The sequence below is a fragment of the Streptomyces sp. NPDC002884 genome (assembly GCF_040295245.1).
Taxonomy (GTDB): domain Bacteria; phylum Actinomycetota; class Actinomycetes; order Streptomycetales; family Streptomycetaceae; genus Streptomyces.
In genome coordinates this window covers 115,083-230,425 of the sequence record NZ_JBEOVB010000013.1, presented here as the reverse complement: position 1 = coordinate 230,425, position 115,343 = coordinate 115,083, and the positions used below count along the sequence as shown (strand labels likewise).

94 protein-coding genes and 1 riboswitch (1 of these 95 only partly in view) are annotated in these 115,343 nt (G+C 71.3%); of the genes, 62 read left to right on the top strand and 32 right to left on the bottom strand.

Going from position 1 to position 115,343, the window contains the following annotated elements; all coding sequences use genetic code 11:
* Positions 1 to 310: 310 nt before the first annotated feature.
* From ABT070_RS25760 to ABT070_RS25735, 6 genes are all read left to right on the top strand, one after another.
* Positions 311 to 1,180 carry a dioxygenase family protein gene (locus ABT070_RS25760; RefSeq protein ID WP_351764227.1) on the top strand — a complete coding sequence of 290 codons (870 nt, stop codon included), beginning with the start codon at positions 311 to 313 and terminating at the stop codon, positions 1,178 to 1,180.
* Positions 1,177 to 2,232: a maleylacetate reductase gene (locus ABT070_RS25755; protein WP_351764226.1), complete on the top strand. Its 1,056-nt coding sequence runs from the start codon at positions 1,177 to 1,179 to the stop codon at positions 2,230 to 2,232. Before ABT070_RS25760 ends, ABT070_RS25755 begins: the two co-directional genes overlap by 4 nt.
* A 96-nt stretch (positions 2,233 to 2,328) precedes the next feature.
* Positions 2,329 to 2,892, top strand: a complete 564-nt coding sequence (locus tag ABT070_RS25750; protein WP_351764225.1) for an MSMEG_1061 family FMN-dependent PPOX-type flavoprotein — start codon at positions 2,329 to 2,331, stop codon at positions 2,890 to 2,892.
* Between the two features lie 58 nt (positions 2,893 to 2,950).
* Positions 2,951 to 3,820 (top strand): ABC transporter ATP-binding protein, encoded by an 870-nt coding sequence (locus ABT070_RS25745; protein WP_351764224.1) that lies wholly within the window; start codon positions 2,951 to 2,953, stop codon positions 3,818 to 3,820.
* Positions 3,817 to 4,797: an iron-siderophore ABC transporter substrate-binding protein gene (locus ABT070_RS25740; RefSeq protein ID WP_351764223.1), complete on the top strand. Its 981-nt coding sequence runs from the start codon at positions 3,817 to 3,819 to the stop codon at positions 4,795 to 4,797. Before ABT070_RS25745 ends, ABT070_RS25740 begins: the two co-directional genes overlap by 4 nt.
* Positions 4,798 to 4,805: 8 nt before the next feature.
* On the top strand, positions 4,806 to 6,872 hold the full coding sequence (locus tag ABT070_RS25735; RefSeq protein WP_351764222.1) for an iron ABC transporter permease: 2,067 nt from the start codon (positions 4,806 to 4,808) through the stop codon (positions 6,870 to 6,872).
* A gap of 152 nt (positions 6,873 to 7,024) precedes the next feature.
* On the opposite strand, the gene ABT070_RS25730 is transcribed toward ABT070_RS25735, so the two are convergent.
* The 6 genes from ABT070_RS25730 to ABT070_RS25705 form a co-directional block, all read right to left on the bottom strand.
* Positions 7,025 to 7,822: a hypothetical protein gene (locus ABT070_RS25730; protein ID WP_351764221.1), complete on the bottom strand. Its 798-nt coding sequence runs from the start codon at positions 7,820 to 7,822 to the stop codon at positions 7,025 to 7,027.
* A gap of 96 nt (positions 7,823 to 7,918) precedes the next feature.
* Positions 7,919 to 9,181: a diaminopimelate decarboxylase gene (gene lysA, locus ABT070_RS25725; RefSeq protein ID WP_351764220.1), complete on the bottom strand. Its 1,263-nt coding sequence runs from the start codon at positions 9,179 to 9,181 to the stop codon at positions 7,919 to 7,921.
* A gap of 14 nt (positions 9,182 to 9,195) precedes the next feature.
* The gene (locus ABT070_RS25720) at positions 9,196 to 10,620 is read right to left on the bottom strand and encodes an aminobutyraldehyde dehydrogenase (protein ID WP_351764219.1); all 1,425 of its coding nucleotides are present in this window, start codon (positions 10,618 to 10,620) and stop codon (positions 9,196 to 9,198) included.
* Positions 10,621 to 10,768: 148 nt separating this feature from the next.
* Entirely contained in the window at positions 10,769 to 12,028 is a 1,260-nt protein-coding gene (locus ABT070_RS25715) for a metal-dependent hydrolase family protein (protein WP_351764218.1), read from the bottom strand.
* A gap of 4 nt (positions 12,029 to 12,032) precedes the next feature.
* Entirely contained in the window at positions 12,033 to 12,383 is a 351-nt protein-coding gene (locus ABT070_RS25710) for an AtuA-related protein (RefSeq protein ID WP_351764217.1), read from the bottom strand.
* Complete coding sequence (locus ABT070_RS25705) at positions 12,384 to 13,826, bottom strand: acyclic terpene utilization AtuA family protein (RefSeq protein ID WP_351764216.1); 1,443 nt, start codon at positions 13,824 to 13,826, stop codon at positions 12,384 to 12,386.
* On the opposite strand from ABT070_RS25705, the gene ABT070_RS25700 reads away from it, so the two are divergent.
* From ABT070_RS25700 to ABT070_RS25660, 9 genes are all read left to right on the top strand, one after another.
* On the top strand, positions 13,825 to 15,933 hold the full coding sequence (locus tag ABT070_RS25700) for a prolyl oligopeptidase family serine peptidase (RefSeq protein WP_351764215.1): 2,109 nt from the start codon (positions 13,825 to 13,827) through the stop codon (positions 15,931 to 15,933). The genes ABT070_RS25705 and ABT070_RS25700 overlap by 2 nt on opposite strands.
* 169 nt (positions 15,934 to 16,102) lie before the next feature.
* A complete protein-coding gene (locus tag ABT070_RS25695; protein ID WP_351764214.1) occupies positions 16,103 to 17,656 on the top strand; it encodes an ABC transporter substrate-binding protein in 1,554 nt (517 codons plus the stop codon).
* 46 nt (positions 17,657 to 17,702) lie between these two features.
* Positions 17,703 to 18,641 (top strand): ABC transporter permease, encoded by a 939-nt coding sequence (locus ABT070_RS25690; protein ID WP_351764213.1) that lies wholly within the window; start codon positions 17,703 to 17,705, stop codon positions 18,639 to 18,641.
* Positions 18,638 to 19,519 carry an ABC transporter permease gene (locus ABT070_RS25685; protein WP_351764212.1) on the top strand — a complete coding sequence of 294 codons (882 nt, stop codon included), beginning with the start codon at positions 18,638 to 18,640 and terminating at the stop codon, positions 19,517 to 19,519. The genes ABT070_RS25690 and ABT070_RS25685 overlap by 4 nt, the downstream gene beginning before the upstream one ends.
* Positions 19,516 to 20,499, top strand: coding sequence for an ABC transporter ATP-binding protein (locus ABT070_RS25680; protein WP_351764211.1), 984 nt, complete (start codon positions 19,516 to 19,518; stop codon positions 20,497 to 20,499). The genes ABT070_RS25685 and ABT070_RS25680 overlap by 4 nt, the downstream gene beginning before the upstream one ends.
* Complete coding sequence (locus ABT070_RS25675) at positions 20,496 to 21,458, top strand: oligopeptide/dipeptide ABC transporter ATP-binding protein (RefSeq protein WP_351764210.1); 963 nt, start codon at positions 20,496 to 20,498, stop codon at positions 21,456 to 21,458. The genes ABT070_RS25680 and ABT070_RS25675 overlap by 4 nt, the downstream gene beginning before the upstream one ends.
* A 92-nt stretch (positions 21,459 to 21,550) precedes the next feature.
* Complete coding sequence (locus ABT070_RS25670) at positions 21,551 to 22,705, top strand: thiamine pyrophosphate-dependent dehydrogenase E1 component subunit alpha (protein ID WP_351764209.1); 1,155 nt, start codon at positions 21,551 to 21,553, stop codon at positions 22,703 to 22,705.
* Positions 22,702 to 23,673 (top strand): alpha-ketoacid dehydrogenase subunit beta, encoded by a 972-nt coding sequence (locus ABT070_RS25665; RefSeq protein WP_351764208.1) that lies wholly within the window; start codon positions 22,702 to 22,704, stop codon positions 23,671 to 23,673. Before ABT070_RS25670 ends, ABT070_RS25665 begins: the two co-directional genes overlap by 4 nt.
* Positions 23,674 to 23,743: 70 nt before the next feature.
* Positions 23,744 to 25,141, top strand: coding sequence for a dihydrolipoamide acetyltransferase family protein (locus ABT070_RS25660; RefSeq protein ID WP_351764207.1), 1,398 nt, complete (start codon positions 23,744 to 23,746; stop codon positions 25,139 to 25,141).
* A 66-nt stretch (positions 25,142 to 25,207) separates the two neighbouring features.
* On the opposite strand, the gene ABT070_RS25655 is transcribed toward ABT070_RS25660, so the two are convergent.
* Positions 25,208 to 26,731, bottom strand: coding sequence for a LuxR C-terminal-related transcriptional regulator (locus ABT070_RS25655; RefSeq protein WP_351764206.1), 1,524 nt, complete (start codon positions 26,729 to 26,731; stop codon positions 25,208 to 25,210).
* A gap of 331 nt (positions 26,732 to 27,062) precedes the next feature.
* On the opposite strand from ABT070_RS25655, the gene ABT070_RS25650 reads away from it, so the two are divergent.
* The 3 genes from ABT070_RS25650 (at position 27,063) to ABT070_RS25640 (ending at position 29,553) form a co-directional block, all read left to right on the top strand.
* Positions 27,063 to 27,728 (top strand): cutinase family protein, encoded by a 666-nt coding sequence (locus tag ABT070_RS25650; RefSeq protein ID WP_351764205.1) that lies wholly within the window; start codon positions 27,063 to 27,065, stop codon positions 27,726 to 27,728.
* Between the two features lie 152 nt (positions 27,729 to 27,880).
* Positions 27,881 to 27,988: a putative leader peptide gene (locus ABT070_RS25645; RefSeq protein ID WP_351764204.1), complete on the top strand. Its 108-nt coding sequence runs from the start codon at positions 27,881 to 27,883 to the stop codon at positions 27,986 to 27,988.
* 266 nt (positions 27,989 to 28,254) lie between these two features.
* On the top strand, positions 28,255 to 29,553 hold the full coding sequence (locus tag ABT070_RS25640; RefSeq protein ID WP_351764203.1) for an NtaA/DmoA family FMN-dependent monooxygenase: 1,299 nt from the start codon (positions 28,255 to 28,257) through the stop codon (positions 29,551 to 29,553).
* A gap of 46 nt (positions 29,554 to 29,599) precedes the next feature.
* On the opposite strand, the gene ABT070_RS25635 is transcribed toward ABT070_RS25640, so the two are convergent.
* Genes ABT070_RS25635 through ABT070_RS25620 form a run of 4 tightly spaced genes read right to left on the bottom strand, consistent with a single transcriptional unit; the run spans position 29,600 to position 35,566 of the window.
* Entirely contained in the window at positions 29,600 to 31,597 is a 1,998-nt protein-coding gene (locus ABT070_RS25635) for an acetoacetate--CoA ligase (RefSeq protein WP_351764202.1), read from the bottom strand.
* The gene (gene mhpA, locus ABT070_RS25630; protein WP_351764201.1) at positions 31,594 to 33,300 is read right to left on the bottom strand and encodes a bifunctional 3-(3-hydroxy-phenyl)propionate/3-hydroxycinnamic acid hydroxylase MhpA; all 1,707 of its coding nucleotides are present in this window, start codon (positions 33,298 to 33,300) and stop codon (positions 31,594 to 31,596) included. Before mhpA ends, ABT070_RS25635 begins: the two co-directional genes overlap by 4 nt.
* 33 nt (positions 33,301 to 33,333) lie before the next feature.
* On the bottom strand, positions 33,334 to 34,272 hold the full coding sequence (locus tag ABT070_RS25625; protein WP_351764200.1) for a fumarylacetoacetate hydrolase family protein: 939 nt from the start codon (positions 34,270 to 34,272) through the stop codon (positions 33,334 to 33,336).
* A gap of 58 nt (positions 34,273 to 34,330) precedes the next feature.
* Positions 34,331 to 35,566: a VOC family protein gene (locus ABT070_RS25620; RefSeq protein ID WP_351764199.1), complete on the bottom strand. Its 1,236-nt coding sequence runs from the start codon at positions 35,564 to 35,566 to the stop codon at positions 34,331 to 34,333.
* Positions 35,567 to 35,724: 158 nt separating this feature from the next.
* Here ABT070_RS25620 and ABT070_RS25615 point away from each other — a divergent pair, with 158 nt between their 5' ends.
* The 16 genes from ABT070_RS25615 (at position 35,725) to ABT070_RS25540 (ending at position 55,007) form a co-directional block, all read left to right on the top strand.
* Positions 35,725 to 36,360 (top strand): TetR/AcrR family transcriptional regulator, encoded by a 636-nt coding sequence (locus ABT070_RS25615; protein ID WP_351764198.1) that lies wholly within the window; start codon positions 35,725 to 35,727, stop codon positions 36,358 to 36,360.
* Between the two features lie 235 nt (positions 36,361 to 36,595).
* Positions 36,596 to 36,772: a hypothetical protein gene (locus ABT070_RS25610; RefSeq protein ID WP_351764197.1), complete on the top strand. Its 177-nt coding sequence runs from the start codon at positions 36,596 to 36,598 to the stop codon at positions 36,770 to 36,772.
* A gap of 100 nt (positions 36,773 to 36,872) precedes the next feature.
* Positions 36,873 to 38,513, top strand: a complete 1,641-nt coding sequence (pgm, locus tag ABT070_RS25605; protein WP_351764196.1) for a phosphoglucomutase (alpha-D-glucose-1,6-bisphosphate-dependent) — start codon at positions 36,873 to 36,875, stop codon at positions 38,511 to 38,513.
* A 138-nt stretch (positions 38,514 to 38,651) separates the two neighbouring features.
* A complete protein-coding gene (locus ABT070_RS25600; RefSeq protein ID WP_351764195.1) occupies positions 38,652 to 38,909 on the top strand; it encodes a hypothetical protein in 258 nt (85 codons plus the stop codon).
* The gene (locus ABT070_RS25595) at positions 38,906 to 41,179 is read left to right on the top strand and encodes a heavy metal translocating P-type ATPase (RefSeq protein WP_351764194.1); all 2,274 of its coding nucleotides are present in this window, start codon (positions 38,906 to 38,908) and stop codon (positions 41,177 to 41,179) included. Before ABT070_RS25600 ends, ABT070_RS25595 begins: the two co-directional genes overlap by 4 nt.
* Positions 41,176 to 41,700 (top strand): copper chaperone PCu(A)C, encoded by a 525-nt coding sequence (locus tag ABT070_RS25590; protein WP_351764193.1) that lies wholly within the window; start codon positions 41,176 to 41,178, stop codon positions 41,698 to 41,700. The genes ABT070_RS25595 and ABT070_RS25590 overlap by 4 nt, the downstream gene beginning before the upstream one ends.
* 333 nt (positions 41,701 to 42,033) lie before the next feature.
* On the top strand, positions 42,034 to 43,488 hold the full coding sequence (locus ABT070_RS25585; RefSeq protein ID WP_351764192.1) for an MFS transporter: 1,455 nt from the start codon (positions 42,034 to 42,036) through the stop codon (positions 43,486 to 43,488).
* Positions 43,489 to 43,898: 410 nt separating this feature from the next.
* The gene (locus ABT070_RS25580) at positions 43,899 to 44,942 is read left to right on the top strand and encodes a beta-ketoacyl-ACP synthase III (protein ID WP_351764191.1); all 1,044 of its coding nucleotides are present in this window, start codon (positions 43,899 to 43,901) and stop codon (positions 44,940 to 44,942) included.
* Positions 44,939 to 45,178, top strand: a complete 240-nt coding sequence (locus ABT070_RS25575; protein ID WP_351764190.1) for an acyl carrier protein — start codon at positions 44,939 to 44,941, stop codon at positions 45,176 to 45,178. Before ABT070_RS25580 ends, ABT070_RS25575 begins: the two co-directional genes overlap by 4 nt.
* A 131-nt stretch (positions 45,179 to 45,309) precedes the next feature.
* The gene (gene scoE, locus ABT070_RS25570; RefSeq protein ID WP_351764189.1) at positions 45,310 to 46,200 is read left to right on the top strand and encodes a (3R)-3-[(carboxymethyl)amino]fatty acid oxygenase/decarboxylase; all 891 of its coding nucleotides are present in this window, start codon (positions 45,310 to 45,312) and stop codon (positions 46,198 to 46,200) included.
* Entirely contained in the window at positions 46,197 to 46,694 is a 498-nt protein-coding gene (scoD, locus tag ABT070_RS25565) for a (2E)-enoyl-ACP glycyltransferase (RefSeq protein WP_351764188.1), read from the top strand. The genes scoE and scoD overlap by 4 nt, the downstream gene beginning before the upstream one ends.
* Before the next feature lie 21 nt (positions 46,695 to 46,715).
* Positions 46,716 to 48,278: a fatty acid-ACP ligase ScoC gene (gene scoC, locus ABT070_RS25560; protein ID WP_351764187.1), complete on the top strand. Its 1,563-nt coding sequence runs from the start codon at positions 46,716 to 46,718 to the stop codon at positions 48,276 to 48,278.
* 32 nt (positions 48,279 to 48,310) lie between these two features.
* Positions 48,311 to 48,556 carry a phosphopantetheine-binding protein gene (locus ABT070_RS25555; RefSeq protein ID WP_351764186.1) on the top strand — a complete coding sequence of 82 codons (246 nt, stop codon included), beginning with the start codon at positions 48,311 to 48,313 and terminating at the stop codon, positions 48,554 to 48,556.
* The gene (locus tag ABT070_RS25550; RefSeq protein WP_351764185.1) at positions 48,553 to 52,842 is read left to right on the top strand and encodes a non-ribosomal peptide synthetase; all 4,290 of its coding nucleotides are present in this window, start codon (positions 48,553 to 48,555) and stop codon (positions 52,840 to 52,842) included. Before ABT070_RS25555 ends, ABT070_RS25550 begins: the two co-directional genes overlap by 4 nt.
* Before the next feature lie 90 nt (positions 52,843 to 52,932).
* The gene (locus tag ABT070_RS25545; RefSeq protein WP_351764184.1) at positions 52,933 to 53,976 is read left to right on the top strand and encodes an ABC transporter substrate-binding protein; all 1,044 of its coding nucleotides are present in this window, start codon (positions 52,933 to 52,935) and stop codon (positions 53,974 to 53,976) included.
* 56 nt (positions 53,977 to 54,032) lie between these two features.
* A complete protein-coding gene (locus tag ABT070_RS25540; protein ID WP_351764256.1) occupies positions 54,033 to 55,007 on the top strand; it encodes a FecCD family ABC transporter permease in 975 nt (324 codons plus the stop codon).
* A 13-nt stretch (positions 55,008 to 55,020) separates the two neighbouring features.
* On the opposite strand, the gene ABT070_RS25535 is transcribed toward ABT070_RS25540, so the two are convergent.
* Positions 55,021 to 56,232 (bottom strand): RNA-guided endonuclease InsQ/TnpB family protein, encoded by a 1,212-nt coding sequence (locus tag ABT070_RS25535; protein ID WP_351764183.1) that lies wholly within the window; start codon positions 56,230 to 56,232, stop codon positions 55,021 to 55,023.
* A gap of 156 nt (positions 56,233 to 56,388) precedes the next feature.
* Between ABT070_RS25535 and ABT070_RS25530 the strand changes: the two genes are divergently transcribed.
* On the top strand, positions 56,389 to 57,189 hold the full coding sequence (locus ABT070_RS25530) for an ABC transporter ATP-binding protein (protein ID WP_351764182.1): 801 nt from the start codon (positions 56,389 to 56,391) through the stop codon (positions 57,187 to 57,189).
* A gap of 91 nt (positions 57,190 to 57,280) precedes the next feature.
* Positions 57,281 to 58,396 carry a substrate-binding domain-containing protein gene (locus ABT070_RS25525; protein ID WP_351764181.1) on the top strand — a complete coding sequence of 372 codons (1,116 nt, stop codon included), beginning with the start codon at positions 57,281 to 57,283 and terminating at the stop codon, positions 58,394 to 58,396.
* On the opposite strand, the gene ABT070_RS25520 is transcribed toward ABT070_RS25525, so the two are convergent.
* Positions 58,353 to 58,829 carry a MarR family winged helix-turn-helix transcriptional regulator gene (locus ABT070_RS25520; protein ID WP_351764180.1) on the bottom strand — a complete coding sequence of 159 codons (477 nt, stop codon included), beginning with the start codon at positions 58,827 to 58,829 and terminating at the stop codon, positions 58,353 to 58,355. The two genes, ABT070_RS25525 and ABT070_RS25520, sit on opposite strands and share 44 nt — an antisense overlap.
* A 262-nt stretch (positions 58,830 to 59,091) precedes the next feature.
* Between ABT070_RS25520 and urtA the strand changes: the two genes are divergently transcribed.
* From urtA to ABT070_RS25475, 9 genes are all read left to right on the top strand, one after another.
* On the top strand, positions 59,092 to 60,357 hold the full coding sequence (gene urtA, locus ABT070_RS25515) for an urea ABC transporter substrate-binding protein (protein WP_351764179.1): 1,266 nt from the start codon (positions 59,092 to 59,094) through the stop codon (positions 60,355 to 60,357).
* Positions 60,358 to 60,459: 102 nt separating this feature from the next.
* A complete protein-coding gene (gene urtB, locus ABT070_RS25510) occupies positions 60,460 to 61,344 on the top strand; it encodes an urea ABC transporter permease subunit UrtB (RefSeq protein ID WP_351764178.1) in 885 nt (294 codons plus the stop codon).
* On the top strand, positions 61,341 to 62,438 hold the full coding sequence (gene urtC / locus ABT070_RS25505; RefSeq protein ID WP_351764177.1) for an urea ABC transporter permease subunit UrtC: 1,098 nt from the start codon (positions 61,341 to 61,343) through the stop codon (positions 62,436 to 62,438). The genes urtB and urtC overlap by 4 nt, the downstream gene beginning before the upstream one ends.
* Positions 62,435 to 63,250 (top strand): urea ABC transporter ATP-binding protein UrtD, encoded by an 816-nt coding sequence (urtD, locus tag ABT070_RS25500; RefSeq protein ID WP_351764176.1) that lies wholly within the window; start codon positions 62,435 to 62,437, stop codon positions 63,248 to 63,250. The genes urtC and urtD overlap by 4 nt, the downstream gene beginning before the upstream one ends.
* 5 nt (positions 63,251 to 63,255) lie before the next feature.
* Entirely contained in the window at positions 63,256 to 63,978 is a 723-nt protein-coding gene (gene urtE / locus ABT070_RS25495) for an urea ABC transporter ATP-binding subunit UrtE (RefSeq protein ID WP_351764175.1), read from the top strand.
* 214 nt (positions 63,979 to 64,192) lie between these two features.
* Positions 64,193 to 65,041, top strand: a complete 849-nt coding sequence (locus tag ABT070_RS25490; protein WP_351764174.1) for a PP2C family protein-serine/threonine phosphatase — start codon at positions 64,193 to 64,195, stop codon at positions 65,039 to 65,041.
* A 50-nt stretch (positions 65,042 to 65,091) separates the two neighbouring features.
* Positions 65,092 to 66,225: an MASE1 domain-containing protein gene (locus ABT070_RS25485; protein ID WP_351764173.1), complete on the top strand. Its 1,134-nt coding sequence runs from the start codon at positions 65,092 to 65,094 to the stop codon at positions 66,223 to 66,225.
* Between the two features lie 28 nt (positions 66,226 to 66,253).
* On the top strand, positions 66,254 to 66,466 hold the full coding sequence (locus tag ABT070_RS25480) for a hypothetical protein (RefSeq protein ID WP_351764172.1): 213 nt from the start codon (positions 66,254 to 66,256) through the stop codon (positions 66,464 to 66,466).
* Between the two features lie 84 nt (positions 66,467 to 66,550).
* Positions 66,551 to 68,005, top strand: a complete 1,455-nt coding sequence (locus ABT070_RS25475; RefSeq protein WP_351764171.1) for a WGR domain-containing protein — start codon at positions 66,551 to 66,553, stop codon at positions 68,003 to 68,005.
* Positions 68,006 to 68,030: 25 nt separating this feature from the next.
* On the opposite strand, the gene ABT070_RS25470 is transcribed toward ABT070_RS25475, so the two are convergent.
* The 8 genes from ABT070_RS25470 to ABT070_RS25435 form a co-directional block, all read right to left on the bottom strand.
* Positions 68,031 to 69,098: an LLM class flavin-dependent oxidoreductase gene (locus ABT070_RS25470; protein ID WP_351764170.1), complete on the bottom strand. Its 1,068-nt coding sequence runs from the start codon at positions 69,096 to 69,098 to the stop codon at positions 68,031 to 68,033.
* Positions 69,099 to 69,145: 47 nt separating this feature from the next.
* Positions 69,146 to 69,970 carry a DUF1684 domain-containing protein gene (locus ABT070_RS25465; protein ID WP_351764169.1) on the bottom strand — a complete coding sequence of 275 codons (825 nt, stop codon included), beginning with the start codon at positions 69,968 to 69,970 and terminating at the stop codon, positions 69,146 to 69,148.
* On the bottom strand, positions 69,967 to 71,877 hold the full coding sequence (locus ABT070_RS25460; RefSeq protein ID WP_451101179.1) for a dipeptide ABC transporter ATP-binding protein: 1,911 nt from the start codon (positions 71,875 to 71,877) through the stop codon (positions 69,967 to 69,969). The genes ABT070_RS25465 and ABT070_RS25460 overlap by 4 nt, the downstream gene beginning before the upstream one ends.
* Before the next feature lie 38 nt (positions 71,878 to 71,915).
* Complete coding sequence (locus ABT070_RS25455; RefSeq protein WP_351764168.1) at positions 71,916 to 72,896, bottom strand: ABC transporter permease; 981 nt, start codon at positions 72,894 to 72,896, stop codon at positions 71,916 to 71,918.
* On the bottom strand, positions 72,893 to 73,852 hold the full coding sequence (locus tag ABT070_RS25450; RefSeq protein ID WP_351764167.1) for an ABC transporter permease: 960 nt from the start codon (positions 73,850 to 73,852) through the stop codon (positions 72,893 to 72,895). The genes ABT070_RS25455 and ABT070_RS25450 overlap by 4 nt, the downstream gene beginning before the upstream one ends.
* An 8-nt stretch (positions 73,853 to 73,860) precedes the next feature.
* A complete protein-coding gene (locus ABT070_RS25445; protein ID WP_351764166.1) occupies positions 73,861 to 75,483 on the bottom strand; it encodes an ABC transporter substrate-binding protein in 1,623 nt (540 codons plus the stop codon).
* A gap of 213 nt (positions 75,484 to 75,696) precedes the next feature.
* Entirely contained in the window at positions 75,697 to 75,813 is a 117-nt protein-coding gene (locus tag ABT070_RS25440; RefSeq protein WP_351764165.1) for a putative leader peptide, read from the bottom strand.
* Between the two features lie 34 nt (positions 75,814 to 75,847).
* A riboswitch (SAM riboswitch) is annotated at positions 75,848 to 75,957 on the bottom strand.
* A gap of 144 nt (positions 75,958 to 76,101) precedes the next feature.
* Positions 76,102 to 76,917 (bottom strand): SAM-dependent methyltransferase, encoded by an 816-nt coding sequence (locus tag ABT070_RS25435; RefSeq protein WP_351764164.1) that lies wholly within the window; start codon positions 76,915 to 76,917, stop codon positions 76,102 to 76,104.
* Between the two features lie 239 nt (positions 76,918 to 77,156).
* Between ABT070_RS25435 and ABT070_RS25430 the strand changes: the two genes are divergently transcribed.
* From ABT070_RS25430 to ABT070_RS25420, 3 genes are all read left to right on the top strand, one after another.
* The gene (locus tag ABT070_RS25430) at positions 77,157 to 80,111 is read left to right on the top strand and encodes a protein kinase domain-containing protein (RefSeq protein ID WP_351764163.1); all 2,955 of its coding nucleotides are present in this window, start codon (positions 77,157 to 77,159) and stop codon (positions 80,109 to 80,111) included.
* Between the two features lie 69 nt (positions 80,112 to 80,180).
* Complete coding sequence (locus ABT070_RS25425; protein WP_351764162.1) at positions 80,181 to 80,726, top strand: P-loop NTPase family protein; 546 nt, start codon at positions 80,181 to 80,183, stop codon at positions 80,724 to 80,726.
* Between the two features lie 343 nt (positions 80,727 to 81,069).
* Entirely contained in the window at positions 81,070 to 81,570 is a 501-nt protein-coding gene (locus ABT070_RS25420) for an ATP-binding protein (RefSeq protein ID WP_351764161.1), read from the top strand.
* Between the two features lie 39 nt (positions 81,571 to 81,609).
* Here ABT070_RS25420 and ABT070_RS25415 read toward each other — a convergent pair whose 3' ends face one another.
* Complete coding sequence (locus tag ABT070_RS25415; protein ID WP_351764160.1) at positions 81,610 to 82,917, bottom strand: PP2C family protein-serine/threonine phosphatase; 1,308 nt, start codon at positions 82,915 to 82,917, stop codon at positions 81,610 to 81,612.
* Positions 82,918 to 83,306: 389 nt separating this feature from the next.
* Between ABT070_RS25415 and ABT070_RS25410 the strand changes: the two genes are divergently transcribed.
* A complete protein-coding gene (locus ABT070_RS25410) occupies positions 83,307 to 83,855 on the top strand; it encodes a YciI family protein (RefSeq protein ID WP_351764159.1) in 549 nt (182 codons plus the stop codon).
* Between the two features lie 165 nt (positions 83,856 to 84,020).
* Here the strand turns inward: ABT070_RS25410 and ABT070_RS25405 are convergent, their stop codons facing one another.
* Positions 84,021 to 84,344 (bottom strand): antibiotic biosynthesis monooxygenase family protein, encoded by a 324-nt coding sequence (locus ABT070_RS25405; RefSeq protein ID WP_351764158.1) that lies wholly within the window; start codon positions 84,342 to 84,344, stop codon positions 84,021 to 84,023.
* A 276-nt stretch (positions 84,345 to 84,620) separates the two neighbouring features.
* On the opposite strand from ABT070_RS25405, the gene ABT070_RS25400 reads away from it, so the two are divergent.
* The 3 genes from ABT070_RS25400 to ABT070_RS25390 all read left to right on the top strand — a co-directional run bounded on the left by ABT070_RS25400 (position 84,621) and on the right by ABT070_RS25390 (position 89,566).
* Entirely contained in the window at positions 84,621 to 85,898 is a 1,278-nt protein-coding gene (locus tag ABT070_RS25400) for a ricin-type beta-trefoil lectin domain protein (RefSeq protein ID WP_351764157.1), read from the top strand.
* Positions 85,895 to 87,280, top strand: coding sequence for a ricin-type beta-trefoil lectin domain protein (locus ABT070_RS25395; RefSeq protein WP_451101185.1), 1,386 nt, complete (start codon positions 85,895 to 85,897; stop codon positions 87,278 to 87,280). The genes ABT070_RS25400 and ABT070_RS25395 overlap by 4 nt, the downstream gene beginning before the upstream one ends.
* A 78-nt stretch (positions 87,281 to 87,358) precedes the next feature.
* Positions 87,359 to 89,566, top strand: coding sequence for a pectate lyase-like domain-containing protein (locus ABT070_RS25390; protein ID WP_351764155.1), 2,208 nt, complete (start codon positions 87,359 to 87,361; stop codon positions 89,564 to 89,566).
* Between the two features lie 20 nt (positions 89,567 to 89,586).
* Here the strand turns inward: ABT070_RS25390 and ABT070_RS25385 are convergent, their stop codons facing one another.
* The 3 genes from ABT070_RS25385 to ABT070_RS25375 all read right to left on the bottom strand — a co-directional run bounded on the left by ABT070_RS25385 (position 89,587) and on the right by ABT070_RS25375 (position 92,128).
* Positions 89,587 to 90,489, bottom strand: coding sequence for a class I SAM-dependent methyltransferase (locus ABT070_RS25385; RefSeq protein ID WP_351764154.1), 903 nt, complete (start codon positions 90,487 to 90,489; stop codon positions 89,587 to 89,589).
* Between the two features lie 96 nt (positions 90,490 to 90,585).
* The gene (locus ABT070_RS25380) at positions 90,586 to 91,191 is read right to left on the bottom strand and encodes a helix-turn-helix domain-containing protein (RefSeq protein WP_351764153.1); all 606 of its coding nucleotides are present in this window, start codon (positions 91,189 to 91,191) and stop codon (positions 90,586 to 90,588) included.
* A 91-nt stretch (positions 91,192 to 91,282) separates the two neighbouring features.
* Positions 91,283 to 92,128: an oxidoreductase gene (locus ABT070_RS25375; RefSeq protein WP_351764152.1), complete on the bottom strand. Its 846-nt coding sequence runs from the start codon at positions 92,126 to 92,128 to the stop codon at positions 91,283 to 91,285.
* 106 nt (positions 92,129 to 92,234) lie between these two features.
* Between ABT070_RS25375 and ABT070_RS25370 the strand changes: the two genes are divergently transcribed.
* Entirely contained in the window at positions 92,235 to 93,170 is a 936-nt protein-coding gene (locus ABT070_RS25370) for a LysR family transcriptional regulator (RefSeq protein ID WP_351764151.1), read from the top strand.
* Positions 93,171 to 93,225: 55 nt separating this feature from the next.
* On the opposite strand, the gene ABT070_RS25365 is transcribed toward ABT070_RS25370, so the two are convergent.
* The 3 genes from ABT070_RS25365 to mmsA form a co-directional block, all read right to left on the bottom strand.
* Positions 93,226 to 94,335, bottom strand: coding sequence for a substrate-binding domain-containing protein (locus ABT070_RS25365; protein ID WP_351764150.1), 1,110 nt, complete (start codon positions 94,333 to 94,335; stop codon positions 93,226 to 93,228).
* An 84-nt stretch (positions 94,336 to 94,419) separates the two neighbouring features.
* Complete coding sequence (gene mmsB, locus ABT070_RS25360) at positions 94,420 to 95,718, bottom strand: multiple monosaccharide ABC transporter permease (RefSeq protein WP_351764149.1); 1,299 nt, start codon at positions 95,716 to 95,718, stop codon at positions 94,420 to 94,422.
* Complete coding sequence (gene mmsA / locus ABT070_RS25355) at positions 95,715 to 97,265, bottom strand: multiple monosaccharide ABC transporter ATP-binding protein (protein ID WP_351764148.1); 1,551 nt, start codon at positions 97,263 to 97,265, stop codon at positions 95,715 to 95,717. Before mmsA ends, mmsB begins: the two co-directional genes overlap by 4 nt.
* A gap of 213 nt (positions 97,266 to 97,478) precedes the next feature.
* Between mmsA and ABT070_RS25350 the strand changes: the two genes are divergently transcribed.
* From ABT070_RS25350 to ABT070_RS25340, 3 genes are all read left to right on the top strand, one after another.
* Complete coding sequence (locus ABT070_RS25350) at positions 97,479 to 98,747, top strand: ROK family transcriptional regulator (protein WP_351764147.1); 1,269 nt, start codon at positions 97,479 to 97,481, stop codon at positions 98,745 to 98,747.
* A gap of 51 nt (positions 98,748 to 98,798) precedes the next feature.
* Positions 98,799 to 99,557 carry an IclR family transcriptional regulator gene (locus ABT070_RS25345; RefSeq protein WP_351764146.1) on the top strand — a complete coding sequence of 253 codons (759 nt, stop codon included), beginning with the start codon at positions 98,799 to 98,801 and terminating at the stop codon, positions 99,555 to 99,557.
* 118 nt (positions 99,558 to 99,675) lie between these two features.
* Positions 99,676 to 100,833, top strand: coding sequence for a PP2C family protein-serine/threonine phosphatase (locus ABT070_RS25340; RefSeq protein WP_351764145.1), 1,158 nt, complete (start codon positions 99,676 to 99,678; stop codon positions 100,831 to 100,833).
* A 92-nt stretch (positions 100,834 to 100,925) separates the two neighbouring features.
* On the opposite strand, the gene ABT070_RS25335 is transcribed toward ABT070_RS25340, so the two are convergent.
* The 3 genes from ABT070_RS25335 to ABT070_RS25325 form a co-directional block, all read right to left on the bottom strand.
* A complete protein-coding gene (locus ABT070_RS25335) occupies positions 100,926 to 102,425 on the bottom strand; it encodes a family 43 glycosylhydrolase (protein WP_351764144.1) in 1,500 nt (499 codons plus the stop codon).
* 24 nt (positions 102,426 to 102,449) lie between these two features.
* A complete protein-coding gene (locus ABT070_RS25330) occupies positions 102,450 to 105,710 on the bottom strand; it encodes a discoidin domain-containing protein (protein WP_351764143.1) in 3,261 nt (1,086 codons plus the stop codon).
* Between the two features lie 252 nt (positions 105,711 to 105,962).
* A complete protein-coding gene (locus ABT070_RS25325) occupies positions 105,963 to 106,991 on the bottom strand; it encodes a LacI family DNA-binding transcriptional regulator (protein WP_351764142.1) in 1,029 nt (342 codons plus the stop codon).
* Positions 106,992 to 107,208: 217 nt separating this feature from the next.
* Here ABT070_RS25325 and ABT070_RS25320 point away from each other — a divergent pair, with 217 nt between their 5' ends.
* The 6 genes from ABT070_RS25320 to ABT070_RS25295 form a co-directional block, all read left to right on the top strand.
* The gene (locus ABT070_RS25320) at positions 107,209 to 108,525 is read left to right on the top strand and encodes an ABC transporter substrate-binding protein (RefSeq protein WP_351764141.1); all 1,317 of its coding nucleotides are present in this window, start codon (positions 107,209 to 107,211) and stop codon (positions 108,523 to 108,525) included.
* 141 nt (positions 108,526 to 108,666) lie between these two features.
* Positions 108,667 to 109,629 carry a carbohydrate ABC transporter permease gene (locus ABT070_RS25315; protein ID WP_351764140.1) on the top strand — a complete coding sequence of 321 codons (963 nt, stop codon included), beginning with the start codon at positions 108,667 to 108,669 and terminating at the stop codon, positions 109,627 to 109,629.
* 59 nt (positions 109,630 to 109,688) lie between these two features.
* On the top strand, positions 109,689 to 110,510 hold the full coding sequence (locus tag ABT070_RS25310) for a carbohydrate ABC transporter permease (protein ID WP_351764139.1): 822 nt from the start codon (positions 109,689 to 109,691) through the stop codon (positions 110,508 to 110,510).
* Positions 110,511 to 110,628: 118 nt separating this feature from the next.
* Positions 110,629 to 112,578, top strand: a complete 1,950-nt coding sequence (locus ABT070_RS25305) for a glycoside hydrolase family 127 protein (protein ID WP_351764138.1) — start codon at positions 110,629 to 110,631, stop codon at positions 112,576 to 112,578.
* A 113-nt stretch (positions 112,579 to 112,691) separates the two neighbouring features.
* Complete coding sequence (locus ABT070_RS25300; RefSeq protein WP_351764137.1) at positions 112,692 to 114,890, top strand: beta-L-arabinofuranosidase domain-containing protein; 2,199 nt, start codon at positions 112,692 to 112,694, stop codon at positions 114,888 to 114,890.
* 167 nt (positions 114,891 to 115,057) lie between these two features.
* Positions 115,058 to 115,343: the 5' end (the start) of an NAD(P)/FAD-dependent oxidoreductase gene (locus ABT070_RS25295; RefSeq protein ID WP_351764136.1), read on the top strand. It continues 821 nt past the right edge of the window; 286 of the gene's 1,107 nt are visible here — the first part of the coding sequence; the start codon lies at positions 115,058 to 115,060; its stop codon lies off the right edge, out of view.

Genomic DNA, 115,343 nt, shown 5'->3' with positions numbered 1-115,343 from the left:
TTATCCCCTCTTGCGATATTTCGAGCACGTGATGGGCCCCTGGGGCCCATCGATCCGGACAGCTCCCACGGCTACCAGACCTGGTGCAGGGCCGAGGACGGCAGACCGGTGTGCCGCCCGACCCGGACCTGGCTGACGGAGAAGGAGCGAGCCGCCCAGCCGCGGGGCCGGCGTCCCGGAAGGGGCGTCGGTGTTCCCCTGAGGGCGCCTGCCGCGCCCGTGTTTCCCGCCTCGGGGCTTCCCTTGCCGGTGGAGACTGGTCCGAGGACCAGACCGTCGGCCAGGAAGCCCCGAACCGCGAGGAACGACCATGGACTTCACTGTCGAGACCGCCACCGAAGCGGTCGTGGACAGCTTCCGCAACACCGAGGACCCCCGGCTGCGGGAGGTGCTGAAGAGCCTGACCCGTCACCTCCACGCCTTCGTGCGGGACGTCGGGCCGACTCCGGGGGAGTGGGAGGAGGCGATCGGGTTCCTGACCGCCGTCGGGCAGAAGTGCGACGACACCCGGCAGGAGTTCGTCCTGCTCTCCGACGTCCTGGGCGTGTCGATGCTCGTCGAGACGCTCAACGGGGTGGAGGAGGGAACCGAGAGCACCGTCCTCGGCCCGTTCCACATGACCGAGTCCCCCCGCCGGGACCTCGGCGACAGCATCGACCTTCTCGGCACCGGCCGCCCCTGTGTGGTCTCCGGCCGGGTGCTGGCCACCGACGGCACCCCGCTGCCGGGCGCCGAGCTCGATGTGTGGCAGTGCGACGAGGAGGGCTTCTACGACGTGCAGCGGCCCGATGTCCAGCCGCCGGGCAACGGGCGCGGGCTGTTCCGTACCGACGACGAGGGCCGCTTCTGGTTCCGCACCGTCGTCCCGTCCCCTTATCCGATCCCCACGGACGGGCCGGTGGGCACCCTGCTGCGCGCCACCGGCCGGCACCCCTTCCGGCCCGCCCACGTCCACTTCATCGCGAGCGCCGGGGGCCATCGGCCGGTCACCACCCACACGTTCGTCGCCGACGGCCCCTACCTCGACTCCGACGCCGTCTTCGCCGTCAAACAGGGCCTGATCACCGACTTCGCGGAGTCGAACGACGAGCGCGCGGCCGAGCGCTACGGAGTGACCGCGCCCTTCACCCACGCCGGTTTCGACATCGTCCTGGCGCCGGATGCGGAGACGTCACGATGACGTTCACGTACGAGGCGCTGCCCATGCGGGTGGTCTTCGGCGCCGGAAGTCTCGCCCAACTGCCGCAGGAAACTGCCCGGTTGGGTCTACGGCGGCTGCTGGTGCTGTCCACCCCCGGTCAGCGCGCGCTCGCCGAGCGGGCCGCCGGGCTGCTGGGCGACGCCTGCGCCGGACTGTTCGGCGAGGCGCGGACGCATGTGCCGGCCGAGACCGCCGACGCGGCCCGCGCGGCCGCCCGCGAGGCCGGCGCGGACGGCTGCCTGGCCGTCGGGGGAGGCTCCGCCGTCGGCCTCGGCAAGGCAGTCGCCCGGGACACCGGCCTGCCCGTGATCGGCGTGCCGACCACCTACGCCGGCTCGGAGATGACCCCCGTGTGGGGCCTGACCGAGCAGGGCCGCAAGCGCACCGGCCGAGACCGGGCCGTCCTGCCGCGCGCCGTGATCTACGACCCCGAACTCACCCTCCGTCTCCCCGTCCAGGTGTCCGTCACCAGCGGATTCAACGCCGTCGCCCATGCGGTGGAGGCCCTGTACGCGCCCGACGCCTCGCCGATCGTGTCCCTGATGGCCGAGGAGGGGGTGCGCTCGCTCGCCGCCGCCCTGCCCGCCGTCGCCGCCGATCCGCGGGACGTCGACGCCCGCACGGACGCGCTCCGGGGAGCGTGGCTCTGCGGGGCCTGCCTGGGTGTCACGACCATGTCCCTGCACCACAAGCTCTGTCACATCCTCGGTGGCACCTTCGACCTGCCGCACGCCGCCACCCACACCGTCCTGCTCCCGTACGTCGCCGCCTTCAACCTTCCCGCGGCGCCCGCTGCCGACCGGGTCCTGCGCGGAGCCCTCGCCACCGACGACGTACCCGGGCACCTCGCGCGAGCGGCCGCCGGCCTCGGCGCCCCGCGCTCTCTCGCCGAACTCGGGCTCGGCGAGCGCGACTTCGACGAGATCATCGCCCAGGCGCGGGCCCAGCCCTACGCCAACCCCCGCCCGGTCACCGAAGGAGCCCTGCGTGCGCTCCTCACCGACGCCCTGAACGGAAGCCTCGCGGTCTGAGCGGCGGAAGCCATGGCAAGTAAGGCAAGCCAAGCCTTACTCGGTTAATGTTCCCTGTGCAACTATCTGCCGGACGCATGCACAGGGGAGTCGGCCTTGCCGCACACGATCGATACCGCCGGGGCCGGACGGGACGCCGTGACCGAGAAGGGCTGGGTGGAGCTGGAGTCGCGGGCCGCCCTGCGCGAACTGCTGGGCGAGCCCTGGCCCGTGGTGATCGAGAAGGTCCATGACCGGCTCGCCGAGCAGGACCTGGACATCGTCGCCCGCTCGCCGTTCTGCCTGCTGGCCACCGCCGACGCGCACGGCAACTGCGACGTCTCCCCGCGTGGAGACGCTCCGGGCTTCACCCATGTCATCGACTCCGGCGCGATCGCCCTGCCCGACCGGCCGGGGAACCGGCGGGGGGACAGCTTCCACAACATCCTCGACAACCCGCACGCCGGCCTGCTCTATCTGATCCCCGGCGGCAAGGAGGTCCTGCGCGTCAACGGCCGGGCCCGCATCCTCGCCGACGCCCCGTTCTTCGACGCCATGACGCACGACGGCCGGCGGCCCACGCTCGCCCTGGTCCTGGAGATAGACGAGGTCTATCTCCACTGCCCGCAGTCGCTGCGGCGCTCGGGCGTATGGAATCCGGCGTCGTGGCAGACGGGCTGAGCGGTGGAGCAGGGCACCTCTGATCGACTTAAGTTTAGGTTAGGCTAACCTTCGTCGCGTGAGATCTGGTGAAGAAGCAGCCGGCACCCCGCGTCTACGCGGTCATGAACTGTCGGCCACGGGTGTGACCGTGTCGTACGACGGCGTCGACGTCGTGCACGACGCCTCGGTCGCGCTCCGGCCCGGCGAGGTGACCGTGCTGGTCGGCCCCAACGGCAGCGGCAAGTCGACGCTCCTGCGCACCATCGCCCGCCTGCAGACACCCCGCCACGCCACGCTCAGGATCGACGCCGACACCGACGGCCTCACCCTGACCACCCGTGAGTTCGCCCGGCACGTGGCCCTGCTGACCCAGGGCCGCCCCACGCCCAGCGGACTGACCGTGCGGGACGTCGTCGAGTTCGGCCGCTACCCGTACCGGGGCCGCTTCGGCAGGCCCGACCCGGACGCGTCGGCCGCGGTCGACCGGGCGCTCGCGCTGACCGGTGTCACGGACCTCGCCGAGCGGGGCGCCGACCACCTGTCCGGCGGCCAGCTGCAACGGGTGTGGCTCGCCGGCTGCCTCGCCCAGGAGACCGGCGTACTGCTGCTGGACGAGCCCACGACCTATCTCGACCTGCGCTACCAGATCGAACTCCTCGACCTCATCCGCGACCTGGCGGACGACCACGGGATCGCCGTCGGCGTCGTCCTGCACGACCTCGACCAGGCGGCGGCCGTCGCGGACCGGATCACCCTGCTCGAAGCGGGCCGGATCGTCGCCGACGGCCTGCCCGAGGACGTCCTCACACCGGAACGCCTGACGGCTGTCTACGGCATCCGGATCGACGTCGACACCGACCCCCTGACCGGCCGGCTGCGCACCCGCCCGATCGGCCGCCATCACACTCGACACACTCGAACCGAAAGGCTCGGCACCACCTCATGAGACGCCTCCTGCTCACCGCGGCCACCACCACCGCCGCGGCGCTCACCCTCGCCGCCTGCGGCACCACCGAGCCTGCCGCCGACAGCTCCGAGAAGCCCTCCCAGGCCATCAGCCTCACCGACGCCACCGGCACGAAGATCAAGCTCGACGGTCCGGCCACCAAGGTCGTCGCCACCGAGTGGAACGTCGTCGAGAGCCTCGTCACGCTCGGCGTGGACCCCGTCGGCGTCGCCGACGTCAAGGGCTACAAGACGTGGGACACCGCCGTCCCGCTGAAGAACGAGCCGAAGGACATCGGCACCCGCGGCGAGCCGAGCATGGACACCATCGCCTCGCTCGCGCCCGACCTCATCGTGGCCACCACCGATCTGACCCCCGCCGCCGTGAAGCAGCTGCGCAAGGTCGCCCCGGTGCTGGAGGTGACGTCCGCCGACGGCTCCGACCAGATCGGGCAGATGCTGGAGAACCTCGACCTCATCGCCAAGGCCACCGGAACCACCGCCAAGGCCGAGACGGCCCGCACGGGCTTCGAGGCCAAGGTCGCCGAGGGCAAGAAGGCGCTCGCCGACGCCGGACTCGCCGGCGCGCAGTACGCCTTCGCCGACGGCTACGTCGCCTCCAACCAGGTCTCCCTGCGCCCGTACACCAGCGGTTCGCTCATCGGGGCCGTCGACGAGGCGATCGGCCTGAAGAACGCCTGGACGGTCAAGGGCGACGCGGCCTACGGCCTCGGGACCACCGACGTCGAAGGCCTCACCGCCCTGCCGAAGGACGTGAAGTTCGCCTACATAGGCAACGACGACGACGCGAGCAGCACCCCCTTCACCGGTGCGCTGGCGAAGAACGCCGTGTGGACGTCCCTGCCGTTCGTGAAGGCCGGCGAGGTGCACCGACTGCCCGACGGCATCTGGATGTTCGGCGGTCCCGAGTCGATGGAGGCGTACATCGACGCCGTCGTCGACGCGCTGACGAAGTAGCGCCGGCCATGGCCGTCACCGCAACGCCCCCCGCGCTCCGTCCGCCGGCGGCCGCGTCCCGGACGGGCGCGGCCGCGGTGACGGCCGCCCTCGTCCTCCTGGTCGCGGCCCTCGCCGTCGTCGACATCACCCAGGGCACCGCCGCCGTCGGACCGGCCGAGGTGTTCAAGGCCCTGACCGGGCGGTCCGATCCGGCCGACGCCTCCGTCGTGATCGCCTCCCGGCTGCCGCGGATGACCGCCGGCGTCATGGTCGGCGTCATCCTCGGCGTGGCCGGCGCCGTGCTCCAGGCCGTCAGCCGCAATGTGCTCGCCTCTCCCGACACCCTCGCGGTGAACGCCGGTTCGTATCTGGCGCTCGGGCTGGTCGGCGTCACCGGCGTCTCGCTGCCGATGATCGCCTCCTCCGGGGTCGCCTTCGCCGGCGGACTCCTCGCCGCGACCGTCGTGCTCGCCCTGTCCGGCCTCGGCACGGGCACCGTACGGCTGGTCCTCGCCGGCACCGCGCTGGCGCTGGGGATGGGCTCCGTGACGGAAGGCCTGCTCCTGCTGTTCCCCCAGGAGACCGAGGGCCTCTACCAGTGGAACCAGGGCAGCATCAGCCAGAACGGCTTCGACGGCGTCCTGCAGATGCTGCCCGTCGTCCTGGTCGGGCTCGTCGGCCTGCTGCTGACCGCCCGTCGGGTCGACGCGCTGGCCCTGGGCGACGACGCGGCGCGCGGGCTGGGCGTCCCGGTGCGCGCGACCCGCCTGACGGTGGTCGTCCTGGCGACGCTGCTGTCCGCGGCCGCCGTCACGCTCGCCGGGCCCATCGGCTTCGTCGGCCTGTGCGCTCCGGCCCTGGTGCGACCGCTCGCCCGTCGGTACCGGGGCTTCGCCCGGGCCCGGACGACGCTGCCCGTGGCCGGCCTGGTCGGCGCGGGGCTGGTCCTCGGGGCGGACGTACTGCTGCGGATCCTCGTGCCCCCGGACACGGCGGTCGCCGTCCCCACCGGTGTCGTCACCAGCCTCGTCGGCGCCGTGTTCCTGGTGGTGATGGCCCTGCGGCTGCGGGACACGGCCGGGGCGGACGCGCCGGACCGGTTGCGCATCCCCAGCCGGACGGCGTTCCTTGCCACGGTGGCCGTACTCGTCGTCGTGGTCGTCGGTGTGACGATCGCCGGCGTCCTGATCGGCGACAGCAAGCTGCTGCTCGGCGATGTCGCGAACTGGGCGCAGGGGCGGGCCGGCCGGGCGGTGTCCTTCGTCCTCGACACCCGGGTGCCCCGCGTCCTGGCGGCGCTGTGCGCGGGCGCGGCGCTCGCCCTGGCCGGCACGCTCGTGCAGGCCGTGACCCGCAACCCGCTCGCGGAGCCCGGCGTCCTGGGTGTGTCCGGCGGCGCCGCGCTGGGGGCCGTACTGCTCGTCACCACCTCGCCCGTCGCCGGGACCTGGGGCATCGCGGGCGCCGCCTTCGCGGGCGCCGCGGTGACCTCCGTCCTCGTCTTCGGGCTCGCGGCCCGGGGCGGCTACCAGCAGAACCGGCTGGTCCTCGTCGGTATCGGCACGGCCGCCGGGACCACGGCGCTGATCAGCCTGCTCATCGTGCTCACCGACCCGTTCAACGCGACGAAGGCGCTGACCTGGCTGTCCGGTTCGACGTACGGCCGGACCATGCCGGACGTCCTGCCCGTGGCGCTCGTGCTGGCGGTGGGCCTCGTCTTCGCGGTCGCCCGGCGCACCGAGCTGGACCTCGTCTCGCTGGACGCGGACACGCCCCGGCTGCTCGGCCTGCGACTGTCCCGGGCCAGGCTCGGGTTCCTGGTGGTGAGCGTGCTGCTCAGCGCGACGGCCGTCGCCTCGGCCGGCACCATCGGTTTCGTGGGACTGGTCGCGCCGCACGCGGCGCGCGCCCTCGTGGGCCGACGCCACGTCCGGGTGGTGCCGGTCGCCGTGCTGCTCGGCGCCGCGCTGGTCTGCACGGCCGACCTGCTGGGCCGCACCGTCATCGCCCCCGCCCAGCTGGGCGCCGGCCTGATGACGGCGGTGATCGGTACGCCGTACTTCCTGTATCTGCTGGTGCGCGGCCGGCGGTAGCCCCGGCGTGCCGGGGCCGCAGGTCCGTGTCACCGGGTCGAGCAGGAGCCGTCCGGCGGATGCGGCCGGCCGCGCCGTGGTGGCGCGCCCGGCCGTCCCCCCCCCGTCGGCCACGACGGTGCCTGCTCGATCCGGCGGCGATCCGGCTCAGTTCACGCGGGCGTCCCGGCCTCTTCCGTGTCTTCCGGCAGCGGCTCACTGAATGCGTGGACGACGCCGAGGTAGGCGCTCGCCAGGACGCTCCAGCCGCGTTCGTCCGTCCGCTGGGGAATGTCCGGGTGCGTGCGTGAGCGCAGCAGATAGCCGACCGAGAGTGCCTCGATGGCCCAGATCAGATCTTCCATGGTGCGGTCGGGCTTCAGGCGGCGGCGTGCGTAGCGCAGCAGGATGCTCAACAGGTGGTCCGTCGCGTTGACATAGCGTTCGTTCGCTTCGGTCTGGGCGTCCCGCACCATGTCGACCGGGGCCAGGGCCCCCAGACCGAGCGCCAGGAACAGTTCCGGAGACGCACTCGTCCACCGGAAGTCGGCCTCGCTGATCTGGCGGAAGATCTCCTCGGGCGCTTCCCCGTCGGCGACGAGTTCGAAGGCGAGGGCTTGGATCTGCCCTGCTCCGGGGGTGGCGATCTCGTCCATCACATGGCTCATCAGTTCCCGTTGGAAAGCGGCCTGATCCTGCCAGATCTGATAGAAGGCGCCGGTCGTCAGCTTCTTTTCGTCGGGATTGCGGCGGTTCACCTCGACGAGGACATCGGAAATGCGGATGTCGGCCAGCGGGTTGTGCAGTTTCGCCGATTCGGGGCGGGTCCGCTCGATGGCGAGGTTCGTCGCCGCTGCCAGCAGCAGGGCGCGGGTTTCCTCGCGGGGGCGGTGTCGGCGCAGCGGACGCCGCGAGCCGGTCGACTGCGTGCGTGTCGACTTCGTCGCGCCATCTTTCGGGGTATCCACCATGCGGCTAGCGTACTCCGTATCGTGAGATGATAAATATTTTACCATGACCTTTGCAGCCCATCTGCTGATGTGGTCTGCCGTGGGCTTCGTGCCCTTCTAGGGTGTCGGGGCCGACGTGTCGCGGGCGAAGAAGTCCGCGAGCGTCTCGCGGCGGACGACCTCCCGGGTCCGCCCGTCGGCGCAGAAGACGACCGGCGCCTTGAGCGCCCCGTTGTAGTTGTTGGCCATGGTGTAGCAGTACGCCCCGGTCACGGGGACCGCGATGACGTCGCCGACCTGCGGTGACCGCAGGGCCACGCCGGTGCTGAGCCGGTCGCCGGACTCGCAGTGCCGCCCCACGAGGTCGACCTGTTCACCGCCTCCGACCCGGTCGACGACGGTGGCCTCGAACCGCTGGCCGTACAGGGCGACTTCCATGTTGTCGCCCATGCCGCCGTCGACGGCGACGGTGACGCGGTCGCCTCGTTTGACGTTGACCACGCGGTAGAGGCTCACCCCGGAGCGCGCCACCAGACTGCGGCCGGGTTCGATCAGCAACCGGGACGAGGCCGGCAGATACTGCCGGGCGGCGTCGGTGAGGGCGCCGATCCACTCTTCGGGTTCGGGCGGGTGGTCGTCGTAGGTGTAGCGGGCGCCCAGGCCGCCGCCGAAGTCGTAGGTCTCGAACTCTCCGAGGTCGGCCAGTGCCCGGACCGCTGCGACGAACGGTTCCACCGCGAGTATCTGGCTGCCGATGTGCGTGTGCAGGCCGCTCAGATGAAGCTTCGTGCTGGCACGGATGCGAGCGATCGCCCGGGGGACCTGGTCCAGGGGCAGTCCGAACTTGGAGCCCTTCTGCCCGGTGGCCACCGCCTCGTAGGTCTCCGCACGGACCTCCGGCAGCACCCGAACGAGGACGTCCTGACGGCCGGTCACCGACCTTTCCAGACGGTCGATGTCCGCGAAGTTGTCGATGACGACCAACCCGACACCGGCGCCGACCGCCATCTCGATCTCGGCCGTGGTCTTCGCGTTGCCGTGCAGCACCAGGTTCCTGCCGTCGACACCCGCTCGAAGAGCTCCGGCCAGCTCGCCGAGGCCGGCGACGTCGACGCCCAGCCCCGCCTCCGCCATCAGCCGGTACGCCGCCACGGCCGGAAAGGACTTCGAGGCGAAGACGACCTGTGAACGGGGCCAGCTCGCGCTCAACGCCTGTTGGTAACGCCGTATCCGTGCGCGCAGGCCTGCCTCGTCGACGACGTAGACGGGCGTCGCGTACCGGTCGGCCACCTCGGACAGGGCCACCCCCCCGACCTTCAGGCCGCGGCCCGGCTCGATGGTCGTTCCTTCGGGGAACAGCTCGACGATCTCGGGTCCCATGTCTGTCTCCGCCCTCATGTCCATGCGAACATCACGTGCTTGATCCGGGTGTAGGCCTCCAGGCCGTAGAGCGAAAGGTCCTTGCCCTCACCGGTCTGCTTGAAGCCCCCGTGCGGCATTTCGGCGGCCGTCGTGACGTGGGTGTTGACCCAGGTGATCCCGAAGTCGAGTGCGCTGGTGACGCGGACGGCGCGGCCGACGTCGCGTGTCCACACGCTGGACGCCAGACCGTGACGGACGTCGTTCGCCAGGTCGATCGCGTGCTGTTCGTCGGTGAAGGTCTGCACGGTCAGGACCGGTCCGAAGATCTCCTCCTGGACGATCTCGTCGTCCTGCGCGACCCCCGTGACGACGGTCGGCTGGAAGAAGAAGCCGGGGCCGTCCTCCGCCTTTCCGCCGGTGACTGTCCGGGCGGTGTCGCGCCGGCGTTCGACGAGTCCCGCGACCCGCTCCAGCTGTGCCCGGCTGATCAGCGGGCTGCGGCCGTCGCGGGCGTTGCCCGGGTCGACCCGGGCGAGTGCCCCGGCGTGCGCGACCAGTTCCCGTACCAACTCGTCATGGACGGAGGCGTGCGCCAGGATCCGTGAGGGCGCGGTGCAGTCCTGGCCCGCGTTGTAGAACGCGCACTCGGCGATCACCTGAGCGCAGTGGGCCACGTCCGCGTCCTCGAACACCAGGACGGGGCCGTTGCCGCCCAGTTCGAGGTGTGTCCTGCGCACATCGTCCGCGGCGGCGCGGACCACCTCGGTGCCGGCACGGGTCGATCCGGTGATGGCCACCATGTCCGCCTGCGGGTGGCCGGCGACCAGCTTGCCTGTCTCCCGGTCTCCGCAGACGAGGTTCACGCAGCCCGGCGGCAGATGGTGCCCGCAGATCTCGGCCAGCAGCAGCGCGCTGGACGGAGTGGCCGCGTCCGGCTTGAAGACCACCGTGTTCCCGGCCGCCACGGCCGGCGCCAGTTTCCAGACGGCCGTCATCAGCGGGTAGTTCCACGGGGCGATCGACGCGACCACGCCCACGGGTTCGCGGCGGATCATGGAGGTGTGGCCCCGGACGTACTCCGCCGCCGCACGTCCCTCCAGCATGCGGGCGGCGCCTGCGAAGAACCGCAACTGGTCGATGATCGGGAGCAGTTCCTCGGAGCGGAAGAATTCGGTCGGCTTACCGGTCTCCTCGCATTCGGCGGCGACGAATTCGTCCGCCCGCTCCTCCATCTCGAGCGCTATGGCCAGCAGCGCGGCCTGACGTTCGCCCGGGGTGCTGTGCCGCCATGTGCGGAACGCGGTGACGGCCGCGTCGAAGGCGGCGTTCACCTCGTCGGCTCGGGAGACCGCGGTGAAGCCATGGACTTCCCCGGTGCGGGGGTTGACGAGGGGCAACTGCCCGGGACCGGCGCCGGGGGCGCCGTTGACGAACGTGCCGACGACATGGGTGGTCATACGGGGGACTCCTGTCGTATGCCCAGACGGCCGGTGCCCGACTGTTCGGAGGGTCCGCGCCCGAAGGGTTACGTAGTTACTGTATCGTAATCGTAAGAGAATTACGAACGTTGCCGAGTGTTGTTCCGTGCTGGGGACGCCTCGAGCGTCAGGCTGCGACGCGCGTCCCGACGTGCCTGGACTCCACCAGCGCACCGTCCATGTAGACGGCCTCGATCCGGTCCGCCAGGCCGCTGAAGTCGTGGGCGTGACCGGACACGACGACCAGGTCCGCCCGCTTGCCCGGCTCGATGCTGCCGTAGCTGTCCGCGACGCCCAGGAGCCGGGCGGCGTCCAGGGTGCCGGCGCGCAGCGCCTTGGCGGGGCTCAGGCCGTTGGCGCTCATCAGGTCGAGCTCTTCGAGGTTGCGCCCCGGGGCGAGTCCCACCGCGTCGGTGCCCATGGCGACGGTGACCCCCGCCTCGCACGCCCGCTTGAAGGAGTCGATATGGGCGTCGGCGACCTCGTGGGCCTTGGCGATCGTGGCGTCGGTCAGCCGCGCACCGCCCGCCGCCGCCTCCAGCACGCTCTTCGGGGCCAGCAGGGTGGGCACGAGGAAGGCCCCGCGTTCGAGCATCAGCTCGATCGCCTCGTCGTCCAGGAAGACGCCGTGCTCGATCGACCGCACGCCCGCACGCAGCGCGTTCTTGACGCCGACGGCACCCTGGGCATGGGCCATCACCGGCAGGCCCGCCGCGCTCGCCTCGGTGACGGCGACGCTGAGTTCCTCGATGCTGAAGTGGGCGTGGTGCGGATTGTCGCGGGGCGACATGACCCCGCCGGACGCGGCGACCTTGATGGCGTCGGCCCCTGCCCGGATGACCTCGCGGACCGCCTTGCGCATCTCCTCCGGGCCGTCGACGACTCCGCGCGGCCGGCCCGGGTGCGCGATCCTGTTCTCGACGCAGTTTCCGGAGGCCAGCCAGCCGTCGGAGTGGCCGCCTGTCTGGCTGAGCATCGAGATGGCGATCTGCAGCCGGGGCCCTTCGAGCAGTCCGTCCTCCAGGGCGAGCTTCACGCCCAGGTCCGCTCCCGCCGCGTCCCGTGCGTGGGTGATTCCGATGCTCCGCAGGATGCGGAGATGACGAGCGGCTTGGAAGAACGGGTAGGAGAACGGGGTCTGCAGCCGGTCCACGGTGTCGATGCTGCCGATCATGACGTGGACGTGGCAGTCGATGAGTCCCGGCAGGATCGACTTCCCTTCGAGGTCCACCTCTGTGTCGCCGTCGAGTCCGGTCCCCACGTCGACGATCCGGGAGCCCTCGACGACCAGGTCGCCGAGCCGGGGCTCCGCCCCCGTGCCGTCGGCGATGAGCCCGCCCCGGAACAGGGTTCTCCTGGGGATCGCGGGACGTTCGGTCGAACCCATGGGGCTACCTCCGTTGGTCATTCGAACTCCTGGGCCCCGACGGCTCCCGGATTTCACCGAGTTCCATGCCGAGGAGCAGCGAGCTGAGGCATTTACCGTGTATGTCGAGGTTGAGACTGCGGGTGACGCCGCCGTCCAGCGCGCCGTCGAGGACGAACTTGAGCGCGTGCAATTGCGGCAGTTCATATCGCCGGACGTTGCCCGCGACAAAGCCGGAGAAATGCTGCTGGACGCGGTCGGCGGTGACCAGTTCCAGCAGCAGCGGGAAGTTCATCGCGTTGTAGGCGATGACCGAGATATCCGAGATATCGCCTTTGTCGCCGGAACGGGCGTGTGCCATCTCGTGCAGGAGCATCTAGACCTCCGAAATCGTGACCGTTGCCGATACTTCGGATCTCGGCAGGAGTACCGAGGCGATCGCTATCCGCTCGGTGACGGAACAGACCACGCCGCCCCCGCCGGCAGGGCCGTTGAGCCACATGGCACTGACCTCGTGCGCGATGCCTCGGGCCTGGCCGGCGGTGTCCGTCCGGCCGACGACGCGGACCCGGACCTCGTTCATCGCGCCCGGCTCGCCCGCATTCAGGCCGCGGGTGACGGAGTCGACGCCGATGAGCTCGTAGCGCGTCGTGTCGGCGGCCATGCCGCGCTTCTGCAGCCGCTCGCGCAGGATCTCCAGTGCCAGCTCGGCCCGGGCCAGGGCGTTGGGGCCCGCGTAGGAGATCTGTCCCTCCCCGGTGAAGCCGTCCCGGTAGCCGACGGAGACCTTCAGGTCGTCCGGGCGTCGCCGGCCGCGCGCTCCGCGGACCAGCACGGTGTCCCGGCCTATTTCGGCGAACCGGACAGTGGTGAAATCCGCGACCACGTCGGCCGATGTGTAGGCCGACGGGTCGTGCACTTCGTAAAGCAGCTGCTCCGTGCAGGTATCGCCTGTCACCATGCCGCCCGACCCCTCCACCTTGCTGATCGTGAAGGTTCCGTCCCGCTGCACCTCGGCGAGCGGGAATCCCAGATTGGCGAGATCGGGCACGTCCTTGTAGCCCGGGTCCGCGAAGTAGCCGCCCGTGACCTGGGCCCCGCATTCCAGCAGGTGCCCGACACAGGCGCCCTTGGCGATCAGGTTCCAGTCGTCGGTGTCCCAGCCGAATTCATGGACAAGGGGTGCAATATAGAGCGAAGGGTCCGCAATCCGGCCCGTGATCACGACGTCGGCACCCTGGCCCAGTGCGTCGGTGATCCCGTCGCAACCCAGGTAGGCGTGGGCCGACACGATGCTGTCACCGAGGGATCCGACAGAGCCGGAACCCTCCAGCAGCGGTAGTTCGGGTCGCTCGAGAACACGGTCGAGCACGTCGTCCCCCGTCACCACGGCGACGGTGAGTCCGTGCAGTTGCCTGGCGCGCGCGACCTCGGTGACGACCGCGCCCGCCGCACGCGGATTGGCCGCGCCCATGTTGGTGATGATCCGGATGCCTCGCTGTGCGCACTCCGGCAGCACGGCTTCCATGCGATCGGCGAGCCATGGGTTGTAGCCGCGGCCGGGATCGCGCCGCCGGTCCAGTTCCGCCAGTGCGACCGAGCGTTCGGCCAGGCACTCGAAGACGAGGTACTGGATGTCTCCGGATTCGACGAGTTCTACCGCCGGCTCGATCCGGTCGTCGGCGAAGCCGGCGCCGGAGCCGATCCGGAGCGTGCCCCGCCCGCTGTCGGAGGCGTGGATGGTGGCCATGTCCAAAGTGTACATGGAACTTCTGTAACTCGTAATATAGTTACGAAACCCGAGTGGAGGAGTGCCCATGCCCGCGACCGAAACCGGATCCGACCGCGCTATCGCCGAGGCCGTCGATGCGATGGAGCTGATCCACAGCGCCGATCTGAGCCCGGACGGCAGGCTCGCCGCCTGGTCCGTCTCCCGCGTCGACGGAGACATCGAGCGACGCGACCTGCGACTGAGCGCTGTGACCGAGCCCGGTGAGGCTCCCCTTGTCCTGAAGTTCGGCGACTGCGACCACACCCCTTGCTTCTCGCCGGACGGCAGCCGTCTGGCATTCCTGTCGAGCGACGGCCCGGCCACCCGCATCGTGCTCGCACGCCTCCCCGACGTGCCGGACGTGCCGGACGTGGCCGCCGTGGACTTCGAGGTGCTCGTCGATCCCGACGCACCCGACCGTTCGGTCCGGGGCAAGCCGGCCTGGAGCCCCGACGGCCGCCGCATCGCCTACGCGGCGGCGCTCCGCACGCGTGTCGACGGCGCGCCGTACCGGGTCACACGGGTGATCGGCTGGGTGGACGGACTCGGTTTCGTCGACGACGCGACCGCCGACATCTTCGTGTACGACCTGGACACGGGGACGCACACCCGGCTCACCGACGACGCGTGGGTCAACAGTCAGCCGACCTGGCTGCTGCCGGCGGGCGGGCCCGGACCCGACGGGCCGGGCGACGGGCCGGCCGGTCCCGCGCGGATCGCCTTCCGGGCCGGCTTCGGGCCGCAGGAATGGCAGCAGAGCATCGCGGCCGTCCGCTCCGTCGGCGCCGACGGAGCCGATCCGACGGTCACCGAACATCTGCGGACACTCGACATCTTCTCGCTGGCGGCCATGAGCGACGGCCGGATCGCGGTGACCTCGCTCGGTGCCAAGCCGCGCTCGACGGGGCGGCTGTTCACCCTCGATCCGGCCGGAGACGCGACGGAGCAAGCGCCGCCCGGGCGCACGGTCGAGCGCACCGCCGGTCTGGGTCTCGACGTCAACGGCGACGTGCTGGGCGACATCGCCATCCCGTTCATGGACCCCGACGCGCGTCTGCTCGTGCAGGAGGGCGACGCTCTCCTGCGGGTGCACGTCGAGGACCGCCTGGAGGTGCACCGCATCGCCCTGGAAGGCGAGCCGCGCGCCGAGACCGTCCTGGCGGGACCGGGCTGCTACTACCCCTTGGCGGTGGCGGGGCGCCGTCTGCTCCACGCCACCGGCACGCTCATCAGCCCGCCCGACCTCTGGGTCCGCGACCTGGACACGGGTGAGGACACGCGGATCACCGACACCGCGACCCGGAACCGGGCCTGCACCGGGCCCCGCACGACCACCACCTTCCGCGTCCCCACGAAGAACGGCCCGTCGATCCAGGCCAAGTTCCTCAGGCCCGCGTTCGCCGTCGGAGCGTTGCCGACCGTGCTGCTCATCCACGGCGGACCCAAGGCGGCCTACGGGGAGGCCTACGTCACCGACGCCCACCTTCTGTGCGGAGCCGGTTTCGGGGTGCTCATGGTCAATCCCCGCGGTTCGCGCGGCTACGGCACGGACTTCGCCGACGCCATCATCGGCGACTGGGGCAACGACGACTTCCGTGACCTGACGGCGGCGGTGGACTTCGCGGTGGAGGAGGGCTGGGCCGACCCGGAGCGACTCGGGGTCGCCGGTCTGTCGTACGGCGGCTACATGTCGAGCTGGATCGTCGGCCGCACCGACCGGTTCAGGGCCGCCGTCATCGAGAATCCGGTGACGAACTTCTCCAGCATGTACGGCAGCAGCGACGTGGGGCTCAGTTTCCTGCCCGCGGTGCTGGACGCCCTGCCCCAGACCGACTCCGAGCGGTACCGGAATCTGTCGCCGATCACCATGGCCCACACCTGCACCACGCCCACCCTGCTGATCCAGGGCGAGGCCGACCACCGCTGCCCGCCGGAGCAGAGCAAGCAGTTCTACTCGGTACTGCGGAGGGCGGGTTGCGTCGCCGAGATGCTCATGCTGCCCGACGCGTCGCACGAAGGCTCCGTCTCGGGTCCGGTGCCGTCGCGCCGCGCGCAGAACGAGGCGTTGGTCGACTGGATGGTGCGCTACGTCAGGGATGCCGAGGCCCGCCCGGCCGGGTGGGGCGCGGCAGGCGCGAGACACGACGCGGGCTGACCGATGAGACCCCGGATAGCGGTGCTGACCTGCGCGGACGTGGTGCTTCACGCCGAGGCGGCCGGAGTGAACACACCCCTTTTCACCCTTACGTCTAGACGGGCGACCCGACCCGTCGTAGATTGAGCGTGTCGGTTGGTAGATAACTTACGAAACTGCGAGGAAAGTTATGCGTAAGTCAGCAACCCGGTCCACGGCGTGTGGTGCAGCGCTCACGGCCGCCGCACTCCTCCTGAGCGGGTGCAGCTCCAGCAGTTCGGCGTCCTCCCCGTCCAAGTCCGCCACCGCTCCCGCCAAGCGCGGCGGAACGCTCACGATGTCGCTCGGCAGCGCCATCGACACCTGGAACCCGCAGAAAGCCCTGGCGACCCAGAGCTACAGAGTGTTCCCACAGGTGTACGCGTCGCTGCTGCGCTCCACCCCGGACGGCAAGCAGCTGCTGCCGGCGCTGGCCTCGTCGTACAAGGCGGACCTCGCGGCCAAGACCCTGACGTTCACCCTGAACCCGGCCGCGAAGTTCAGCGACGGCAAGCCCGTCACCTCCGCGGACGTCAAGTTCTCCGAAGGGCTGTGGAGTGCCGGGGAGCTGTACGGCAGCTACTTCTCCTCCATCAAGTCCGTGCAGACGCCCACCCCGACGACCGTCGTCTTCCAGTTGTCCCAGGCGGACGAGACGCTGCCCGCCGTCCTGTCGACCGCCAACGCCGCGGTCTTCCCCGACAAGTACGGCGGCAGGACGGCGGACGCCTACTGGAACAAGCCGGTGGGCGCCGGACCGTTCATGATCAGCAAGGAGGCCGTGGGACGGTCCATCACCCTCACCCGCAACCCGCACTACTACCGGCCCGGCCTGCCCTACCTCGACGGCATGGAGTACAAGCAGGTCGCGGACGGGGGCCAGCAACTCCTCCAGTTCCAGAGCGGGGCCGTGGACATCGTCAACGGTGTGGAGCTCGAAGCGGCAGCCCAGTATCCCGAGGACAGCATCGTCGGCGCACCCTCGTCCGGGGTCAGCGTCCTCACCATGAACACGAAGTCGGGCCCCCTCAAGGACGGCCGCCTCAGGAAGGCGATCGCCCTGGCCGTCGACTACAAGAAGCTCGTCGCCGGCGGCTACGTCGGCGAGGCGACCGAGGCGACGTCCCTCCTGCCGCAGCAGGTGCCAGGCGTCTCCAAGTGCCCCACCTGTACCTGGTCCACCACGGATCTGGCGGCGGCGAAGGACCTGGTCGAGGCGTCCGACTACAAGGGCCAGAACATCGAACTGATCGTGTCCAGCGACTCCGGCCCCGGAAAGCTCGCCGCACAGGCCCTCGTCCCCATGCTGGCCGAGGCGGGCGTCAAGATCTCCGTCAATCCGCAGCCGACCAGCTCCCTCATCGACAAGCTCAGCAAGAGCGACTTCCAGCTCGGACTGCTCACCTACAGCGCCCTCGCGCCCACCCCCATCGACCCGCTGGGCTTCCTCGGAGCGACGGGTGTCGTGTTCTCCCAGTCCGACCCCGGGCCGGCCGACAAGGCGCTGGCCGCCGTCCACGCCGCGAGCACCCCGGCCGCGGTGAAGACCGCGGTGCAGGCCTTCGAGGCCGCCGCGAACGAAAGCTACGCGGTGATTCCCCTGGCGGTGCCCAACGCGCTCGACGCGGTCGCCGACCGGGTGCAGGGATTCGTCGCCGCGCCCTACCAGGCGTACTGCGCGGACGAACTGAGCATCAAGAGCTGACGATCGTGTCCGGCACCGTCAAGTCAAAGGAAAGGAGGGGAGTTTCGTGGTAGCGACGAGAGTCCTGCTCGGCCGACTGCTCCAGTTGCTTCTTGTGCTGCTCGCAGTCACGCTCGTGGTGTTCGTGCTGACCCAGGTCGCGCCGGGCGACGCCGCCAGACTGCGCCTGGGACCACGAGCCTCGCCCGAAGCGGTGAGCGCACTGCGTCACGAACTGGGACTGGACCGCAGTCTGCCGCAGCAGTACCTGGCCTACATCTCCCGGGTGCTGCACGGCGACTTCGGGACCTCGATCGACGGCCAGAGCGTCAGCGGCATCATCGGCCAGCGGATCGGCGACACGCTGTGGCTCCTGCTCGGCACACTGATGCTCGCCGTGCCGGCGGCACTCGTGCTGGCATGGACCGCCGCCTGGTTCAGGGACCGGTCCGTCGACCATGTCATCAGGCTGGGCGTTCTGCTGGCCCTGTTCCTGCCGGCGTTCTGGGTCGGATTCCTGCTGATCAGGCTGGTGGCCATCCCCACCGGCTGGTTCCCGGTCGCGGAACTGGGGTCGAGCCCGGGCGACCTCCTCCGGTCCCTGGTACTGCCCTCCGTCACCGGAGCGATCATCCTCACCCCCGTCCTCGTGCGCAGCCTGAGATCGAGCCTGATCGACGTTCTCGACTCCGAGTACATCGCCGTCGCCCGCTCGCTCGGAGTGGGGGGCAGCACCCTGGTCGTCCGGCACGTGCTGCGCAACGCCCTCGGCCCGGTCCTCACGCTGCTCGCACTGAACGTCGGCTACCTCTTCTTCGGAGTCGTCATCCTTGAAGCCACCTTCAACATCTCCGGACTGGGCAGCGCCCTGGTCGAAGCGTCCGCCAAACGGGACGTCTACACGGTCCAGGGCATCACACTGCTCTTCGCCACCGGAGTCGTACTGGCCAACATCCTCGGCGAGACCGTCGTCTCGCTGCTCGATCCGAGGACGGTCGGCACATGACTGACACGGTCAAGACCGAGGTGGAAGCACCGCACACCCGCAAGCCCCGCCGTCGGCGCGGCGACGGCAAGATGGCCGTGGGGGCGGTCATCGTCGGGCTGTTCGTCCTGGCGGCGGTCTTCGCACCGCTGATCACCAGCGGACACCCGGCCGACCAGGACCTGCTGAACCGGCTCGCCCCACCCTCACAGGCCCATCTCCTCGGCACCGATCAGCTCGGCCGCGACGAATGGACCCGGCTGGTCTACGCGATCCGGGTCGACCTGCGCGTGGCGCTGCTCGGTTCGCTCATCCCGGCGATCCTCGGCAGCCTGATCGGCATCGCCGCAGGCCTCGGCAGCAGTTGGCTGGACACGGCCATCATGCGCACCTCGGACATCGTCGTCTCGCTGCCGCTGTTCATCTTCTTCATCGCCCTGGTCGGCCTCCTCGGTCCCGGCACCGGATTCCTGTTCCTCGGCCCCGGCGAGTTGCCGCTCATCATCGGATTCACCGTCATCTCCTGGGTCGTCTACGCACGTCTGCTGCGCAGCGAGGTACGCAGGGTGCGCTCCATGGACTACGTCCGGGCCGCGCGGCTGGGGGGCCTGCCCCGGTGGCGAGTGATCACCTGGCACATCGTGCCGAACTCGATCGGCCAGACCGTCGTGTACTTCTTCGTCGATGTCGGGCTGGCCGTCGTGGCGATCTCGACGCTGTCCTTCCTGGGCGTCGGCATTCCCCTCACCACCCCGGAATGGGGAGCGATGATCCAGTCCGGCCGCAACGTCATCCAGACCAACTGGTGGCTGATCGCCGCGCCGGGAGCCGCGATCGCCCTCATCGGAATGGGCCTCGCCCTGATCGGGGACGGCCTGGACGATCGGATCAAGTCATGACCGGCACCGAACCCGTGATCGAGATCGCGAACCTGTCGATCGCCGCGGGACAGGGCGGGGTCACCCTGGTGGACGACGTGTCCCTGCACGTCGACGCCGGTGAATGCCTCGGCATCGTCGGCGAGTCCGGATCCGGCAAGAGCCTCACCCTGCGCTCCGTACTGGGCCTTCTGCCGCCCGCCCTGCACCGGACGCGCGGCACCGTGCGGTTCCAGGGGGAGAAGGAGGGACTGCGGCCGGTCGACCCGCGCGAACTTCGCGGGCACGGCGTGTCGATGATCTTCCAGGAGCCGATGAGCTCGCTGAACCCGACCATGCGCATCGCCGACCTGGTCGCCGCCGGCCCCCGGGCGCGGGGTATGTCCCGCCGGGCCGCGGCCGACCTGGCACTGCGGCTGCTGGCCGAAGTCGGTGTGCCGCACCCGGAGCAACGGGCCCGGGCATGGCCGCACCAGCTCTCCGGAGGGCTCCGCCAGCGAGTGATGATCGCGATGGCGCTGTCGGTGGAACCCAGGCTCCTCCTGTGCGACGAACCGACGACCGCCCTGGACACCACGGTCCAGGACCAGATCCTGACCCTCGTGGAACGCCTGCGGATCGAACGGGGCCTGGCCCTGATCTTCGTCAGTCACGACCTCTCGGTCATCTCGCGCATCGCCGACCGCACCGCCGTGATGTACGCCGGCCGCATCATCGAGCAGGGGCCCACGCGTGCTCTGGTCGACAGCCCCCGCCACCCCTACACCCGAGCCCTGATCGAGTCGATGCCCCAACTCCACGGGCCGCCGGTCCGGTTGACGGCCATCGGCGGAGCTCCGCCCACCGCGGGGCGGCTTCCCTCCGGCTGTCGCTTCGCCCCCCGCTGTCCCCTCGCCGTGGACGCCTGCCGTCAGGCGGACCCGCCGCTGCTGGACATCGGCTCGCACCGGGCCACGGCGTGCCTGCGGCAGGCCGACCTGAACGTTGGAGAGCCGGTATGAGCGCCCTCATCGAACTGGACGACATCAAGGTCCACTTCGACGTGAAGACCCGGCGGTCCGCGACGCCCGCGACACTGCGGGCCGTCGACGGGGTCAGCCTCACCGTCGAACGAGGCCAGTGCCTGGGCGTGGTCGGCGAATCCGGGTGCGGCAAGTCGACACTGGCGTGCGTACTCGTCGGACTGACGGCACCGACAGCCGGACAGGTGCGCTACGAAGGCCAGGACATCGGCCTCCACCGCTCCAAGGACCTGCGCCGCCGCGTCCAGATGGTCTTCCAGGACCCGGTCGCCTCGCTCAACCCCCGCCGCCGGGTCCGGTCCGTGCTCACCGAACTCATCGACTGCCACGACCTCGCCCCCGAGGCAGGGATGACCTCCGCCCTGAACTCGCTCATGGACATGGTCAACCTGCCCCGGCCCGTCCTGGACGCACGACCACGCGAACTGTCCGGGGGACAGCGCCAGCGCGTCGCCATCGCACGCGCCCTCGCCGTCCAGCCCGACGTACTGGTCGCCGACGAGGCGGTATCGGCGCTGGACGTGTCCGCCCAGGCCACCGTCGTCAACCTCCTCGCCGACCTGCGCGCGGACCTCGGCCTGACCATCGTGTTCATCTCCCACGACCTGGGCATCATCCGCACCCTGTGCGACCGGGTCGCGGTGATGTACGCGGGCAGGCTGGTCGAGGAGGGACCGGCCGAGGCCGTGTTCGCGGCACCCCAGCATCCGTACACCAGGGCGTTGCTGCGGGCCGCTCCCGACCTTCGGCGACGAGGTGCCGGCGAACCGCACGCGCCGGCGCTGGAGGGCGAACCCTCCGGAGCCCTGGACGTCATCACCGGCTGTCCGTTCCAGCCCAGATGCCCGGAAGCCGAGGCCGTCTGCTCGGCGGCCCCGCCCCCCTACGTCGGCAACGGGGCGCACCGCACTGCCTGCATTCACGCCTCGGACCACTAGTACGCGGGGGCCGGCCGAGCGGGCGCAGGGCGCCCTGCGCCCGTGACCCCGCCGAATCCGCCGTACGAGTGGTGACCCATAAGGAGCCCGAATTGCCCCGCACATCCTCGAAGACGAGGGCCCGGCATGATCCGATCCAGCTGCTGACTCCGCAGGGCGAAGTCGTCGGCGATGCCCGGCTGCCGTTCGACCTCCGGAGCGCCGACCTGCGTGCCCTGTACCGGGACATGGTGATGGCCCGCCGCCTCGACACCGAGGCCATCGCCCTGCAGCGGCAGGGCGAACTGGGGCTGTGGCCCTCGCTCTTCGGGCAGGAGGCCGCCCAAGTCGGTGCCGCGCGTGCGCTGCTGCCCTCCGACATGGCCTTTCCCACCTACCGGGAGCACGGCGTGGCCTGGTGCCGCGGACTGGACCCGGCGTCCCTCTTCGGCCTCTTCCGGGGGACCACCTTGGGGGGTTGGGACCCCCGGGAGACCAACTTCAACCTGTACACCCTGGTGATCGGCGCCCAGACGCTGCACGCTGTCGGATACGCGATGGGAATCGTCCGCGACGCCGCGCGTGACCGCCGGAGCACGGCCGAGGGCCCGGCCGGCGACCCTCCCGCCGTCCTGGTCTTCCTCGGTGACGGCGCCTTGAGCGAGGGCGAGACCAACGAGGCGTTCATCTGGGCGGCGACCCAGTCCCTTCCCGTCGTCTTCTTCTGCCAGAACAACCAATGGGCGATCTCGGCGCCGTACAGCGTGCAGAGCACCGTGCCCGTCGCCCAACGCGCCGCGGGATTCGGACTCCCCGGCGTCCGTGTCGACGGCAACGACGTCCTGGCCTGTCTCGCCGCCACCCGCGAGGCACTCGACACGGCGCGCACCGGCGGCGGCCCGACGTTGATCGAGGCCTTCACCTACCGCCGCAACGCCCACACCACCGCGGACGACGCCTCCCGCTACCGGGACGCAGCCGAGGAGAAGGAGTGGGAGGCCAAGGACCCCATCGCCCGCCTGTACGCGCACCTGACCACGACCGGCGCAGCGGAGAGTGCCTTCTTCGACGGGATCGAGGCCGAGGCGCAGGCCCTCGCGGAGGGGCTGCGCTCCCGGTGCCGCGCGCTGCCCGATCCCGACGTGTCCCTCCCGTTCGAGCACACCTACGCCGAAATGACCCCTGACCTGCAACGTCAGTTGGCTGAACACCGTTCGTTCCTCGCCTCGTTGGAGGAGATGCCCGATCCGAGTGGAGACCCCAGATGACCACCACGACGCTCGCCAAAGCGATCAATGACGGGCTCCGCCACGCGCTCTCGAACGATCCGGCGGTGCTGCTTCTCGGCGAGGACATCGGTCGGCTCGGCGGGGTCTTCCGTGTCACCGACGGACTCCGCGCCGACTTCGGCACCGAGCGGGTCGTGGACACCCCACTGGGTGAGGCCGGGATCGTCGGCGCGGCCGTCGGACTGGCCATGCGGGGATACCGCCCGGTGTGCGAGATCCAGTTCGACGGGTTCGTCTACCCGGCCGTCAACCAGATCATCAGCCAGCTCGCGAAATACCGTCACCGCTCCGGCGGCCGGATCGCCATGCCGGTCGTGATCCGGATCCCCTACGGCGGCGGCATCGGGTCCATCGAGCATCACTCGGAGTCCCCGGAGGCCTACTTCGCGCACACCCCTGGGCTCAAGGTCGTCACCTGCGCGACCCCGGACGACGCCTTCACCATGATCGGCCAGGCCATTTCCAGTGACGACCCGGTGATCTTCCTGGAGCCCAAACGCCGGTACTGGAGCAAAGGAGACGTGACCGGCGCACCGTCCCTCGGTCTGCACCAGGCACGCACCGTCCGCAGCGGTTCGGACGTCACCCTGGTCGCCTACGGCCCCCTGGTCGCGCCGGCGCTGGAGACGGCCCGCGTCGCGGAGGAGGAAGGGAACAGTGTCGAGGTCGTCGATCTGAGAAGCCTCGCACCGCTGGACACCGGCACCGTCATAGCGTCCGTGCTCCGTACGGGACGTCTCGTCGTCGCCCACGAAGCCTCACGTACGCACGGCATCGGCGCCGAGATCGCCGCCCGGGTGCAGGAAGAGGCGTTCTACGCGCTGGAGGCTCCCGTCCTGCGGGTGACCGGGTACGACACGCCGTACCCGCCGAGCCGGCTCGAGGAGGAGTGGCTGCCGGGGGTGGACCGCATGTTGGCGGCGGTGGACCGCAGCCTCGCCCACTGAGCGGCGCGGAGCGCATCGGCCACCGACCTGAAACGACCAGCGCCCACCACCCCTGAAAGGTGCGACCGCCATGCCGACCGCCAAGGACTTCCGCCTGCCCGATGTCGGGGAGGGGCTCGCAGAGGCTGACATTCTGCACTGGACCGTGGCCCCCGGGGACACCGTCGAGGTCAATCAGATCATCGTCGAGATCGAGACCGCCAAGGCCGCCGTCGAACTGCCCTCCCCCTACGCGGGAGTCGTGTCCGTACTGCACGCCGCCGAAGGCGACACGCTGCCGGTCGGCGCTCCGCTGATCACGATCGTCGTCGACGCGTCCGACGAGAGTGCCGCGCCGGGGGGACCGGCCTCCTCCGCGGCAGGACAGGAGCCGCCCGCCGCACCACCCGGATCGGGGCGCGCTCCACAGGACCTGGCCGGCCCGGAGGCGGGACCCACCGCGCTCCTCGTCGGCTACGGCCCACGCGCCGCGGGCGCGGCCCGTCGGCGCGCCGCTCGTCCCCCGGCGGCCACCGGGCCCGCGGCCGAGGCGCCGAACCCGCGGGCCGCCACCGCTGTCGGCGTTGCCGTGACGCCCCCGGCACGCCCGTCCGCCAAGCCGCCGGTGCGCAAGCTGGCCAAGGACCTCGGTGTCGACCTGGCGGCGGTCGTGCCGACCGGACCGCACGGAACGGTCAGTCGGGAGGACGTTCACCGTGCCGCCCTGCCGGCGACCGAGCCTGCCGTCGGCGTCCACGCGCCGAGTGCCGAGGTCAACTCGCGCGGCGAGACGCGGCTTCCGATCCGCGGAGTCCGAAAGCACATGGCCACCGCCATGGTGGCGTCGGCGTTCACGGCACCGCACGTCACCGAGTTCGTCACGGTGGACATCAGCGAGACGATGAGACTGCGCGAAATGGTCGCGGGCCGCCGTGAGTTCGCCGGGACACGGATCTCCCCGATGCTCTTCGTGGCGAAGGCGCTTCTGCTGGCCCTGCGCAGAACGCCGGAACTGAACTCCCACTGGGACGAGGCGCGCCAGGAGATCGTGCTCAAGCACTACGTCAACCTCGGCATAGCCGCCGCGACCGACCGGGGGCTGGTGGTGCCCAACATCAAGGACGCCGATCTGCTCACCCTGCCCGAACTCGCGCATGCCATCGGTCGGTTGGCGACGACCGCGCGTGAGGGGCGTACCGAGCCGCGTGCCCTGACCGGTGGCACCGTCACGCTCACCAACGTCGGCGTCTTCGGTGTGGACACCGGTACGCCCATCCTCAACCCGGGGGAGGCCGCCATCCTCGCCGTGGGCGCCGTGCGACGCACCCCGTGGGTGGTCCAGGACCAGGCGGGCGAACGCGTCGAGCCGCGCTGGACGACTCAGCTGGCCCTCTCCTTCGACCATCGGCTCGCCGACGGTCAGCAGGGCTCGCGCCTGCTCGCCGACACGGCGGACGTGTTGCGGGAACCGGGTCTCGCCATGCTGTGATCCGCCGGGTCCGACCCCTCGGCGGCCCGGGGCCCACGGTCCGCCGGGTGCCACGGCTCCCGTTCGTCAGGGCCCGAGGCGGCGGGCGAGAGCCACCCGGGAGCGCACTCCGAGCTGGGTGAAGATGTTGCGCAGGTGGTACTCGACGGTGCGGGTGCTGATCGACAGCTGACGTGCCACCTCGCGGTTGGTGGCGCCCTGGGCCACCGAGTGGGCGATGCGCTGCTGCTGCGGGGTGAGCAGTGGCAGCGGCCCGGGCTCGGAGCCGGGGGAGGAGATGGCGGTGGGCGCGGCGGTGGACGTCTCCCCGGCCGCCCTCAGTTCGGCGTCGGCATGCGCGGTCCACACGTCGGCGCCGCACTGGTCGAACCCCATGACGGCACTCCGCAGTTGGGATCGGGCCTCCACGGGGCGGCGTCGGCGCCGCAGCCACATCCCGTACGCGAGGTGGGTCCGGGCGTGCTCGTAGGGGCTGTCGACCTTCTCGTGTTCCGCCAGGGCCGCGACGAACAGGGCTTCGCTGTGCTCGTCGTCCGCCACCAGGGCTCGGCAGCGCAGCACCACTGCCGGCGCCTGCGGGTCCGCGCCCAGCGACGCCCACACCGCGTACTGGTCGATCAGGTGTTCCACGTCGACGTCGTGGCCGGCGAGCACCGTGGCCCCGACGTAGCAGGGGACCGCCATCATCCACAGACCGAAATGGCCCTGCCGGGGACCCCCGTGGACGAGCGGGGCGAGTCGCGCGGCGGTGTGCTCGGCGTTGCCATGGCCGAGGTCCGCGCGGGCCCGCGCCCATTCGGCGAGCGTTCTCGTCTGGCTGAGCCCGTGGGCGTGGGCGGTGTGCAGAGCCGACTGCGCGTGGGCGGCGACCGCGGCCGGGTCGCCCGCGATGGAGGCGGCCAGCGCGAGGACGGCGGACAGGCCGGCCGTCACATTGCGTTGGCCGTGGTCACCGGCGGCCTCCAGACCGGCCTTCGCGTGCACGCGGGCCTGGTGGTACCTGCCCTCGCGCAGTTCGGCGTAGGCGAGGTGCTCGAGGATGCGCGGAAGCAGCGTCGGCGTCGCGTCGGAGCGGGCGGCGGCCAGCGCGCGACCGAGGACCGTGCGGGCCGCCGCGAGGTCACCCAGCATGAGCGCGATCGTGCCCGCGGACAGGAGCCTCGATGCCTCCTGCTGCGCCCCCAGCAGGTTCAGTACGGGGCGGAGCAGCGCGTTGGCACGTTCGAAGTCTCCGTGCAGGACGCCGTGCATACCGTCACGGTAGGCCCGCCAGAAGGCAGCGACCGGATCATGGCTGTCGCTGCTGTCGCTGCTGTCGCTGCTGTCGCTGCTGTCGCTGCTGTCGCTGCTGTCGCTGCTGTCCGTTGCGGGCGGTGCCCCGTCGGAGGGACCGGCGGGCGCGCACAGCGCGTCCAGCGCTCTCAGGTAGCCGTCGCGGTCGCCTCCCGACCAGGCCGCCAGGGAGGCGTGGACGGCCGCCTCGCGCGACCGGACCACGTCGGTCGTCCGCAGGGTCCCGGAGGCGAGGAGCAGGAGGTTGTGGGCGTCGGCGACCGGACCGTCGCGCAGCAGACGGACGCCGAACGTCATCTGCTCGTGCTCGGGCGGGAGTTCGTCGCCCCGCGCAGGGGGAGGGCCCGGTCGGCCGGGACCCGTTCCAGTTGCCTCTTGCCCCACCTGCACCACCATTCTCTGTGGCCTCGCTGTGCCGATGGTAGCGAGCGGCGGGCACGCACGAGTCCGGTTCCGGTGCATTGCTGACTGCTCGTCCAACAGGGGCGCACCGGTGGCCGACCGGTGATTCCACCGATACGTGCGGAGAGCGGCGCTTCCTACGGTGCTGTTGCGCTCGCCGGACGGATCCCGTCCCGAGTGCTCGTACCACCGCTCGCGTACCACCGCTCGAGAAAGAGGTACCCCCATGTCCCGTCATGCCTCACGACGTCGTGTCACCCTCGTGTCCCTCGTCGGCGTCGCCGCGCTCGGCGCGGCCGGTCTCACCCTGCTGCCCTCCCTGGCGTCCGCGGCCCCGTGCTCCGACGTCGAGGTCGTCTTCGCCCGTGGCACCGGTGAGGCCCCGGGGCTCGGCATCGTGGGAACCCCCCTCGTGAGGAACATCAAGAGCGCGCTGCCGGGCAAGTCGGTGTCCTCGTACGCCGTCGACTACGCGGCGAACTTCTCGCAGTCGAGTGCCGGACCCGGCGCCACCGACATGACGGACCGCGTCAGGTCCACCGCCGCGAACTGCCCCGGCACCTCCTTCGTCCTGGGCGGCTACTCCCAGGGCGGCAGCGTCACCGACATCGCCCTGGGCATCCGTACGGGACTGGGCACCGGCCGTACCGTCCCGGTGGACCTCGCCGCCCGGGTCAAGGCGGTCGTCGTCTTCGGCAACCCCCTGCGGCTGTCGGGCCGGACCATCGCCTCGTCCAGCGATCTGTACGGCCCCAAGGCCAAGGAGTTCTGCAACACCGGCGACCCGGTGTGCGGCAACGGACGCAACAGCGCCGCACACCTCACCTACCACCTCAACGGCAGTGTCCAGGAGGGGGCCCGGTTCGCCGCGGGGAGGATCGCCGGCAACTGAGCCACGGCGCGACCGCGACCACGTCGGGGCGTGGTCGCGGGTGCCCGGTCGACGAGGGCCGGCGAACGGGCGGCCTTGCAGAAGCGGGGGACGACGGGAGACCATGGGCACGCTGACCGGTCGGTGTCCGGTCAGGACCGAAGGGAGCCACGGTGCGGACAGTGCCCGTCCGGCCGGTCCGAACCGCGGTGTCGACTCCCGCTTGGACGAAGCGTCGGCACGTCGACCTGTGCCGCACCCACGCCGCGCTCTGTCGCTGACCGGCCCTTCCGGCTTCCCGCCGGCGGGCCCGTGCGTGTGTGTCGTGCCCGACCACGAGTGACCGCGCCGGTGTGGATCCGCGGATCCGCACCCGCCTTCGGAGCACCGTGTCAGGACCACCGCCCGCAGCCGGGTGTCCGCCCTTCCCAAGAGCCATGTCCGGGTGTCCGCCCGCCACCGGAGAACCGTCCCCGGGTGCGGGCCCGCATCCGTGGAACTCCGTCGCCCCGAGATGACACCGACGCCGGTGAGAAATGGACGAGTCGTGAGCGTGAAGCAGCCCAGGACGCTGAAAACCGTGACCGGAGCCGGCGGTACGTCGGAGACCTACGACCTGGCGGTCGATCCGGCCCGGTCCACGCTGGACACGGCCGTGCGGGTGGCGAAGCTCGCCGAGGCGGCGCGGATCGACGCCCTGTTCACCGCCGATCTGCTGCGCTTCGACGCCCAGGGCTCGATCGGATCGCAGGAGCCCCTGGTCTTCGTGTCGGCGCTGAGCCAGGTGACGTCGCGGATCGGCCTGATCGCGACGGTCTCGACGACGTTCAACCACCCGTTCAATCTGGCCCGGTTGTTCGGCACGCTCGACCATGTGAGCAAGGGGAGGGCGGCCTGGAACCTGGTGACCTCCTCCATCGGTGAGGAGAACTTCGGGCTGGCTGACCTCCCCAGCCCCGAGGAGCGCTACGCGCGCGCCGCGGAGACGCTCGAGGTGGTCAACGCGCTGTGGGACAGCTGGCAGCCCGACGCCCTGACCGTCGGCGCGGACGGAAGGGCGGTGCTGCATCGCGACAGGGTGCACCCGATCCACCACTCCGGCCGGTTCTTCGACGTGGCAGGCCCGCTCAACATCCCGCCGCTGCCGCAGCGGCGGCCGGTTCAGATCCAGGCCGGGCAGTCCGAAGCGGGCAGGACACTCGGCGCTCGATTCGCGGAGATCGTCTTCACCTCGCTGCCGACTCTCGACCATGCGCTCGACTTCACGCGGAAGATCCGAGGCCAGGCCGAGGAGTTCGGCCGCGCCGACGGGCTGCCGCTGATCTTCAGTTCGTTCCACGCCACGTTCGGCGCGACCGAGGAAGAGGCGCGGCGGCTCGTTCGCGAGCGGCGTGAGGCGATCGACTTCGAGCGCGGCCGCCACCAGGTCGCCGACATGCTCGGCGGCGGCGTCGACCTGGCGGACCTGCCCCTCGACGCACCGCTGCCGCTGAGCGTGCTGCCGGAGATCGCCTCGGTGAACCGCCGCCGCGGCCGGGTCGACATCTTCGCCGGTTACGTCCGACGGGGCTACACGCTGCGCGAGCTCATCGTCGAGGCCCAGGACACGGGGCACTGGGCCGCCGCGGGAACTCCCGGACAACTGGCCGACGCGGTGGAGGAACGGTTCCGGGCGGGCGTGCTGGACGTGATCTCCCTGAGCGGTCTCGCCGACCCGCGGCAGCACGACTTCGTCGTCAACGGCCTGCTCCACGAACTGCGCAGGCGGAAGATCGTCGCCGCCGACTACACCGGTACGACGCTGCGGGAGAACCTGGGCCTCGAACTGCCGGCCCGCCGAGGCTGACCGGCGCGGCGGGCGTGCGGATCCGGGCCGCGCCCTGGCCCCGGTCTCAGGCCCCGGCGCTCCGGCGGCCGCGGCGGTCGGCGCCGAGCCGGACGAAGTGGTCGATGAGCTCGGGGGCGTCCACCGCCGCGGGGTTGACGACCTGTTCGGCGGGTGCGCCCTGGAGGAGGCGTTTCACCGGGACCTCGAGCTTCTTGCCGGTGCGGGTGTGCGGGACGGCCGGGACTTCGAGGATCTCGTCGGGGACGTGCCGGGGCGAGACGCCGGTGCGGATGGCCCCGCGGATGCGGTCACGGAGGGCGTCGTCCAGTTCCGCACCGGCCGCGAGGACGACGAACAGCGGCATCCAGTAGCCGCCGTCGGGCTCCTCGGCGCCGATGACGAGGGCCTCGGTGATCTCGGGCAACCGCTCGACGACGTCGTGGATGTCGGCGCTGCCCAGCCGGACGCCGTTGCGGTTGAGGGTGGAGTCCGAGCGGCCGTGCACGATCACCGACCCGTGGCTCGTGACCGTGATCCAGTCGCCGTGACGCCACACACCGGGGTAGGAGGAGAAGTAGGCGTCGCGGTAGCGGCTGCCGTCGGGGTCGTTCCAGAAGGACAGCGGCATCGACGGCAGGGGCCGGGTGACGACCAGTTCGCCGACCCGGTCCACGACCGGAATGCCCTCGGGGTCGTACGCGACGAGCGCCACGCCCAGGTGCGGGGCGGACAGTTCACCGGCCCAGACCGGCGTGTTGGGCGCGCTGCCGGCGAACCCGGAGACGATGTCGGTGCCGCCGCTGATGGAGGCGAGCAGGACGTGACCTCCGACGTGGTCGCGGACCCACGGGTAGGCGGAGGCCGGCAGGGCGGAGCCGGTGCAGCCGACGACGCGGATCGACGACAGGTCGTGCACGGACGGCTCGATGCCGAACTTGGCCATGCCCAGCAGGTACTGGGGACTGGTGCCGAAGACGGTGACGCGATGGCGGGCCGCCAGCTCCCACAGGACGTCGGGGCGGGTGAACGGGGCGGGGCTGCCGTCGTACGTGCAGGTGGTGGCGCCGGTCAGCAGCGCGGAGGCGATGAGGTTCCACATCATCCAGTGGGTGGTGGTGTACCACAGGACACGGTCGCCGGGGCCGAGGTCGCAGTGCAGTCCGAGGGTCTTGAGGTGTTCGAGCAGGACCCCGCCGTGCCCGTGGACGATGCCCTTGGGCAGGCCGGTGGTGCCGGACGAGAAGACGACCCACAGGGGATGGTCGAACGGCACCGCGGTGCAGGCCAGTTGCTCCGTGCGGGCGGCGGCGTCCTCCCACGGGATCACCGACGACGGGTAGGTGTGCGACGACCGGGGCAGGCCGACATGGCCGACCAGCAGGGTGGCCTTCAACGTCGGCAGCGAGGCGGCGAGTTCGAGGGCGGCGTCGCGGCGGTCATGGGTGACGCCGTTGAAGAGGTAGCCGTCCGCGGTGATCAGGACGGTGGGTTCGAGCTGGGCGAAGCGGTCGGCCGCCGCCCTGGCCGCGTAGTCCTGCCCGCACACCGACCACACCGCGCCCAGACTCGCGGCGGCGAGGAACGCGATGATCGCGTGCGGGGTGTTGGGCAGATACCCGACGACCCGGTCGCCCTTGCCGACGCCCAGGTCGCGCAGGGTGGCGGCGACGGAGGCGACCTGGGCGCGCAGCCGCTGCCCGGTCACCTCGTACCCGGAGCCGGTCTCGTCGAGCGCGACGATCGCCGCGTCGTCGTCCGCGAGGTTGCGCAGCGCGTGGTGGGCGTAGTTGAGGGTGGCGCCGGGGAACCAGTCGGCGCCGGGCATCCGCTCGTCCTCCAGCACCCGCCGGTACGGGGTGTCCGCGTCGACGTCGAAGTACTCCCACACCGCGCTCCAGAAGCCCTCCAGGTCGGTGACCGACCAGAGGTGCAGGGCGGCGTAGTCCGCGTCCACGGCCACCCCCCGGTGCCGGGCGGCCCAGTGCGCGAAGTCCACGACGCGGCTGCCGGCGACGGCCTGCGGATCGGGCGTGAAGAAGGGGTCCGGGTACGGCGTGTTCATCGTGTGGTGCTCCTCGACAGGCTCTCCCCGACCGACCGTCGGGAAGGCAGGGGGCTTCGGGTGGTGTGCAGCAGCGACGCCCAGTCGGCCGTACCCGTGAGGGCGGCGGTGCCGGACGGAACGACGTCCATGACGACACGGTCGGGACGCAGCAGTACGGCGTCCGCCCTTCCCGCGCGCAGCCAGGCGGCGAGACGGCCGTCGTCGCCGAGTCCGGCCACCGCGGCGGTCCGGGCGCCGAGGGCGTCCGCGACGGCCCGCAGCGAAGGCGTCGGCGGTACGGCGGTCAGCAGGGCGAACGAGTCGCCGAGCAGGTCGTCGAGGCGGATGCGCCGGCCGTCGACGGTCACCCACGGCTGCGGGCAGAAGCCGCCCACGAGAGCGCGGCCGCGCCGACGGGCGTGCCGGCGCACGAGTGGCCCCGGGGCGAGTACCGGACCGAGGTCACGGGCGGCCGCGGTGGACAGGCCGGGGATCCGCACCGCCGCGCTCAGGACGCCGCGGCGGACGGCGGCGGCGCCGTCCTGACCGCCGGTCATGGCCCAGCCCATCGCGACCGCGAGCCGGATCATGTGGCGGGCGTGCGGTCTGCGTTCACTCTCGTACGTCTCCAACAGCCGTTCGTCCGCGCCCTGTCGCAGGACACGGGCCAGCTTCCAGGACAGGTTGTGGGCGTCGCGCAGGCCCGCGCAGAGTCCCTGTCCGATGAACGGCGGGGTGAGGTGCGCGGCGTCGCCGAGGAGGAATACCCGGCCCCGGCGCCAGCGGTCGGCGATACGTGCCCGGAAGGTGTAGCGCGTCTGCCGCAGCACCGTGAAGTCGGCTCCGGGCGTGAGGTCCACCCACGGGGCGACGAGTTCGCGCAGCCGCTCGTGATCGAGTGCGCAGTCGTCCCGCAGCCGGAACTCCCAGCGGTAACGGTCCTCGCCGACGCGCATGAACGTCGCCGGCCGCCGGGGGTCACAGATCTGGTCGACGCCCTCCCAGCAGCGGACCGGGAGGCTGGTGCGCACGTCGACGACGGTCCAGCGTTCCTCGAAGCGCAGGTCCTCCCAGGCCGCGCCGACGGCGTCGCGGGTGAGGCTGCCCGCGCCGTCGCAGCCGAGGACGGCGTCCGCCCGCAGCACGTGTTCGCCCGCGTCGTCGCGATAGGTCACGCGGACCGTGCCGTCGCCGCCTGGACCCACGCCGCCTGGACCCACGCCGCCTGGACCCACGCCGTCCGGACCGTAGCTGTCCGGCCCCTCGCCGTCCTGGTCGACGCCGACGACCTCCACTCCGCCGAGCAGTGCGCACTCCGGCGTGCGGGCGAGGGCTGCGCGCAGCAGCCTTTCCAGTTCGGGCTGGTCGAACATGCTGGTCTGCGGGAAGCCGTGGGCGCCCTGCGCGGAGCGCGGGAACTCGGCCATCACCCGGTGCCGGGCGTCCAGCAGCCGCAGCCCGCGCGCGGGGCGGGCGATCGCGGCGAACTCCTCCTGGACGCCCGCGGCCTGGAGGATGCGGCGCACCTCGTCGTCGGCGGCGACGGCGCGGGGCAGGGGGTAGACGTCGTGGTGGCGTTCGAGGACGACGGTCCGTACGCCTCTGCGGGCCAGCAGGAGGGCGGCGGTCACGCCCACGGGCCCGGCACCGACGATCACCACGGGTACGTGTCCCGGCCGGGGTGTGGTGTCCCGTGGTCCGGCGGCCTGGTCTGCGGTCATGTGCGGCTCACTTCGGGTCTCAGGTCGCGTCGGTCATTTCGCGTCGGTGACGGCGGTGCGCTGCTCGCCCAGGTCGATCCGCCCGTCCGGCGTGGCGATCGTCGCGGTGATCAGGTCGCCCGGGCCGAGGTAGTGCGGGTTGCGGGCCTGGCTCCTGAAGAACGCCTTCCACTTCACCGCCGGCGGGAGCAGCGCGCCGAGCTTCTCGACCGCCTTGGGCGGTGCCTTGAGGGCGGTGCCGCCGGGTGTGCCGGTCAGCAGCAGGTCGCCCGGGTCCAGCGCCTGGAAGCGTGCCAGCAGGGTCAGCGCCTGCGCGGGGCGGACGATCATGTCGGCCAGGGTGCGGTCCTGGCGGAGGTCGCCGTTGACGGACAGCCTCAGCCGCAGGTCGAGAAGGTGCGCGAAGTCCTCCGGCTCCAGCAGGGCGAGGTACGGGCCGGTCGGGGTGAAGGTCGGGTACGACTTGCTCTCGTAGAACTGCGTCTTCGTCAGCTGTACGTCACGGGCGCTGACGTCGTTCGTGATCACGAGTCCGGCGATGAAGGCGGGCAGGTCCCGTTTCCCGACGACCGTGCCGACCGGCAGCGGGGCCCCCATGACCAGGCCGAGTTCGATCTCGTAGTCCAGGAGCCGCACATGGGACGGACGGACGATGTCGTCGTGCGGGCCGCTCACCGAGCCGGACGCCTTGCGGAAGAAGGCGGGCGGGATGTCACCGGTGAAGCCCGAATCGCGGGCGTGGCTGCGGTAGTTGACCATCTGGGCGACCACCCGGCAGGGGGCGGTGACCGGCGGGAGTGCGACCAGGTCGGCCACCGGCGTGCCCTCCCCGCCCGAGACGGCGGCCTCCTGGACGGCGGTCCGGTCGCCCAGCAGTCCGGCGGTGGTGACCGCCTCGGTGTCGATACGGACGGCGCGCGTGTCGCGTACCACCCACCAGCCGTCGGCGGTGCGCAGGACATTGGTGCTCATGTCATTGCCTTTGTGAGGGGTCGGGGGAGGAGCAGGGGAGGAGAAGGGGCCCGGGCGGTCAGGAGTTGGCCGCCCTGAGCAGGCCGAGGAGGCGCGCGGGGTCCATCTCGTTGTCGCCGCGCAGGGCCTGGAACACATCGCGGACCCTGGCGGGGGAGGGACTCGCGCCGAGGAAGTCCCGGGTGGCCGGTGGCCCCCACTGGGCGAGGCCGCTGGTGGACATGGGCGCCCAGCCGGGATCGAGGTCGCAGGAGAAGAGGTCGCCGTCGGCGAAGTGCTCCAGCATGAAACGGTCGGGGTCGCGCCAGTAGTCGAAGAGCTGGCTGCCCTGGATGTGCCGGCCGATGCCCCAGCTGCGCTGGTAGCCGCGCTCGTTCAGGTACTCGCCGCCCGCGGCGATGGAGTCGAGGTCGGTGACCTGGTAGGCGGAGTGGACATAGCCGTTGCCCGGGCCGAGGTGCATCGCGAGGGTGTGGTGGTCGACGGCCAGACCACCCTGGTCGCAGCGGATGAACGCCATCGTCGGGCCGCGGTCGCGCTGCCCGTCCAGGAACAGGAAGTCGGACACGATCATCCCGAGGGTGTCCAGGTACCAGTCCAGAGCGCGGGCGAACACGCGGGTCTCCAGCACCAGATGGCCCAGACGCCGGATACGGGACGGTTCACGGGGCGGGCGCTGCGTGAGGTTCCTGCGGCGGTGGTCCGTGCCGAAGTTGAGGAGCAGCGGCCGCTGTTCGGGCAGCGCCGGCAGCGGCTCACCGCAGTGCACGACCCGGACCGGGAAGCCCGAGGGGTCGAGCAGGTCGACGACCGCGCCGTCCCCGGGGACGTCCGCGTCCGGCACGTACGGCATGTATGGCACGTCTCGTAGGTCTCGTAGATCTCGTCCATCCCGCGCGTGCCGTGCATCGCGTATGTCCCGCACGTCCGAGCCGGTGGCGCGGGCCAGCCGGTCCAGGTCGGCGCGCTCGGCCGCGCGGAACGCCGGTCCGATGAACCTGCTGGTGCGTCCCTTGCGGATCACCATGCACGGCGTGCCCGCGAGGGTGCCGCGCAGCCACAGCTCATGCTCGGTGCGGGCGGCGATGCCGAAGCCGAAGTCGCGGGCGAAGACCTCGGCCCGGTCCAGGTCGGGCTTCTCGAACTCCAGCCAGGCCAGGTCGGCGACCTTGATGACGGGGTTCCGGGAGCGCCCGGGGTGTTCGCCGCGCAGGGCGCCCTGATCGCTGTGGAGGTCCTGGTGGGCCGTCCTGACGTCCGGGACGCCGGCCGCGTTGACGTGGGTTCCGGACATGGTGTCCTCCAAGCGACGGTGCCGTGATGAGGAAATCATCAACTTTGACTCTTCGATCGTCAATAGCTGGATCGGTGCCGGTGATGAACTCATCAGATATGAGCTGACGACTTCATCAGAACTGTGACCTGGCACACCCGATGGGTAGACTCACGCCCATGCCGACGTCAGCCCCGCCCCTCAACCGCTTCGAACGGCGCCGCGCCGAGACCCGGCAGGCGCTCGTCCGCGCGGCCCGGCAGATCCTGGCCGAGACCGGGGACACCAGCGCGAGCATCCAGGCCATCGCGGAGCGCGCCGATGTCGGCTTCGGCTCGTTCTACAACCACTTCGAATCGAAGACGGAACTGTTCGACGCGGCGGTCAAGGACGCCCTCGAAGAGCTCGGCCGGGCCTTCGACCAGCATCTCCAGGGCATCGACGACCCGGCGGAGCTCGTCGCGGCGGGCTTCCGCCTCAGCGCGCGCCTGGCCGACTCCCGCCCTGAACTGATGCAGGTCCTGCGCCACCGCGGACTCGGCCACATCCACTCCGACACGGGCCTGGCCCCGCGCGCCGTGCGGGACCTGGACGTCGGTATCGCCTCCGGCCGGTTCACCGTCGGCGACCCGACCGTCGCCCTGACCGCCCTGGGCGGCTCCCTGCTGGCCCTGCTGGAGCTGCGTTTCGCCCGTCCCGATCTCGACGCGGACGAGGCGGCCTCGAACCTGGCCGAGATGCTGCTGCGCATGCTGGGCGTCCCTGCGAAGGACGCCCGCGACGTCGCCCGGCGCCCGCTGCCCGACCTCGGCTGACGCGGGACGCGCACCGCTGTCGTCCCGCCGGCCGGGGCCGGGGCGGGGCCCCGGTAGCACGGGCGCCCGCGGTCGTCGACGACGTGGCGCCGGGGCACCGCGCCGGACCCCGCGACGGCCGAGGTCCCGGCGCTCCCGACCCTCGGGGGCGAACCTCGTGGTGTTCACGGCCCGGTCGGGGGCATCCGGTGAGCAACGTCAACGAACGATCCGACACCCCGAAGGGACGGACCCCTTGCTCGCCATCGTCTCGGCAGTGCTGTTCTTCATCGCTTTCCTGATCAACGCGGCAGAGATCTCCACCAACGACACCTTCACCTCCACCAACCTCATGCTTCTCGGCCTCACCGTGCTCGCCCTGCACGTCGCGGGCATCGGCAGCGGCTGGTCGGTGCGCGGCCGCCGGCGCTGAGCGCGCCGGGCGGAAACCGACCCGTACTCGCGGACAGCCGCCACCACAAGGGAAGATGGAAGGCGCAAGCCATGATCGACCGATGTGGAGGAGCGGGCACATGCAGCACGAGCGAGCGGGCAAGAAGGCCGGCCCCGAGGATCTCGTCGACGTCGCCCGGCTGGTCACGGCGTACTACGCGCTGCACCCGGACCCCGCCGATCCGGGGCAGCGCGTGGCGTTCGGCACCTCGGGGCACCGGGGATCCTCGCTGAACACGGCGTTCAACGAGGACCACATCGCCGCGACCAGCCAGGCCATCTGCGAGTACCGGGCCGCCCAGGGCACCGACGGGCCCCTCTTCCTCGGCGCCGACAGCCACGCGCTGTCGGAGCCCGCCCGGGTCACCGCCCTGGAGGTGTTCGCGGCCAACGCGGTGACGGTGCTCATCGACAGCGCCGACGGCTACACGCCGACGCCCGCCGTCTCGCACGCGATCCTCACCCACAACCGCGGCCGCACCGCCGCCTTCGCCGACGGCGTGGTCGTCACCCCGTCGCACAACCCGCCCGCCGACGGCGGCTTCAAGTACAACCCGCCGAGCGGCGGCCCCGCCGGCTCCGACGCCACTTCCTGGATCCAGGACCGGGCCAACGAGATCATCTCCTCCGGCCTGAAGGATGTACGGCGCGTTCCGTACACCCGGGCCCTCGCCGCGCCCACGACCGGCCGGTACGACTTCCTCGGCACCTACGTCGCCGACCTCCCGAGCGTCCTCGACCTGGACGCGATCCGCGACGCCGGTGTCCGTATCGGCGCCGATCCGCTGGGCGGGGCGTCCGTCGCCTACTGGGGCCGGATCGCCGAGGAGCACCGGCTCGACCTGACCGTCGTCAACCCGCTCACCGACCCGACCTGGCGTTTCATGACGCTCGACTGGGACGGCAAGATCCGCATGGACTGCTCGTCGCCGTACGCGATGGCCTCGCTGATCGACCAGCGCGACCGCTTCCGGATCGCGACCGGCAACGACGCCGACGCCGACCGGCACGGCATCGTCACACCGGACGCCGGCCTGATGAACCCCAACCACTACCTGGCCGCCGCCATCGCCTACCTCTACGCGCACCGTGAGCGGTGGCCGGCCGACGCGGGGATCGGCAAGACGCTCGTGTCGTCCTCGATGATCGACCGGGTCGCCGCCGACCTCGGACGCCGCCTCGTGGAGGTGCCCGTCGGCTTCAAGTGGTTCGTGGACGGCCTGGTCGACGGCTCGCTCGGGTTCGGCGGGGAGGAGTCGGCGGGCGCCTCCTTCCTGCGCCGGGACGGCTCCGTCTGGACCACGGACAAGGACGGCATCATCCTGGCGCTGCTCGCCTCCGAGATCACGGCGGTCACCGGGAAGACCCCCTCCGAGCACTACGCGGGCCTGACGGACCGCTTCGGCTCGCCCGCCTACGCGCGCATCGACGCCCCGGCCACCCGGGAGGAGAAGGCGCTCCTCGGCAAGCTCTCGCCCGCGCAGGTCACCGCCGACACCCTGGCCGGGGAGCCGGTCACCGGCGTCCTGACCGAGGCCCCGGGCAACGGCGCGTCCGTCGGCGGCATCAAGGTGACCACCGCCAACGCCTGGTTCGCGGCCCGCCCCTCCGGCACCGAGGACGTCTACAAGATCTACGGCGAGTCCTTCCTCGGCCCCGACCACCTCCGCCGGGTCCAGGAGGAGGCGAAGGACGTGGTCGACGCCGCCCTGGGCGGCTGAGCCGCCGGGGACGGACCGCCATTGATGTGACGCGCACCACACTCATGCTCCGGAACCCGGTCGGCGGCCGCTCCGACTACTGAAGCGGTACGGCGCGATCCCGGCGACGTCGTACGACGTGACCTGGAGACGCGGCTGATGGACGTATCCCGGAATTCCTCCTTGTCCGGTGTGGGCGCGGCCTTACGGAGGGCGGGGCCCCCACCCGCCCTCTGCGGCTTCCTCCTGCTCATGGCGCTGATCTTCGCGGCCTCCTATGCCGTCGGCGCCGCCTCCGGCCCCGTGGCGCCCGGCATGCACGGCACCGGGACGAGCGGCGGCGGTGGAGCGGAAGACGTCGACGACATGGGTGACATGGGCGGCATGGCCGATATGCAGGGGGGCGGCCACGGATGAGTACGGAACCGGTGACCGCCCTGGTCACCACCGATCTGACCGTCGGCGGCATGACCTGCGCGGCCTGCGTGACCCGGGTCGAGAAGAAACTCGGCAAGCTGGACGGCGTCACGGCGACCGTCAATCTGGCCACCGGGCGGGCTCGCGTGAGCCACCCGGCGGACATCGGCCCGGACGAACTCGTCGCGACCGTCGAGAAGGCCGGTTACACGGCCGCCCTGCCCGAGCCGCCCAGGAGCAAGGAGTCCACGGACGGCGACGACACATCCGAGGGGACCCGCCAGGAGCGCCACCGACTGGTCGTGACCGCCCTGCTCGCGCTCCCCGTGCTCGTCCTGTCGATGGTGCCCGTCCTGCAGTTCCGCAACTGGCAGTGGCTGTGCTTCGTGCTCGCCGCGCCGGTCGCCGTATGGAGCGCCCGGCCCTTCCACGAGCGAGCCGCACGAGGACTGCGGCACTCCGCCGCGACCATGGACACACTGGTGTCGCTGGGCGTGGTCGCGTCCTTCCTCTGGTCGGCGTACGCGCTGTTCCTCGGCGGCGCCGGCGACCCCGGCATGCGGATGCCGTTCACGCTCGTGCCGACCGCCTCGGACGGCGTCGCGCACATCTACCTCGAAGCGGCCGTCGGTGTACCGCTGTTCGTGCTGGCCGGACGGTTCCTGGAGGCGCGGGCCCGGCACGGAACCGGGGCGGCGCTGCGCTCGCTGGCCCGGCTCGCCGCGAAGGAGGTGTCCGTCCGTGACGCCGACGGGGGTGAACGGCTCGTCCCCATAGAGGAGTTGCGGGTCGGTCAGGTCTTCGTCGTGCGGCCGGGGGAGCGGGCGGCCACCGACGGCGAGGTGGTGGAGGGCAGTTCGGCCGTCGACCTGTCCCTCGTGACCGGCGAGAGCGAACCCGTCGAGGTGGGACCGGGATCCGCGGTGGTCGGCGGCGCGGTCAACGCCGGCGGGCTGCTGCTCGTACGGGCCGAGGCCGTCGGGTCCGACACCCAACTCGCCCGGATCACCCGGCTGGTGACGGAGGCACAGGCCGGGAAGGCACGGGCGCAACGGCTGGCCGACTCGGTGGCCGGGGTCTTCGTGCCCGTCGTGCTGGCGCTGGCCGTCACCGCCCTGGGGTTCTGGCTGGGCGCCGGGGCCGATCCCCAGGCGGCGATCACCGCGTCCGTGGCCGTCCTGGTCGTGGCCTGCCCGTGCGCGCTCGGCCTCGCGACCCCGACCGCGCTGATGGCCGCGACCGGCCGGGGCGCCCAGCTGGGCATCCTGGTCACCGGTCCGCAGGCGTTGGAGGGGCTTCAGCACCTCGACGTCGTCGTCCTGGACAAGACCGGCACGCTGACCTCCGGACACATGAGCGTCGCCCGGATCACCGCGCCACCGGACGGGCTCGGCCGGGACACGGCACTGCGGCTGGCGGGAGCCGTCGAGCAGGGCTCGGAGCATCCGCTGGGCCGCGCCCTCTGCGCGTACGCCCGGCGCGATTCGGACGAGCGGCGGCTGCCGGAGGTGAGCGACTTCGGCGCGCTGCCGGGACGGGGGGTGCGCGGACGGGTCGAGGGCCGGCTCGTCGAAGTCCTCGCCCCGGACGAGGAGTTGCAGGGCGCCCTCCGGGACGCCCTGACGGTGGCCGAATCCGCCGCCCGTACGCCCGTACTGGTCCGCGTGGACGGCCGGGCCGAAGCCCTGATCGAGGTCGGTGACGTCGTACGCCCCGGAAGTCACCGTGCGGTGGACCGGCTGCGGCGGCTCGGTGTGCGACCCGTACTCGCCACCGGCGACCGGGAGGCGCCCGCGCGTGCCGTCGCCGGGGCGCTGGGCATCGAGGAGGTGCATGCCCGCCGCAGCCCCGAGGACAAGGCCGCCCTCGTACGCGAGTTGAGGGAACAGGGCTACCGGGTCGCGGTCGTCGGGGACGGGGTCAACGACGCCGCCGCGCTGGCCTGCGCCGACCTCGGGATCGCCATGGGCAGCGGCACCGACGTGGCCATCGGGGCCGCCGATGTCACCCTCGTCCGCGGCGACATCGAGGCTCTCGCGGACGCGGTCCGGCTCGCCCGGCGCACGCTGGGCACGATCCGCGTCAACCTGGTGTGGGCCTTCGGCTACAACGTCGTCACCGTCCCGCCGGCCATGGTCGGCCTGCTCAACCCGATGGTCGCCGCGGCGGCCATGTCGGCGAGCTCGGTGCTGGTCGTCGCCAACAGCCTGCGGCTGCGCGCCTGGCAGCCCGCGGGTCCGCGGGCTGCCGCACGGAAGGGCACCCGATGACCGAACGAGGAACGTGGCGGCCCTCGCGCCGCCGGCTCACCGACACGCTGCTCGCCGCGCTCGCGCCCGTCGCCGTGTGCGGCCTCGCCCTCGGCGGGCTGAGCACATGGACCGCCTACGGCAACGCGGGCGGCCCGGCCCGGATCGAGGTCACCGACGGCAAGGTGTTCCTGCCCTCTGCCGGCGTCCCGGAGACGGCCGCGTTCTTCCGGGTCACCAACAGCGGGGGCTCGGCGGACCGGTTGCTGAAGGTGACCACCGCCGAGGCCGGCGCAGGCCCGCCCCGCCTCAGCCGGCACCTCATGACCGGCACCGGCTCGGCCTCCGCGCGGCCGGTCGCCTCCGTCGTCGTCCCGGCCGGCGAGCGCCTCGACATGTCACCGAACGGCCTCGACGTGATACTCCCGGCGAAGCCGGGCTGGCAGTCCGGCGACCTCGTCGCGTTCACCCTGCACTTCGAGCACGGCGGGGCGGTCAGGACGCTCGCGGTGGTGGTCCGGCCGGGCCAGGACGCCACCTGACCCGGCCGGGGAAATCAATGCGGAATCCCGGGAACCCGGGACCGCCCGTGTCCGACTACTGAGGTGGGACGACCGTTCCGGAAGGAGGGCAGGAATTCGCCAGGATAAATCCCTGGTATTCGGCCTGGTATTCCGTGTCCGACGGTTTCCGACTGTCGGTCCGTCGTGCTGCCCCGATATTCCGGGAACGGCGACGACACGGAAAAGCGGGTCGCGGGAGAACAGCCATTCCCAATCCGTATGCCGACTGCTACGGTGACGGAAATTGATCGACCGGCCGGAATTCCGGTTCGTGGAATTCCGATTACTGTGATTCTGAGGGGGTGATGAATGATGTCCCTGTTGGTTCTGGCGTTGGGGCAGCTCGTCATCTCGCTCGACTACAACATCGTGTACGTCGCCCTGCCGGACATCGGCGCGGGCCTCGGATTCTCCGACCACGACCTCCAGTGGGTGGTCAGCGCCTATGTCGTGGCCACCGGAGGCTTCCTGCTCCTGGGCGGCCGGGCCGCCGATCTGCTGGGCCGGCGCCGGATGTTCGTCCTCGCGGCACTGCTGTACGCGGGTTCCTCCCTGGTGGGCGGCCTGTCGGAGACATCAGGGGTCCTGGTCGCCGTCAGGGCGGTCCAGGGCATCGGCGGTTCCCTGCTGTTCCCGGCGACGCTGTCCCTGATCAACACCCTGTACGCACAAGGGCCCGAGCGGAACCGGGCCCTCGCGGTGTGGGGCGCCGCCGGAGCCGCCGGGCTCTGCTTCGGGTCCCTGCTCGGCGGGGTGCTGGTGCAGGCGTTCGGCTGGCCCTCGGTGTTCTTCGTCAACGTGCCCCTCGCGGCCGCCCTCGCGGTGGCCGGCCGCCTGCTCTTCCCCCCGGACGCGCCGTGGGACCGCTCACGGCACTTCGACGTGGCCGGCGCGCTGACCGCGACGGGCGGGGTGACGCTCCTGGTGTTCCTGCTGGTACGGGCCCCGGCGCAGGGCTGGCACTCGCCCACGGCGCTGACCTGCGGGGCGTTCTCGGCCGTCCTGCTGACGCTGTTCGCCGTCGTGGAGCGGCGATCGCGTGAACCGCTCGTCCCGGCACGGCTGTTCGCCCATCGCGGGCTGCCGGTCGCCATGGGGGTGACGGCCCTGTTCAGCGCCACGTTCAGCTCGGTGCCGTACTTCCTCACCCTGTACTTCCAGACCGTCCACGGCTACGACGCCCTCGCGACCGGCCTCGCCTTCCTCGTGCCCGCCCTGGTGATCGCCGCGGGCACGCAGGCAGGCGGACGGGCCGTGGCCGCCTTCGGCGTGCACCGTGTGCTGGTGGGCGGCATGGCGCTGGGGGCGTTCGGTGCGGCGGCACTCGGTCTGGGGCTCACCTCGGACGGTTCGTATCCACGACTGCTGCCCGGGATCGTGCTGCTCGGGCTGGGGCAGGGCGCCGCGTGGACGGCGATGTGGATCGCCGCGTCCGTCGGGGTGGCCGCCGGTGACCAGGGCGTCGCCTCCGGACTGGCGTCGACCACCCTCCAGGTGGGCGGCGCGGTGGGCCTCGCCGCCCTGGTCGCCGTCGCCGGGGGCGTCGGGCAGAGCGCTTCGGGCCCCGGGCTCCTGGACGGCATCCGGACCGCCGTCCTCGCGACGGCGGGCGCCATCGCCCTCGGCGCGGTCGCCCTGCTCGCCCTCCGCGGGAGCGCCGTGTCCGCCGGCCCCGCCGAAGTCCTCGCGGAGGGCGGCGATCCCGGTGGGGCCGGCCGGCTCGGCAGCGCCGACGACACCCGGGCCCCGGGCAGCACGAGTCCCTAGGCACCCGCTCCCGACCCCTCTGCTGCCCCGGCCCCGACCCTTCCATCCGACCCACTCTTGCCCCCGCCCCCCCATCCTTGGCCCCCGCCCCGACCTGCACCCCTGGCCCGCGCCCGACCCGGACCCCGACCCGGACCCCCGACCCGGACCCCCGACCCGGACCCCCGACCCGGACCCCCGACCCGGACCCCCGACCCGGACCCCCGACCCGGACCCCTGGCCCGCCCTCGCCCCGCACCCCGCCCCCTTGGCCCGCACCCCTGGCCCGCCCCGCTGCCGCACCTCCCCCCCCGGCAGCCTCACCTCGGACCTGCCCCCTCTGTCCCACCGCTGTCTCACCGCTGACCCACCTCCCTTTCCCGTACCCCGGGCCGTCCGGCCCGCCCCTCCGTCATGCCAGGAGCAGACCCATGTCCCCGATCGCCGGCGGTTCCTCCGCGCCCTCGGCCGCCGTGCTGTGCGGGCTGGCCGGATGGGTGCCGTCCCGGGTGGTGACCAACGAGCACCTCGCGGCACGGCTCGACACCGACGAAGCCTGGATCCGTACCCGGACCGGGATCCGCCGACGGCACGTCGTCGAGCCCGGGCAGGCGACCTCCGACCTGGCCGTCGAGGCCGGCCGCCGGGCCCTCGCCTCCGCCGGCGCCGACACGGTGGACGCCGTCGTCGTCGCCACGGCGACCCCGGACCGCACCTGCCCGGCCACCGCCCCCGCGGTCGCCGCCCGGCTCGGCCTCACGGGGGCGGCGGCCTTCGACGTCGGCGCCGTGTGCACCGGATTCGTCTACGGACTGGCCTGTGCCGCCGGGCTGATCGCGGCCGGCGTGGCCGAACGGGTCCTGCTCGTCGGCGCGGACACCTACTCCACGATCGTGGATCCGCTGGACCGGGCCAACGCGATCATCTTCGGCGACGGCGCCGGAGCCGTCGTCCTGCGCGCCGGTCGTCCCGACGAGCCCGGCGCGGTCGGCCACTTCGACCTCGGCAGCGACGGCGCCCACGAGGACCTGATCATGGTCGCCGCCGGTGGCTCCCGGCAACGCTCCGGGCCCGCCGAACCCAGCCGCGAGGAACGGCACTTCGCGATGCGGGGCAAGGAGGTCTACCGGCACGCGGTGACCCGTATGGCCGAGTCCGCCCGGGCCACGCTGTCCCGGGCCGGCTGGAAGATCGACGACGTCGACCACTTCGTACCGCACCAGGCCAACCTGCGGATCCTGCACTCGGTGGCCGACGACCTCGGGCTGCCCAGGGAACGGTGCGCGACCCACGTCGAGTCCGTCGGCAACACCGGCGCCGCGTCCATCCCGCTCGCCCTCGCCGACGCGGCCGCCCGTCGGACGGTCCGCTCCGGCGACCGGCTTCTGCTCACCGCCTTCGGAGGCGGCCTCACCTGGGGTTCCTGCCTCCTGACCTGGCCCGCGCTCCATCGACAAGAACGGACGACGTCATGAGCACCACCTACGAGCAGCTCGTCGACCTCCTCACGAGACTCCACGACGCCCCCGCCGACCGCATCCGCCCCGGGGTGACGCTCGGCGAACTGGACGTCGACTCGCTGACCACGGTCGAGATCAGCATCCGCATCGAGCGCGACCTCGGGGTGACGGTCGGCGAGGACGAACTCGGACCCGAGCTCACCCTCGGTGACCTCGCCGGACTGGTGGACGCCCGCCGGACGGCCGCCTGAACCCCGACCGCCTGAACCCCGAACGTCCGAATCCACGGCCGTCCGAATCCACGGCCGTCCGAATCCACGGCCGCCTGAACCACGGCCACCTGTTCCCACGACCGCCCGAATCCATGGAAGGAAGCACCGGAATGCAGATCGAGGAACAGCCCGGCGACGCGATCGGCGCCACGGTCGAGGGCTTCGACCACACCACCGCCTCGGAGGCCGACGTCGAGGCGCTCAAGAGCGCCGTCTACACCAGGAAGATCGTCGTTCTGAAGGGGCAGGACCTCTCCCCGCGGGAGTTCCTCGCGCTCGGCAGGCGGCTGGGCCGCCCCGAGACCTACTACGAGCCGATGTACAAGCACCCGGAGGTCCCGGAGATATTCGTGTCCTCCAACGTGCCGGAGAACGGCAGGCAGATCGGCGTACCGAAGACCGGCAAGTTCTGGCACGCCGACTACCAGTTCATGCCGGACCCCTTCGGTCTCACCCTGATCCACCCCCAGGTCGTGCCGGAGAAGAACCGCGGGACGTACTTCATCGACATGGGACGGGCCTACGAGGCACTGCCCGAGGAGCTGAAGAAGGAGGTCGCCGGCACGTACTGCACCCACTCGGTGCGCAAGTACTTCAAGATCCGGCCGCACGACGTCTACCGCCCGCTCTCCGAGATCATCGACGAGGTCGAGCGCAAGACCCCGGCCGTCGTCCAGCCGACCACCTTCACCCACCCGATGACCGGCGAGACGGTCCTCTACATCAGCGAGGGCTTCACCGTCGGCATCGAGGACGGGGACGGGCACCCGCTCGACGAGGAGCTGCTCAAGCGGCTGTTCGAGGCGACCGGCCAGCTCGACGAGACCTTCGCGCACGACGGCATCCACCTCCAGAGCTTCGAGCGGGGCGACCTCCTGATCTGGGACAACCGCAGCCTCGTCCACCGGGCCCGGCACACGAGCACGCCGGAGCCCACCGTCTCCTACCGGGTCACCGTGCACGACGAACGCAGGCTGCACGACGGGATCAAGGCGGCATGACGGACGAAACCCTGCTGGCGCGGGTACTGACGCCGTACAAGGACCACTGCAGATACCTGCGCTCGGCCGTCGTGACGGAAATCGACGGGCGTACCACGGCCCGCTGCGAGTTCGAGATCCCCGAGTCGTGCTACATCGACGACACCGGCCATCTGAATTCCGTCGAGGTGAACATCTGCTTCAACCAGATGATGTATTACCTCGTCGCCAGGTCCGTACAGGAGGGACTGGGGACGGGATTCGAGTCCTGGACGCTGGACGACTTCTTCGAGCGCCAGCTCCCGGATATCCTCATCGCCCGTTTCGCCGCCGAATTCCGGCGCCCGATCGATTCCCGCGCGTTCTCGGGGGAGATGGAATTCCGTTCCGTCACCCGGCGCGTCCCGGCGGCCGGTCACCCGTTCCTCCACGCCGAGACCGCCTACCGCTTCCGGGACACCGGCGCGGGCCGGTGCGACGGCACGGCGACCCTGGCGTTCGTCAACCTCCCCTGACCCGAGGCGAGAGAAGCATCCATGACCACGGACAGGCTCCACCACCCGGAGCTCCGCACGCTCGTCCAGACCACGGGCTTCCACGCCCGGCACCGGCCCACCACCCCCGCGATCCTGTGCGAGGGGCGCACGCTGACCTACGGGCAGCTGCACCGCGAGAGCGATCGCGTCGCCCACGCCCTCCGGGCCGCCGGGCTCACCCCGGGCGACCGGGTCGCCTACCTCGGCAAGGAGTCCGAGCACTACTACGAGATCCTCTTCGGCTGCGCCAAGAGCGGCACGGTGCTCGTCCCCGTCAACTGGCGGCTCACCGCACCCGAGGTCGGCCACATCCTCCAGGACTCCGCGACCCGACTTCTCTTCCTGGAGGACGAGTTCGCCACCGTCGTCGACAGGATGCCGACCACGCCCCCCGGGACGGTCGTCGCGCTCGGCGAGCACTTCGCCGCCTGGAAGGCACCCCACCCCGACGCCGAACTGCCGGACATCGCCACCCCCGACACGCCCGTGGCCCAGCTCTACACCAGCGGCACGACCGGCCTGCCCAAGGGCGTGGTCCTCGCCCACCGCAGCTTCTTCGCGATCCGTGACGCCCTGGCGAGCGAGGGGCTGGACTGGATCGACTGGCGCGCCGGGGACATCGCGCTGATCGGCATCCCCGGGTTCCACGTCGGCGGCCTGTGGTGGGCCGCACAGAACCTCAACGCCGGAACCACCGTCGTCGCGATGCGTGCCTTCGCCGCACGCCAGGCCGTGGACCTCATCCGGGACCTCGGCGTCACCACCGCCTGCCTCGTCCCGGCCATGCTCCGCATGATGCTGACCGAACCCGGCGTCCGCGCCGAGGACTTCACCACCCTGCGCAAGACGGTCTACGGCGGTTCCCCGATCTCCGAGGCCCTGCTGGAGGAGAGCCTCGCCGTCCTCGACTGCGAGTTCGCCCAGATCTACGGCCTCACCGAGACCGGCAACACCGCAGTCTGCCTGCCCCCGGCCGCCCATGTCCCGGGCGGCCCGCTCATGCAGGCGGCGGGACGCCCGTACCCGGGCGTGCGCGGCAAGGTGATCGACGGGGAGGGCCGGGAGCTTCCGCCGGGCGCCGTGGGGGAGGTCTGTCTGGCCACGCACGCCCGCATGGTCGAGTACTGGGGGCTGCCCGAGAAGACCGCCGAGACGCTCGTCGACGGCTGGATCCACACCGGGGACGCCGGCTTCATGGACGAGGACGGCTACCTCTTCATCCGCGACCGGATCAAGGACGCGATCCTCGTCGCGGGCGAGAACGTCTATCCGGCCGAGATCGAGAACGCGCTGGAAGCCCACCCCGGCGTGGCCGAGGCCGTCGTCGTCGGCGCCCCCGACGAACGCTGGGGCGAGTATGTGCACGCCTTCGTCGTCCCGGCCCCCGCCGGGCCGCTCAGCCCCCGCGACCTGCACACCTTCCTCGTCCCGCGGCTCGCGGGCTTCAAGCTGCCCGCCCGCTACGAGTTCATCGACGTCGTACCGCGCAATCCCAGCGGAAAGATCCTGCGCCGCGAACTGCGCGACCGCTTCTGGCACGACGCCGCACGCAAGGTCAACTAGCGCCCCATCAGGCCGGACCGAGAGAGAACGACATGCCTGCTCCCCTCACCCTGGACGGCTTCCGCGCGGACCTGGCGGAGTACCTGTACCAACGGCCCGACGAAGTCGACCTCGACGAACACCCCCTCCAGGCGGGCCTGGACTCCCTGCGGATCGTCACCCTCCTCGAACGGTGGCGGGAGACCGGCGCGGACGTCACCTTCGTCGACCTCGCCGAATGCACCTCGTTCGCCCAGTGGTGGCAGCTGCTCTCGACACGCCGGGGAGGGACGACGTGACCGTGCGCCGTCCGCTGCCGCCCGCGCAGGAAGGCGTGTGGACCGGACAGCGGCTGGACCCGGACAGCCCGGCGTACAACACGGCCGAGTACGTGCACATCCACGGCCCGGTGGACGCGGCCCGCTTCGACGAGGCGCTGCACCTCGTGGTCGCGGAGACGGAGGCCCTGCACGTCGCCTACGGGGTCGACGACCAGGGCCGCCCCTGGGAGGCGGACGCCCCGGCCGCCGACTGGCGCCTGCACACGGCCGACCTCACCGACGGACCCGATCCGCACACGACGGCCCTGGCCTGGATGGACGAGGACCTGGCCCGCCCCGTCGACCTCACCCGCGGCCCCGTCTTCGGCCACGCCCTGCTGCGGATCGGGCGGGAGGAACACCTCTGGTACCACCGCGTCCACCACATCGCCCTCGACGGCTTCGGTCTGTCGCTGGTCGCCCGCCGGGTCGCCGAGGTGTACACCGCCCTGGTCGCCGGGGAGCCGGTGCAGGGCAGCGGGTTCGGCACCCTGGCCTCGGTGCGGGACGAGGAGCGCGCCTACCGCGCGTCGCCCCGCTTCGCCGAGGACCGCGCCTACTGGACGGACCGGTTCGCGGACCGGCCGCCCGTGGTCACCCAGGCAGGCCGCGCGGCGCTGCCCGGACGCACCTTCCACCGGCGGGTCGCCGACCTCGACGCGGCGCGGACGGAGGTCCTGCGGTCCGTCGCCCGGGACCTGCGGGTCACCTGGTCCGAGCTGCTGCTGGCGGTCACGGTGGCCCGGCTGCACCACACGACCGGCGCTGCGGAGATCATCCTCAGCCTGCCGGTGATGGGCCGCCTCGGCTCCGTCTCCCTCCGCGTGCCCTGCATGGTCCGCAACATCCTGCCGCTGCGGGTGACGGTCACCGCCTCGGACAGTCTGCGCGACCTCGCCGTCCGGATCTCCCGCGAACTGCGGGCCGGACTGCCGCACCAGCGCTACCGGTACGAACAACTGCGGCGCGACCTGAGACTCCTCGGCGGACAACGGCGGCTGTCCGGCGCGGGCGTCAACATCATGCCCTTCGCCTACGACCTGCGGTTCGCCGGACACCGCAGCACGGTCCACAACGTCTCCGCGGGCCCCGTCGACGACCTGTCCGTCAACGTCTACGACCGCTCCGAGGGCGCCGGTCTGCGCATCGCCGTGGACGCCCACCCCGACCTCTACGACGAGGCGGACGTCGCCGCGTTCCAGGAGGGGCTGCTCGCCCTGCTCGCGGCGGCCGTCGCCGCTCCCGACCGGGCGCTGGGCGAGCTGCGGGCCCGCGAGGCCGTCCGGGTCCTGGACGGGGGGCCGCTGCCCGGACCGGCACGTCCGGTGCTCGCCCTGATCGCCGAGCATGCCGCCCGGAGCGGCGGCACGGCCGCCGTCGAGCACGACGGCCGCAGCGTGACGTACGCGGAACTCCTCGGCTCCGCGCGCGGCCTCGCCCGCCGGCTGGCCGTCCGGGGGGTGGGCCCCGGGGACCTCGTGGCCATCGCCCTGCCCCGCGGCGTCGACGCCGTCACCGCCGTCCTCGGCGTTCTGCTCAGCGGGGCCGCCTACTGTCCGTTCGACCCGGCCGCGCCATGGGCGCGCGGCGCGGGGCTGCTGGAGGAGGTCCGGCCCGCGCTGGTCCTGACGGCTGCCACGTACGCCGATGTGACGGCCGACGACCGGCTCGACCCCGGCACGGCTCCACCGACCGTCCCGACCGCCCCGACGCCCGACCACCTCGCCTGTGTCCCGACGCCCGACGACCTCGCCTATGTGCTGCACACCTCCGGCTCCACCGGCCGCCCGAAGGGCGTCGAGATCGGCCACCGGGCCCTCGCCCGCTTCGTCGCCGGCGCCTCGCACCGCTACGGACCGCGCCCCGGCGACCGGGTGCTCGGGTTCGCGCCCCCGCACTTCGACACCAGCGTCGAGGAAATCTTCCTCACCCTGTGCGCGGGCGCCACGCTCGTGATCCGCACCGACGACATGACCGACTCGGTCCCCGCCTTCCTGGACGCCTGCGCGCGGCTGCGGATCAGCTTCCTCGACCTGCCGACCGCCTACTGGCACGAGGTGGCGTACGCCGTCTCGACCGGAGCCGCCGCCCTCCCCACCGAGGTGCGGACCGTCGTCATCGGCGGCGAGGCCGCCCTGCCCGAACGGGTCGACCGCTGGCGCAAGGCCGTCGGCACGTCCGTGCGGCTGCTGAACACCTACGGCCCGACCGAGGCCACCGTGGTCGCCACCGTCGCCGACCTCCACGACCCCGGCCTCGCACCGGGTGACGTGCCCATCGGACTCCCGCTGCCCGGCACCGGCGCGGCGGTCGTCGACGGCGAACTCCATCTCCTGGGCGGCAACCTGGCCCTCGGCTACCGGGGCGACCGGCCCCCGGACGCCGCCCGCTTCGCCCCTCTCGACGCCCTGCCCGGAGCCCCCCGCTCCTATCGCACCGGCGACCTCGTCCGCATCGGCGACGACGGGCAACTGCGCCATCTGGGCCGCTCGGACACCGAGTTCAAGATCAGCGGACACCGGGTGCACCCCGCCGAGGTGGAGAGCGCCCTCCTGGGCCGTCCGGGAGTGCGCGACGCCGTCGTCGTGGGGCAGGTGCTGCCGGGCGGGGCCCGGCGCCTCGTGGCGTACGTCGTCCCGGACGGACCCGCCCCGACGGTGGCCGCGATCAGGGAGCACCTGCGCGCGGCGCTGCCCCCGGCGATGGTCCCGTCGGCGGTCGAGTTCCTGGACCACCTGCCCCGGACGGGCTCGGGGAAGATCGACCGCACCGCCCTCGCGGCGGAACTGCCCGTCGTCCGCGGCGCGGTGTCCGCAACGCTGGAGCACACCGTGGTCGCCGCCTGGCGGCAGGTGCTCGGGGTGGCGGCCCTGGCCGCGCAGGACGACGTGTTCGAGCGGGGAGCCCAGTCGCTCCAGGCCGTCCAGGTCGCCAACCGCCTCGGCGTCGCACTCGGCCGGGAGGTGAAGGTCGCTTGGCTCTTCCAGCATCCGAGCGCCGCGGAACTGGCCGGTTTCCTGGAGCGGCGGGAGCCGCCGGTGACGGCCGGCCTGCCGCGGACCCTGCTCGCCGACGCCGTCCTCGACGCCGGCGTCCGCCCCGGCGACGGTCCCCGGGCGGGCGGCACACCGGAACGGATCCTGCTCACCGGCGCCACCGGTTTCGTCGGCGTCCACCTGCTGGCGGAGCTCCTGACGAGCACCGGCGCCGAGATCGTCTGCACCGTCCGCGCCCAGAGCCCCGCCGCGGCCACCGAGCGTGTCCGACGGGCCCTGGACGCGCATCGGATCAGCCTCACGGACGCGGCGCACAAGCGGGTCACGGCGATCCCCGCGGACCTCGCCCGCCCCCGACTCGGCCTGGACGACGAGGAGTTCACCGAACTCGCCGGCACCTGCGACACGATCCTCCACAACGCGGCGAACGTCAGCGTCCTGCGCGAGTACGCCACCCTCCGCGCCGCCAACACCGGATCGGTACGGGAGCTTCTGCGCCTCGCGGCCCCGCGCTCGGTCCCTCTGCACTACGTGTCGACGCTCTCCGTCGCCCCGCCGCTCGCCCTCGCCGCCGAGGTACCCGAGGCGTTCCTCCCGCCCCACGCCGGGCTGCGCCACGGCTACCAGCAGTCGAAATGGGCGGCCGAGGAACTGCTGCGCCAGGCCGCCGAGCGGGGTCTGCCGGTCACCGTGCACCGGCTCGGCCGGATCGTCGGCCCGGCCGCCACCGGCCATGTGAACGAACGGGACTTCTTCTGGAGCGTGCTGCGGGCCGGGATCCCCGCCGGCATCGTCCCCGACCTGTTCGAGGAGGAGATCTGGACACCGGTCGACCACACCGCCGGCGCGCTCGTCCGGCTCTGCCTCGGCCCCGCGGGTGCGGCGAGGACCGTCTTCAACCATGCCGCCACGGCCCCGGTGCGGCTGAGCGACGTCTACGACTGGCTGGAGGAGTACGGATACCCGCTGCGGCGACTGACCCTGGACCGGTGGCGTGCCGAGCTGCCCCGGTCCTCCGGCGCCGCCGCGGCCACGCTCGCCTTCTTCGACGCCCGGGACGCGGACCCGGGCGCTGCCACCGGCCCCGACCTGCGCCTGGGACGGATCCGCGCCGACAACGCCGTGAACGCGCTGCGCACCGAGGGCGGCATCACCTGCCCGCCCGTCGACAGGGACCTCGTCCACCGCTACCTCGACCACTGCGTCACCACGGGCAAGCTGCCCGCTCCCACCGGAGCGCGGACCCGTCCGGCAACTCCCGCGAAGTAGTGGGGCATTGCCGGGAACTCACGGGCGCCACGCCCCGACTACTGCAACAGAACCCGTCGTGTCACGAGCCCCCCGCTGCAAGGAGCCCGCATGTCGAAGAAACGGCCGGTCGCCGTCGCCCTGGCCGGCGCCCTCTGTCTGGTCACCACGGCGTGCGGCGCCGACTCCGCGACCGGCACGGCCGACGGCGGCGACAAGGCGTCCGCGGCCGCCGCGAAGTCCGGCTACCCGGTGACGCTCGAGAACTGCGGGGCCACCGAGAAGTTCGGCGAGGCGCCGAGCCGGGTCGTCGTCATGAACGGCGCCTCGGTCGCCGAGGTCTCCACGCTTCTCTCCCTCGGCCTCGAAGACAAGATCGTCGCCAACCAGCAGAGCTACGGCATGTCCGAGGTCGCGGGACGCGCGGCCGCCGTCAAGGCGCTGCCCACCGGTGACGTCAAGCTCAACGACGCCTACGACATCCCGCGCGAGGCGATGATCGGACTGCGCCCGGACCTGGTGCTGTCCACGACCTCGTACGGCTTCGACGAGAAGAACGGCTTCGCCACCCGGGAGCAGTTGACGCAGGTCGGCGCCAACACATATGTCTCACCACAGGGTTGTGACCAGGACACCACGAAGATGACCATCGCCGACAGCTACACGCTGCTGCGCGACCTGGGCAAGGTCTTCGGCGTCGGCGACCGGGCCGAGAAGATCGTCGCCGCGTCGCAGAAGCGCATCGCCGACGTCGCCGCGAAGGTGAAGGGCGAGCAGCGGCCCAAGGTCATGGTGCTGTTCTCCAACATGGCCATGGGCGGCAACGACTTCAGCTCGGTCGTCGCCAAGGGCATCTACAACGACATCCTGGCCAAGGCCGGCGGCTCCAACGCCTTCGAGTCGGCCTCCGAGACCTCCTTCGCCGACCTGAGCAAGGAGAAGGTGGCCGCCACCGACGTCGACGCCCTCGTCGTCATCGGCTACAACGACCCCGACCCGGCGGCCTACGCCGAGAAACTGCTGAAGGAGTTCCCCCAGTGGCCGGCCGCGAAGAACAACACGTACGTGGCGCTGTCGGACTCGATGTACCTCGGCCCGAGCAACGACCTGGCGGTCGCGAAGATCGCCGGGATGCTGCACCCCGACAAGGTCTGAACGGACCGAGGCTGTCCCTCGCCGTCGGCGCCCTGCTGGTGGTGCTCGCCGCCGTCATGGTGGCGGCGGTGAGCATCGGCGCCGTCAACATCCCGGTCGGCGACGTGTGGGGGATCCTCCTGCACCATCTCACCGGGCGGGGAACCACCGGCGACCCGGCCCTGGACCAGATCGTGTGGACCTTCCGGGCCCCCCGGGTCGCCCTGGCCGCCCTGGTCGGCGCGGGCCTGGCCGTCGCCGGGGCGGTGCTCCAGACCCTGGTCTCCAACCCGCTCGCCGACCCCGTCGTCCTCGGCTTCTCCTACGGCGCCTCGCTCGGCGCCGTGCTGGTCATCACCCTCGGCGGAGCGGCGCTCGGCGGACTGGGCGGGCTCGGCGTGTCGGGCGCGGCGTTCGTCGGCGCGCTGGCGGCCGGCGCCCTGGTGTTCGCCCTGGGACAGCGACAGGGGCGGCTCGCCCCCACCCGGCTGGTGCTGGCGGGGGTCGCGGTCGGCTATGTCCTGCTGTCCGTGACCAGCTTCGTCCAGCTGCTCGCGACGCCCACCGAACTGCGCACGGTCATGTTCTGGATGCTCGGCAGCGTCGCCGGCGCCCAGTGGAGCCAACTGCCGACCGTCACGGGGGTGGTCCTGACGAGCACGGCCCTGCTGACCCTGTTCGGGCGGCGGCTCAACGCCCTGCTCGCGGGCGACGAGTCGGCCACCGCGCTCGGCGTGGACGTCAACCGGCTGCGCGGCGTCCTGCTGGTCATCAGCGCGCTCCTGACCGGCACCGTCATCGCCGTCGCGGGCGGTGTCGGCTTCGTCGGTCTGATGATCCCCCACCTGGTCCGTCTCACGGCCGGGGCCGACCACCGCCGGCTGCTGCCGCTGAGCGCGCTGCTGGGCGCCGTCTACCTGGTCGCGGTGGACCTGCTCTCCCGCACCGTCAACCGCCCCAACGAACTGCCGCTGGGCATCCTCACCGCCCTGCTCGGCGCCCCCTTCTTCCTGTGGCTGCTGCGCCGCAACATGGGCCTGGACACCGTTTGACTTCCTCCCCCGTTCAAGGACGGGGGAGTCCGGCGGTCACCCGCTGGGCTTCCTGCTTCACCGACGACCGCCCCGTCCGGGAGGACTCCCGTTGAGGTCTTACACCGTCTCCACAGGCAGACACGGCCAGCCCGGCCGCGAGAATGTTCTTCGCCGCGTTCACGTCGCGGTCATGCACGGTGCCGCAGCTGTCGCACGTCCACTCGCGGATGTTCAGCGGCTGCTTCTCGCTGACTGTGCCGCACTTCCCGCACAGTTTGCTGGACGGGAACCATCGGTCGATCACGACGAGTTCGCGCCCGTACCAGGCGCACTTGTACTCCAGCATGCATCGGAGTTCCGTCCACGACGCGTCCGAGATCGCGCGCGCCAGGGTGTGGTTCTTGAGCAGGTTGCGGACGGTGAGGTTCTCGATCACGACCGTTTGGTTCTCACGGACGAGCCGAGACGACAGCTTGTGCAGGAAGTCTCGGCGCCGGTCGGCGATCCGCGCGTACACGCGGGCCACCCTCCTGCAGGCCTTCTCTCGGTTCTTCGAGCCCTTGGCCTTACGGGACAGTTCCCGCTGAGCCCTGACGAGCCGTGCCCGGTCGGCGTGCTCGTGCCGCGGGTTGGCGATCTTCTCCCCGGTGGACAGAGTCACCAGCGACGTGATCCCAGCATCCAGGCCGACTGCCGTGTCCGTGGCGGGGGCCGGCGCGATGGTGTCCTCGCACAGCAGGGAGACGAACCAGCGTCCAGCCGCGTCCTGCGACACGGTCACCGTCGACGGCTGGACGCCTTCGGGCAGGGGCCGGGACCACACGATGTCCAGCGGCTGGCGCATCTTGGCGAGCGTCAGGGCCCCGTCGCAGTAGCGGAACGCCGAGCTGGTGTACTCCGCCGACCGGCGCGACTTCTTCCGCGACTTGAAACGTGGGTACTTCGACCTGCCCTCGAAGAAGCTGCTGAACGCGCTTTGCAGATGCCGCAGGCACTGCTGCAACGGCACCGACGACACCTTGGACAGGAAGGCCAGTTCCTCGGTCTTCTTCCATGTCGTGAGCATCGCAGAGGTCGCGTTGTAGTTGACCCTCTCCTGTCGCTTGAACCACGCCGTGGTACGGGCTTCGAGAGCCAGGTTGTAGACCTTCCGCACGCACCCGAACGTGCGCGACAGCTCAGCTGCCTGCGCATCGGTCGGATGAAAGCGGTACTTGAACGCCCGCTTTACGTGAGTGGCCATAGCTCACTATCTACCACTCCGGCTTGTGAGTAGGGGGTGGTATCGCCTAGTGGACGCCGATCCGTCCTGACGGCGAACCGGCTTTTCCTGCCCCGCTTCGCGGGCGATCCGATTCCTCCTCGCTCCGAAGGGGCGGGGTTTCCTCGGAGGCATCAGATGAGACTGACCGTGGACCAGCTCCACATCACCCTGGACCGCAAGGCGATCCTCCGCGCGGTGAACCTGGAGGCGTCGGCGGGTGACATCGTCGGACTCGTGGGCCCCAACGGCAGCGGCAAGTCGACCCTGCTGCGCACGGTCTACCGTTCGCTGCGCCCGGCCGACGGGGTGGTACGGGTGGGCGGTGACGACGTGTGGGAGCTGTCGGCCCGTGCCGCGGCCCGCCGCACGGCGGCCGTCCTCCAGGACGCCGGCACCACCACCGGCCTGACCGTGACCGAGATCGTCGCGCTCGGCCGCACCCCCCATCACGGCCTGCTGGGCCGCGACGGCGCCGAGGACCGCGAGGCGGTGGCCGAAGCGGTCGCCCGCTGCGGAGTCACCCCCTTCGCGCACCGGGACTACGCCACCCTCTCCGGCGGCGAACGGCAACGCGTCCTGCTGGCCCGGGCCCTCGCCCAGCGCCCTCGGCTGCTCGTCCTGGACGAACTCACCAACCACCTCGACATCCGCGCCCGGTTCGAACTGCTCCACCTCATCCGCAGCACCGGCGTCACCACCCTCGCCGTCCTGCACGACCTCGACCTGGCCGCGCGCCTCTGCGATCACCTCGTGGTGCTGCACGAGGGCGCGGTGGTGGCGGCGGGTCCCGTCCTGGAGGTCCTGACCCCGGACCTCCTGCGTGACGTGTTCGGCGTACGGGGCGGCACGGAGCGGCATGCCGACGGCGTCGTCCGCATCACCTACGCGGCCGAGCCGCTCGCCCTGGACCGGGAGGCCGAGCCCGCCGAGCGATGACACGCGCCCGGGCCCGGCCCGCAGGTGTACGAATGGGTCTCGATCCGGGCCGCTGCTTGGGCCGCGGGAGCGGGGCGGCAATCATGGGGCCATGCACCGGCCCGTCCGTCTCCGTACCCACGAGTGGTTCACGGCCGACGACTCGACCCTGAACGTCGCGCTCGTGTACCCGATGCAGGGGCCCGCCGGGGTGTTCGGACCCACCTGCGAGACCTGCGCCCGGCTGGCCGCGGAGGAGATCAACAAGACGGGCGGAGTGCTCGGCAGGGAGCTGCGGCTCATCGAGGTCGACGGCGGCGCCGAGCCGCGGCAGGTCGCGAAGGACGTGGAGGCGCTGGTGGCCACCGGCGCGGTGCAGGGGGTCACGGGCTGGCACATCTCCTCGGTGCGGCAGGCGATGGCCCCGCGCATCGCGCATCGGGTGCCGTACGTCTACACCGCGCTGTACGAGGGCGGCGAGCGCACCGACGGCGTCTACCTGACCAGTGAGACCCCCGCCGGGCAACTGCTGCCCGCCATGCGGCTGCTCACCGAGGCCCGCGGGGTGCGCCGCTGGTTCGTCGTCGGCAACGACTACGTCTGGCCCCGGCGCACCGCCCGGGCCGCCCGCCGCTACGCACGCGACTCCCACGGCCGGGTGTGCGGCGAGGCGTATCTCCCGCTGGGCGCCGACGACTTCCACGACGTGCTCGGCCGGATCGAGCGGGCCGACGCCGACGCCGTGCTGATGCTGCTGGTCGGCACTGACGCGGTCCGCTTCAACCGGGCCTTCGCCGCCGCCGGGCTCGACCAGCGCTGTCTCCGGCTGAGCACGCTGATGGACGAGAACATGCTCCTGGGCAGCGGCCCCGAGGCCACCGTCGACCTGTACAGCACGGCCGGCTTCTTCGCCTCACTCGCCGACCAGAACACCATGGACTTCCACGGCCGGTACGCCGACCGCTTCGGGGTGGCGGCTCCGATTCCGGGCAGTCTGGGCGAGTCCTGCTACGAGGGCGTGCTGCTGCTCGCGGCGCTCATCGAACGGGCCCGCACCCTGGACGTGACCGCCATCGGGGCCGCCGCCGACAGCGTCTCGTACGAGGGTCCGAGGGGCCTGCTCGGCCTCGAGGGACGGCATGTGCGTCAGCGCATCTATCTGGCGCAGGCGGACGGTCTCGAATTCAACGTCCTCGCTCAACTGCGCGCTCCGCACGAGCTGTCGTGACACCGTTTCCGTCCCCGAGCACCTCCGCCAGCCGCTCCAGCAGGACTTCCAGCCGTTCGCCCCGCTCTTCCCCCAGCAGCGGCTCCCACTGCGCCCGGTCGGCCCGCACCTCGCGGACCAGCTGCTGCCGGCGCTCCATGCCCCGCGGGGTGAGGTAGGCCAGGACGCGGCGCCGGTCGGCGGGGTCGACGCGGCGGAACACCAGGTTCTGGTCGACGAGTTGGTCGATCAGCTTGGTGGCGCTCGGGGCGGGCAGGAAGGCGTGGTCGGCGAGGGCCGTCATGTGGTGTCCCTGCCCGTCCGCGAGCAGGTCCAGTACCCACCACGCCTCCACCGAGCAGTCGAACTCCTCCAGCACGGACTGGAGTCGGCGTACGGCGAAGCGCTCGGCCCGGGTCAGCAGACGGAGTAGTTCCTGGGGCCGCCTCGCCATCGCACTCCTCCGCTCGAAGTCCTGTGTTCCCCGTGCGGGGTTGGCCGGGAGCCTACCGTAAAAGGTCTTTTCCCCAGGAAGTATCAATGCCCGCTCCCTTGCTTCCACCAGAAACTGTTCATCAATTGCGCGGAAACGCGGCAGAAACAGTTTCCTCGCAGGCTGTGCGCCAACGCCGCGGCTACGGAAGCGCGTTGTGTCCCCATCCTCCCCAGAGTCCTTCCGCTCTCTTCGCACCGCCCTTGTGGGCATGGAGGTTCGTATGTCAGGGCTCAGCATCAGCAGGATCAGCAGGCGTGGCCTGTTGGCCGGCATCTCGGCGGTCGGCGCCTCCGCCGCACTCGCCGCCTGTGGGGCCAAGACCGGTGAAGGCTCCTCGACGGACGCGGCCGGCGCCTCCGCGGACACCTCCGGCAGCACGGTCGGGGTAGGTCTGCTGAACTCTCTGTCGGGCACGATGGCCATCAGTGAAGTCACCGTCCACAACGCCCTGTTGCTCGCCGTCAAGGAGATCAACGCGGCCGGCGGAGTACTCGGCAAGAAGCTCAAGGCCGTCAGCCAGGACGGCGCCTCCGACTGGCCCACCTTCGCGGAGAAGGCCGAGGCCCTGATCAAGGACGACAAGGTCGCGGCCACCTTCGGCTGCTGGACCTCGGCCAGCCGCAAGGCCGTGAAGCCGGTTTTCGAGCGGTACAAGTCACTGCTGTTCTATCCCGTGCAGTACGAGGGACTGGAGGAGTCGCCGTACATCTTCTACATCGGCGCCACCACCAATCAGCAGATCGTCCCGGCCCTCGACTATCTCAAGAAGCAGGGCCTGACCAAGCTCTACCTCGTCGGCAGTGACTATGTGTTTCCGCGCACCGCCAACAAGATCATCAAGGCCTATGCGAAGGCCAAGGGAATGTCGGTGGTCGGCGAGGACTACGCGCCGCTCGGCTCCACGGAGTTCGGCACCATCGTCAACAAGGTCAAGGACTCCGGCGCGGACGCCGTGTTCAACACCCTCAACGGCGACAGCAACGTGGCCTTCTTCAAGGAATACAAGTCCTCCGGGCTGACCGCGAAGAGCATGCCCGTCCTGTCGGTCTCCATCGCCGAGGAGGAGGTGAAGAGCATCGGCACCCAGTACCTCCAGGACCAGCTGACCGCGTGGAACTACTACGAGACGACGCCCGGCGCGGCCAACACCGCGTTCGTGGCGGCCTACCAGGCCGAGTACGGCAAGGACAAGCCGACCAGCGACCCGATGGAGGCCGCCTACATCTCCGTGTACCTGTGGAAGGCGATGGTGGAGAAGGCCGGCTCCTTCGACGTCGAAAAGGTCAAGGCGGCCTCGGACGGCATCACCTTCGACGCCCCCGAGGGCAAGGTCACCGTCGACGGCGCGAGCCAGCACGTCCACAAGACGGCCCGGATCGGCAAGGTCGGTGCGGACGGCCTGATCACCGAGGTCTGGAACTCGGGCGGCCCGATCAAACCGGACCCGTACCTCAAGGGCTACGACTGGGCCGCCGGCCTGTCCTGATCCAGGCCCGCTCCCCGCTCGCGCGGTGGGACCCGGCCCCGTGCGGGGGCCGGGTCACGCCCGTGGCCCGCCCGCACCCCGTCCCCGACCAGGAGCCGCTTCATGACGGTCATCCTCAACCAGTCCTTCACCGGCATCAGCATCGGCGCAGTCCTCCTGCTCATCGCGCTCGGCCTGACCCTGACCTTCGGTCAGATGGGCGTGATCAACATGGCGCACGGCGAGTTCATCATGACCGGCGCCTACACCACGTACGTCCTCCAGAAGTCGATCAGCGGCGCGGGCGTCTCGCTGCTCGTCGCCCTGCCGGTGGCCTTCCTGGTGGCCGGCGCCATGGGCGCGCTGCTGGAGTGGCTGCTCATCCGGCGCCTCTACACCCGCCCGCTGGACACCCTGCTGGTCACCTGGGGCGTCTCGCTGATGCTCCAGCAGCTGGCCCGGGACGTCTTCGGCGCCCCCAACGTCCAGACCCGCGCCCCGGATCTGCTCACCGGCAACATCTCGACGGGCGGCGTCACCTTCGCCAGCAGCCGCCTGTTCATCCTCGGCCTGGCCCTGCTCAGCGTCCTCGCCCTCACGGTCGTCCTGCGGTTCACCCCGCTCGGCCGCCGGATCCGGGCCGTCGTACAGAACCGCGACCTCGCCGAGGTCTCCGGCATCGCCACCAGCCGGGTGGACCGCGTGACCTTCTTCATCGGTTCGGGCCTCGCGGGCGTGGCGGGCGTCGCGCTGACCCTGGTCGGTCCGATCGGCCCGACGATGGGCACCAACTACATCGTGGACGCCTTCCTGGTCGTCGTCGTGGGCGGTATCGGACAGCTCAAGGGCAGCGTGCTCACCGCCTTCGCGCTCGGTGTGCTCCAGTCGGTCCTCGAGTACTCGACGACGGTCAGCGTCGCCAAGGTCGTCGTGCTCGTGGCGATCGTCGCCTTCCTCCAGTGGCGACCCCAGGGCCTGTACACACTGCGTACCCGGAGCCTGGCATGACGACGATCACCGAGACCCCGCCCGCCCCGCCGGCGGCCCGCCTGCGCGTCCCCGGCGCCTTCGTCCTCGGAGCCGTCCTCCTTCTGGGTGTGGCCCCGCTCGCCCTCTCCGACTTCCGTCTCTCGCTCCTCGCCAAGTACCTGTGCTACGCGATCGTGGCCGTGGGAGTGAGCCTGGCCTGGGGCCGGGGCGGGCTCATGGTGCTCGGCCAGGGCGTCTTCTTCGGCCTGGGCGGCTACGCCATGGCCATGCACCTCAAGCTCGCCGACGCGGCCGCGACGGGCGAGACGCTGCCCGACTTCATGCAGCTGTACGGCACGGGCGACGCGCTGCCCTGGTGGTGGAGGCCCTTCGCCAACCCTGCCTTCGCGCTGGCCATGACCGTGCTGCTGCCGATGGCGGTCGCCGCGCTGCTCGGCTTCTTCGTCTTCCGACGACGGGTCAGGGGCGCCTACTTCGCGATCCTCAGCCAGGCCCTGGCCGCCGCCCTCTCCATCTGGCTCGTCGGCCAGCAGGCCACCACCGGCGGCACCAACGGCCTCACCGACATGCGGGGTTTCTTCGGCTACTCGTTGGACGACCCCGTCAACCAGCGGATGGTGTACTTCGTCATCGCCGCCGTCCTGCTGCTGCTGACGGCGGGCGCCCGCCTGCTGTTCGTCAGCCGGTACGGCGAACTCCTCGTCGCCGTACGCGACTCCGAGGAGCGGGTCCGCTTCCTCGGCTACAACCCGGCCAACGTCAAACTCGTCGCGTACGTCGTCGCCGCCGGCACGGCGGGTCTCGCCGGGGCCCTCTTCGTCCCGGCGGTGGGGATCATCTCGCCGGCGCTGATCGGGATCGTGCCGTCCATCGGCTTCGTCATCGGCGCCGCGGTCGGCGGCCGGGCCTCGCTGGTGGGCGCGGTGCTCGGAGCGATCGCCGTCGCCTGGGCGCAGAGCACGCTCTCCGACGCCTTCCCCGGCGCCTGGACGTACCTCCAAGGCCTGCTCTTCGTCCTGGCGGTCGGCTTCCTGCCCGGCGGCCTGGCCTCCCTCGGCGTCGTCCTGCGGCGGCGCCGTACCCGTACCCCCGCGACCGGAGGGACAGCATGAGCGGCGAGGGACTGACCGTACGCGACCTGCGGGTGACGTTCGACGGCTTCACCGCCGTCGACGGCGTCGACCTCGACATCCGCCCCGGCGACCTGCGTTTCCTCATCGGCCCGAACGGCGCGGGCAAGACCACCCTCGTCGACGCGGTCACCGGCCTGGTCAAGGCGACCGGTTCGGTCCGCTTCGGCGACCAGGACCTGCTGGGCAGGCCCGTGCAGAAGATCGCCCGGCTGGGGATCGGCCGTACGTTCCAGACGGCGACGGTCTTCGAGCAGCTGACCGTCGTGCAGAACCTGGACATCGCCGCAGGCGCCGGGCGGGGGCCGTGGACCATGCTGCGGCGCCGCAAGGACGTGCCCGAGCCGGTCGCCAGGGCTCTGGAGACCATCGGGCTGAGCGATCTGCGCGACCGGCCCGCCGGGGTGCTGGCCCACGGGCAGAAGCAGTGGCTGGAGATCGGCATGCTGCTGGTCCAGGACGTGCGGCTGCTCCTGCTGGACGAGCCCGTCGCCGGCATGAGCCACGACGAACGCGAGGCCACCGGCGAGCTGTTGCGGCGGGTGAGCGAGGACCGCACGGTCGTCGTCATCGAGCACGACATGGACTTCATGCGTTCCTACGCCCGGAGCGTCAGCGTCCTGCACGCGGGCAAGGTGCTCAGCGAGGGCTCCGTCGCCGAGGTCCAGGCCGACGCCAAGGTCCAGGAGGTCTACCTCGGGCGCGCCTCCGAACCCGAGCCCACCCCCCGATCCGAGCCCACCCCCCGATCCGCGCCCGCCCCCGCCGCCGCGTCCGTCGCCGAGGAGGCGTGAAGCCCATGCTGGAGATCAACACCGTCCGGGCGGGCTACGACCGCACCACCGTGCTGCACGGGGTGACCGTCGCGGTTCCCGAGGACGGCGTCGCGGCCGTGCTCGGGCACAACGGGGCCGGCAAGAGCACCCTGCTGCGCGCCGCCATGGGGCTGATCAAGCCGACCGGCGGGACCGTCCTGCTCGACGGCGAGGACATCACCCGTCTCTCCCCGCACCGGCGGGTCGCCCGCGGCATGGCGTACGTCCCGCAGGGCCAGCAGTCCTTTCCGCACCTCACCACCGCCGAGAACCTCCAGCTCGTCGCGGACGGCCGCCCGAGGGTCTCGCCGGGCCGTCCGGGCGGCGGGGGAGGGAAGGAGGCCATCGCCGAGGCGCTGGACCTGTTCCCCGTCCTGCGCGAGCTGTCCGGCCGCCGGGCCGGCCTGCTCTCCGGCGGACAGCGCCAGCAGCTCGCCATCGCCCGGGCCCTGGTCACCCGGCCGAGGCTGCTCCTGCTCGACGAACCGACCGAGGGCATCCAGCCGTCCGTCGTCGCCGAGATCGAGGAGACGATCCTGGCGCTCGCCCGGCGCGGCGGACTCGGTGTCCTCCTCGTCGAACAGCACGTGGGTTTCGCCATGCGGGCCGCCCAGCGCTACTACGTGCTGGAGGCGGGCCGGGTGACCTCCTGCGGCGACGGCGGTACGGGCGCCGAGCGGACCGTGCGGGCGGCGCTCAGCGTATGAGCCGGGAGCCCGCGCCGGGCCCGCCCCTCGGGCGGACCGGCGCGGGCTCACAGGGCCACGGGGGTGAGTGCTGCGCACCGGTCGTCGAAGGTCCGTGCGACGCCGGCCCCGTCGGGCCGCGCCTCTAGGCCGCTATCATCTTGTAAAGATAAAATGTGAGGTTTGCCCGATGTGGCCGCCCTCCCGACGAGCTGCCGTCCCGCCGGAGTGATCGATGTCCCGCAAGCGCACCACGGACGACGGCGACGAGCTGCTGGCCAGGCTCGGTTCGCTGACCGCCCAGGCGCGCGAGCGCGCGGAGCTGCAACGCTCCCGTGTGGAGCTGGCCCTCGCCCTCCAGCGCGGCATGCTGCCCAGGGACCTGCCCGCGGCGCCCGGCTTCCGGCTGGCCGTGAAGTACGCGCCCGCCTGCTACGGCCTCAACGTGGGCGGCGACTGGTACGACGCCTTCGCGATGCCGGACGGGCGCATCGGCCTGTCCATCGGCGACGTCCAGGGCCACAACATAGAGGCGACCGCGTTCATGGGCCAGGTGCGGGTCGGTCTGCGGGCCCTCGCCTCCGTCACCGGCGAGCCCGGCGAACTCCTCGCCCGGACCAACGACCTGCTCCTCTCCCTCGGCAGCGACCTCTTCGCCACCTGCACCTTCATGCGGCTCGACCCCGCCACCGGCGTCCTGGAGAGCGCCAGGGCCGGGCACATCCCGTGCGTGTGGGCCACGGCGGACGGCAAGTCCGGCGTCGCCGAGGACGAGGGCGGACCGCCCCTGGGCGTCCAGGAGGGCATGGACTACCCGGTCACCCGCTACCGGCTCACCAAGGGCGGAGTGTTCGTCCTGCTCACGGACGGCGTGGTGGAGGGGCCGACGCTGAGCGTCGAGGAGGGCCTCGACCAGGTCGTACGCCTCGCCGGTATCGCCGCCGTCGCGGGCATGACAGCGGGCTCCCTCGCCGCGGCGGTGATCCAGGGCGCCGAGCGCGTGGGGCACGAGGACGACGCGGCCGTGCTGGTGGTGGGACACGACGGGCTGACGGCGCCGGACGTCCCCCTGGTTCAGCCATAGGGCCGGACAGCCCGCGTCTCGCCTCGCCGACAGCGCCGCACCGGTGTCTGATGGCTGCTGTGGTGGGTACCCCGGATCTGCGTCGACCAGCCGTCTTCGCCGTGCGGACGCTGGCGGTCGCCCTGGGCTACTACGCGGCCGGGCGGCTGGGGCTCGTGCGCGAGCTCGTCGTCGAGGGCGCGGTGTTCACCCCCATCTGGCCGCCGACGGGCGTGGCGGTGGCCTGTCTGCTGATCCTCGGGATCCGCGCCTGGCCGGGCATCGCGCTCGGAGCCCTCTTCGTCATCATGTCCCTGACCTCGTTACGGCTCGCGGTCATCGGCAACCTGATCGGCAACACCGCCGCCCCCGTCTGCGCGTACCTCATGCTCCGCAAGGTGGGCTTCCGCAACGACCTGGCCCGCTTACGGGACGGCCTCGCGCTGGTCTTCCTGGGCGCCCTCACCGCCATGCTGCTGAGCTCGACCGTCGGCGTCGGGCTGCTCGTCCTCACCGACAAGCTCGCCGCGCACAGCTTCTGGCCCGTCTGGCTGGCCTGGTGGGTCGGCGACGCGATGGGCGTCCTGATCGTCACCCCGGTCCTGCTCGTGCTGTACACGATCACCCGGCCCCTGCGGCTGTCCCGCTGGAAAGAGGCCGTCGGACTCGCCCTCATCTCCTGCGCCCTCGTCCCCCTGGCCACGCACAGCCGCGTCAGCCTGCTCTTTCTCGTCTATCCCCTGCTGATCTGGGCGGCCCTGCGCTTCCAGCTCGCCGGCAGCATGCTGTGTGCGCTCTTCACGTCGGTCATGGCCACCGTCGCCGCGACGGACAGCGTCGGACCCTTCGAACGGCTGAGCCGCGTCGAAGTGATGATCAAGCTCCAGGCCTTCAACGGCACCATGGCCCTGACCGCCCTGCTGCTCTCCGCGGTGATCACCGAACAGCACCACACCAGACGCTCCGTGGAACTCGCCTGCCAGGAACTGGTCGAGGTCCTGGAACACCTCACCGCGGGCGACGCCCCACCCGGCCGGCCGGCGAAGGGCATCGAGGACACGACGACCACGAAGAGCCCGGAACGCCCGAAGAGTACGGAGAGTGCGCAGAGCCCGAAGCGCCCGCAGAGCCCGCAGAGCCCGAAGCACCCGCAGAGACCGGGGAACACGGAGAACACGGAGGACACGGAGAACACGAACAGCTGACGTCGACCACGACCCGTACCCCGATCTCGTGGCGTACACCTTCAGCGGCGACGGCGTCCACGAGACGCGGATCCGGCTGGGGGACGACGCCGCCGGACTCCCGGCCGCTTCCCGGGAGGACAGCGCCCGGGCGGACGAGACGGGGTACGGGCCCGCCGGCGGTCTGCCCCACGCCGGTCCGGAGCCCTTCTGCCCGCGCTGCCCGGCGGGTGGCCCGGCCGCGCCGCCGGGCACCGGCTGACGTGATTGTCAGTGCCTGCGCCTACGGTTCGGGTAGTGGGACTCGCCGGAACGGCCGCGGGTCCACCCTGGGGAGGGTTTTGTCATGGCTACCGGGTCCAGCACCGTGTCGACGACGTATCTGGAGCTGTCGCAGGACGACGGCGGCGCGCACAAGTTCTACGAAGTGGCCGTCGACGGCGTGGTGGTGACGGTGCGGTACGGGCGGATCGGCGCCGCCGGACAACTGCAGACGACGACGTTCCCCACCACCGAGAAGGCTCGGGCCGCCGCCGCGCGCAAGGTCGGGGAGAAGGTCCGCAAGGGATACGCCCCCGCCGTCGCCGGGCAGCGTCCTCCACGTTCGGTGACCCGCCGTCAGGTGGCCTCGGCGCCGTCCACCGCGCGCGCCGTGGCCCCGGTGCTCTGGCGGTTCCGTACCGGTTCCTCGGCGTTCGGCATTCACGTGGACGACGACCGCTGCTGGGTCGGCAACCAGTCCGGCGACGTCTACACCCTGGACCACGACGGTGGCGTCCTGGCCCGCTTCAGCCTGCCGGACGGCGTGAAGTGCCTGGTCGCCGACGACTTCTGGATCTACGCGGGCTGCGACGACGGCAAGGTCTACGACCTGTCCTCGAAGCTGCCGTTCGCCGCGTACGACATCGCGGCGGACGTCGACATCTTCTGGCTGGACATCCACGAGGGCCTGCTGAACGTCTCGGACCGCGACGGCCGGCTCACCGTCATCGACCACGAGGACGAGCACCAGTGGGCCCGCCGCAGCCAGGGCGAGCACGCCTGGATGGTCCGTGCGGACGACCGGGCCGTCTACCACGGCCACCACCGGGGCGTCACCGCCTACGCGCCGGACGGCGGCGGCGAACTCTGGCACACCCCCACCCGCGGCGGCGTCCTGTTCGGCTGGCAGGAGGAGGACGCGGTGTACGCGGGGACCGCTCACAAGGTGGTGCAGCGGCTGTCGAAGGCGACCGGCGCGGTCGAGGCCACGTACGGCTGCGACAGCGCGGTGTACTCGTGCGCCACCTCGCCCAACGGGCGCTTCGTGTTCGCCGGTGACTCGTCGTCGTCCGTCTACTGCTTCGACCGGGACGGTACCCGCCTGTGGAAGCTCGGCACGGGCGGCGGCTCGGCCCTGTCCATGCAGTACCGCGGCGGACGGCTGTACCTGGTCACCACCGACGGCTCGCTGGTCTGCGTGGACGCGAGCGAGACGGCCATCGCCGCGGCCCAGCAGGGCACGGTGCCGGTGGCGCGGGACGTCAAGCTCGCCGAGGCGCTGCCGACCTACGTCCCCGCCACGGCCGCGGCCACGGTGGCCACCGTGGCCCACGCGCCCGCCGGCACGGTCGTCGTCGAGTGCGTCCAGGAATCCGGCCGGGTCCGGGTGCACGTCGTGTCCGACGGCTACGACACCTCCTGGAACGTCCAGTTCCCGCGCGAGATACGGGAGCCCGGCGCCCGGTACGTGGTGGACGCCCTGCACACGGCGGCCGGTGGCTTCTACCGGGTCCGCGGTGACATCCGACGGCTGGTCTGACCGTACGGCTCCGTCCCGGCCCCGCTCATCGACCGGCCCCGCCCCGGGCGGCGACCGGCCGCGGGGCCGGGGCGGTCGCGCCGGCGGGTCGCCAGCCCAGTTCCGGCGCGATCGAGTGCCGGACATCGTGCAGGATCTGCTCGTAGTCGGCCCGGTGGAACTCGTACGGCAGCTCCAGGCGCAGCTCCGACACGGCCGAGACCACGGGGTCGGCCGTCAGCTGCTCCAGGATCTGCTCCGCCGTCCCGACCACGTCCGGCGCGAAAAGCGTCCGGTTCCTGCCCTGCGGCGCCAGGGTGCGCGCGTGCCGGGCCGCCGCGTACTCCCGGTACCGGGCCCGGGTGGCGGTGTCCGCGCTGTCGAACGGCACGATCACCCGCCCCAGCGCCACCCGCGCCGGACGGGCGGCGGAGACCGCGCGCCGGTACTCGGAGAGCAGGGTGAGCTGGGCGGTGGTGAAGTCGTCGGTGCCCTCACCGGTGACGATGTTGCCGCTCAGCAGATTCAGGCCGTGCTCCGCGGCCCACCGGATCGAGCGCAGGCTGCCGCCGCCGTACCAGACACGGTCCAGCAGGCCCGGATCGTGCGGCTGAAGCCGCGGTCGCTGGGTGTTGCCCGGCGACTGGATCACGGTGTCCGGACCCCCGAGGTAGTCCCCGCGAAGGTTGTCGACGACACGGGCGATCCGGCCGTACGACAGGTCGAAGCCGCGCCAGTCCCCGTCGTACACCAGATCGCCGAGCAGCTCGGCGTGCGGCATGCCGGTACTGAACCCGGCCTGCAGCCGGCCGCGGGACAGCACGTCGGCCAGCGCCAGGTCCTCGGCCAGCCGGAACGGGCTCTCGTACCCGATCGGGATGACCGCGGTGCCCAGCTCGATCCGCTCGGTCCGCTGACCCGCCGCGGCGAGGAACACCGCGGCGGAACCCACCCCGTGTTCGAGATGGCGCTGCCGGACCCAGGCGCCGTCGAAGCCGAGCCGCTCGCCGTACTCGAACAGCTGAAGCGTCTCCTCCAGACCGGTGTAGGGATCGTCGTCGGCGAAGTTGCCCGGGGTGAGAAACGCCAGCGAGGTGATGGAGGGGATGCTCATACGGTGCCAGTCCTCAGGGTCGGGGTCGGCTCATCGGCGCTCGGTGGTCAGGACCCGCCGCGCTCGCGGGGGATCTTCTCCCCGGCCTCGACCGGCACCGGCAGCCGGTTCTCCGCGGGCGGCAGCGGGCAGGTCGCCAGATCGGTGTAGGCGCACGGCAGGTTCGCCGCCCGGTTGAAGTCCAGGACGACCGTGCCGTCGGCGGCGGGTGCGTCCAGCGCGAGGGCGCGGTTGGCCGCGTACGTGCTGACCCCCGAGGTCGCGTCGGTGAACAGCACGAGCAGGCTTCCCGGGCCGTGACCGGGGAACGCGGTCAGTGCCAGCGGACGCCCGTCCAGCTCGAACTCGACCCGGCCCGGCGCGTCGTACACGTGCTCCAGTCCCTCCACCGCCGCGCCCACGGTCGTCGGCCGGGGCTCGTCGAACGCCGTGTAACGGCCCGTCACCACCCAGCGGGGGTGCGGGGCGTAGGCCGGCGTGCCGGTGAAGCCGGTGCGCAGCGGAGTGTCCGGGTGCCGCGGGCGGATGATGTCCTGCCCGCCGCGCTTGGCCACCTCGATGACCGCGTCGCCCCACACGGCGTCGACCCCGCCGCGCTCCGGGATCACCCCGAAGCGGTGCTCGCCCCGGACGGCCGTCCCGTCGACGACCAGTTCCTCGCCCTCGTCGAGGACCACGACGATTCCGTCGGCGTCGGTCGACCACGCTCCCGGCGCGTCCGGGAAGCGTTCCGGCCGATCGCTCAGCCAGTGCAGGCCGGTGATCGCCAGGAAGCCGTGCGGGTCGGCGAGCCGTGCCTCCTGCCGGCGATGCCATTCCTGCCAGTCGTCGACGAAGGCGTCGAGGTCTGCCGATGTGTCGTGAACGGTCACTGGTGCTCCTTCGGTTCGGGCGAGCCGGCCCCGGCCGGCGCGTGGCGGCCGCCGGGGATCGCCGCGAGCAGTTCGCGGGTGTATTCGTGGCGCGGGTGGGTGAACAGGTCCTCGGCGGTACCCGTCTCGACGATGCGGCCGGACCGCATGACGGCGACCTGATGCGCGATCTGGCGTACGACGGCCAGGTCGTGGGAGATGAACAGGTAGGCCACCCCCGTGTCCGCCTGCAGCTCGGCGAGCAGGTCGAGCACCTGGGCCTGGACGGACACGTCGAGCGCCGACACGGGTTCGTCGCACACCACCAGGTCGGGCGAGAGCGCGAGGGCGCGGGCGATCGCGACCCGCTGCCGCTGCCCGCCGGACAGCTCCGCTGGGCGACGGTCCAGCGTCGCGCCGGGCAGCGCCACCCGGTCGAGCAGCTCCCGGGCCCGGGCGAGCCGGGAGGCGCGGTCGCCGACCCGGAACGCGCGCAGCGGCTCGGTGATCACCTCGCCGATCGAGAACCGGGGATCCAGCGAGGCGTACGGGTTCTGGTAGACGAGCTGGGCCCGCCGGCGCAGCTGCCGGGCCCCCGCTCCGCGTGCGGTCGTGACATCGGCGCCGTCGAACAGGACGCTCCCGGAGGTCGGATCGACCAGCCGCAGCACCAGGCGGGCGGTGGTGGACTTGCCCGAGCCGGATTCGCCGACCAGGGCCAGCGTCCGGCCGCGGTGCAGGGTGAGACTGACGTCGTCGACCGCGCGCAGGGTGCGGGCCGCGCCCGCGGCGGCGGGCAGCCGGAACTCCTTGACCAGGTTGCGCGCCTCCACCAGCGGCGCCTCGTCGGGAGCGGGCGTGGTGACCGCGGGCGTGGTGACCGCGGCCGTGGTGACCGCGGCCGTGGCGCGCGGCCGGGCCGTGGTGAGGCTGGGCGCGCTGGCCAGCAGCCGCCGGGTGTACGCGTGTTGCGGGTTCTCCAGAACGTCCCGGGTGGGCCCGGCCTCGACGACCCGCCCCTCGGACATGACCACGAGCCGCTGCGCCCGGTCGGCGGCCACACCGAGATCGTGCGTCACCAGCAGCACGGCCGTGCCGGACTCCTCGGTGAGGTGCTGGAGATGGTCGAGGATGACGCGCTGCACGGTGACGTCGAGCGCGCTGGTCGGCTCGTCGGCGATGATCAGCCGCGGTTTCGCGGCGATGGCGACCGCGATCAGGGCCCGCTGGCGCATCCCGCCCGACAGTTCGTGCGGGTACTGCCGGGCACGGGTGGCCGCGTCGGGCAGTCCCGCCTGGTCCAGGATCGCGATCGCGGCCGACGGAGCGGAGCGGCGGGTGGCCAGCCCGTGGATGCGCAGCACCTCGGCGACCTGCTCGCCGATGCGTTTGACGGGGTTGAGCGACACCGTCGGGTCCTGCGGCACCAGACCGATCTGCGCGCCGCGTACGGTACGCAGCTCACGTTCCGACAGCGCGGTGAGGTCGTGCCGGCCGAAGCGGACGGTACCGGCGTCGATGCCGCCGTTGGCCGCCAGCAGCCGGGTGATCGCGTGCGCGGTCGTGCTCTTCCCGGAACCCGACTCGCCGACCACCGCGGTGACCTGTCCCGGCCATACGTCGAGGTCCACGCCCCGCACCGCGCGCACGGTGCCGCCACGGGTGCGGTAGGACACGGACAGGCCCCGCACCTCCAGCAGCGCGGGCTCGTCCGCCGAAGCCGCGTTCGCCGAAGCCGCGTTCGCCGAAGCCGCGTCCGCCGAAGCCGCGCCGGTCACGCTCTCGTCCGTCGGGGCCTCGTCCGTCGCGGCCTCGTCGGTGGGCGGCCGGCCGGTCGGGCCGTGGTCGGTCGCGCTGTGGCCCGGCACGGCCTGGTCGGCCACAGCGGCGTCGGTCACGGCCTCGTGGGTCACGGTCTCTTCCGTCACGGGTACGTCCGTCTCGGGTTCGTTCGTCGTGGGGCCGGTCATCGCTGTCGGGACCATTCGCCGTCCAGCGCCCGCGCGATGCGGTTGGTGGCGAGACCCGTCGCCGCGATCGCCAGTCCGGGCAGCGCGGTGAGCCACCAGGCGTTGGCCAGGTAGTTGCGCCCGTCGGAGATCAACGTGCCCCACTCCGGCGCCGGTGGGGGAGCCCCGTAGCCGAGGAAGCTGAGCGACGACACGGCGAGGATGGCGGCGCCGAACTCGAGGGTGGCGAGCACGATCACCGGGCCCGCCGCGTTGGGCAGGACGTGCCGGCCCAGCACCGAGTACCAGCGGGCTCCGCAGGAGCGCGACGCCTCGACGAAGACCGCCTGCCGCACCCGCAGCACCTCCGCGCGGGTCACCCGGGCGAAGCCGGCCACGCTGGCGATACCGACCGCGACGGCCACCTTCACCGTTCCGTAGCCCAGCGCGGTGACCAGGGCCAGCGACAGGAACAGCGACGGGATCGACAGGAGCACGTCGACGAAGCGCATCAGCACGTCCTCGACCCAGCGGCCCACGAACCCGGCGACCAGGCCGATGAGGCCGCCGACCACGAACGCGAACCCCACCGCGATCAGGGTCGCCTTCAACGACAGCTGGGCACCGTGCACCACCCGGGAGAACACGTCACGTCCCAGTTCGTCGGTGCCGAACCAGTGCCCGCCGCCGGGGCTGCGGAAGTTCTCCGCGGGCACCCCGTGCAGCGGGTCCTGCGAGGTGAACAGCCCTGGCCAGAAGGCGGCCAGCACCACCAGCACCACCACCAGGACCGAGGCCACCAGGCCGGGCCTGCGCAGCAGGAACAGCAGGAACCGTCGGGGTCCGGCTCCGCGCCCGGCAGGAACGGGGCCCGGGTCGGTACCGGGATCCACCGGCCGGGCCAGGCCGGCCGCGGCTTCGACGGGGCCCACCGCTTCGACAGCTCCCGCCGTTCCGGCGGCTCCGGCGGTGACGTCGTCGGCAAGTGTCCGGCTCATGCGGGGCGCACCTTCCTGCTCGCCGCCACCACGATCCGCGGGTCGAGCAGCGGGTAGACGAGATCGACGATCAGATTGGCCGCCACGAAGATCAGCGCCCCGAACACCACGACCCCCTGGACCAGCGGGATGTCCTGGACCGTGACGGCGGCGGCGGTCACCCGCCCCAGCCCGTCGCGGGAGAACACCGTCTCCACGACGACCGAACCGGCGATCAGCTGACCGGCCAGCAGTCCGACGACCGTCAGAGCCGGCAACGAGGCGTTGCGCAGCGCGTGCCGCAGATGGATCCGCAGCCGGCCGGCGCCCTTGGCGCGGGCGGTCTCCACATAGGCCTGGTCGAGCGCCGTGAGCAGGCTCTTGGCCAGCACCTGCGCCACCAGGGCGCCGGTCGGGATCGCCAGCGTCACCGCGGGCAGCACCAGGCCCCGCAGGCCGTCGTTGCCGAACGCGGGGAACAGCCTCGTGCGGAAGGAGAACAGTTCGACGAGCACCAGCCCGACCCAGAACGTCGGCACCGACACCCCCAGCGGCGGCAGCGACAGCAGCAGCTGCCGCAACCACCGTTGGGTCGTGTAGGTCGCCAGGACCGCCAGCCCACCGCCGAGGGCCACCGCGAGCAGCAGCGCCGCTCCGGTCAACTGGAGGGTCTGCGGCAGCGCGTCGGCCAGCGTCGAGGTCACCGGCCGGCCGGTGGACACCGAGTCGCCGAAGTCGCCGCGCACCGCCCTGCCGAGATAGTCGGCGTACTGCGCGAGAACCGGTTTGTCGAAGCCGTACTCGTGGCGCAGCGCCGCGAGTTGGGCCGGATCGACCTGCCCCGTGTCCGCTCCCGCGCCGGCCATCGCCGAGACGGGATCGCCGGGCAGGTAGTCCAGCACGAGGAAGGACACCGTGTAGGCCGCCCACAGCACCCCGAGGGCCTGCGCGAGACGCTTGACCACGTAGAGACGCATGCCGGCCGCTACCCGATCCAGGTGTCGTGCAGCTGGATCCGGCTGGAGGCCTCGAAGGCGAGGTTGTGTACCTTCTTCGCCACCCCCAGCTGGGTCTGCAGTTCCACCACGGGTACGACATAGGCGTTCTGAACGATCAACTGCTGTGCCTGGGTGACGAGTTGCTTGCGCTTGGCCGCGTCGGTCGTCGCGGCCTGCTGGGTCAGCGCGGTGTCCAGCGCGGTGGCCGGCAGGTGGTAGAAGTTGGCCAGCTGGGTGGAGTACGAGCTGCGCAGGATGTCCGGGTCGGCCCGGGTCACGTTGCCCCAGACCGCGTCGAAGTCGCCGGACTGGAGGGTCGGGGAGAACTGGGCGATCTGGAGCTGCTTGAGCACCACCTCGACACCGACGGCCTTGAGCTGCTGCTGGATCAGTTCCAGCGCGGGCTGGTTGGTGGCCGCGTTGGCGAACCACTTGACGGTCAGGCTCAGCTTCTTGCCGCCCTTGGCCCGGATGCCGTCGCTGCCCGCCTTCCAGCCGGCCGCGTCCAGGAGGGACTTCGCCTTGGCGGCGTCGAAGGCCAGGTCGGCGCCGAGGTCGGTGTAGTCCGGCGTGGTGTGCGCCAGGATGCTGGTCGCCGGCTCGGTGCCGGTCGGGAAGACGGCGTCGACGATCTGCTGCCGGTCGATGGCGAACAGGATCGCCTGGCGCACCTTCGCGTCCTTGAACAGCGGCCGGGAGTTGTTCAGGCTCAGGTTGAACACCACGCCCGGGTTGGCCCGTGCCTGGAGGTTCACCGCACCGCCCTTGAGGGCCGCCTCGTTGGCCCGGCCGACGCTGCCGATCGCGTCGACCTGGCCGGACTGGAGGCTGCCGGTGCGTACGCCCGCCTCGGGCACCACCTTGAACACCAGCTTGTCCAGGTACGCCTCGCCCTGCTTGGTCCACAGCGAGGAACCCCAGGCGTACTCGGCACGCTTGGCCAGGGTGATCGACTGGTTCTGCACATAGCCGTTCAGTACGAACGGCCCGGAACCGACCACTCCCTTGCTGCACTTCTCCTGCGGGCTCCTGAGCACGCTCGCCGAAGACTCGATGCCCAGCGAGTGGGTGGCCGTGGCCTGGAGGAACTGCGCGTTGGGCTGCTTGAACCTCACCCGCACCGTGAGCGGGTCCACGGCTGTGGTGCTCTCCACGCCGCTCAGGTACCCCTGGGCGAGGGTGCCCAGGGCGCCGAGCTTCGGCACCGCGTCGAAGTTGTCCTTGACCACCTGCGCGGTCAGCGGTGTCCCGTCGCTGAAGGTGACACCTGATCTCAGATGGAACGTGAACGTCGTGGTGTCCGAGCTGACGTCCCAGCTCTTCGCGAGCCACGGCACGATCTTGCCGGTCTTGGGGTCCTGGTCGGTCAGGGAGTCCACGACCTGACGCAGGGAGTAGATGGTGTCGTTGCTGCCCACCTGCTGCGGATCCACGCAGCCGGCGTCGGAACCCACCGCGAAGGTCAGGGTGCCACCCGACTTCGGGCTGCCGCCCGCGTCGCTCGAGCCGCCGCTGTCGCCCGACGAGCAGGCGCTGAGCAGCAGGCTGCCGGTCACGAGTGCGGCGAGCGCCGCCCACCGGTGGGTACGGGAATCCGGATGCGCTGTCACGGGATGGTTCTCCTACTCCAAGGTCATCGCGCACATGCCGGAGCGGAACGCGGCCATGGCGATGCGCGGATGGTGCCGGCCACGCACGGGGCACGGACCGGCACTGCTCAGAACTGATCAGGGGGAGGGGATGTCGACGACTGTGTCGACGGCGATGTCGATGACGGCGTGACCGCGCCGTGGGCGGGGGTCAGCCTGCGAGGTGGGGCGTGATCAGCCCTGACACAGACAGCTGGCGGAACGCTGCAGGTCGATGTGGCGTCGGCGGGAGAAGCCGGAGAACAGCGCCGCGGTCGCGATCGAGGCGCTCAGGTTGCCGCTGTGCCGCACGCTGATCCTCCACCTCTCAGGCCCCTGAACCGGGGCCACGCGCTTGCGGGGTCGGTGACCCTGCCGGGCTTTCACCTGGAGCACCCCACCGCGCAGGAGGGTTGCCGGTCAGCTAGCCAGGGCTTGATGCTGACACTCAATGCCGGGGTCGATCTTACGGAGTACTGACATTATCCGTCAATATCGGTCCGAGAGTTGAACGGCTCCGCCGCACCGGCCGTGAGGCGGGTGCGGCGGAGTGCGATGGGCGCGGGCCGCCCGTCGGGCGAGGGGCGCCGGCGCGGGTCGCTACGGCTTGCGGGCGAGGCCGCCGTGCTCGGCGATGACGTCCGGAGCGGGGGAGGTTGCCTCCGGGCGCCAGAGGGGGACCGAGACGACCCCGGGCTCCAGGAGCTCCAGGCCGTCGAAGTAGGCCGTGATCTCGTCGACGGAGCGCAGGTTGTACGGGACGGCGCCGCTCTCGTTGTAGGCGTCCTGGGCCGCCTCGAAGACCGGGTCGATGCCCCGCGAACCGTCGTTGACGGAGAGGTAGCTGCCGGACGGCAGGGCCGCCATCAGGCTGGTGACGATGGAGCGGGCCCGGTCGTAGTCGGCGACGTGGCCCAGGATGTTGCTGAGGATGAGCGCGGTGGGACGGCTGAAGTCCAGCGTCTGCGCGGCGCTCTCCAGGATGCGCTCCGGCTCCAGCACATTGGCGTCGACATAGGAGGTCGCACCCTCCGCGGTGGAGTAGAGCAGGGCGCGGGCGTGGGCCAGGACCAGCGGGTCGTTGTCCACGTAGACGATCCGGGTCTCGGGGGCGAGGCCCTGGGCGACCTCATGGGTGTTCTCGGCGGTCGGCAGGCCGGTGCCTACGTCCAGGAACTGCCGTATGCCCGCCTCGGAGACCAGATACGTGATGTTGCGGCGCAGGAACGCCCGGCTGCTGCGGGCGATGGTGACGATGCCGGGGAACACGGCGGTGTAGGCGTCACCGGCCTGCTCGTCGACGGGGTAGTTGTCCTTCCCGCCCAGCCAGTAGTTCCAGATGCGGGCCGAGTGCGGCACCGAGGTGTCGATCTTCTGATGTGCCGCTGATCCGGGGGTGGTCGCATGGTCGGTCATGAGGGGCGTCCGTCTTTCAGGCGAGGCGTGGGCAGTCGAGCCACAACTTACGTCCCAACGACCCCGGTACGTACACCCGTTCACATTTTCGAGGGATTCGAACAGTGCGCTCACGGAGGAATCCCGGTTTCACACCCTCTCGCGGGCGAGCGGGTCCGCCCCGTCGCGCAAGCCGCCGCACCTCTCCCGGGAACCCCTCAACTCGCCTTGCGCGTAGGTACATTGACAGCATCGAATCCGTGAGCGAGTGGGGGGCGGGGATGCGCGACACGGTCCTGGACGGCCGGTACACGCTCACGGAGCGGATCGGTGCGGGCGGTATGGGGGTGGTGTGGCGGGCCAGGGACGCGCGGCTCGACCGTACGGTGGCCGTCAAACTGCTGAGCCTGCCACCGGGCACGGCAGGTGCCGAGCGGGAACGGCTGCTCGCCATGTTCGGGCGGGAGGCGCGGGCCGCCGCCGCCCTCGACAGCTCGTACATCGTGCCGGTCTTCGATCACGGCGCGGAAGGCGAAGTCCCTTACCTGGTCATGCCGTTGCTCTCGGGACGGACCCTGCGCGAGTTGTCGGCCGAGGGGCCGCCGGCGCCGGAGCGGGTCGCGGTGCTCGCGGCGCAGGTCTGCCGGGCCCTGGCGACCGCGCACCGGGCCGGCATCGTGCACCGCGACATCAAGCCGGCGAACGTGATGCTCACGGACGAGGGCATGGTGAAGGTGCTCGACTTCGGTATCGCGAAGTTCCTGGACGCGACGACCGGCGGCCGGCTCACCGTGACCACCGACTCGCCCGTCGGCACCCTCGCCTACATGGCGCCGGAGCGCTTCACCCGGGGCGCGGACGACGGCCGCACTGATGTGTACGCGCTGGGCTGCACGGTGTACGAGATGCTCACCGGCGCACCGCCCTTCGACTCGGCGTCGGCGCCCGCGCTGATGCACTGTCATGTGTACGAGACACCGCAGAAGCCTTCGGTACGGCGTCCGGGGCTGGCCCCCGAGTGGGACGAGCTGCTGGGGCGGATGCTGGCGAAGCCGGTCGGCGAGCGACCGACGGCGGAGGAGGCGCGGGCGCTGTTCGAGAGGCTGGCCGTGCACGCGCCCCCGCTCTCCGCGTCCCCGCTCGCGGATCACACCACCCCGCCGGGGCAGCGCTCCGCCCCGACCGCACCGGAGAGCCCGGCCGGGATGCCGGCGCATCGGAGCCGGCAGGACCCTGCCTCAAGCCCAGCCGCGTCGACCCCAGCCGCGTCGACCCCAGGCGTGCCGACCCCAGCCGCGTCGACTCCCGCCGCCCCGGCCCCGGCCTCGGCCCCGGGCCCGTCCGCCACGGATGTCACGCCTCCCGGCGTCGACGTCACCTCGTACCTGCTCGCGCCGCCCCGCCCGCGGCAGCCGCCGACGGTTCCCGTGGCCGCACGTCGGCGTGGGCGCGGCGTGGCGATCGGGGCCTCCGCGGTCGCCGTCGCGCTCGTGGCCGCACTCGTCGTCCTCCAGACCTTCGGCGGCGACGGCGGCGACGACGAGGGCGGCGGGAAGAACGGCTCGGGCGGGTCGAAGGCCGTCGCCGTGGCCCCGGTGGCGAAGACCCAGACGCTCACGCTCGGCTCGGCCGCCGACTCCGAGGGACCCGCCCCGGCGGTGCGGGACGCCCGTGAGGGCGGCACGGTCACGGTCCTCGAACCCGGTGAGATCACCACCGTCGACCCGGGCAACATGTGGTCCGGCGCCGACCGGTTGATCTCCCGCCTCGTCCACCGCAGCCTGACCGCCCTCAAAACCCTGCCCGACGGCTCCGTCCGGCTCGTCGGGGACCTCGCCCAGGACACCGGCCGGCCGTCGCTGAACGGCCGCGACTGGACGTTCACCCTCAAGGCGGGCCTCACCTACAACGACGGATCGCCCGTACGCGCCAAGGACTTCGCGTACGCGGTCGAGCGCGCTCTCGACCCCGACGAGTTCCCGATGGGCGACCGCACCCTGCGCAGCTTCCTGCTCGGCCCCGAGGACGCGGACGGCATCGGCGCCGAGCACGAAATGCCGCCGGGCGTCATCGAGACCCCGGACGACCGCACGATCGTCTTCCATCTCGACGGCGCGCACCCCGACTTCAACGTCGTCCTGGCCGGTCCCAACGGCGCACCGGTGCCGGAGCGGGTCTCCGACATCTCCGGCACCTCCACCCTCCTGCCCTCGACGGGCCCGTACCAGATCGGCTCCTTCACCGGCGCCAAGAACCTCACGCTCACCCGCAACCCGAAGTGGCGCGCGGACACGGACCCGGTGCGCACCGCGTACCCCGACCGCTACGAGATCACCGGCGCGCTCACCCTCGACGAGATCAAGTCCCGGATCCGCGCGGCCGGTCCCGGATCCGCCGTGATGACGTTCTCCGGCTCGCTGGACAAGGACGGACTCGGCGCGGCGGACGGCGCCACCGGCAGCGGTACGGTCCGGGTGACCTCACCGGCCCCCTACGTCCACGCGTACTCCGTCGACACCGAGCGGGTCACGGAACTGAAGGTCCGCCAGGCCATCGCCACCGCGTATCCGGCGGCGGACGTCCTGGCCGCGAGCGGCGAGGACGGCGTCGCCACGCACCACCTGATGCCGCCGGGCATCCGCGGTTCCCGCGACTTCGACCTGTACGGGGCCGGCGCGCACGGCGCCCCCGACGCCGCCCGCGCGCTCCTGACCGAGGCCGGCGAGACGGGCTACCCGCTCACCGTCGCCTTCGCGACGGCAGCCGACGAAGCACGGGCGAAAGCGGTGAAGAAGGCCCTGGACAAGGCCGGCTTCCGGGTGACGCTGAAGAACGTCGACGTCTCCGACATCTACGAGAACGCGGGAAAGGGCGAGTACGACCTGGTCCGCCTGCCGATGAACGCCAGCGGCCTCCCGCTGGCGTCGGCGTATCTTCCGGACTCCTTCGACGGCCGCTACACCTACCCGACCACGTCCAACTTCTCCCGGCTCGACAGCGCGGCCGTCAACACCGCGATCGACGAGGCCAACGCGACGGCCGACCTGGCGGCGGCGGGCGAGAAGTGGTCCACGGTCGACCGCCGGGTGATGGAGCAGGCGGCGGCCGTCCCGGTGTACGTCCCGGTACGCACCTTCCTCCACACCTCCGGCCTGAAGGGTCTCCAGGTGGACCTGGACGGGCTGTCACCCCTCAACGCGTATGTGTCCGGGTGACCCCGGCCGGGTCGAGGAGGACGGCCGTCGCCCGGTGGACGAACCGGCGGTGTCCGCCGTGCCGGTAGCGTGGCCGCCGTGAGGGTGGGCACCCCGGAGACCCGGTTGATCGTCCTGCGCGGCAACAGCGCCTCGGGCAAGTCGGCGGTCGCGGCCGGTCTGCGCGAGAGGTTCGGCCGGGGCCTGGCCCTGGTCGGACAGGACAACCTCCGCCGGGTCGTACTGCGCGAGCACGACCGGCCCGGCGGGGCGAACATCGGGCTGATCGAGGCGGTCGCCCGCTATGCCCTGGACGCGGGCTACCACGTCGTCCTCGAAGGCATCCTGTACGCCGACCGGTACGGTCCCATGCTCGAGCGACTGCGCGCGGACCACCGCGGCCCGACCCACGGCTACTACCTTCATGTGCCGTTCGCCGAGACCCTGGTGCGCCACGCCACCAAGCCGATCGCCCACGAGGTCGGCGAGGCGGACCTGCGCGCCTGGTACCGGGAGCTCGATCTGCTGCCGGGCGGTGTCGAGACGGTCGTCGGCGCCGACAGCGCGCTCTCCCGGACCGTCGACCGCATCATGCTCGACACGGGCCTGGACCGCCTTCCGGCCCGGGAGCACTGAGGCCCGGGGCCGGGCACGAGCCGGTCCGGCCGGGTCCGGCCGGTGGGGGCGGCCACGGCTCGACGCGCCTGCCGGTGTCGATGTCCCGAGGGGGCGAGCTGGTCATCCTGTGCATTCTCGGGCAGTCAGTTGCAGCTTGAACTTCGTTGCGAGCATAGTTACTTGTGTGAAGCGTGCCGCCGAACTCGAGGGTTCCCCGGCCAACCCCTGCCACCCCCACAGGCGTTGGACCGCTCGGACGTTCGCGGTGCCGGGCCCGAGCGGAACACCCCTCCTCCGTAGGCCCGTTGTTCACCGTTCTGTGCCTCTGGCTGCTGCCGCCCCCCCACGGAAGGCGACCACCGTGTCCCCCCACACGACCTCCTCACCCCAGCCCTCGGACACCCGGCTCTCGGACAGCCGGCCTTCGGACACCCGGCCTTCGGGCAGCCGGTCCCTGGACACCTGGAGCCCCGAGCGGGCGCACTGGATCGAACTCCCGGCACACCGCTCCAGCGTCTCGGTGGCCCGCCGCTCGATGAGCGCCCGGCTGGCCGCGTGGCGGCTGCCGGTCGAGCTGTGCGCGGACGCCGTCCTGCTCGTGTCCGAGCTGGCCACCAACGCCGTACGGCACACGCTCGGCACCCGGTTCCTGTGCGGCGCGGGACTCGTCACGGACGGGCGCCTGCGCCTGGAGGTGCACGATCACGACCGTACGGGACGGGGGCTGCCCCGCTGCGAGCCCGGACCGGACGACGAGGGCGGTCGCGGTCTCCTCCTCGTCGAGCAGCTCGCCGAGGCCTGGGGAGTCGACCGGTCGAGGCTCACCGGCGGCAACGCGATCTGGGCGACGATGACGGCCTGAGCGGGCGCGGGAACCGGCACGCCGGCCGGTCCCGGCGGCTCAGCGCCCGGCAGGGGTCAGTTCGGCCAGCAGCAGGGTGCGGTCGTCGGCTCCGGCCGCGCCGGAAGGGGCGTGCAGGAGCCGACGGCACAGGGACGGCAGCGCGTCCTGCCCGCCGCCGTCCACGGGCTCGACGCCGGCCGCCGCGTCCACGGTGCGCGCGAGGCGGGTGATCTCCTGGTCGATGTCGGCGTCGCGGGACTCGACCAGGCCGTCGCTGTAGAGCACCAGCAGGGCCGGATCCGGCACGCTGAGCACGGTCTCCTCGTAGCTGCCCGCCCCGAGCCCCAGGGGCAGGCCCGCCCCGGTCAGCCTGACCGGGGCGGTGCGGCCGTCCGGGCCGCGCAGCAACGGGGGAGGGTGGCCCGCCCCCACCAGGGTGCAGGTGCGTCGCCGGGCGTCCCACTCGGCGTATATGCAGGTCGCGAAGGAGATGCCGGGGGAGTCCCCGGCGAGTGTGTCGAGCCGTCCTATGAGGTCGGCGGCGGGGATGTCGAGCGCCGCCAGGGTGCGGACGGCGGTGCGCAGCTGGATCATCGCGACGGCGGACTCCGGGCCGTGTCCCATGGCGTCCCCGACGATCAGGCTGACCCGGTCGCCCGGCCGCTTCAGCACGTCGAACCAGTCACCGCCGACGAGATTGCCCTGCCCGGCCGGCAGGCAGCCGTGCGCGGTGCGGCAGCCGCCGAACTCCTGGGCCGTGCCGGGCGGCAGACTGTTGCGGATGGCCAGCGAGGTCCGCCGCTCGCGCTCGTAGCGGCGCGCGTTGTCGAAGGCCACGGCGGCCCGCGCGGCCAGCGCCTCCACGGCGGCCACGTCCGCCGGGCCGAACGGCGCACGGCCCGGTCCGCGCGTGCAGGTGACGAAGCCGATCGCCAGGTCCCGCAGCCGCAGCGGTACGACCAGGAGGCCCGCCACACCCAGCAGATCGCGGACGCGGGCCTCGCCGTCCCCGGAGGCGAGGAGCCGCTCGGACGCATGCGGGTCCACCGCGTCGAGCACCTGAGCCTGCCCGGTGGTGAGCGCGCGGGCGTACGGCGTGTCCCGGGGGAAGGAGATCACCTCGCCGACCGGCAGCGTGCCCTCCCAGTCCTCCCGCGCTCCCGGCCCGACGCGCAGCGCCGTCCGGCGTGCCTCGATCCTGGGCGCGTCCACACCGGCGTGCGCGTTCTCCTCGACACGCCACCGCTCCAGCAGGTGGACGGAGGCCGCGTCGCAGAATCCGGGGGTCAGCGCGTGCACGACATGGCTGCCGGTCATCAGCAGATCGAGTTCCGAGCCGATGGCGTCGGCGGCGGGGGAGAACACCGACCGGCGGGGCGAGGGCGCAGCGGAGGAGACGTTGTCGGTGCGGCTGCGCGGTTGGTTCCGCAGGGTCGTGCCTTTCCAGTGGGGTCCGGCCCGCGGCGGGAGATCCGGGGAGCACCGCGCGCCGTCGCAACTATATGATGGCGCGTCATGTCATCGGGTCCGGAACCGAGTTGCGGCAGGAGCGCCATCACGGACCGGCAGGTCCACCGCAAGCAGGCGGCCGGCGGATCGGTCGGAACGGCCGAAAGTCGCTCGACCCTCCGAAGCCCGGAAGCCCGGCACCCTCGGGCCCACCCACCGGGTCCCTCCCTGTGGGGATACCGGGCCCTGTGGGGATACCGGGCCGAGGTTGAGATACCGGGCCGAGTCGGCAAGGGTCTGCCGGTATGGAGTTCTTCTGCTATCACCGTGATCGGCCCGCCTCCGCCACCCTGCGCGACGAACTGCTGGAGGGGCACTGGTCCTACATGGACCGGTACGCGGAGCGGATGATCGCCCGCGGCCCGACGTTCGCCGTCGGCGGCGACGCGCCGACCGGCAGCGTGCACATCGTCGATCTGCCGGATGCGGCCGCCGCTCGCGCGTTCGTCTTCGACGAGCCCAACTACCAGGCCGGTGTCTACCGGGACGTGCTGCTTCGCCGGTGGCGCAACATGCTGGGCCGCACCATGTGGGACTTCCCCGGCGGCCGCAGCGGTGGCGACCGGTACCTGGTCCTAGGCCTCGGCCCGGGAACGGACGACGGCCTCGTCGTGCCGCCCGGCCGGGACGAGCTGATCGCGTACGGGCCGCTGCTGTCCGACGACGGCGTCACCCGGGTGGGTACCGCGGTGCTGCTCAGGGCCCCCGACCCGGACTCGGCGCGCGCGGTCCTGGCTCCGGAGGGGTACGCCGACGTCGAAGTCCACGCCTGGCAGTTCGGCGGACGGCCGTGACGAACCCGCAGTCGCCCTCCGGCCGGCCGAGCGGCTCGGTCCGGAGCCTGTCGGCGAACGGCACTGCGGGCTCCCGTACCGATGCGTAGGGCCGGAGTTCGCCCTGTTCGCGGCGGGTGAAGCCCGGGGCGGGTGGACGGTACGGTGTCCACCCGCCCTTGGCGGCTACTCGCCCTTCGGCGCCGCCTGTTGCACCACCTCGAAGGACCAGAGGGTGGAGCCCGAGGCCGCGGGCTTGGGCCGGTCCCCCTCCGTGCCGCCCCGGTGGGCGGACTTCATCGGGCCCTCCATCCACGCCTGGAACGACTCCTCGTCACGCCACCGCGTGTACACCAGGTAGTCGTCGGTCCCCTCCATGGGGCGGAGCAGCTCGAACCACTCGAAGCCGTCCGAGTTCTCGACGGCGTGGGCTCGTGCGGCGAACCGCTTCTCGAGGGTCTCCCGCTGTTCCGCCGGGACGGTCAGTACGTTGATCTTGACTACGCTCATGTTCCCATCCTGCCCTCCCGCGACGCCCGGGCGGCGGACCACCCCCTCCGTGCGATCCGGCTGCGGCCCCGGCGGCGCCCTCTCCTGAATCTGGTCCAGACCAAACTCTTGACAGGGTCATTACTCACTTCTTAAATCACGTAGTGAACTAAGCCCCTGCCAGGGCCGGTTCGCACCCCCCACCCAATAGGCGCGGCCAGTGGCGAGCCGCCCGGCCGCGCCCACGGATGTCATGACCATGTCGTGACAGCCGTCATGTGTCATGAAGGGAGAGCCATGGCCTCTCCGCGCCCCCGGCGCCTGCTGCTGTCGTTGGCCTCGCTCCTCGTCTTCGCGTCGCTGTCCACCGGACCCGCGCTGGGCGTGTCCCCCACCGCGGCCGAATCCTCCACCCGCGCCGCCGCGGCACCCCGGGCGGCCGCCGTCACGTTCTCCGAGGAGTTCGACGGCCCCGCCGGTTCCGCCGTGGACGGCGCCCGATGGCAGACCGAGACCGGTGACAACGTCAACAACCACGAGCGGCAGTACTACACCGCGGGCAACCGCAACGCCGCTCTGGACGGCCAGGGCCATCTGGTGATCACCGCCCGCCGGGAGAACCCGGGCAACTACCAGTGCTGGTACGGACGGTGTGAGTACACCTCCGCCCGGCTGAACACGGCCGGAAGGTTCACCACGACGTACGGCCGGGTCGAAGCCCGGATGAAGGTCCCGCGCGGGCAGGGCATGTGGCCCGCGTTCTGGATGCTGGGCAACGACATCGGCCAGGTCGGCTGGCCCGCCTCGGGCGAGATCGACGTCATGGAGAACGTGGGCTTCGAGCCTGCCACCGTCCACGGCACCCTGCACGGTCCGGGATACTCCGGCTCCGCGGGCATCGGGGCCGGATACACCCTGCCCGGCGGACAGGCGTTCGCCGACGCCTACCACACCTTCGCCGTCGACTGGAGCCCGAACGCGATCACCTGGTCCGTCGACGGCACCGTCTACCAGCGGCGCACCCCCGCCGACCTCGGCGGACGGCAGTGGGTCTTCGACAAGCCGTTCTTCCTGATCCTCAATCTCGCGGTCGGCGGCTACTGGCCCGGTGACCCCGACGGCAGCACCGCCTTCCCCCAGCAACTCCTGGTCGACTACGTCCGCGTGAGCACCGACACCGCCCAGCCGGGCGGCGCCGGCCCGATCACCGGCATCGGCGGCAAGTGCGTGGACGTGGCCGGCGCCAACAGCGCCAACGGCACGGCCGTGCAGCTGTACGACTGCAACGGCACCGCCGCCCAGCAGTGGTCCGTGGGCGCCGACGGCACGATCCGCGCGCTCGGCAAGTGCCTGGACGTCGCCTCGGGCGGCACCGCGGACGGCACCCCCGTCCAACTGTGGGACTGCAACGGCTCCGCGGCCCAGCAGTGGGCCGTCCCCGCCGCCCGCGACATCGTCAACCCGCAGGCGAACAAGTGCCTGGACGCCGCGGGCGGCAGCTCCGCCAACGGCACCCGGCTGCAGATCTGGACCTGTACCGGTGTCTCTCAGCAGAAATGGACGGTGACCCGATGACCAGGAGGTTCCCGCACGGCCGCGCGGTACGCGGCGCGCTGGGCGTGGCGGCCGTGGCCGCCCTGCTCACCGGCCTGACCGGCACGCCGGCGAGCGGTGCCGCGGCGGCCGCCGGGCAGATCACCGGGATCGGCGGCAAGTGCGTCGACATCGCGGGCGCCGCCACGGCCAACGGCACGGCCGTACAGCTCTACGACTGCAACGGCAGCGCGGCCCAGCAGTGGACGGTGGGCGCCGACGGCACGATCCGCGCCCTCGGCAAATGCCTGGACGTGACCTCGGGCGGCACCGCCGACGGAACGCGGACCCAGCTGTGGGACTGCAACGGCAGCGCGGCGCAGCAGTGGACCGTCACCGCCGCTCGCGACATCGTCAACCCGCAGGCGAACAAGTGCCTGGACGCGACCGGCAACAGCTCCGCCAACGCCACCCCGTTGCAGATCTGGACCTGCACCGGATCCGCCAACCAGAAGTGGACGGCGCCCGGCGGGGGAGAGCCGGCACCCGGGCCGGGAGCCATGGCCGTCGCGCCGTACCTCTACAACGGCTGGGGCAGCCCGCCCAGCCCCACCACCGTGATGAACGCGACCGGCGTCAAGTGGTTCACGCTCGCCTTCGTGCTCAGCAACGGCTACTGCAACCCGCAGTGGGACGGCAGCCGCCCGCTGACCGGGGGAGTCGACCAGCAGACCGTGAACACCGTCCGGGGAGCCGGCGGTGACGTGATCCCGTCCTTCGGCGGCTGGAGCGGCAACAAGCTGGAGAGCTCCTGCGGCAGCGCGGGCGAACTGGCCGCCGCGTACCAGAAGGTCGTCAACGCCTACGGGCTCAAGGCGATCGACATCGACATCGAGGCGGCGGCGTACGACAGCCCGACCGTGCAGCAGCGCACCGTCGACGCGCTGAAGACCATCAAGGCCAACAACCCCGGCATCAAGGTGTACATCACCTTCGGCACCGGACAGAACGGCCCCGACAGCAGCCTGATCGGCAGGGCCGCCGCCTCCGGACTCACCGTGGACAGCTGGACGATCATGCCGTTCAACTTCGGCGGCGCGGGCCAGAACATGGGCCAGCTCACCGTCCGGGCCGCCGAGGGCCTCAAGACCGCGGTGAAGAACGCCTACGGCTACTCGGACGACCAGGCCTACCGGCGTACCGGCATCTCCTCGATGAACGGCATCACGGACAACAGCGAGACGGTGACCGTCGCCGACTTCCGCACCATCCTGGCGTACGCCCAGCAGCGCCACCTGGCCCGGCTGACCTTCTGGTCGGTCAACCGCGACCGGCCCTGCACCGGCGGCGGCGCCGACACCTGCTCGGGCATCGCCCAGCAGCCCTGGGACTTCACCCGGGTCTTCGCGCAGTACGCCGGCTGACCCGCCCGCGCACCCCGCCGACCCGTCCCTGCCTTCCCCTATCCCCACTCACGCCGTTCCGGCGGCACAGGAGAAGACGTGCTCCGCATCCCCCGACCATCCCTCGCCGGCCCCTGGATCGCGGCTTCCGTGGCCGCGGCCACGGCCGTCTCGGTCCTCACCGGCGTCCAGTCCGCCCGAGCCGCGACCGAGGCGGCCACCGCCCTCCCCGCCGGCTGGTCCACGGTCGTGAACTCCGGCAGCGGCAAATGCCTGGACGCCCGGTCCGCCGCGACCGTGAACGGCACCGCCGTGCAGCAGTACGCCTGCAACAGCAGCACCGCCCAGCAGTGGAGGTTCACCCCGACCAGCGACGGCTTCGTACGGATCGACAACCGCAACGACGCCCAGCAGGTCGTGGACGTGAGCGACGTGTCCACCGCCGACAACGCGGCCGTGCACCTGTGGGCGTACGGCGGTGGCGCCAACCAGCAGTGGCAGGCCGTCGACGAGGGCGGTGGCGCCTACCACTTCGTCAACCGCAACAGCGGAAAGTGTCTGGACGTCCCGTCCGCCTCGACGGCCGACAGCGTCCAGCTGGTCCAGTACACCTGCAACGGCACGGCCGCCCAGCGCTTCCAGGTCGCGCCCGTGAGCACCGCCCCCGGGGACGTCGACCTCGGCCCGAACGTCGTCGTCTTCGACCCGTCGATGTCGTCGTCCACGATCCAGAGCCGGCTGAACTCGATCTTCCAGCAGCAGGAGACGAACCAGTTCGGCTCCCAGCGCTACGCGGTCATGTTCAAGCCCGGCACGTACAGCAACGACGTCAACGTCGGCTTCTACACCCAGGTCCTGGGCCTCGGCCAGTCGCCCGACTCGGTCACGATCAACGGCGCCGTGCATGTGGAGGCCGACTGGTTCCCGCCGCAGAACGCCACCCAGAACTTCTGGCGCGGCGCCGAGAACCTGTCGGTCAACCCGACCGGCGGCACCGACCGCTGGGCGGTCTCGCAGGCGTCCGGCTACCGCCGCATGCATGTCCGCGGCAACCTGGAGCTGAGCGACGGCGGCTGGTCCAGCGGCGGGTTCATGGCCGACAGCAAGATCGACGGCCAGGTGCGGTCCGGTACCCAGCAGCAGTGGCTGACCCGCAACTCCCAGCTCGGCAGCTGGACCGGCTCCAACTGGAACATGGTCTTCGTCGGCAGTCAGGGCGTGCCGGCCAACAGCTTCCCCAACCCGCCCTACACCACGGTCGGTCAGACTCCCACCGTGCGCGAGAAGCCCTTCCTGTACGTGGACGCGGCCGGCGCCTACCAGGTGTTCGTCCCCTCCGTGCGGACCAGCTCCGCGGCCACCAGCTGGGCGAACGGGACCGCCGCCGGCAGCTCGCTCGGCATCGACCAGTTCTTCGTCGTCAAGCCGGGCGCGACCGCCGCACAGATCAACGCCGCTCTCGACGCGGGCAAGAACCTGCTGGTCACCCCGGGTGTGTACCACCTGAACCAGACCCTGCGGGTGACCCGCCCCGACACCGTCGTGCTCGGTCTCGGTCTCGCCACGTTCGTCCCGGACAACGGCGTCACCGCCATGACCGTCGCCGACGTCGACGGAGTGAAGGTCGCCGGTGTGCTCTTCGACGCCGGTACCACCAACTCGCAGACGCTCATGGAGATCGGCCCGTCCGGCGCCGCCGCCGACCACTCGGCGAACCCCACCTCCCTCCACGACGTCTACTTCCGGGTCGGCGGAGCCGCCGTGGGCAAGGCGACCACCAGCCTCGTCGTCAACAGCGACGACGTCATCGGCGACCACATGTGGATCTGGCGCGCCGACCACGGCACCGGAGTGGGCTGGACCACCAACACGGCCGACACCGGCCTCGTCGTCAACGGCGACGACGTCACCATGTACGGCCTGTTCGTCGAGCACTACCAGAAGCACCAGACCCTCTGGAACGGCAACGGCGGCCGGACGTACTTCTACCAGAACGAGATGCCCTACGACCCGCCCAGCCAGGCCGCCTGGATGAACGGCTCCACGCAGGGCTACGCCGCCTACAAGGTCGCGAACTCGGTCACCAGCCACCAGGCCTACGGACTCGGCAGCTACTGCTACTTCAACGTCAACCCGAGTGTGGCCGCCGAGCACGCCTTCGAGGTGCCGGCCAACCCGAACGTGCGCTTCCAGAACATGGTGACGGTCTCGCTCGGCGGCACCGGAACCGTCCGGCACGTCATCAACGACCGGGGTGGACCGTCCAACTCCACCACCAACGTGGCCAACCTGGTGAACTACCCGTGAGGTGAACCACCCACGAGCCGTCAGTCGCGCCGTGCTGCCCAGACCGTGCGTTCGGTGCGCACGGTCAGGTCGGTGCGGCGCAGGACGCTGTGCGGGCTGTCGGTGTCGAGCAGCCGGTCGAGGGCGGCCAGGTCCTCGGGTGCCAGGGTGGCGGCGACACCGCCGCGTATGCGGCGCAGACTGCTCAGGGCGTAGCGGCCCACCGCGTCGGTCCGGGACGGGCCGATGTCGACGGTGACGGTGCGTTCGGCCTCGACGGTGAAGCCGGCCTTCGCCAGCTCCGTTCCCCAGTCGGCGCCCCGGTGGGGGATCCGCTCGGCGTGCCGGTGGTCGAGCGCGGTATGGCAGCGCTCCTCGAGACCTGGAGCTTCCTGCGGGGCGCTTCCGGGCAGGAACCGGGGGAAGCCGGCCAGCTCGACGACGGCGAACAGTCCGCCCGGTGCGAGCAGTTCGTGGACCTGGCGCAGGGCGCGGTCGGGGTCGGCCATGTGGTGCAGGGAGGCCGACGCCCAGACCAGCTCCGGAGTTCCGAGTTCGGGCCACGCCGTCGCGTCGAGGTCGGCCCGCACGATGCGCACGCGGTCGGCCGCTCCGGCCGCGGCCGCCTTCTCGCGCAGGCGGCGCAGGTGGGCGTCCGAGACGTCGACGGCCGTCACCTCGGCCTCCGCGAAGCGCGCGAGCAGAGCGAGGGTGCCGGTTCCGGTGCCGCAGCCCAGGTCCACGATGTGGGTGGGGCTGGTCCCGACGGGCAGCCAGGCGGTGATGGACGCGATGTGTTCGGCGAGCACTTCCGCGTCCAGGTCGAGGATCTCCGACTGGTCGTCGGCGCGGTGCTCGTTCACATGCTCGTGCTCGTGCTTGTGCTCCTGCTCGTGAGGACGGTGCGTGGCGTGGTGCGTCGTGTGCGGGGAGGGGTGATTCATGCGCACACGCTAAGCGGGCCGACGGCGAGTGGCCGGGGCGGTTGCGGAATGCGCAAGACGATGGCCCGCCGGGTTGCGCGCCACGCAAGAAAGCGGTCACGGTGACGGGCGGTCCGCCTTCGCCGTGTCCTTCTCGGCGTCCTTGCCGCGCTGGTGGCCGCGGCGGGCGTCGCGGTCGAAGATGCCCAGCACCTCGCACGGTCCGCCCTCGGCGCCGATGGCGTGCGGCAGCATCGTGGGGAACTCCGCCGACTGGTTCGTCTCGACCCGGAAGCGCCGGTTGCCCAGCAGCAGGATCGCGGTGCCGGAGAGGACGACGAGCCATTCGCGGCCCGGGTGGGCGCGCATGCGCGAGGGATTGTCGGGCGGCGGGTCCGTCAGGCGCTGGCGTACCACGGTCACGCCGGGTTCCGCCTTCACGGGCCAGCGCATCTGACCGTGGGCCGCGTCGATCATCGGGTTGGAGACGACATCGTCCGCCGCGGTCTCGACCAGTTGGTCGAGGGAGGTCTCCAGGGCGCGGGCGAGGGTCACGAGCTGGTCCAGGGCCAGACGGCGCCGGCCGTTCTCGATACGGCTGAGCGTGGACTGGCTGACCCGGGCGCGGGCGGCCAGCTCCTCCAGGGACCAGCCCTGGGCCAGTCGCAGCGCGCGGATGCGTTTGCGTACCAGGCTCTCCAGCTCACCGGGTTCTTGCGTCATGGGCAACATTGTATGCGCAGGTGGCAAGGCGGGTGGGCCTCTCACGCACTCGCCTCGGTGGCACCCCCGAACCCCCACCGACGGCACGCTGTCACGCGGTGTCGAAGTCCGTTGCCCGGGAGACCTTCTCCCACGCGGAGAGCTCGGCCCGCACGGCGTCCAGGTGCCGGGTCAGGAAGTCGACCGCGTCGCCGCCGAGGGCGAGGCGGAGCGGGGTGTTCTCGGCGTCCAGCGCCAGCAGGATCGCCGCCGCGGCCTTCGCCGGGTCGCCGGGCTGATCGCCGTCGCCGCCGCGCACCAGCCGCCGGGTCGCGCCGACCTTCTCCGCGTACGCCGGGTTCTCCTCGGAGAAGTACGCGGCACCCTTGCCGAACAGGTTGGTACGGAACGCGCCGGGCTCGACGATCAGCACCTTGATGCCGAACGGCGTCACCTCGTCGGCCAGGCCCTCCGAGAGCTGCTCCAGCGCCGCCTTGGTCGCGCTGTAGGCGGAGAACCCGGCGAAGGACAACTGCCCGCCGAAGCTGCTGATGTTCACGATCGATCCACTGCCCCGCTCCCTCATCTGCGGCAGCAGTGCGCGGGTCAGCCGCGCCGGGCCGAACACGTGCAGTTCGAACAGGTCGCGCAGCTCCTGGTCGGTGGTCTCCTCGAAGGCCCCGACCTGGGTGCGGCCGGCGTTGTTCACCACGACGTCCACCCTGCCGTAACGGGCCAGGACGTCGGCGGCCACCGCCTCGACCCGCTCGCCGTCGGTGACGTCCAGGCTGATCGCCTCCGCACGGTCCGGGTGGGCGGCGACCAGGTCGTCCAGCGCCTCGACCCGGCGGGCCGTGCCGATCACCGTGTCACCGGCGGCGACCGCGGCCTCGGCGACGGCCCGCCCGAAACCGCTGCTCGCGCCGGTGACCAGCCAGACCTTGGCGTTCTCGCGCATCTTCGTCTCCCTCGTCGACTGCCGTGCGGGGCTCCCCGCCCGACGGCTCCCATCCTTCGCCGGGCAGCAGGACGGCGTCCAAGACCTGTTGTGATAGCCATGGGTCATGGACATCCATGCGCGTGATCTGCGCTACTTCGTCGCGGTCGCCGAGGAGTTGGGCTTCACTCGCGCCGCCGAGCGGCTGTTCGTCTCCCAGCCCGCGCTGAGCAAGCAGATACGGATGCTGGAGAGGCAACTCGGCGTGGTCCTGTTCGAACGGGACCGGCGGACGGTGCGGTTGACCGCCGTGGGGGAAGCCCTGTTGCCGCACGCCCGTGAGGTGCTGGCCGCCTGGCAGGCCGCGGAGGCGGCGGTACGGGAGGCGGACTCCGCCGAGCGGCGCACCCTGGTGATCGGCATGTCCACCAGCCCGGGCCGCGGGCTGCTGCCCGCCCTGCGGACCCGCCTGGTCTCACGGCATCCCGCCGCCCGGCCCGTTCTGCGACAGGTCAACTGGGCCGATCCCAGCGCCGGGTTGGCGGACGGATCCAGTGATGTGGCCTTCGTCTGGCTGCCGCTGCCCGACGAGGACCGTTACCGGTGCGAGGTGGTCGCCCTCGAGCCCCGCGTGGTCGCGCTGCCGGCGGGACACCCCCTGGCGGCGCGGGCCGCGTCCGACCCCGAGGGACAGGTGGACTTCGCCGACCTGCTGGCGGAGCCCTTCCTCGCCCTCCCCGCGGAGGCCGGCCCGCTGCGCGACCACTGGCTCGCCCTCGACGCCCGCGACGGCCGCCCGCCGCGGATCGGCGGGGTGGTGGCCAGCGCCGAGGAGACCCATGAGGCGGTGTCCGGCGGCCAGGGGATCGCGCTGCTGGCCACCGGCAACGCCCCGTTGATCGTCCGGGACAAGGTGATCGCCGTACCGGTCCGGGGCATCTCCCCGTCCCGGCTGGCGGTGGCCGCCGCCCACGACGACCGACGGCCCCTGGTGCTCGCCTACCTGGCCGCCGCGCGTGAGGTCGGAGTCACCACCCGCTGTGAGCCGGCTGCCGGAGCATGACCGACGTCGCCCGCCCCGGAGAGCCTCTCGGGGCGGGCGACGTCGGTGGCCGGTGCTACTTGGTGAGCGGCGCCAGCTTGGGGTCGTTCGCGTAGGCCTCGGCCGCGTTCTCCTTGGTGACGATGACCGGCGGCAGGAGGAAGGACGGGACGACCTTCTTGCCGTTGTCGTACGACTTGGTGTCGTTGATGGTCGGCTTGTCGCCCTTCTGGAGGGCCTTGACCATGTTGACGGTCTCCGCGACGAGCTTGCGGGTGTCCTTGTTGATGGTCGAGTACTGCTCACCCGCCATGATCGACTTCACCGACTCGACCTCGGAGTCCTGGCCGGTGACGACCGGGACCGCCTTGCCGGCGCCCTTGACCGAGGTGAGGATCGCGCGGGCGAGCGTGTCGTTGGGGGACAGGACGCCGTCGAGGGTCTTCTTGCCGCCGTAGGCCGAGGTCAGCAGCGAGTCCATGCGCTGCTGGGCGTTCTCGGCCTTCCAGCCCTGGGTCGCGGTCTGCTTGATGTCGGTCTGCTTCGAGCCGACAACGATGTCGCCCTTGTCGATCAAGGGCTTCAGCACCTCCATCGCGCCGTCGAAGAAGACCTTGGAGTTGTTGTCGTCCGGCGAGCCGGAGAACAGTTCGACCGTCCAGGGGCCCTTCGGCTTCTTCGCCTTCATGCCGTCGATCAGCGCCTGGCCCTGGAGCTGGCCGACCTTGAAGTTGTCGAAGGCGATGTAGTAGTCGACGTCGGGGGTGTTGGTGATGAGCCGGTCGTAGGCGATGACGGTGACGCCCTCGTCCTTGGCCTGCTTCACCTGGGTCGCGAGCTGCGAGGCGTCGGTCGCGCCGATGACGATGACCTTCGCGCCCTTGGTGACCATGGAGGAGATCTGCGCCTGCTGGTCGGCGACGGTGGTCGAGGCGCCCGCGTACTGGACGTCGGCCTTGAAGCCCGAGTCCTTCAGGCCACTGGTGAACAGGTCACCGGCGAGCACCCAGTTCTCCGAGGTCTTGGCGGGCAGGGCGACGCCGATCAGGGAGTCCTTCGCGAAGCCCTTGGCGTCGGCACTGTCGCTGCCGGTGGAGCCCTCGCGTTCGTTGGAACAGGCCGTGCCCAGGGTGAGCAGGGCGACGGCGCCGACGGCGGCGATGCTTCTGATGACGGATGTGCGCATGGTGGAGTTGACCCCTTCGTACGGTGCTGGTTGCGGGAGTGCGGTGTGCCGTCGAGCGCGGCGGGGGCGGTGCGGACCCTGGGGTCAGCCCGCGATCTTGGCCTTGTCGGCGCCGGAGTCCGGGGCCGCCGGTGGAGCCGGGGCCGCCGGGTCGTCCCGTCGGAACGGGCGCGTCAGCGCGCCGATGATCGAGAAACGGCCCTGGCTCTTGTTGTAGACGTCGAAGGCGACGGCGAGCAGGAGGACCAGCCCCTTGATGATCTGGACCATGTCGGATCCGACGCCCTCCAGCTGGAGGCCGTTGTTGAGCAGTGCCATGACCAGACCGCCGACGATCGAGCCGCTGACGGTGCCCAGGCCGCCGGAGACCGCCGCGCCACCGATGAACACGGCCGCGATGGCGTCCAGTTCCCAGCTCAGACCGTCCTGTGGCCCGGAGGCCGAGGAACGGGCGACGAAGATCATGCCGGCCAGCGCGGCCAGTACCGACATGTTCATCATGACGAGGAAGTTGACCCGCTTGAGCTTCACGCCGGACAGTTCGGCCGCTCGCGCGTTGCCGCCGACAGCGTAGATGTGCCGGCCGCCGATGGTGTTGCGCGTGTAGTGCGAGTACACGAGGACCAGGACGATCAGGATGATCCCGGAGATCGGCAGGCTGGTGCCGATCCGGCCGCCGGCGAAGCGGAGCGTCGCGAAGGCGATCACACCGAACATGACGGCCAGGCGGATGCCCGTGACCCACAGCGGTGCCAGGTCGGCCTTCATCTCGCGGCGGGTCCTGCGCGCCGCCCACTCGCGCCACAGCACGCCCGCGCAGGCGGCCACACCGAGCAGCAGCGTCAGGTTGTTGTACCCGGTGTCCGGCCCGACCTCGGTCAGGAAGCCCGCGCCGATCTTGCGGAAGCCCTCGGGCACCGGAACCGTGTCGGCGTTGCCGATGTACTGGTTGCCGCCGCGGAACAGCAGCATCCCGGCGAGGGTCACGATGAAGGCCGGCACGCCGACGTAGGCGACCCAGAAGCCCTGCCAGGCGCCGATCGCCGCGCCGACGAGCAGCCCGAGCGCGATGCCGAGGGGCCACGGAAGGTCGTACTCCTGCATCGCCTTGGCGACGACGATGCCGGTGAACGCGGCGACGGAGCCGACCGACAGGTCGATGTGTCCGGCGACGATCACCATCAGCATCCCGATGGCCAGGATCAGGATGTAGGAGTACTGGCTGACGACCGCGATGAGGTTGCCGGACGTGAGCGTCAGGCCGTCGGTCCAGATCTGGAACAGCAGGACGATCGCCACCAGGGTGGAGATCATGCCGAACTGGCGGGCGTTGGAGGTCGTGCCTCCGAAGAGGTTCTTCTGGAGGTCGGTTATTCGGCTCATGGAGTGGGGCTCTTCTTGGTAGCGGTCATCTGCTTCATCAGGAGTTCCGGGTCGGCGTCGGCACGCGCCACATCGCCGGTGATGGTGCCCTCGAACACCGTGTAGATCCGGTCGCACAGGCCGATCAGCTCGGGCAGCTCGGAGGAGATGACGACGACCCCCTTGCCCTGGGCGACGAGCCGCTGGATGATCCCGTAGATCTCGAACTTGGCGCCCACGTCGATGCCGCGGGTCGGCTCGTCGAGGATCAGCAGGTCAGGGTTGGTGAACATCCACTTCGCCAGGACGACCTTCTGCTGGTTGCCGCCGGAGAGCTTGACGACGCCCTCGTCGACGCTGGGGGTCTTGATCCGCAGGCTCCGGCGGTACTCCTCGGCGATCCGGTGCTCGCGCACCGGGTCGATGACGCGGCGCCGGGCGATCTTCGACAGCTTGGCGGCCACCATCGAGGTCTTGATGTCGTCCAGCAGGTTGAGGCCGATCGACTTGCGGTCCTCGCTGACGTACGCCAGTCCGTGCCGGATGGCGTCCGACACGGTCTTCAGCCGGACCTCCTCGCCGTCCTTGAAGACCTGCCCCGACAGCCACGTGCCGTAGGAGCGGCCGAAGAGGCTCATCGCGAGTTCGGTGCGGCCCGCGCCCATGAGCCCCGCGAAGCCGACGATCTCCCCGCGGCGGACCTGGAACGTCGAGCCCTTGCACACCATCCGCTCGTCCGAACTGGGATGCCGTACCGTCCAGTCGCGGACCTCGAAGAAGACCTCGCCGATGTCGGGCGTGCGGTCGGGGAACCGGCTGTCGAGTTCCCGGCCGACCATGCCCCGCACGATGCGGTCCTCGTTGACGCCGTCGGCCCGCACGTCGAGGCTCTCGATGGTGCGGCCGTCACGCAGGATCGTGATGGTGTCGGCGACCGCCTCGATCTCGTTCAGCTTGTGCGAGATGATGATCGAGGTGATGCCCCGCTCGCGGAAGCCGCGCAGCAGGTCGAGCAGGTGCTGCGAATCGGCCTCGTTGAGCGCGGCGGTCGGCTCGTCGAGGATCAGCAGCTTCACGTCCTTCGCGAACGCCTTGGCGATCTCGACGAGTTGCTGCTTGCCGACGCCGATGTCCTTGATCAGGGTGTCCGGGTCCTCCCGGAGCCCGACCTGCTCCATCAGCTCCAGCGCGCGGCGCTGGGCCGTCTTCCAGTCGATGGCGCCGCGGCGGCGCGGTTCGTTCCCGAGGAAGAGGTTCTCGGTGATCGACATACCGGGCACCAGGGCCAGTTCCTGATGGATGATCGCGATGCCGGCCTGCTCGCTGGCCCGGATGTCGTGGAACCGGACCTGATCGCCGCGGTAGACGATCTCGCCGGTGTAGCTGCCGTGCGGGTGCACCCCGCTCAGCACCTTCATGAGGGTGGACTTGCCGGCGCCGTTCTCGCCGCAGATCGCGTGGATCTCGCCGTCGCGCACGACGAGGCTGACGTCGGCGAGTGCGGTGACGCCGGGGAAGGTCTTGGTGATCGACCGCATCTCCAGCAGGGTCGGGGCGATGGGTGTCATGAGTGGTGCTCCCCACCGCCGGGAACGCGCTGAGGCGCACCCGACCCTTCGGGCCTGCGGCATTGCATGGACATCAACTTGCCTCCGATGGCACTGCCCTGTGCCTTCGTGTCCGAGATTTCGTCTGCGGGACCGGACACTAAATCCATTTGTTTTACTAAGTCAATGGGCTGCGGGAGATAGGTTGTAGGGGGAAACGAGAGAGGACCGTGCGTGCGGCAGGCAGGAACGAACCTTCCCAAGGTCGGGCGATACAACCGGGCCGTCGTCCTGGACCAGATCCAGCTCGCCGACGGCATCAGCCGGGTCGAGATCGCCCAGCACACGGGCCTCACCCCGCAGACGGTCTCGGGCATCGTGCGCCGTCTGCTCGACGAGGGCATCGTGCGGGAGGACGGCGCGAGCAGGGTGTCCAGCGGCGGGAAGCCCCGCACCACCCTGCGGATCAACGCCGAGGCGGGCAACGCGGTCGGCCTCCACTTCGATCCCGTGGAACTCAGCTGCACCGTGGTCGACCTGCTCGGCCGGCCGCTGGTCGTCAAGAAACGCCCCACCGACCCCGGCACCGACCCGGCCCAGGTCGTCAAGGACATGGCGGAACTGGTCGCCGACGTGCTGGCCGAGACGGGCGTCGCCCGCGACAAGGTCCTCGGGCTGGGACTCGCCACCCCCGGGCCGATCGACCTCGAGGCGGGCGCGATCGTCGGCGCTCCCCAGCTCGCCCGCTGGACGCGGGTGCCGGTGCAGCGGATGCTGAGCGAGGCGACCGGCCTGCCGGTGACCCTCGACAACGACGCCACCGCCGCCGCGGTCGGCGAACGCTGGTCGGGCAAGGGCAAGGGCGTTGCGGACTTCGCCTACTTCTTCTTCGGCACCGGCATCGGCGGCGGCCTCATCCTCAACCACCAGGTGTACCGGGGCGGTTCACTCAACGCGGGCGAGTTCGGGCACTCCTCGGTGCTGCCCGAGGGACCGGAGTGCTACTGCGGCAACCGGGGCTGCCTCGAGCGGCTCGTGAACCCCACGGCGATCGTCGCCGAGGTGCACCGCAGGCTCGCCGCGGGACCCCGTCCGGACAGCGCGCTGGCGAAGCTGTTCGCCGAGCGTCCCGAGGCGGTCGACCACGCGGCCATCGGGGTGGCCGCGGCGGCCGGCGACCCGGTCGCGGCGGCGGTCATCGACGAGACGGCGGAGCACGTCGCCTCGGTCGCGGTCGACATCGCGAACTTCATCGACGTGGACCTGATCGTCCTCGGCGGCCACGGCATCCAGCACGTCGAGTCGCGGTACGTCGAGGTCGTCGCCGCCGCGCTGGCCAGCCGGCCGTTGTCCCGCCACATCCGGGTCGTCGAGGTCGAGGCGTCCTGGCTCGGCACGGACGCGGCGGTGGTGGGCAGCGCGGCCCTCGTCCTGCACGCCACGTACTCCCCGCAGCTGTCGGCCCTGCTGGGCACGGCCGCGGCCCCCGGCGGGATGCGCTAGCCGGGCCCCGCGCGCCTTGCCGGGGCCGGGTGTCTGGCGCAGGCTGGTCCTATGAGTGCGCGGGACGGCCCCACGCTCATCGCCTCCGTGCAGCGGGCCTTCCGCTTGCTGGAGGCGGCGAGCGCGCACGAGAACGGCGCGCCGGCGAAACAGCTGGCGCGCGAGACGGAACTGCCCCTGGCCACGAGCTACCACCTGCTGCGGACCCTCGTGAACGACGGTTACCTGCGCAAACTCCCGGACGGCGGGTTCATCCTGGGGGACCGGCTGCAGACGCTGCACACCGCGGGCCGCGGCCAGGCGCTGCTCAGCCGGGTCCGGCCGGTCCTCGCCGCGCTGCGGGACGAGTTCGCCACCGCCGCCTACCTCACCTTCTACGAGGAGGGGGAGATCCGGGTCGCCGAGATCGTCGACGGACCCCGGGCGCCCCGCGTGGACCTGTGGGTCGGGTTCGAGGACGCGGGACACGCCACCGCGCTCGGCAAGTCGGTCCTGCGGGAACTGGACGAGGAGGCCCGCAAGGACTACCTCTCCCGCCACCACCTCGCCGATCTCACGCCCAGGACCATCACCAGCGCGCCCGAACTGCTCCGGCAACTGGACTCCTCACCCGTGGCCCCGGCCGTCACGGACCTGGAGGAGTACGCCCTCGGCACGGTCTGCGTCGCGGTCCCCGTCTACAGCGGCGACACCCTCGGCTCGCTCGGCGTCTCGCTGCCGGTCGACCGGCTGCCGCGGCTCGAACAGGTGCGGGCCCGGCTGCTCCCGACGGCGAGCCGGGTGACCAGGGGTCTTTCGCTCACCATGTGATCGTTCACTATCTGAAAATCTGATCCTTGTGAGCAGTCGGGTCGAACCCGTTTCCTAGAGGAAACGGACATTTCCGAAGTGCCCCGGCGCTCGCACAGGTGAGGACTGCGGACGAAGCATGAGTCATGCGCGCAACCACGGCGGCGATCACTGCCCGACACGGCTGTTGACATCGTTCCGGCACCGGGTGGCAGGGCCCCTGCTGCCGGTCCTGATCCTCCTGGCCATCATGCTCGTCGGTCTCTTCGGCGACGCGGGGATGATCTGGCTGCCCCTGCTGTCGGCCGGGCCCGCGCTGGCCGCCACGACCAACGGCCCACGCGGTGTCCTCTGCGTCGGACTCCTCGCCGCGGTGGTCGGCGCGACGCTCGGCGCCAGGGCCGGCGCCCCCGGCCGCGAGGTGGCCGCCGTACTGGCCGCCCTGGTGGCCGTCACCCTGGCGAGCGGCCTGGCCAGCGCGCTGCGCGGGCGCCGGGAGCGGGTGCTCGCGGACGTCCGGTCGGTCGCGGAGGCCGCCCAGCACGCGCTGCTCAGGCCGGTGGCGGCGACCGTCGGTCCCTTCGAGGTCGCCGTCCGTTACAGCGCCGCGGCCGCGGAGGCCCGGATCGGCGGCGATCTCTACGCGCTGGTGCCCACGCCGTACGGCGTACGGCTGATCGTCGGCGATGTGCGGGGCAAAGGGCTGCCCGCCGTGGGGACCGCCGCACTCGTCCTCGGTGTCTTCCGGGAGGCCGCCTACGACGAACCCGATCTCCTCGCCGTCGTCGACAGGATCGAGCGGAGCCTCGCGCGCAACCTCGGTACCGACGACTTCGTGACCGCCGTGGTCGCCGGATACCCGCGATCCGGCCAGCTGGAGCTGGTGAACTGCGGACACGCGCCACCGCTGCTGGTGGGCGCCTCCCGAAGGGTCGTGGCGGTGGAGCCCACACAGCCCGCCCCGCCCCTCGGACTGCGCGCCCTCACCGACCAGACCCCGAGCCTTCAGGTGCTGCCCTTCGCCGACGGTGACCAACTGCTGCTCTACACGGACGGGGTCATCGAGGCCCGGGACCGCGACCGGGAGTTCTACCCGCTCGTCGAGGGCCTCGATCGCCACCTCTGCGACGATCCGGCGCGCACGGTCGGCGCGATCCACGAGGAACTGCTGGCGCACGTCGGCGGACGACTGCACGACGACGCAGCGCTGCTCCTGATCCGCAAGCCGGCCGTCGCCGCCCCCACGATCCCCCAACCCGCCCTGCCCGAAGAGCTGTTGGGCGACCAGGCGGCCTGAACACGGTGTCGCGTCCCGCCCACCGCGCCGGCGGCTCACGACACACGTCCGCGGGGGCATCGAGGCGATGCCCCCGCGGACGACGGGTCCGGCTACTCTCCCGACGGGGCGGTCAGCGTGACACCGAGGGCCACCGGCGTGCCGAAGTTCGGCGTGCCGTCGGCGTTCCAGGTGAACTTCTGCGCTCTGGTCGTCCGGTTCATGTCGCAACCACCGCTCGTGGAGTTGTTGGCGTGGTAGACGATCCAGTCCTCGGTCCCGTCGGGCGACTTGAAGAAGCCGTTGTGACCGGGACCGTAGACGCCATTGGCGTTGGACCGCTGGAAGACCGGGTTCGCCGACTTGACCCACGAGGAGGAGCTGAGCGGGTCACCGCCGTTGTAGGTGAGCATCCCGAGCTTGTAGTCGGGCGTGGAGCAGTGGCTGGCGGAGTAGACGATGAACGTCCTGCCGTCCCGCTGGAGCACCTCGGCTCCCTCGTTGACCGCGCCGCCCACCGTCTCCCAGCTGTAGGTCGGCGTGGACAGCACACGACGGGTGCCGCTCGCGGTCCACGGGTTGGACAGCGGCCGGATGAACATCGGCTGCGAGCCGTTGTAGAAGGTACCCAACAGGTAGAGCTGGCCATTGAGTTGCAGGATGCCCGGGTCCAGTTCCCACGTGTTGTCCTGGGTCGGGTCGAGCAGGTCGGCCTTGAAGCTGTAGGGGCCCATCGGGTCCAGGCCGGCACTCTCCAGCACATGGATGCGCTGGGTGCCCAGGTTGTACGGCTCCTGCCCGGCCGTGTAGTAGAAGTACCACCGCTTGCCGTTCGGGCCGTCGAGCAGGTGGAACTCCGGCGCCCACATCGTCCCCGCCCCGTTGGGCCGGGTGAGGTTGAAGATCACCTGGTCGGTGGCGGTCGCGAGCCCGGCGAGGGTGCTCGCCTTGCGCATGGTGACCGTCGAGTTCCAGGTGGTCGTGGCGAGGTAGTAGTAGCCGTCGTAATACGTCAGCCAGGGGTCGGGGCCGTGCTGGGAGAGCGGGTTGGTGAACGTGTGCGTACCCGTGCCGCCCCCGCTCGTGAATCCGGGCAGCCGCCACACTCTGCCGTTCGCGGAGGCACACGGGAGTTGCACGAGGTTGGTGTTCGACGCCGACGAACCACCGCTGGGCGTAACGCACTTGCCGGAACCGACCGAGACCAGGTTGAAGGTCTTGTCGGTGCCCGAGACCGTCACGGGAACGAGCCGCCACTGCTGGTTCGTCCCGCTGTGGCAGGGCCACTGGATGATCGTGGCGTTGTCCGCCGTGGACGCCCCGAAGACGTCCACGCACTGACCGGACTGCGTGGTGATCGTGTACGTGTCGGAGGTCCCCGCGACCGGGGTGTAGGTGAAGTTCTGGTTGGCGCCCGAGCTGCATGTGAACGCGCGCAGCTGGGTGGCGTTGGTCGTCGAACTCCCGGGCAGGTCAAGGCAGTTGCCGCCGTTCTGGTTCACGCCCGTCGAGGAGAAGCTGACGGCGGCGGACGCGGGCGGCGATGCCGCCAGGAGGGCGACCACCATGGCGAGGACGGCGACCAGTACGGCCGTACATCTGGAACGGGTCACTTCAGGCACATCCCTTCTTGTCCCTCAGGGTCCGTACGCCTTGACTTCGAGGAGTCCGACGGAGCTGGTGCCGGTGGCGGTGAGCAGCACCCGTAGGCGGGTGGTGCTGGTGGCCGTGAACGAGACGGTGTTGTACTGGTTCTTCGCCAGCCCGTACGCACCCGCGCCCGGCACGTCCACGTACGCGCTGCCGTTCCAGTACTGGAGTTTCCAGGCGGACGGTATGTCGATGCCCTGGTCGTCGTCGAAGAAGTACACGTCGGCCCTGTTGAGGGTCTTCGCGGTCGGCCAGGTCAGCTCGGCCCACTGCTGGCCCGTCTCCGGCCAGGTGCCCCAGCGAGGGTTCACCGTGTCGTTGGAGGAGGGCGGATCGATGCCGTCGTTGACCGCCGCGACGCTCTCCCAGGCGGAGGTGTAGGACGCGGACGGGGTGGCGGAGGTCGCCTGGTTGGCGGGTGGCTGCGGTGGCTGGACACCGCCCCGGTTGAAGACCTTGACCTCGGTGAGGCCGGTCTTTGCGCCGGAGGCGTTGGTGGCCAGGACGCGGACGCGTTGGGCGCTGATCGCCGGGAACTGCACGAGGTTGTAGTTGGCGCGTGGAGCGGTCGGGGTCTTGGTCTGGCTCGGGGCGTTCACCCATGAACTGCCGTCGTAGTACTGGATGGTGTACGCCGATGGCGCCCGGTAGGTCGTACTGGCCGGGCGGCTGTCCTTGAAGTACAGGCGCACCTCGTTGAGCGTGCGGGCCGCGCCGAAGTTCAGCTCGTACCAGTCCTGGCTGTTGGCGGAGCCGCCGGCGCCCCAGAACGGCTCGTTGGTGGGATAGCCGTCGACCGCGCCCGAGACCGAACTGCCGGAGCCGGTGTAGGAGGCCGAAGTGGTCGCTCCGGTGGCCAGGTCGGTCAGGTCGGCGGTGAGGTCGACGCCCGCCTTGGCGAGCATGTCGACCATCCGGGGGCTGCTCTGGACGACCTGGTTGGGTGCCTGGAGTCCGGCGACCGCCGTGTTGTAGGTGACCGTGCCGTTGGTGGTGACGGCGCCGGTGGCCGGGTCCCAGGTGAAGGGAACCAGGGAGCTGACAGTGGCGGCCCGGTTGCCGTTGACGTAGATCGAGTAGCCCTCCGGGACGCCCGGGTAGCGCACGACGCCGTCGGACGGGTCGTCCCAGACGATCGACAGGTCGGCGTTGCGGTAGCGGAGGTTGTTGACGGTGAAGTGGCTCCAGCCGATGTCGATCGGGGAGACCTCCACCTTGGCGTCGCTGCGCGGCCGGAGCCCGGCGACGTCCTCGATCACCGTCCAGTTGCTGCTGCCCAGGATGTTGTGGTGGATCCAGGAGCGGTAGTCGATGGAGCTGCCGTTCCAGTCGGCCCAGAACTCGTTCGCGTCCGGCCACTGGGTGTTGCCGCCGACGTACTGCGCCCAGGTGTTCCAGTACAGGAGCTTCTTGTAGTCGGTCGCGTTCATCCAGGAGTTGGGGTAGTTGCGCAACACCGAGGAGTACAGCCGGAACTGGACCGTCGAGTTGATGGTCGAGAAGTTGTTGGAGCCCGGCTCCCCGGCGTCCGCCGCAGCCTGCTTGTCGACCTGGTTGGCCGTGTAGAAGGGGAAGACCGGGTACTGCGCCGGGTCGTCGTAGAGCCTCAACGCCTGCTTGTAGGCGGTGGTGTTGGGGATCGCGCCGACGGCGAACGGGTAGTAGTTGTTGATCTCCTTCCAGGGCACCCACTCGTTCGTCGACTTCAACCGGTGCTCGAACAACTGCCGGTTGGGGTTCCAGAGGACGTTGACGATGGCGTCCTTGATCTGCGTCGCGAGGGTGCGCATCTCGGTGGCCTTGGCCGTGTTGCCGACCGCCTCGTAGGCCTGGGCGGCGGCGAGCGCGCCGCTGTACTGGTAGGCGGACTCGGCGCGGTCCATGTTGCCGGGCTTCCAGTGGAAGGAGACCGCGTCGGCGTCGTTGCCCGTCAGCGCGCCCCAGTCGTACTCGATGAGCTTGTTGTTGTCGTGGTCGTAGTAGGAGAGCTGCCCCTTGACGTCGCCCTCCGCGTAGCGCGCGAGGTTGCCGGCTATCGCGGGCTGTCCGCCGTGGATCTGGTAGCTCTTCCAGGCGGCCTCGGCGATGTACTGGGTGTAGCTGTTGGACCAGTTCTCCGGGTCACCGGGATTGTCCAGGAAGCGGCCGCCCTTGGACGTCTGGCCGGCACTGAGCCAGTCCCCGTAGGCGTAGGCCGGGTTGCGCAGGTACTTGAGGTCGTCGATGTGCATGGGCTGGGTGAGCGCGATCGCGTTGTTGTAGCCGAGGACGCCTTCGGTCGACGTCGGGAACTGGAAGGTCTGCCCGGGGATGTCGGCGTCGAGGTTGTTGAAGCGCATCAGCCACCAGCGGTAGTAGACGTTCTTCTTGATCGCGCCTTCGGGGACGTCGATGTAGGGCACGTTCTGCGCCCACCACAGGTTGTACGCCCTGACGTGGGTGGCGAAGGCGGTGGCGTCGGAGTAGCCCGCGTAGGCGTTGTACTCGCTGAGCGACTCGGGGATCTCGTCGGTGACGAAGCCCATCACCACCTTGGCGGTCACCGTGGCGCCGGCACCGACGGTCACGGACCGGTTGAGGCCGCCGGCGGAGACGCCGAAGCCGTCGCCGGTGAGCCGGGGCCGGATGGTGGTGAGGTTGTTGTAGGCGTTCACCTGCCCGGTCAGCTCGCTGCCGGTGCCCGTGGTGGCGATCGGCGAAGTCGCCCGCAGCTGAAGGGTCGTGGAGCCGGTGCCGTTGTTCTTGATCGACAGGTTGGTCACGGCGACGTTGTTCTCGGTGATGAACTTGGTCTGGGTGACCGCGATCGAGCCGCTGGTGTGCACGCTCTTCCAGTGGCTGGGCACCTGCCGGCGCTGGGCGACCTGTTCGGTGAAGGTGCCCGGACTGATCGCGACGGTGTAGGCGTTGTTGTCGTTGACGCTCTCCCAGTAGGCGACATGGCCGCCGAAGCCGAGGACCGCGGGGTTGTGGGTCTTCATGAAGACCGCCCGCCCACGGCTCATCAGCCAGGGCCCGGCCGGGTCGTCGCCGGAGCGGGCCAGCAGACGGTCCATCCAGAAATCGGTTCCCGAACTTTCCGCGTCGTAGATGGTCCGCATCATGTCGCCCGGTGTGTAGGCGACGGGCGGAGCCGGGATCGCGGGTCCGCTGAAGGTCGGGAACCCGATGGTCTGCGCGGCGGCGGCCGGGGTCACGGAACAGACGGAACAGAAAATGAGCACGAGTGCGACGAGGAGGCGCTTCATGAGGTGCTCCCTGTCAGGGTGACGGCGAGCGGGCGATGGCATGTGCCTGACATGCGTGACGGAAACTGACCTAAAAGGTTTTCGCAACGTAGGAGCGAGCTGATGAAGTGTCAAGAGAGGGCGGCCCGGGCGCTCCGGGCGGCCTGGGCGCTTCGGACGGCCCGGGCGCCCCGGGGGCAGGCCGGGCCGGGGAGCGCCGACGGGCCTTGAGCGCGTACCGAGAACGGGTAGCGAGAACGCCGGCCGTGGGGCTCAGGACAGCGGTGCCGTCGACCCCCGGATCACCACGCGGCAGCGCACGGTCTCCACGCCCGAGCGCCGGACCCCGCCGATCGCGGTGAACAGGGCGTGCGCCGCCGCGCGTCCGACCTGTTCCAGGTTCATGTCGACGCTGGTCAGCGGCGGCCGCGAGGCGGTGGTCAGGACCTGCCAGTTGTCGAAGCCCATGACCGCCACGTCCTCCGGCACCCGGTGACCCCGCTCGCGCAGGACGTCCATGACGCCACGGGCGATCTGGTCGCTGCCGCACAGCACGGCGTCGAGATCCGGATGCCGGTCGAGCAGCAGCGCCGTCGCCGCCCGCCCCCAGCCCTCCGACCACGCCCCGAACCGCGGTTCGCCGACCGGGGCGAGACCGGCCTCGGCGAGCGCGGCCAGGGCGCCCTCGGCCCGCTCCCGCGCCGCGAGGTACCCGGGGTCGCCGGTGATGTGCGCGATCCGGGTGCGGCCGCAGGCCAGCAGGTGCTCCACCGCGATCCGGCCGGCGTCGACGCTGTCGGGCACGATGGACAGATCGGCCGGATCGTCCGACGGCGCGTACGCGTAGACGACGGGCACGGGCAGCTCACGGCCCAGGGACGGCCGGGGGTCGGTCCGGCTGCCCACGACGATGAGGCCGTCGACGCGGCGCCCCAGCAGCGCGCGGACATGGTGCTGCTCGCGGATCGCGTCGCCGCGGGCGTCGCACAGGAACACCGCGACCTCGCCCGCCCCGAAGGCGTCCTCGGCGCCCATGAGGATCGGGATGCTGAACCGGCCCTCCAGGTCGCTGGTGAGCAGCCCGACCGTGCCCGACCGCCCGACGAGCAGGCCGCGGGCCAGCTGGTTGGGCCGGAACGCCAGCCGCTCGGCCGCCTCGATCACCCGCTGCCGTGTCTCCGCGCGTACCTGGCTGCGGCCGTTGAGGGCCTTGGACGCGGTGGCGATGGAGACACCGGCCAGCCGGGCGACATCGCTGAGTGTGGCGGGCTGCGAACGGGCGGGGCCGACGGCCGGTGTCATGGAGGTGCTCCTGTCTCGCGGCGCGTGCGTAAACCGTACGCGAGAAGTTTCGGCCGGGGTGTGCGCGGGAGGCTTTCACCGCTTTCGGCGCAATCCGGCGCTCCGGCCCGTACAGCCGTTCCCTGCAAGGGGATTGACGGGCCGTGAGCCGGGTTCTAGCTTTCAGAAAGCCTTTTCGGTTTCTTTCCGTCGCAGAACCCATCCAAGGGGGATCGTCATGGGGAGCACGACCGGACCACGTGGACCCGTCCGCCGGCTCACCACCGGCGTCGTCGCGCTCCTCGCCGTAGCGAGTCTGATCACGGCCTGCGGGTCGGGGGACGGCGGCTCGGACGGCGGGGGAGGGGGCGCGGCGGCGGACGCCGAGGGCGTCGACGACGGCACCACGCTGACGATGTGGACGCGCGCGGCGACCCGGCCGCAGAGCGAGGCCCTGGTGAAGGCGTACAACGCGGCCCACAAGAACAAGATCAAGCTCACGGTCGTCCCCACCGACGACTACCAGGCCAAGGTCGGTGCGGCGGCGGGCTCGCGGGACCTCCCCGACCTCTTCGCCTCCGACGTGGTGTTCGTGCCGAACTACACCACCAGCGGGCTCTTCGCCGATCTCACCGAACGCGTCGACGCCCTGCCCTTCGCCGCTGACCTGGCCCAGTCGCACATCAAGGCGGGCACGTACGAGGGCAAGAAGTACGTCGTCCCGCACACCCTCGACCTGTCGGTGCTCTTCTACAACAAGGACCTGTACCGGAAGGCGAAGCTCGACCCCGCCGAGCCGCCCACCACACTGGGCGAGTGGGACCGGCAGGCGCGGGCCGTGGACGCGCTGGGCGGTGGCGTCGACGGCACCTTCTTCGGCGGCAACTGCGGTGGCTGCGGGGTCTTCACCTGGTGGCCGTCCATCTGGGCCGGGGGAGAGGAAGTCCTCAACAAGGAGGGCACCGAGGCGAACCTCGGCTCCGCCACCGCGAAGAAGGTCTACGACACCTACCGGGGCTGGGTGAAGGACGACATCGTGGCCCCCGGCGCACGCGACGAGACCGGCACCACCTGGACCGGCGTCTTCCCGAAGGGAAAGGTCGGCGTCATGCCCATGCCGTCGACCACGCTGGGCCTGATGCCCAAGGACCTGGACCTCGGTGTGGCGCCCATCCCCGGACCCGACGGCGGCACCTCCACCTTCGTCGGCGGTGACGCGATCGGCATCTCCGCCACCAGCGGGTCGGCCGACCAGGCCTGGAACTTCCTCGCCTGGTCACTGGGCGACGAGGCCCAGGTCGACGTGGTCGCCGCGCACAAGGACGTCGTCGCCCGCACGGACCTCGCCGCCAACAAGTACTCCGCCGCGGACCCGCGCCTCGTCACCATCAACCAGCTCGTGACGAACGGCCGCACCCCGTACGCCCTGAAGTTCGGCCAGACCTTCAACGATCCCAACGGGCCCTGGCTGTCCATGATGCGCGACGCCGTCTTCGGCGACGGAACGTCCGTCGACAAGGACAACAAGGCGGTCACCGCCTCACTGGCCGACTGAACGGCAGAGCCCCGGACGCCCCGGACGGCCTGGTCCCACCGGACGGCCTGGTCGCACCGGTCAAACACCTGACGGCCCGGACGGCCCGGACGCAGCGGGCCCCGGCACGATCCCTCCCACGTCACCCGGCAGAGGAGAGCCATGCAGGTCAAGGCGCCCGACCGTGCGACCACCGCGCACCGGCCCGTGGTGCGGCGCCCGGCCCGCCGACCCCGGACCTCCGCGCCCCGCCGGCACTCCCGCGCGATCCAGGGACTCGGCTACGCGGCCCCCACGGCCGTGTTCGTCGCCGTCTTCTTCCTGCTGCCCCTCCTCCTCGTCGGGCAGATGTCGCTCAGCGACTGGCCACTGCTCGCCGGGGACCGGGGCGGCAACGCCCCGGAGAACTACACCGACGTCACCGACAGCCCCCTGTTCTGGCCCGCCGTCCGCTTCACCCTCCTCTACACGGGGATCGTCACGGTCGTCCTGCTCGGCCTGGCGCTTCTCCTCGCGCTGCTGGTGCAGGAGTCCCGCCCCGGCGCCGGCTTCTTCCGCACGGTGTACTTCCTGCCCGGCGCCCTCGGACTGGCTTCGGCCTCCCTGCTCTTCTGGGGCCTCTACAGCCCCACGACCGGGCCGCTCAGCAGCCTCCTGGAGCGGCTCGGCCTCGTCGACGACCCGGTCTCCTTCCTCGGCACACCGACCTCCGCCCTGCTGTCGACGGTGTTCCTCGTCGTCTGGAAGTTCGCCGGTTTCTACATGCTGATCCTGCTCGTCGGCCTCCAGCGCATCCCCCACGAGGTGTACGAGGCCGCCCGGATGGACGGCGCGCGTCGCGGCCAGATCTTCCGCTCCATCACGCTGCCGTTGCTGCGTCCGTCGCTCGCCCTCTCGCTGCTGCTCTGCGTGACCGGTTCGCTGCTCGCCTTCGACCAGTTCTTCGTCCTCACCAAGGGCGGACCCGACAACAGCACCGTCACCGTCGTGCAGTTGATCTACCGCGAGGCGTTCCAGCGGCTGAACCTCGGCACCGCGGCAGCTCTGTCGATCGTCGTGCTGGCCGCGCTGCTGCTGCTCAACGCCTTCCAGTTCCGCGGTCTTCGCCGCGCCGACGAGTCATGACCCGCTCGAGGAACACGGAAAACGCGAGCGACGCAGAGAACCCGAGAAGGGAGACACCGGTGCTGACCAGAGCCCTCGGCCGCACGCCCTACTACGTCGTCGCCGGAGGACTGGCCGTCATCTTCCTCTTCCCGCTGCTGTGGAACGCCTGGGCCTCGGTCAGCGCACAGCCCGGCACCGCGCAGGAGTCCGGCCACGGCCTCGGCAACTACCGCACACTGCTCGACTACGACGCCGGCCTGTGGCGGTACCTCGGCAACAGTGCCGTCGTCTCCGCGCTCACCGTCGCGCTGACCCTCGGCGTCTCCCTGCTCGGCGGCTACGCCTTCGCCCGCTTCGACTTCCCCGGCAAGAACCTGCTGTTCCTGCTGACCCTGGCCATCCTCATGGTCCCGTACGCCACGCTCCTGATCCCGCTCTACGTGCTGCTCGGCAGGCTCCACCTCCAGAACTCGCTGCTCGGGCTGAGCCTGGTACTGGCCATGTTCCAACTGCCGTTCGCCACCTTCATGATGCGGATCTCCTTCGAGGCGGTGCCGCGCGAACTGGAGGAGTCGGCCCTGGTCGACGGATGCGGCACCGCGGGCGCGCTGCGCCGGGTGCTCCTTCCGGCGGTGCGGCCGGGGCTGATCACGGTGGGGCTGTTCGCCTTCCTGGCGGCCTGGAACGACTTCATCGCACCGCTGATCCTCATCTCGGACAGCGAGAAGGCGCCCCTGCCGCTGGCCGTGGCGAACCTCCGCCAGCAGAGCATGGGCGCCGTCGACTACGGCGCCACCGAAGCCGGGGTGGTGGTGCTCGCCGTGCCCTGCCTGCTCCTCTTCCTGCTGCTGCAACGGCACTACGTGCGGGGCTTCATGGCGGGCGCCCTCAAGGGCTGAAGCCCTGGCACCCGCACGGTCGACCCGCACGGACAACCTGACGGACCACCCGCGCGGACAACCTGACGGACCACCGAAGGGACGGAACCGAAGGCATGAACTGGTGAGGGAGAACACGGTGCGGTCATCCTTTCTGCCGGTGGCGCCGACCCGGGGGCGGCTGCGTCCGCTCGGCCTCGACGAGGTGCGGATCACCGGGGGCTTCTGGGCCCGGCGCCGGCAGACCAACGCGGCCGCCACACTCGACCACTGCCGGGACTGGATGGAGCGCGTCGGCTGGACCGGAAACTTCCGGGCCGCCGTGGAGGGCCGGATCCACCGGGACCGGCGGGGCCGGGAGTTCGCCGACTCCGACGTCTACAAGCTGCTCGAAGCCATGGCCTGGCAGGCGGGGCAGGCCCCCGGCGGTTCGCTCGACGCACAGATCGCCGCCCTCACCGAGACCATCGCCCCCGCCCAGGAACCGGACGGCTACCTCAACACCGCCTTCGGCCGCCCCGGTCAGCAGCCCCGCTACAGCGACCTCGAATGGGGTCATGAGCTGTACTGCTACGGCCATCTGATCCAGGCGGGCGTGGCCCAGATCCGGGCTCGCGGCGAGGGCGAGCTGGCGAAGATCGCCCGGCGGGCCGCCGACCACGTGTGCGCCACCTTCGGACCGGGCGGCGTCGAGGGCGTCTGCGGACACCCGGAGATCGAGACGGCCCTGGTCGAACTGGCCAGGGCGACGGGGGAGCAGCGCTACCTCGACCAGGCCGCCCTCTTCGTCGACCGCCGCGGGCACGGCACCCTCGCCGATCCCGAATTCGGCCGCGTCTACTACCAGGACGACCAGCCCGTCCGACAGGCCACGGCGCTGCGCGGGCACGCCGTCCGCGCTCTCTACCTCGCGTCCGGCGCCGTCGACGTGGCGGTGGAGACGGGGGACGACGTCCTGCTCGACGCGGTCGTACGGCAGTGGGAGACGGCGGTCGCCCGGCGCACGTACCTCACCGGCGGCATGGGCTCGCACCACCGGGACGAGTCCTTCGGCGACGACTTCGTCCTGCCGCCGGACCGCGCCTACTCGGAGACCTGCGCCGGCGTGGCCTCCGTGATGCTGAGCTGGCGGCTGCTGCTCGCCACCGGTGAGCCGCGCTACGCCGACCTGGCGGAGCGGACCCTGTTCAACGTGGTCGCGACCTCTCCGTCGGAGGACGGCCGGGCCTTCTTCTACGCCAACACCCTGCACCGGCGCCGCCGCGGCACCGTACCGGCGCCGGACGCCGACAGCCCACGCGCCGAATCGAGCCTGCGTGCCCCCTGGTTCGCGGTGTCCTGCTGCCCGACCAACGTGGCCCGGACCCTGGCCCTGCTGCCCGGCTACCTGGCGACGGCGGACGACGACGGCATCCAGCTGCACCAGTACGCGGACGCCGAGATCGTCACCGCCCTCGCGGGCGGCCACGGCGTCGCGCTGCGCGTCCGTACCGACTACCCCTCCGGCGGGAGCGTGAGCGTACGGATCGACCGGACGCCGGACCGCCCCTGGACGCTGTCGCTGCGCGTCCCCGCGTGGACGGAGGGTTCCCCGGCCCGGCTGGTCGCCCCGGACGGCGCGCGCGATGTCGTAGCGCCGGGCACGGCCTCGGTCACGCGGCTGTTCCGGCCCGGTGACGAGGTACGGCTCGAACTGCCCGTGGTCCCCCGCTGGATCGGGCCCGACCCGCGCATCGACGCGGTGCGCGGCACCGCCGCCGTCCAGCGCGGCCCGCTGGTGTACTGCGCCGAGTCCGTGGACCTGCCGGACGGACACGAGGTCGACGCCGTACGAGTGGACGCGTCCGCCGAGCCGTGGGACGGGCCGGACGGCACGGTCCTGGCGCCCGGTGAACTCGTGTCCCCGCGCGACGAGCCGCGCGACGCGACCTGGCCGTACCGGCCGCCCGGCCGGGCCCCCGCTCCCGCCGCCGAGCGCACCGGCATCGTCCTGGTGCCGTACCACTCCTGGGCGCGCCGAGGCCCCTCGACGATGCGCGTCTGGCTGCCGACGAGGACGGAGCCGCCGACCGCGCCCCCGGAGAGGTAGTCGCACCCCGGTGAGCCGACCGGCTTCGTGCCCATGAGGCCGGGCGGCACCCCTGCAACGCGTTCCACGACCATGCCGATCCGTCCCCCCCCCACACACAAACGGAGCCCAGCATGTCCCAACCCCCCACTCGCCGACGCCTGTTGAGGCTGGCCGCCGGGACCGCGGCCGCCGTCCCGCTGCTGCAAGCGACCCCGGCGGCAGCCCGTACCCCCGCCGCCGCTTCCACCACCACGCCGCTCGCCGGGCCTCCGGCGCACGTCCCGGCCGCCGCTGTCCCGGCCACCGCTGTCCCGGCATCCGCCCCGCCGACCTGGGCGGTGCATCCCTTCCCGCTGGACCAGGTGACGCTCGGCGACAGCGTCTTCCGCCGCAAGCGCGATCTGATGCTCGACTACGCCAGGGCCTACCCGGCCGACCGCATCCTGGCCGTCTTCCGGGCCAACGCGGGGCTCGACACCCGAGGGGCCCGGCCGCCGGGCGGCTGGGAGAGCGCCGACGGCAATCTGCGCGGCCACTACGGCGGTCACTTCCTCACCCTCGTCGCCCAGGCGTACGCCGACACGCGCGAGGCGGCGCTCAAGACCAAGCTCGACCTCCTGGTCGCCGCGCTCGGCGAGTGCCAGCAGGCCCTGGCCGACCACGGCTCGCCTAAACCGAGCCACCCCGGCTATCTGGCGGCGTACCCGGAGACACAGTTCGTCCTGCTCGAGAGCTACACGACCTACCCCACCATCTGGGCGCCCTACTACACCTGCCACAAGATCATGCGCGGACTCCTCGACGCGTACGCACTGGGCGGGAACGCACAGGCCCTCGCCATCGCCTCGAAGATGGGCGACTGGGTGCACAGCAGGCTGGGCCGGCTGCCGAAGGCGCAGCTGGAGCGCATGTGGTCGATCTACATCGCCGGCGAGTACGGCGGGATGAACGAGGTGATGGCGGACCTGCACGCCCTCACCGGACGGGCGGAGCACCTCACCGCCGCCCGCTGCTTCGACAACACCGCGCTGCTGGACGCCTGTGCCGGCGACCGGGACATCCTGGACGGCCGCCACGCCAACCAGCACATTCCCCAGTTCACCGGCTATGCGCGGCTGTTCGACCACACGGGGGACGAGAAGTACGCGACCGCGGCCCGCAACTTCTGGCACATGGTGGCGGGCCCCCGGACGTACAGTCAGGGCGGCACGGGCCAGGGCGAGATGTTCCGGGCCCGGAACGCCGTCGCGGCCACCCTCGGCGACAACAACGCCGAGACCTGCGCGACGTACAACCTGCTCAAGCTGAGCAGGCAGTTGTTCTTCCACGAGCCGGACCCCGCCTACATGGACCACTACGAGCGGGGCCTGACCAACCACATCCTCGCCTCGCGCCGGGACACCGCGAGCACGGTCAGTCCGGAGGTCACCTACTTCGTCGGCATGGGCCCGGGGGTGGTGCGGGAGTACGACAACACCGGCACCTGCTGCGGCGGCACCGGTATGGAGAACCACACCAAGTACCAGGACTCGGTCTACTTCCGCTCCGCCGACGGCAACGCGGTCTACGTCAACCTCTACCTCGCCTCCACCCTGCGCCTTCCTGAGCGGGGGCTCGTCATCGAGCAGGCGAGCACCTACCCGGCCGAGGGCGTGCGCACCCTGACGTTCCGTGAGGGCGGCGGCGCACTCGACCTGAAGCTGAGGGTGCCGTCCTGGGCCACGGCGGGCTTCACCGTCGCGGTCAACGGCGTCCGGCAGCAGGCCCTGGCGGTGCCCGGCAGCTACCTCACCCTGAGCAGGAACTGGCGGCGCGGCGACCGGGTCACGATCTCGGCCCCCTACCGCCTGCGCGTCGAGAGGGCGCTGGACGACCCCACCGTCCAGTCGCTGTTCCACGGTCCGGTCCTGCTGGTCGCGCGGAGTCGGGAGACGGCATTCCGGCAGTTCTCCTTCTACCGCGACTTCACGTTGCGGGGCGACCTGGCCGACGCGGTCCGACCGGAGGGCCGCCCCCAGTACTTCACCACGCACGGCCTGACCCTGGCCCCGTTCCATGTCGCGGACGACGCCGCCTACCACGCCTACTTCCGCCGTACCGAGCCGGTCGTCGTCTTCGGCGCCACCGACTCGGGGGTGGCGAACCGCGCCCGCGGGGACGGCCTGACCTTCCTCGACGTCCTCTGGGAGCAGGCGCCGTTCGCGACCTCCGCCCGTTTCGTGGACGCGGTGCGCGCCCTGGCCGACGGCTGGCTGGCGGAGGGCCGTTTCACCCTGTCCGAACGGGACCGCGTCGTCACGGCCGCGGTCGCGGCGGACCTGCGCCGCTGAGGACGGCTTCATGACGTCGCGGTTTCACGGCTTCACCGAACGTGCACACAGCTGCACACGGCTCCACGGGAGCTTAAAAGTTCAAGCGCTACGCTCGTCGGCAGTTCGAGTGGCCGAGGAAGCCCCCACGGCGCGCCGCTCACTTCCCCCCTGCACAGGAGACGCGCGTGCGCGACGGCGACATAGTGGTGATCGGCGGCGGCTACGCGGGCGTCCGGCTCGCGAAACGGCTGGACACGACGGCCCGGGTCACCTTGGTCGACCGCAAGGAGGTCTTCTTCCACCGCATCGCCTCGCTCCGGGCCGGCGTGCGTCCGGAGTGGTCGGTCACCCCCTTCATTCCGTACGACCGGCTGCTGCGCGAGGGCCGGGTGGTCGTGGGCAAGGCGGTGCGCGTCGACACGGCCGAACAGCAGGTCGTCCTGGCGACCGGCGAACGGCTTCCCTACGACG

Excerpts from the sequence above, each read along its gene's own strand:
- ABT070_RS25760 (WP_351764227.1), top strand. The coding sequence starts at position 311 with ATGGACTTCACTGTCGAGACCGCCACCGAAGCGGTCGTGGACAGCTTC.
- ABT070_RS25755 (WP_351764226.1), top strand. The coding sequence starts at position 1,177 with ATGACGTTCACGTACGAGGCGCTGCCCATGCGGGTGGTCTTCGGCGCC.
- ABT070_RS25740 (WP_351764223.1), top strand. The coding sequence starts at position 3,817 with ATGAGACGCCTCCTGCTCACCGCGGCCACCACCACCGCCGCGGCGCTC.
- ABT070_RS25735 (WP_351764222.1), top strand. The coding sequence starts at position 4,806 with ATGGCCGTCACCGCAACGCCCCCCGCGCTCCGTCCGCCGGCGGCCGCG.
- ABT070_RS25730 (WP_351764221.1), bottom strand. The coding sequence starts at position 7,822 with ATGGTGGATACCCCGAAAGATGGCGCGACGAAGTCGACACGCACGCAG.
- lysA (WP_351764220.1), bottom strand. The coding sequence starts at position 9,181 with ATGGGACCCGAGATCGTCGAGCTGTTCCCCGAAGGAACGACCATCGAG.
- ABT070_RS25720 (WP_351764219.1), bottom strand. The coding sequence starts at position 10,620 with ATGACCACCCATGTCGTCGGCACGTTCGTCAACGGCGCCCCCGGCGCC.
- ABT070_RS25715 (WP_351764218.1), bottom strand. The coding sequence starts at position 12,028 with ATGGGTTCGACCGAACGTCCCGCGATCCCCAGGAGAACCCTGTTCCGG.
- ABT070_RS25710 (WP_351764217.1), bottom strand. The coding sequence starts at position 12,383 with ATGCTCCTGCACGAGATGGCACACGCCCGTTCCGGCGACAAAGGCGAT.
- ABT070_RS25700 (WP_351764215.1), top strand. The coding sequence starts at position 13,825 with ATGCCCGCGACCGAAACCGGATCCGACCGCGCTATCGCCGAGGCCGTC.
- ABT070_RS25705 (WP_351764216.1), bottom strand. The coding sequence starts at position 13,826 with ATGGGCACTCCTCCACTCGGGTTTCGTAACTATATTACGAGTTACAGA.
- ABT070_RS25695 (WP_351764214.1), top strand. The coding sequence starts at position 16,103 with ATGCGTAAGTCAGCAACCCGGTCCACGGCGTGTGGTGCAGCGCTCACG.
- ABT070_RS25685 (WP_351764212.1), top strand. The coding sequence starts at position 18,638 with ATGACTGACACGGTCAAGACCGAGGTGGAAGCACCGCACACCCGCAAG.
- ABT070_RS25680 (WP_351764211.1), top strand. The coding sequence starts at position 19,516 with ATGACCGGCACCGAACCCGTGATCGAGATCGCGAACCTGTCGATCGCC.
- ABT070_RS25675 (WP_351764210.1), top strand. The coding sequence starts at position 20,496 with ATGAGCGCCCTCATCGAACTGGACGACATCAAGGTCCACTTCGACGTG.
- ABT070_RS25665 (WP_351764208.1), top strand. The coding sequence starts at position 22,702 with ATGACCACCACGACGCTCGCCAAAGCGATCAATGACGGGCTCCGCCAC.
- ABT070_RS25660 (WP_351764207.1), top strand. The coding sequence starts at position 23,744 with ATGCCGACCGCCAAGGACTTCCGCCTGCCCGATGTCGGGGAGGGGCTC.
- ABT070_RS25655 (WP_351764206.1), bottom strand. The coding sequence starts at position 26,731 with ATGACGTTCGGCGTCCGTCTGCTGCGCGACGGTCCGGTCGCCGACGCC.
- ABT070_RS25650 (WP_351764205.1), top strand. The coding sequence starts at position 27,063 with ATGTCCCGTCATGCCTCACGACGTCGTGTCACCCTCGTGTCCCTCGTC.
- ABT070_RS25635 (WP_351764202.1), bottom strand. The coding sequence starts at position 31,597 with ATGAACACGCCGTACCCGGACCCCTTCTTCACGCCCGATCCGCAGGCC.
- mhpA (WP_351764201.1), bottom strand. The coding sequence starts at position 33,300 with ATGACCGCAGACCAGGCCGCCGGACCACGGGACACCACACCCCGGCCG.
- ABT070_RS25625 (WP_351764200.1), bottom strand. The coding sequence starts at position 34,272 with ATGAGCACCAATGTCCTGCGCACCGCCGACGGCTGGTGGGTGGTACGC.
- ABT070_RS25620 (WP_351764199.1), bottom strand. The coding sequence starts at position 35,566 with ATGTCCGGAACCCACGTCAACGCGGCCGGCGTCCCGGACGTCAGGACG.
- ABT070_RS25615 (WP_351764198.1), top strand. The coding sequence starts at position 35,725 with ATGCCGACGTCAGCCCCGCCCCTCAACCGCTTCGAACGGCGCCGCGCC.
- pgm (WP_351764196.1), top strand. The coding sequence starts at position 36,873 with ATGCAGCACGAGCGAGCGGGCAAGAAGGCCGGCCCCGAGGATCTCGTC.
- ABT070_RS25600 (WP_351764195.1), top strand. The coding sequence starts at position 38,652 with ATGGACGTATCCCGGAATTCCTCCTTGTCCGGTGTGGGCGCGGCCTTA.
- ABT070_RS25595 (WP_351764194.1), top strand. The coding sequence starts at position 38,906 with ATGAGTACGGAACCGGTGACCGCCCTGGTCACCACCGATCTGACCGTC.
- ABT070_RS25590 (WP_351764193.1), top strand. The coding sequence starts at position 41,176 with ATGACCGAACGAGGAACGTGGCGGCCCTCGCGCCGCCGGCTCACCGAC.
- ABT070_RS25585 (WP_351764192.1), top strand. The coding sequence starts at position 42,034 with ATGTCCCTGTTGGTTCTGGCGTTGGGGCAGCTCGTCATCTCGCTCGAC.
- ABT070_RS25580 (WP_351764191.1), top strand. The coding sequence starts at position 43,899 with ATGTCCCCGATCGCCGGCGGTTCCTCCGCGCCCTCGGCCGCCGTGCTG.
- ABT070_RS25575 (WP_351764190.1), top strand. The coding sequence starts at position 44,939 with ATGAGCACCACCTACGAGCAGCTCGTCGACCTCCTCACGAGACTCCAC.
- scoE (WP_351764189.1), top strand. The coding sequence starts at position 45,310 with ATGCAGATCGAGGAACAGCCCGGCGACGCGATCGGCGCCACGGTCGAG.
- scoD (WP_351764188.1), top strand. The coding sequence starts at position 46,197 with ATGACGGACGAAACCCTGCTGGCGCGGGTACTGACGCCGTACAAGGAC.
- scoC (WP_351764187.1), top strand. The coding sequence starts at position 46,716 with ATGACCACGGACAGGCTCCACCACCCGGAGCTCCGCACGCTCGTCCAG.
- ABT070_RS25555 (WP_351764186.1), top strand. The coding sequence starts at position 48,311 with ATGCCTGCTCCCCTCACCCTGGACGGCTTCCGCGCGGACCTGGCGGAG.
- ABT070_RS25545 (WP_351764184.1), top strand. The coding sequence starts at position 52,933 with ATGTCGAAGAAACGGCCGGTCGCCGTCGCCCTGGCCGGCGCCCTCTGT.
- ABT070_RS25540 (WP_351764256.1), top strand. The coding sequence starts at position 54,033 with ATGGTGGCGGCGGTGAGCATCGGCGCCGTCAACATCCCGGTCGGCGAC.
- ABT070_RS25535 (WP_351764183.1), bottom strand. The coding sequence starts at position 56,232 with ATGGCCACTCACGTAAAGCGGGCGTTCAAGTACCGCTTTCATCCGACC.
- ABT070_RS25530 (WP_351764182.1), top strand. The coding sequence starts at position 56,389 with ATGAGACTGACCGTGGACCAGCTCCACATCACCCTGGACCGCAAGGCG.
- ABT070_RS25525 (WP_351764181.1), top strand. The coding sequence starts at position 57,281 with ATGCACCGGCCCGTCCGTCTCCGTACCCACGAGTGGTTCACGGCCGAC.
- ABT070_RS25520 (WP_351764180.1), bottom strand. The coding sequence starts at position 58,829 with ATGGCGAGGCGGCCCCAGGAACTACTCCGTCTGCTGACCCGGGCCGAG.
- urtA (WP_351764179.1), top strand. The coding sequence starts at position 59,092 with ATGTCAGGGCTCAGCATCAGCAGGATCAGCAGGCGTGGCCTGTTGGCC.
- urtB (WP_351764178.1), top strand. The coding sequence starts at position 60,460 with ATGACGGTCATCCTCAACCAGTCCTTCACCGGCATCAGCATCGGCGCA.
- urtC (WP_351764177.1), top strand. The coding sequence starts at position 61,341 with ATGACGACGATCACCGAGACCCCGCCCGCCCCGCCGGCGGCCCGCCTG.
- urtD (WP_351764176.1), top strand. The coding sequence starts at position 62,435 with ATGAGCGGCGAGGGACTGACCGTACGCGACCTGCGGGTGACGTTCGAC.
- urtE (WP_351764175.1), top strand. The coding sequence starts at position 63,256 with ATGCTGGAGATCAACACCGTCCGGGCGGGCTACGACCGCACCACCGTG.
- ABT070_RS25490 (WP_351764174.1), top strand. The coding sequence starts at position 64,193 with ATGTCCCGCAAGCGCACCACGGACGACGGCGACGAGCTGCTGGCCAGG.
- ABT070_RS25485 (WP_351764173.1), top strand. The coding sequence starts at position 65,092 with ATGGCTGCTGTGGTGGGTACCCCGGATCTGCGTCGACCAGCCGTCTTC.
- ABT070_RS25475 (WP_351764171.1), top strand. The coding sequence starts at position 66,551 with ATGGCTACCGGGTCCAGCACCGTGTCGACGACGTATCTGGAGCTGTCG.
- ABT070_RS25470 (WP_351764170.1), bottom strand. The coding sequence starts at position 69,098 with ATGAGCATCCCCTCCATCACCTCGCTGGCGTTTCTCACCCCGGGCAAC.
- ABT070_RS25455 (WP_351764168.1), bottom strand. The coding sequence starts at position 72,896 with ATGAGCCGGACACTTGCCGACGACGTCACCGCCGGAGCCGCCGGAACG.
- ABT070_RS25450 (WP_351764167.1), bottom strand. The coding sequence starts at position 73,852 with ATGCGTCTCTACGTGGTCAAGCGTCTCGCGCAGGCCCTCGGGGTGCTG.
- ABT070_RS25435 (WP_351764164.1), bottom strand. The coding sequence starts at position 76,917 with ATGACCGACCATGCGACCACCCCCGGATCAGCGGCACATCAGAAGATC.
- ABT070_RS25410 (WP_351764159.1), top strand. The coding sequence starts at position 83,307 with ATGGAGTTCTTCTGCTATCACCGTGATCGGCCCGCCTCCGCCACCCTG.
- ABT070_RS25405 (WP_351764158.1), bottom strand. The coding sequence starts at position 84,344 with ATGAGCGTAGTCAAGATCAACGTACTGACCGTCCCGGCGGAACAGCGG.
- ABT070_RS25400 (WP_351764157.1), top strand. The coding sequence starts at position 84,621 with ATGGCCTCTCCGCGCCCCCGGCGCCTGCTGCTGTCGTTGGCCTCGCTC.
- ABT070_RS25395 (WP_451101185.1), top strand. The coding sequence starts at position 85,895 with ATGACCAGGAGGTTCCCGCACGGCCGCGCGGTACGCGGCGCGCTGGGC.
- ABT070_RS25385 (WP_351764154.1), bottom strand. The coding sequence starts at position 90,489 with ATGAATCACCCCTCCCCGCACACGACGCACCACGCCACGCACCGTCCT.
- ABT070_RS25380 (WP_351764153.1), bottom strand. The coding sequence starts at position 91,191 with ATGACGCAAGAACCCGGTGAGCTGGAGAGCCTGGTACGCAAACGCATC.
- ABT070_RS25375 (WP_351764152.1), bottom strand. The coding sequence starts at position 92,128 with ATGCGCGAGAACGCCAAGGTCTGGCTGGTCACCGGCGCGAGCAGCGGT.
- ABT070_RS25370 (WP_351764151.1), top strand. The coding sequence starts at position 92,235 with ATGGACATCCATGCGCGTGATCTGCGCTACTTCGTCGCGGTCGCCGAG.
- ABT070_RS25365 (WP_351764150.1), bottom strand. The coding sequence starts at position 94,335 with ATGCGCACATCCGTCATCAGAAGCATCGCCGCCGTCGGCGCCGTCGCC.
- mmsB (WP_351764149.1), bottom strand. The coding sequence starts at position 95,718 with ATGAGCCGAATAACCGACCTCCAGAAGAACCTCTTCGGAGGCACGACC.
- mmsA (WP_351764148.1), bottom strand. The coding sequence starts at position 97,265 with ATGACACCCATCGCCCCGACCCTGCTGGAGATGCGGTCGATCACCAAG.
- ABT070_RS25345 (WP_351764146.1), top strand. The coding sequence starts at position 98,799 with ATGAGTGCGCGGGACGGCCCCACGCTCATCGCCTCCGTGCAGCGGGCC.
- ABT070_RS25340 (WP_351764145.1), top strand. The coding sequence starts at position 99,676 with ATGAGTCATGCGCGCAACCACGGCGGCGATCACTGCCCGACACGGCTG.
- ABT070_RS25330 (WP_351764143.1), bottom strand. The coding sequence starts at position 105,710 with ATGAAGCGCCTCCTCGTCGCACTCGTGCTCATTTTCTGTTCCGTCTGT.
- ABT070_RS25325 (WP_351764142.1), bottom strand. The coding sequence starts at position 106,991 with ATGACACCGGCCGTCGGCCCCGCCCGTTCGCAGCCCGCCACACTCAGC.
- ABT070_RS25320 (WP_351764141.1), top strand. The coding sequence starts at position 107,209 with ATGGGGAGCACGACCGGACCACGTGGACCCGTCCGCCGGCTCACCACC.
- ABT070_RS25315 (WP_351764140.1), top strand. The coding sequence starts at position 108,667 with ATGCAGGTCAAGGCGCCCGACCGTGCGACCACCGCGCACCGGCCCGTG.
- ABT070_RS25300 (WP_351764137.1), top strand. The coding sequence starts at position 112,692 with ATGTCCCAACCCCCCACTCGCCGACGCCTGTTGAGGCTGGCCGCCGGG.